The 94,239-nt window shown below is 71.7% G+C and carries 92 protein-coding genes and 1 pseudogene (1 of these 93 running past the window's edge); 59 read left to right on the top strand and 34 right to left on the bottom strand.

Going from position 1 to position 94,239, the window contains the following annotated elements; translation table 11 throughout:
• Positions 1-570 (bottom strand): annotated as a pseudogene (locus IE247_RS34835) (hypothetical protein); the annotation flags it as partial.
• A gap of 15 nt (positions 571-585) precedes the next feature.
• Here IE247_RS34835 and IE247_RS27125 point away from each other — a divergent pair.
• Positions 586-1,389, top strand: a complete 804-nt coding sequence (locus IE247_RS27125) for a tetratricopeptide repeat protein (protein ID WP_194681018.1) — start codon at positions 586-588, stop codon at positions 1,387-1,389.
• Between the two features lie 44 nt (positions 1,390-1,433).
• Here the strand turns inward: IE247_RS27125 and IE247_RS27120 are convergent, their stop codons facing one another.
• Positions 1,434-2,720 (bottom strand): DUF1015 domain-containing protein, encoded by a 1,287-nt coding sequence (locus IE247_RS27120; RefSeq protein ID WP_190125922.1) that lies wholly within the window; start codon positions 2,718-2,720, stop codon positions 1,434-1,436.
• 74 nt (positions 2,721-2,794) lie between these two features.
• Here IE247_RS27120 and IE247_RS27115 point away from each other — a divergent pair, with 74 nt between their 5' ends.
• Entirely contained in the window at positions 2,795-3,829 is a 1,035-nt protein-coding gene (locus IE247_RS27115; RefSeq protein ID WP_190125921.1) for an HAD-IIA family hydrolase, read from the top strand.
• Positions 3,830-3,885: 56 nt separating this feature from the next.
• Here the strand turns inward: IE247_RS27115 and IE247_RS27110 are convergent, their stop codons facing one another.
• Both IE247_RS27110 and IE247_RS27105 read right to left on the bottom strand, forming a co-directional pair.
• Positions 3,886-4,713 carry a siderophore-interacting protein gene (locus IE247_RS27110; protein WP_190125920.1) on the bottom strand — a complete coding sequence of 276 codons (828 nt, stop codon included), beginning with the start codon at positions 4,711-4,713 and terminating at the stop codon, positions 3,886-3,888.
• A complete protein-coding gene (locus IE247_RS27105; protein ID WP_190125919.1) occupies positions 4,710-5,717 on the bottom strand; it encodes an ABC transporter substrate-binding protein in 1,008 nt (335 codons plus the stop codon). The genes IE247_RS27110 and IE247_RS27105 overlap by 4 nt, the downstream gene beginning before the upstream one ends.
• Before the next feature lie 100 nt (positions 5,718-5,817).
• Between IE247_RS27105 and IE247_RS27100 the strand changes: the two genes are divergently transcribed.
• The 3 genes from IE247_RS27100 to IE247_RS27090 all read left to right on the top strand — a co-directional run bounded on the left by IE247_RS27100 (position 5,818) and on the right by IE247_RS27090 (position 8,911).
• Positions 5,818-6,849 (top strand): FecCD family ABC transporter permease, encoded by a 1,032-nt coding sequence (locus IE247_RS27100; RefSeq protein WP_190125918.1) that lies wholly within the window; start codon positions 5,818-5,820, stop codon positions 6,847-6,849.
• Positions 6,850-6,890: 41 nt separating this feature from the next.
• Positions 6,891-7,967, top strand: coding sequence for a FecCD family ABC transporter permease (locus tag IE247_RS27095; RefSeq protein ID WP_373305614.1), 1,077 nt, complete (start codon positions 6,891-6,893; stop codon positions 7,965-7,967).
• A 95-nt stretch (positions 7,968-8,062) separates the two neighbouring features.
• Positions 8,063-8,911, top strand: coding sequence for an ABC transporter ATP-binding protein (locus tag IE247_RS27090; RefSeq protein ID WP_190125917.1), 849 nt, complete (start codon positions 8,063-8,065; stop codon positions 8,909-8,911).
• Positions 8,912-8,981: 70 nt separating this feature from the next.
• Here the strand turns inward: IE247_RS27090 and IE247_RS27085 are convergent, their stop codons facing one another.
• Positions 8,982-9,329: a sterol-binding protein gene (locus IE247_RS27085; protein ID WP_190125916.1), complete on the bottom strand. Its 348-nt coding sequence runs from the start codon at positions 9,327-9,329 to the stop codon at positions 8,982-8,984.
• Between the two features lie 43 nt (positions 9,330-9,372).
• Between IE247_RS27085 and IE247_RS27080 the strand changes: the two genes are divergently transcribed.
• The 5 genes from IE247_RS27080 to IE247_RS27060 all read left to right on the top strand — a co-directional run bounded on the left by IE247_RS27080 (position 9,373) and on the right by IE247_RS27060 (position 14,598).
• The gene (locus IE247_RS27080; protein ID WP_229869373.1) at positions 9,373-9,681 is read left to right on the top strand and encodes a hypothetical protein; all 309 of its coding nucleotides are present in this window, start codon (positions 9,373-9,375) and stop codon (positions 9,679-9,681) included.
• Between the two features lie 23 nt (positions 9,682-9,704).
• Positions 9,705-10,520: a TlyA family RNA methyltransferase gene (locus tag IE247_RS27075; protein WP_190125915.1), complete on the top strand. Its 816-nt coding sequence runs from the start codon at positions 9,705-9,707 to the stop codon at positions 10,518-10,520.
• 53 nt (positions 10,521-10,573) lie between these two features.
• Entirely contained in the window at positions 10,574-11,509 is a 936-nt protein-coding gene (locus IE247_RS27070; protein WP_373305612.1) for an NAD kinase, read from the top strand.
• A 150-nt stretch (positions 11,510-11,659) separates the two neighbouring features.
• Entirely contained in the window at positions 11,660-13,408 is a 1,749-nt protein-coding gene (gene recN, locus IE247_RS27065; RefSeq protein ID WP_190125914.1) for a DNA repair protein RecN, read from the top strand.
• Positions 13,409-13,521: 113 nt separating this feature from the next.
• The gene (locus IE247_RS27060) at positions 13,522-14,598 is read left to right on the top strand and encodes a glycosyltransferase family 4 protein (protein WP_190125913.1); all 1,077 of its coding nucleotides are present in this window, start codon (positions 13,522-13,524) and stop codon (positions 14,596-14,598) included.
• A 58-nt stretch (positions 14,599-14,656) separates the two neighbouring features.
• Here the strand turns inward: IE247_RS27060 and IE247_RS27055 are convergent, their stop codons facing one another.
• Positions 14,657-16,459, bottom strand: a complete 1,803-nt coding sequence (locus IE247_RS27055) for a glycoside hydrolase family 15 protein (RefSeq protein ID WP_190125929.1) — start codon at positions 16,457-16,459, stop codon at positions 14,657-14,659.
• Between the two features lie 471 nt (positions 16,460-16,930).
• Here IE247_RS27055 and pyrG point away from each other — a divergent pair, with 471 nt between their 5' ends.
• From pyrG to der, 17 genes are all read left to right on the top strand, one after another.
• The gene (gene pyrG, locus IE247_RS27050) at positions 16,931-18,580 is read left to right on the top strand and encodes a CTP synthase (protein WP_190125912.1); all 1,650 of its coding nucleotides are present in this window, start codon (positions 16,931-16,933) and stop codon (positions 18,578-18,580) included.
• 108 nt (positions 18,581-18,688) lie between these two features.
• Positions 18,689-19,315 carry an NUDIX domain-containing protein gene (locus IE247_RS27045; protein WP_190125911.1) on the top strand — a complete coding sequence of 209 codons (627 nt, stop codon included), beginning with the start codon at positions 18,689-18,691 and terminating at the stop codon, positions 19,313-19,315.
• Positions 19,316-19,572: 257 nt separating this feature from the next.
• Entirely contained in the window at positions 19,573-21,609 is a 2,037-nt protein-coding gene (locus IE247_RS27040; RefSeq protein WP_373305611.1) for a tetratricopeptide repeat protein, read from the top strand.
• 152 nt (positions 21,610-21,761) lie between these two features.
• Positions 21,762-22,877, top strand: coding sequence for an alanine dehydrogenase (gene ald / locus IE247_RS27035; protein ID WP_190125927.1), 1,116 nt, complete (start codon positions 21,762-21,764; stop codon positions 22,875-22,877).
• Positions 22,878-23,376: 499 nt separating this feature from the next.
• A complete protein-coding gene (locus tag IE247_RS27030) occupies positions 23,377-24,402 on the top strand; it encodes a ParA family protein (RefSeq protein WP_381734661.1) in 1,026 nt (341 codons plus the stop codon).
• Positions 24,399-24,941 carry a hypothetical protein gene (locus IE247_RS27025; RefSeq protein WP_190125926.1) on the top strand — a complete coding sequence of 181 codons (543 nt, stop codon included), beginning with the start codon at positions 24,399-24,401 and terminating at the stop codon, positions 24,939-24,941. Before IE247_RS27030 ends, IE247_RS27025 begins: the two co-directional genes overlap by 4 nt.
• 75 nt (positions 24,942-25,016) lie before the next feature.
• Positions 25,017-26,006: a segregation and condensation protein A gene (locus tag IE247_RS27020; RefSeq protein ID WP_190125909.1), complete on the top strand. Its 990-nt coding sequence runs from the start codon at positions 25,017-25,019 to the stop codon at positions 26,004-26,006.
• Between the two features lie 32 nt (positions 26,007-26,038).
• Positions 26,039-26,620, top strand: a complete 582-nt coding sequence (scpB, locus tag IE247_RS27015; protein WP_229869374.1) for an SMC-Scp complex subunit ScpB — start codon at positions 26,039-26,041, stop codon at positions 26,618-26,620.
• A complete protein-coding gene (locus IE247_RS27010) occupies positions 26,620-27,723 on the top strand; it encodes a pseudouridine synthase (protein ID WP_190125907.1) in 1,104 nt (367 codons plus the stop codon). Before scpB ends, IE247_RS27010 begins: the two co-directional genes overlap by 1 nt.
• A gap of 187 nt (positions 27,724-27,910) precedes the next feature.
• Positions 27,911-28,591 (top strand): nicotinamide riboside transporter PnuC, encoded by a 681-nt coding sequence (gene pnuC, locus IE247_RS27005; protein ID WP_190125906.1) that lies wholly within the window; start codon positions 27,911-27,913, stop codon positions 28,589-28,591.
• Positions 28,588-29,715 carry an AAA family ATPase gene (locus IE247_RS27000; protein WP_190125905.1) on the top strand — a complete coding sequence of 376 codons (1,128 nt, stop codon included), beginning with the start codon at positions 28,588-28,590 and terminating at the stop codon, positions 29,713-29,715. Before pnuC ends, IE247_RS27000 begins: the two co-directional genes overlap by 4 nt.
• A gap of 43 nt (positions 29,716-29,758) precedes the next feature.
• The gene (locus tag IE247_RS26995; RefSeq protein ID WP_190125904.1) at positions 29,759-30,511 is read left to right on the top strand and encodes an NUDIX hydrolase; all 753 of its coding nucleotides are present in this window, start codon (positions 29,759-29,761) and stop codon (positions 30,509-30,511) included.
• Entirely contained in the window at positions 30,508-31,542 is a 1,035-nt protein-coding gene (locus IE247_RS26990; RefSeq protein ID WP_190125903.1) for an ADP-ribosylglycohydrolase family protein, read from the top strand. Before IE247_RS26995 ends, IE247_RS26990 begins: the two co-directional genes overlap by 4 nt.
• Before the next feature lie 113 nt (positions 31,543-31,655).
• The gene (locus IE247_RS26985) at positions 31,656-32,741 is read left to right on the top strand and encodes a prephenate dehydrogenase (RefSeq protein ID WP_190125902.1); all 1,086 of its coding nucleotides are present in this window, start codon (positions 31,656-31,658) and stop codon (positions 32,739-32,741) included.
• Positions 32,742-32,892: 151 nt separating this feature from the next.
• A complete protein-coding gene (gene cmk, locus IE247_RS26980) occupies positions 32,893-33,600 on the top strand; it encodes a (d)CMP kinase (protein WP_190125901.1) in 708 nt (235 codons plus the stop codon).
• 101 nt (positions 33,601-33,701) lie between these two features.
• Complete coding sequence (locus IE247_RS26975; RefSeq protein WP_190125925.1) at positions 33,702-34,295, top strand: lysophospholipid acyltransferase family protein; 594 nt, start codon at positions 33,702-33,704, stop codon at positions 34,293-34,295.
• A 58-nt stretch (positions 34,296-34,353) separates the two neighbouring features.
• Entirely contained in the window at positions 34,354-35,802 is a 1,449-nt protein-coding gene (gene der, locus IE247_RS26970; protein ID WP_190125900.1) for a ribosome biogenesis GTPase Der, read from the top strand.
• A 95-nt stretch (positions 35,803-35,897) separates the two neighbouring features.
• On the opposite strand, the gene IE247_RS26965 is transcribed toward der, so the two are convergent.
• Complete coding sequence (locus IE247_RS26965; protein WP_190125899.1) at positions 35,898-36,233, bottom strand: hypothetical protein; 336 nt, start codon at positions 36,231-36,233, stop codon at positions 35,898-35,900.
• Positions 36,234-36,364: 131 nt separating this feature from the next.
• A complete protein-coding gene (locus IE247_RS26960) occupies positions 36,365-37,183 on the bottom strand; it encodes a DUF8842 C-terminal domain-containing protein (protein WP_190125898.1) in 819 nt (272 codons plus the stop codon).
• A 400-nt stretch (positions 37,184-37,583) separates the two neighbouring features.
• Between IE247_RS26960 and IE247_RS26955 the strand changes: the two genes are divergently transcribed.
• The 3 genes from IE247_RS26955 (at position 37,584) to IE247_RS26945 (ending at position 40,662) form a co-directional block, all read left to right on the top strand.
• On the top strand, positions 37,584-38,861 hold the full coding sequence (locus tag IE247_RS26955; RefSeq protein ID WP_190125897.1) for a glycosyltransferase family 4 protein: 1,278 nt from the start codon (positions 37,584-37,586) through the stop codon (positions 38,859-38,861).
• A 70-nt stretch (positions 38,862-38,931) separates the two neighbouring features.
• Complete coding sequence (locus IE247_RS26950; RefSeq protein ID WP_190125896.1) at positions 38,932-39,933, top strand: helix-turn-helix transcriptional regulator; 1,002 nt, start codon at positions 38,932-38,934, stop codon at positions 39,931-39,933.
• Positions 39,934-40,458: 525 nt separating this feature from the next.
• Positions 40,459-40,662, top strand: a complete 204-nt coding sequence (locus IE247_RS26945; protein WP_190125895.1) for an I78 family peptidase inhibitor — start codon at positions 40,459-40,461, stop codon at positions 40,660-40,662.
• A 445-nt stretch (positions 40,663-41,107) separates the two neighbouring features.
• Here the strand turns inward: IE247_RS26945 and IE247_RS26940 are convergent, their stop codons facing one another.
• The 3 genes from IE247_RS26940 to IE247_RS26930 all read right to left on the bottom strand — a co-directional run bounded on the left by IE247_RS26940 (position 41,108) and on the right by IE247_RS26930 (position 44,582).
• Entirely contained in the window at positions 41,108-42,313 is a 1,206-nt protein-coding gene (locus tag IE247_RS26940) for a DUF5667 domain-containing protein (RefSeq protein WP_190125894.1), read from the bottom strand.
• 219 nt (positions 42,314-42,532) lie between these two features.
• Entirely contained in the window at positions 42,533-43,327 is a 795-nt protein-coding gene (locus IE247_RS26935) for an ECF subfamily RNA polymerase sigma factor, BldN family (RefSeq protein ID WP_190125893.1), read from the bottom strand.
• 310 nt (positions 43,328-43,637) lie between these two features.
• Entirely contained in the window at positions 43,638-44,582 is a 945-nt protein-coding gene (locus IE247_RS26930; protein WP_190125892.1) for an HAD family hydrolase, read from the bottom strand.
• A 205-nt stretch (positions 44,583-44,787) separates the two neighbouring features.
• Between IE247_RS26930 and IE247_RS26925 the strand changes: the two genes are divergently transcribed.
• From IE247_RS26925 to hemB, 7 genes are all read left to right on the top strand, one after another.
• Positions 44,788-45,063 (top strand): glutaredoxin family protein, encoded by a 276-nt coding sequence (locus IE247_RS26925; RefSeq protein ID WP_190125891.1) that lies wholly within the window; start codon positions 44,788-44,790, stop codon positions 45,061-45,063.
• Between the two features lie 380 nt (positions 45,064-45,443).
• Positions 45,444-46,172, top strand: a complete 729-nt coding sequence (locus IE247_RS26920) for a redox-sensing transcriptional repressor Rex (protein ID WP_190125890.1) — start codon at positions 45,444-45,446, stop codon at positions 46,170-46,172.
• Positions 46,169-47,845: a glutamyl-tRNA reductase gene (locus tag IE247_RS26915; RefSeq protein WP_190125889.1), complete on the top strand. Its 1,677-nt coding sequence runs from the start codon at positions 46,169-46,171 to the stop codon at positions 47,843-47,845. Before IE247_RS26920 ends, IE247_RS26915 begins: the two co-directional genes overlap by 4 nt.
• Complete coding sequence (gene hemC / locus IE247_RS26910; protein WP_190125888.1) at positions 47,842-48,801, top strand: hydroxymethylbilane synthase; 960 nt, start codon at positions 47,842-47,844, stop codon at positions 48,799-48,801. The genes IE247_RS26915 and hemC overlap by 4 nt, the downstream gene beginning before the upstream one ends.
• On the top strand, positions 48,798-50,456 hold the full coding sequence (locus IE247_RS26905) for a bifunctional uroporphyrinogen-III C-methyltransferase/uroporphyrinogen-III synthase (RefSeq protein WP_190125887.1): 1,659 nt from the start codon (positions 48,798-48,800) through the stop codon (positions 50,454-50,456). Before hemC ends, IE247_RS26905 begins: the two co-directional genes overlap by 4 nt.
• A gap of 179 nt (positions 50,457-50,635) precedes the next feature.
• Entirely contained in the window at positions 50,636-51,202 is a 567-nt protein-coding gene (locus IE247_RS26900) for a DinB family protein (protein ID WP_190125886.1), read from the top strand.
• The gene (hemB, locus tag IE247_RS26895) at positions 51,199-52,188 is read left to right on the top strand and encodes a porphobilinogen synthase (protein WP_190125885.1); all 990 of its coding nucleotides are present in this window, start codon (positions 51,199-51,201) and stop codon (positions 52,186-52,188) included. Before IE247_RS26900 ends, hemB begins: the two co-directional genes overlap by 4 nt.
• 71 nt (positions 52,189-52,259) lie before the next feature.
• Here the strand turns inward: hemB and IE247_RS26890 are convergent, their stop codons facing one another.
• From IE247_RS26890 to IE247_RS26880, 3 genes are all read right to left on the bottom strand, one after another.
• Complete coding sequence (locus tag IE247_RS26890) at positions 52,260-53,168, bottom strand: glycoside hydrolase family 19 protein (RefSeq protein WP_308433264.1); 909 nt, start codon at positions 53,166-53,168, stop codon at positions 52,260-52,262.
• A gap of 246 nt (positions 53,169-53,414) precedes the next feature.
• A complete protein-coding gene (locus tag IE247_RS26885; RefSeq protein ID WP_373305613.1) occupies positions 53,415-54,311 on the bottom strand; it encodes a glycoside hydrolase family 19 protein in 897 nt (298 codons plus the stop codon).
• 230 nt (positions 54,312-54,541) lie between these two features.
• On the bottom strand, positions 54,542-55,462 hold the full coding sequence (locus IE247_RS26880) for an NAD(P)-dependent oxidoreductase (protein ID WP_190125882.1): 921 nt from the start codon (positions 55,460-55,462) through the stop codon (positions 54,542-54,544).
• A gap of 190 nt (positions 55,463-55,652) precedes the next feature.
• Between IE247_RS26880 and IE247_RS26875 the strand changes: the two genes are divergently transcribed.
• On the top strand, positions 55,653-55,922 hold the full coding sequence (locus IE247_RS26875; RefSeq protein ID WP_190125881.1) for a DUF1876 domain-containing protein: 270 nt from the start codon (positions 55,653-55,655) through the stop codon (positions 55,920-55,922).
• A 53-nt stretch (positions 55,923-55,975) separates the two neighbouring features.
• Here IE247_RS26875 and argS read toward each other — a convergent pair whose 3' ends face one another.
• Entirely contained in the window at positions 55,976-57,745 is a 1,770-nt protein-coding gene (argS, locus tag IE247_RS26870) for an arginine--tRNA ligase (RefSeq protein WP_190125880.1), read from the bottom strand.
• A gap of 144 nt (positions 57,746-57,889) precedes the next feature.
• On the opposite strand from argS, the gene lysS reads away from it, so the two are divergent.
• Positions 57,890-59,638 (top strand): lysine--tRNA ligase, encoded by a 1,749-nt coding sequence (gene lysS / locus IE247_RS26865; protein ID WP_190125879.1) that lies wholly within the window; start codon positions 57,890-57,892, stop codon positions 59,636-59,638.
• Between the two features lie 77 nt (positions 59,639-59,715).
• On the opposite strand, the gene IE247_RS26860 is transcribed toward lysS, so the two are convergent.
• The 6 genes from IE247_RS26860 to IE247_RS26835 form a co-directional block, all read right to left on the bottom strand.
• Positions 59,716-60,891 (bottom strand): alanine racemase, encoded by a 1,176-nt coding sequence (locus IE247_RS26860; protein ID WP_190125878.1) that lies wholly within the window; start codon positions 60,889-60,891, stop codon positions 59,716-59,718.
• Positions 60,892-60,896: 5 nt separating this feature from the next.
• The gene (locus IE247_RS26855) at positions 60,897-62,123 is read right to left on the bottom strand and encodes an aminotransferase class V-fold PLP-dependent enzyme (RefSeq protein WP_190125877.1); all 1,227 of its coding nucleotides are present in this window, start codon (positions 62,121-62,123) and stop codon (positions 60,897-60,899) included.
• Positions 62,123-63,154, bottom strand: a complete 1,032-nt coding sequence (locus IE247_RS26850; protein WP_190125876.1) for a phosphotriesterase family protein — start codon at positions 63,152-63,154, stop codon at positions 62,123-62,125. The genes IE247_RS26855 and IE247_RS26850 overlap by 1 nt, the downstream gene beginning before the upstream one ends.
• Before the next feature lie 14 nt (positions 63,155-63,168).
• Entirely contained in the window at positions 63,169-64,581 is a 1,413-nt protein-coding gene (locus tag IE247_RS26845) for a YhfT family protein (RefSeq protein WP_190125875.1), read from the bottom strand.
• Positions 64,582-64,668: 87 nt separating this feature from the next.
• Positions 64,669-65,022, bottom strand: a complete 354-nt coding sequence (locus IE247_RS26840; RefSeq protein WP_190125874.1) for a DUF2620 domain-containing protein — start codon at positions 65,020-65,022, stop codon at positions 64,669-64,671.
• Between the two features lie 67 nt (positions 65,023-65,089).
• Complete coding sequence (locus IE247_RS26835) at positions 65,090-65,464, bottom strand: transcriptional antiterminator (protein ID WP_190125873.1); 375 nt, start codon at positions 65,462-65,464, stop codon at positions 65,090-65,092.
• Between the two features lie 358 nt (positions 65,465-65,822).
• On the opposite strand from IE247_RS26835, the gene IE247_RS26830 reads away from it, so the two are divergent.
• The 3 genes from IE247_RS26830 to IE247_RS26820 are packed head-to-tail and all read left to right on the top strand — an operon-like array spanning position 65,823 to position 68,712.
• Complete coding sequence (locus IE247_RS26830) at positions 65,823-66,338, top strand: hypothetical protein (RefSeq protein WP_190125872.1); 516 nt, start codon at positions 65,823-65,825, stop codon at positions 66,336-66,338.
• Positions 66,338-67,477, top strand: a complete 1,140-nt coding sequence (locus IE247_RS26825; RefSeq protein ID WP_229869370.1) for an MAB_1171c family putative transporter — start codon at positions 66,338-66,340, stop codon at positions 67,475-67,477. Before IE247_RS26830 ends, IE247_RS26825 begins: the two co-directional genes overlap by 1 nt.
• Positions 67,474-68,712: an amidohydrolase family protein gene (locus IE247_RS26820; protein ID WP_190125871.1), complete on the top strand. Its 1,239-nt coding sequence runs from the start codon at positions 67,474-67,476 to the stop codon at positions 68,710-68,712. Before IE247_RS26825 ends, IE247_RS26820 begins: the two co-directional genes overlap by 4 nt.
• A gap of 88 nt (positions 68,713-68,800) precedes the next feature.
• Here IE247_RS26820 and IE247_RS26815 read toward each other — a convergent pair whose 3' ends face one another.
• Together IE247_RS26815 and IE247_RS26810 are read right to left on the bottom strand one after the other, a co-directional pair.
• The gene (locus IE247_RS26815) at positions 68,801-69,553 is read right to left on the bottom strand and encodes a DUF3558 domain-containing protein (protein ID WP_190125870.1); all 753 of its coding nucleotides are present in this window, start codon (positions 69,551-69,553) and stop codon (positions 68,801-68,803) included.
• A 178-nt stretch (positions 69,554-69,731) separates the two neighbouring features.
• Positions 69,732-70,610 carry a DUF3558 domain-containing protein gene (locus IE247_RS26810; protein ID WP_190125924.1) on the bottom strand — a complete coding sequence of 293 codons (879 nt, stop codon included), beginning with the start codon at positions 70,608-70,610 and terminating at the stop codon, positions 69,732-69,734.
• Positions 70,611-70,851: 241 nt separating this feature from the next.
• Here IE247_RS26810 and IE247_RS26805 point away from each other — a divergent pair, with 241 nt between their 5' ends.
• Positions 70,852-72,045: an RtcB family protein gene (locus IE247_RS26805; protein ID WP_190125869.1), complete on the top strand. Its 1,194-nt coding sequence runs from the start codon at positions 70,852-70,854 to the stop codon at positions 72,043-72,045.
• 45 nt (positions 72,046-72,090) lie between these two features.
• On the opposite strand, the gene IE247_RS26800 is transcribed toward IE247_RS26805, so the two are convergent.
• Together IE247_RS26800 and IE247_RS26795 are read right to left on the bottom strand one after the other, a co-directional pair.
• Positions 72,091-72,852 carry an SDR family NAD(P)-dependent oxidoreductase gene (locus IE247_RS26800; RefSeq protein WP_190125868.1) on the bottom strand — a complete coding sequence of 254 codons (762 nt, stop codon included), beginning with the start codon at positions 72,850-72,852 and terminating at the stop codon, positions 72,091-72,093.
• A 140-nt stretch (positions 72,853-72,992) separates the two neighbouring features.
• Entirely contained in the window at positions 72,993-74,003 is a 1,011-nt protein-coding gene (locus IE247_RS26795; RefSeq protein WP_190125867.1) for a hypothetical protein, read from the bottom strand.
• Positions 74,004-74,119: 116 nt separating this feature from the next.
• Between IE247_RS26795 and IE247_RS26790 the strand changes: the two genes are divergently transcribed.
• Positions 74,120-74,776, top strand: coding sequence for a TetR/AcrR family transcriptional regulator (locus tag IE247_RS26790; RefSeq protein ID WP_229869369.1), 657 nt, complete (start codon positions 74,120-74,122; stop codon positions 74,774-74,776).
• Positions 74,777-74,879: 103 nt separating this feature from the next.
• Here IE247_RS26790 and IE247_RS26785 read toward each other — a convergent pair whose 3' ends face one another.
• The 5 genes from IE247_RS26785 to IE247_RS26765 all read right to left on the bottom strand — a co-directional run bounded on the left by IE247_RS26785 (position 74,880) and on the right by IE247_RS26765 (position 78,477).
• Positions 74,880-75,215: a YnfA family protein gene (locus IE247_RS26785; protein ID WP_190125865.1), complete on the bottom strand. Its 336-nt coding sequence runs from the start codon at positions 75,213-75,215 to the stop codon at positions 74,880-74,882.
• A gap of 38 nt (positions 75,216-75,253) precedes the next feature.
• A complete protein-coding gene (locus IE247_RS26780) occupies positions 75,254-76,723 on the bottom strand; it encodes an FAD-dependent monooxygenase (protein WP_190125864.1) in 1,470 nt (489 codons plus the stop codon).
• A 139-nt stretch (positions 76,724-76,862) separates the two neighbouring features.
• The gene (locus tag IE247_RS26775; RefSeq protein WP_190125863.1) at positions 76,863-77,597 is read right to left on the bottom strand and encodes a Mut7-C RNAse domain-containing protein; all 735 of its coding nucleotides are present in this window, start codon (positions 77,595-77,597) and stop codon (positions 76,863-76,865) included.
• Positions 77,598-77,610: 13 nt separating this feature from the next.
• Positions 77,611-78,009: a hypothetical protein gene (locus IE247_RS26770; RefSeq protein WP_190125862.1), complete on the bottom strand. Its 399-nt coding sequence runs from the start codon at positions 78,007-78,009 to the stop codon at positions 77,611-77,613.
• Between the two features lie 243 nt (positions 78,010-78,252).
• The gene (locus tag IE247_RS26765) at positions 78,253-78,477 is read right to left on the bottom strand and encodes a hypothetical protein (protein WP_190125861.1); all 225 of its coding nucleotides are present in this window, start codon (positions 78,475-78,477) and stop codon (positions 78,253-78,255) included.
• Between the two features lie 137 nt (positions 78,478-78,614).
• Between IE247_RS26765 and IE247_RS26760 the strand changes: the two genes are divergently transcribed.
• The 5 genes from IE247_RS26760 (at position 78,615) to IE247_RS26745 (ending at position 81,101) form a co-directional block, all read left to right on the top strand.
• Positions 78,615-79,445 carry a helix-turn-helix domain-containing protein gene (locus IE247_RS26760; RefSeq protein WP_190125860.1) on the top strand — a complete coding sequence of 277 codons (831 nt, stop codon included), beginning with the start codon at positions 78,615-78,617 and terminating at the stop codon, positions 79,443-79,445.
• The gene (locus IE247_RS26755; RefSeq protein ID WP_190125859.1) at positions 79,445-79,657 is read left to right on the top strand and encodes a DUF397 domain-containing protein; all 213 of its coding nucleotides are present in this window, start codon (positions 79,445-79,447) and stop codon (positions 79,655-79,657) included. The genes IE247_RS26760 and IE247_RS26755 overlap by 1 nt, the downstream gene beginning before the upstream one ends.
• A gap of 148 nt (positions 79,658-79,805) precedes the next feature.
• On the top strand, positions 79,806-80,018 hold the full coding sequence (locus tag IE247_RS26750) for a DUF397 domain-containing protein (RefSeq protein WP_190125858.1): 213 nt from the start codon (positions 79,806-79,808) through the stop codon (positions 80,016-80,018).
• Positions 80,019-80,524: 506 nt separating this feature from the next.
• Positions 80,525-80,749, top strand: a complete 225-nt coding sequence (locus tag IE247_RS34560) for a hypothetical protein (protein WP_229869368.1) — start codon at positions 80,525-80,527, stop codon at positions 80,747-80,749.
• On the top strand, positions 80,742-81,101 hold the full coding sequence (locus IE247_RS26745) for a hypothetical protein (RefSeq protein ID WP_308433263.1): 360 nt from the start codon (positions 80,742-80,744) through the stop codon (positions 81,099-81,101). Before IE247_RS34560 ends, IE247_RS26745 begins: the two co-directional genes overlap by 8 nt.
• Here IE247_RS26745 and IE247_RS26740 read toward each other — a convergent pair.
• From IE247_RS26740 to IE247_RS26730, 3 genes are all read right to left on the bottom strand, one after another.
• The gene (locus tag IE247_RS26740) at positions 81,082-82,146 is read right to left on the bottom strand and encodes a Rieske 2Fe-2S domain-containing protein (RefSeq protein ID WP_190125856.1); all 1,065 of its coding nucleotides are present in this window, start codon (positions 82,144-82,146) and stop codon (positions 81,082-81,084) included. The two genes, IE247_RS26745 and IE247_RS26740, sit on opposite strands and share 20 nt — an antisense overlap.
• A gap of 99 nt (positions 82,147-82,245) precedes the next feature.
• Positions 82,246-82,770 (bottom strand): GNAT family N-acetyltransferase, encoded by a 525-nt coding sequence (locus IE247_RS26735; RefSeq protein ID WP_190125855.1) that lies wholly within the window; start codon positions 82,768-82,770, stop codon positions 82,246-82,248.
• A 60-nt stretch (positions 82,771-82,830) separates the two neighbouring features.
• Positions 82,831-83,388, bottom strand: a complete 558-nt coding sequence (locus IE247_RS26730; protein ID WP_190125854.1) for a hypothetical protein — start codon at positions 83,386-83,388, stop codon at positions 82,831-82,833.
• Between the two features lie 274 nt (positions 83,389-83,662).
• On the opposite strand from IE247_RS26730, the gene hemL reads away from it, so the two are divergent.
• The 6 genes from hemL to ccsB all read left to right on the top strand — a co-directional run bounded on the left by hemL (position 83,663) and on the right by ccsB (position 90,128).
• Complete coding sequence (hemL, locus tag IE247_RS26725; protein WP_190125853.1) at positions 83,663-84,970, top strand: glutamate-1-semialdehyde 2,1-aminomutase; 1,308 nt, start codon at positions 83,663-83,665, stop codon at positions 84,968-84,970.
• Entirely contained in the window at positions 84,967-85,710 is a 744-nt protein-coding gene (locus IE247_RS26720; protein WP_190125852.1) for a histidine phosphatase family protein, read from the top strand. Before hemL ends, IE247_RS26720 begins: the two co-directional genes overlap by 4 nt.
• Positions 85,711-85,874: 164 nt before the next feature.
• A complete protein-coding gene (locus tag IE247_RS26715) occupies positions 85,875-86,483 on the top strand; it encodes a TlpA family protein disulfide reductase (protein ID WP_190125851.1) in 609 nt (202 codons plus the stop codon).
• Positions 86,483-87,220, top strand: coding sequence for a cytochrome c biogenesis CcdA family protein (locus IE247_RS26710; protein ID WP_190125850.1), 738 nt, complete (start codon positions 86,483-86,485; stop codon positions 87,218-87,220). The genes IE247_RS26715 and IE247_RS26710 overlap by 1 nt, the downstream gene beginning before the upstream one ends.
• Before the next feature lie 5 nt (positions 87,221-87,225).
• Positions 87,226-89,064 carry a cytochrome c biogenesis protein ResB gene (gene resB / locus IE247_RS26705; RefSeq protein WP_190125849.1) on the top strand — a complete coding sequence of 613 codons (1,839 nt, stop codon included), beginning with the start codon at positions 87,226-87,228 and terminating at the stop codon, positions 89,062-89,064.
• Positions 89,061-90,128: a c-type cytochrome biogenesis protein CcsB gene (gene ccsB / locus IE247_RS26700; protein WP_190125848.1), complete on the top strand. Its 1,068-nt coding sequence runs from the start codon at positions 89,061-89,063 to the stop codon at positions 90,126-90,128. Before resB ends, ccsB begins: the two co-directional genes overlap by 4 nt.
• Before the next feature lie 56 nt (positions 90,129-90,184).
• Here ccsB and IE247_RS26695 read toward each other — a convergent pair whose 3' ends face one another.
• Complete coding sequence (locus tag IE247_RS26695; protein ID WP_190125847.1) at positions 90,185-90,508, bottom strand: PLD nuclease N-terminal domain-containing protein; 324 nt, start codon at positions 90,506-90,508, stop codon at positions 90,185-90,187.
• Positions 90,509-90,597: 89 nt separating this feature from the next.
• Here IE247_RS26695 and IE247_RS26690 point away from each other — a divergent pair, with 89 nt between their 5' ends.
• From IE247_RS26690 to IE247_RS26675, 4 genes are all read left to right on the top strand, one after another.
• A complete protein-coding gene (locus IE247_RS26690) occupies positions 90,598-92,049 on the top strand; it encodes a menaquinone biosynthesis decarboxylase (RefSeq protein WP_190125846.1) in 1,452 nt (483 codons plus the stop codon).
• Between the two features lie 49 nt (positions 92,050-92,098).
• Complete coding sequence (mqnP, locus tag IE247_RS26685) at positions 92,099-93,001, top strand: menaquinone biosynthesis prenyltransferase MqnP (protein WP_190125845.1); 903 nt, start codon at positions 92,099-92,101, stop codon at positions 92,999-93,001.
• A 64-nt stretch (positions 93,002-93,065) separates the two neighbouring features.
• The gene (locus IE247_RS26680) at positions 93,066-93,740 is read left to right on the top strand and encodes a UbiX family flavin prenyltransferase (protein ID WP_190125844.1); all 675 of its coding nucleotides are present in this window, start codon (positions 93,066-93,068) and stop codon (positions 93,738-93,740) included.
• Between the two features lie 161 nt (positions 93,741-93,901).
• Positions 93,902-94,239: the 5' portion of an Lrp/AsnC family transcriptional regulator gene (locus IE247_RS26675; protein WP_190125843.1), read on the top strand. It continues 118 nt past the right edge of the window; only the first 338 of its 456 coding nucleotides appear in the window; it begins with the start codon at positions 93,902-93,904; its stop codon lies beyond the right edge, outside the window.

Below are 94,239 nucleotides of genomic sequence, written 5' to 3'. Positions count from 1 at the left end.
GATCGTCCGTCCGGTGGTGGGCGTGATGACCGTCGTGATGATCGTCCGTCGTTCCGCCGTGACGACGACCGCGGTGGTCGTCCCAGCGGTGGCGGTGGGTATGGCCGTCGTGACGACCGTCCGTCGTCCGGTGGTGGCGGCGGTTTCCGCCGCGATGACCGTCCGTCCGGTGGGGCTCCGCGTCGTGACGACCGCCCGTCCGGCGGCGGTTTCCGTCGGGACGACCGTCCCTCCGGCGGTGGCGGTTTCCGTCGCGATGACCGCCCCTCGGGTGGTGACTTCCGTCGTGATGACCGGCCGTCCGGTGGTGGCTACGGTCGACGCGATGACCGGCCGTCGTCCGGCGGTGGCGGTTATGGCCGTCGTGATGACGACCGTGACCGCGGTGGTTACCGTGGCTCCCGGGATGACCGTGGTGGTCGTCCCAGCGGTGGTGGCGGCGGTGGCTATGGCCGTCGTGACGACCGGGGCCGGGATGACCGTGGTGGCTATGGCCGTAGGGATGACCGCGACCGTCCGGACCGTGAGCCGATCAAGCGGCTGCCGATTCCGGATGATGTCACCGGTCACGAGATCGACCAGGATGTGCGGCAGGAGCTTCTGAGCCTGCCGAAGGGGCTGGCCGAGGATGTCTCCAGGAACCTTGTCATGGTCGCCAAGCTGATCGACGAGGACCCGGAGCAGGCTTATGGCTACTCCAGGGTCGCGCTTCGGCTGGCCTCCAGGGTGGCCGCGGTTCGTGAGGCGGCCGGTTTTGCCGCGTATGCCACGCAGCGGTACACCGAGGCGCTGGCGGAGTTCCGTGCTTCGCGCCGGATGACCGGCAGTGTGGAGCTGTGGCCCGTCATGGCGGACTGCGAGCGGGGACTCGGGCGCCCCGAGCGGGCGCTGGCCATGGCCGGGGAGCCCGAGGTGCAGAAGCTCGACAAGGCCGGTCAGGTGGAGATGCGCCTGGTCGCGGCCGGTGCGCGCCGGGACATGGACCAGCTCGACGCCGCGATCGTGACGCTTCAGAGCCCGGAGCTGGCTTCCAACTCCGTGCAGCCCTGGACCCCGCGACTGCGGTACGCCTACGCGGACGCGCTGCTCGCGGCCGGCCGTGAGGACGACGCGCGTGAGTGGTTCGCCAAGACGCTGGAGTCCGACAAGGACGGCGTGACCGACGCGTCCGACCGGCTCGCCGAGCTGGACGGGGTCGAGTTCGTCGACGCCGTGAGCGAGGACGAGCCGGACGAGGTCGACGAGGTCGATGAGGACGAGCTGCTCGACCAGGAGCGGCGCGAGATCGACCGGCCCGAGTTCGACGACGAGGCTGATGACGAGGCCGTTGCCGAGGCTGAGGCCGAGGACGACATCGAGGACGGCGACGACCGCCGCGACGACAAGTAGTCGGTGAGACATGAAGGGCGGCACCTCGCGGTGCCGCCCTTCTGTCATTCCAGGGTCAGACTTCTGAGCACCAGACCGGTCGCGGGCTTGGGGCCGAAGGAGGTGGACTTGCGGGGCATGGTCACGCCCTCGCGGGCCAGCTCCCGTACGACCTCCTCCCGTACCGGATGCATCAGCACCGCCGTACCGCCGTGGCGTTCCGCCTGGGTGACGGCGGCCTCCGTGTCGTGGATGTAGGCGATGTGCTCCGGGGCGTCCGGGATCCGCCAGAGGTGGTCGAGGAGGGTGGCGTGGAGGACGGTCGCGTCCAGGGTGCGCCAGGCTTCGGGGCGGTCGGTTCGCACGGTACGGGAGAGAAGTGCCGGGTCCGGGCGGTCCAGCAGATGGAAGGCGCCGTCGCCGGCGAGGAGGAAGGCGTTGCCTCCGGTGGAGGTCTCGGCGAGGGTCTCCATGGCCCGGTCGAGCGGTACGCCGAGACGCCGGACGCGGAAGGAGTCGCCGAGGGCGGCCAGGGCATCGGCGACCGGCAGCCGGTGCAGCAGCCGGTGGATCGCGCGGACGCGCAGCGGGTGGTGGGCCGAGTCGATCAGCAGGACCAGTCCGTATCCCCAGGGGCCGGTGGCGTCCGGGTGTTCGGCGCGCAGCCGGAGATAGGTGGCCCAGCGGTGGTGGCCGTCGGCGATCAGTGCCTGGCGGCCCGCCAGATCGTTCTGGATCTCGGCGAGTTCGCCGGGGTCGGTGACGGCCCACAGCCGGTGGCTGAAGCCGTCCTCCGTGGTGGTGGCGAGCAGCGGTGTCCGCAGCGCGGTGCGTTCGACGACGGCGGTGGTGCCGGTGGTGGAGCCGCCTGTGCTGCGGTAGGTGAGCAGCAGCGGTTCGAGATTGGCTCCGGTGGTGCGCATCAGTTCCGCGCGGTCGGCCACGATGTCCGGCATCACGTCCTCGTGGGGGAGGACGATCCCTTCGGACGGTTCGGTCAGGGCGAGTGCGCCGATGACCCCGCGCTGGAGGAGGTCGCCGTGGCGCTGCTCGTACACATAGAGGGCGGGTCGGGGGTCGGGGGCGAGGACGCCTTCGTCCAGCCAGCGGGTGAGGGTGTCGGCCGCCCGGCGGTGGCGGGCGCCGGGGGTGGGCGCCTGCGGCAGGATCAGCCGGACGATGTTGTGCGGATCAGCCGATTCCAGATGGTGGAGTCCATCGGGCCGTACGACGACGTCGTAGGGCGGGGAGGTCACGGCGGCGAGAGAACCGACCCGCTCGGGGACGTACCGGAGTCCACGGAAGGGGATCAGGCGCAGACCGTCATTGGCCGCGGGACCTTCGCAGTTCATCCGTGCATCGTATGTGGGGCGGGCGATGAGCGATGATCGGGGGGAGTGGACGTTCGATCGAGGAGCAGAGACGGATGAGTCAGCTGAGCAGGACCCGGCCGGGTGCGAGCGCGAAGGCGCTGAGCGAGGCGTACGACACCGCGCTGTTGGACCTGGACGGTGTGGTGTACGCGGGTGGTGAGGCGATCGCGTACGCCGTTGACTCGCTGTTGGCGGCCCGGGCGGACGGGATGCGGCTGGCGTATGTGACGAACAACGCGCTGCGTACGCCGGAGGCGGTGGCCGAGCACATCACCGAGCTGGGGGTGGAGACGGCCGCGGCGGATGTCATCAACTCGGCGCAGGCGGTGGCCCGGTTGATCTCCGAGGAGGTGCCGGCCGGGTCCCGGGTGCTGGTGATCGGCGGGGAGGGGCTGAGGGTCGCGCTGCGTGAGCGCGGGCTGGTGCCGGTGGAGTCGGCGGACGACGATCCGGCGGCCGTGGTGCAGGGGTACGGCGGTCCTGAGCTGCCGTGGGGGCGGTTCGCGGAGGCGTGTTACGCCATCGCGCGGGGGGTTCCGTGGTTCGCCTCCAACACGGATCTGACGATTCCGAGTGCTCGGGGGATCGCGCCGGGCAATGGCGCGGCCGTAGAGGTGGTGCGGATCGCGACCGGTGCGGAGCCGAGGGTGGCGGGGAAGCCGCTGCCGCCGATGCACCGGGAGACGGTGCTGCGGACGGGGGCGCGGCGGCCGCTGGTGGTGGGGGACCGGCTGGACACGGACATCGAGGGCGCGTTCAACGGGGGTGTGGACTCGCTGCTGGTGCTGACCGGGGTCACGGACGGGGCGCTGCTGCTGGCCGCGCCGCCGGAGCACCGGCCGACGTATGTGGACGCGGATCTGCGCGGGATGCTGACCGGTCAGCCGGAGGTCGGGGCCGTACCGGGGGGCGGCGGTTTCCGGTGCGGTGGGTGGACGGCCGTGGCCCGTGCCGGGGCGCTGGTGCTGGAGGGTGAGGGGGACGCGATGGACGGGCTGCGGGCGCTGTGCGCGGCGGCCTGGTCGGACGCGGGGGACGGTGTCTGTGGGCTGGACGCGGGCGAGGCGCTGGCCGGGCTGGGTCTGTAGCCCGGGAGGCGGGCGCCGGTGGTCCCTCCTCGGTGAGGGGGACCACCGGGGTCGGGTCAGGCTTCTTCGTCGGCGGCGGTGGTGGTGGCGGCGGCCATGAGATCGTCCTCGGACGCTCCCGCGCGCCAGTAGCCGGTGAACTTCACCCTGCGCCGGTCGAAGCCGCGTTCGCCGACGAGTTGGCGGCGTACCGCCCGTACGGTGGCGGCCTCGCCCGCGATCCAGGCGTACGGGAGGCCGGTCGGCAGCTCGGACGAGCGGATCGCGTCGGGGGTGGCGCCCCGGCCGGTGAGCCAGACGATGTCGGCGTCGGCCCTGGTGGGCAGTGTCTGGCGGTCGGCGGGGTCGTTGAGTTCGATCCAGACGCGGACGGGGGTGGCCGGGGGCAGTGCTTCGAGGATGTTCGCGACGGCGGGGAGCGCGGACTCGTCGCCGGTGAGCAGGATCCAGTCGGTGTCCTCGGGCGGCCGGAAGTCGTATCCGGCGTTCTCCTCGCCGACCGGGGCGAGGAGGCCGAGGACGGAGCCGGGGACGGCGCCGCGGACCCAGCGGGAGGCGGGGCCCAGATCGCCGTGGGTGGCGAAGTCGATCACGATTTCGTCGGGGTCGCGGCGGAGTGAGCGCACGGTGTAGGTGCGCATGATGCCGCGTATGTCGGGGTCGAGGGCGCGCCATGCCGCGTACCAGTCGTCCTGGTCGGTGTCGGGCATGACCGGTTCGTCCTGGCCGGGGTGGGGCAGGAAGAGCTTGACGCGCTGGTCCAGGCCGGCGGTGGCCGCGCGGGCGAGGTCGTCGCCGCCGAAGGTCACCCTGATCATCGACGGAGTGAGCCGCTCGGTGGAGAGGACGTGGAGGCGGAAGAAGGCGTACGGCGCGTCGCTCACGGCTTGAGCTTCTTCGAACGGGTGACGGCGGCGGCGAGCCGCTCCAGGACGGGGGCGTAGCCGGCGTAGCTGTAGCGCTCCTCCATGGCCCAGGGGACGGTCTGGCCCGCCTTGACGGCGGGGAGCCGGGTCCAGGTGGGCTTCTTGGCGAGGTCCTTGGCGGACAGGGCGCTGGAGCGGTTGTCGATCATGATCAGATCGGCGTGGTACTTGTCCGCGTTCTCCCAGCTGAGGAACTCCCAGAAGCCCCAGTCGTCGCTCTTCTTACCCTCGATGAACTCGATGCCGAGGTCCTTGAAGTAGTTGAGGTCGCAGTAGGAGTCGGGGACGGCGACGTACATCTTCTCGGCGTCGCCGGTCATGGCGAGCACCTTGATGCCGCCATTGCGCTCGGCGGCCTCGCGGAGGGTGGCCTCGGCGCGGTCGAAGCGGGCCTTCGCCTCGGTGACCTTGGCGGCCTTGAGGTCGGCTCCGAGGGATTCGGCGAGTTCGGTGTAGCGCTTCAGCGGTTCGAGGAGGGACTTGTGCGCTCCGTCGATCCCGACGGTGGGGGCCAGCTTCTCGATCTTCTTGACGCTCTCCTCCGGGATGTACCAGAGGGCGGGCGGCGGGAACATGTTGCTGATCAGCAGATCGGGGTCGAGCGCCGCGTACTTCTCGACGCTGAACTCGCCCCAGCCCTGGCCGAGGCTGGTGAGCTTGGTGATGTCCAGGTCGCCGGTCTGCGGGTTCGGCTTTCCGTTGACCGGGTCGGTGGGGCCGAAGACTCCGGTGCAGTCGACGCCGTAGTCGTGGAGGGCGGCCGCGGTGCTGACGAAGGCCACGATGTTCTTGGGTCTGGCGTTCGCCTTGGCGGTCTTGCCCCGGTCGTCGGTGAAGGTCCATGAGCCGGCCCCCGCCGCGCTCTTCTTCTCGTCGGTTCCGCAGGCGGTGAGCAGGGCGCCGATGCCGAGCGCCCCGGTGGCGGTGAGAAGGCGTCGGCGGGAGAGGGCAGGGGTGTTCATGGGAGAACTTCCGTCAGACAGAGTTGATGAGAGGGTAGGCTAACCTAACCTTGTGTTGGTCGACAGTACACAAGTCCGCGCGGCGTCCGGATCGGGGCCCGTGCCCGACGGCGTGCCCGCGCAGCCCCCCGTCCCCCGAAGTCGCCATGTGGTGCGGATCGCCGGACTGCTGGCTTCCGTCGTTCTGTTGGTGCTGGTCTGTGTGGCGAGCATCGCGTTCGGCGCGAAGTCGATGCCGCTCTCCGATGTGTGGCACGGCCTCTTCGACAGCGACGGGGTCGGCAACGATGTGATCGTCCGTGAGGTGCGGGTGCCGCGTACCCTGCTCGGGCTGCTCGCCGGTGCGGCTCTCGGGCTCGCCGGGGCGGTGATGCAGGCGCTGACCCGCAATCCGCTCGCGGAGCCCGGACTGCTCGGGGTGAACGCGGGGGCGTCCGCGGCCGTCGTCTCCGCGATCAGCTTTCTCGGGGTCACCTCGCTCACGGGCTATGTCTGGTTCGCCTTCCTCGGCGCGGCCGTCGTCTCCGCCCTCGTCTATGTGCTCGGCGGGAGCCGCGCCGCGAACCCGGTACGGCTGGCGCTCGCCGGAACCGCCGCCACTGCCGCGCTCTACGGCTATATCAACGCCGTACAGCTGCTGGACTCGGCCGCGCTGGACAAGCTGCGCTTCTGGACGGTGGGTTCGCTGGCCTCGGCGGACATGGAGACGATCGCCAAGGTCGCGCCGTTCATCGGCGTCGGCGTGGTGCTCGCGCTGCTGCTGGGACGGCCGCTCAACGCCCTGGAGATGGGCGACGACACGGCCCGCGCGCTCGGCGCGAACCTGGGCCGGACCCGTGTTCTGTCCATGGTGTGTGTGACCCTGCTCTGCGGGGCCGCGACGGCCGCCTGCGGGCCGATCGTCTTCGTCGGTCTGATGATCCCGCATCTCGTCCGCGCCATCACCGGGCCCGACATGCGGTGGATCATGCCGTACGCCGCCGTGCTCGCGCCGGTGCTGCTGCTCGGCGCGGATGTCATCGGCCGGCTGGTGACCCGCCCGGCGGAGCTTCAGGTCGGCATCGTCACCGCGCTGATCGGCGGGCCCGTCTTCATCCAGCTCGTACGCCGCAAGAGGATGGCCAAGCTGTGAAGACCTCGACCAAGACCTCGACCAAGACCTCCACCAAGACCTTGGCCAAGCCCCTGCCCGAGGCCTCGCCGAAGTCCTCGACCGGGTCCGTTCGGGCCGTGCGCACCGGGGGCGGTCTCTCCGTACGGGTCGACCCGCGCGCGGCTCTCGTCTTTCTGCTGCTGACGGGTGTGGCGTTCGCCGCCTCGGTCGTCCTGATCGGCAGCGGCGACTTCCGGATCGCCCCCGGCGACGTCGTCGCCACCCTCCTCGGCAACGGCACGGCGGCCCACGAGTTCGTCGTCCAGGAGCTGCGGCTGCCCAGGATCCTCGTCGGGCTGCTCGTCGGCGCGTCGCTCGCGCTCAGCGGCTCGATCTTCCAGTCGCTCTCCCGCAACCCCCTGGGCAGCCCCGATGTGATCGGCTTCGGCCAGGGCGCGGCTGTCGGCGCGCTCGGCGCGATCGTGCTCTTCCAGGGCACCGCCCTCGCCGTCGCGGGCGGGGCGCTCGTCGGCGGGCTGGTGACCGGTGTCGCGGTCTATCTGCTCGCCTGGAAGCGCGGGGTCCACGGCTACCGCCTGGTGCTCGTCGGCATCGGCGTCGCCGCCGTCCTCACCGCCGTCAACCACTATCTGCTCACCAAGGCCAGCCTGGTGGACGCCACCCGGGCCGTTCTCTGGATGACCGGCTCGCTCGACGGCCGGGACTGGACCCAGGTCTGGCCGCTGCTGGCGGCCTTCGTCCTGCTGGTGCCGGTCGTCGCCTGGTACGCGCGGCCGCTGCGGGTGCTGGAGATGGGCGACGACGCGGCCTATGCCCTCGGGGTGCCCGTGGAGCGCGCGCGGCTGGTGATGATGGCCGCCGGAGTGCTGCTGATGGCCGCCGCGACCGCCGCCGCCGGGCCGATCGCCTTCGTCGCGCTCAGCGCGCCCCAACTGGCCCGCCGGCTGACCCGCTCGCCTGGGCCGGGCCTCGCCGCGTCGGCCGCGATGGGCGCGGCCCTGCTGCTCGTCGCGGACTGGGTGGCCGCGGTCGCCTTCGGCGACCGTCAGCTGCCGGTCGGCGTGGTGACGGCGGTGCTCGGCGGCTGCTATCTGCTGTGGCTGCTGGTCACCGAACGGAGAGCGGGACGCATATGACACCGTCGGCACTCCCTGTCGAAGTCGAACCCGTCGAACCCGCCGGACTCCCTGCCGGCCGCCTTGTGAACCCTCGATCCAGGAGCACCACCACCATGCAGCGTCTCACCGCGGAATCGGTCACCCTCGGCTATGACCAGCGGGTCATCGCCGAGAACCTGTCGGTGGAGATACCCGACAACTCCTTCACGGTCATCGTCGGCCCCAACGCCTGCGGCAAGTCCACCCTGCTGCGCGCCCTCTCGCGCATGCTGAAGCCCTCCGAGGGCCGGGTGCTGCTGGACGGGCAGACGATCCACTCGATGCCCGCGAAGAAGGTCGCGAAGACGCTCGGGCTGCTGCCCCAGTCGTCCATCGCCCCCGACGGGATCACCGTCGCCGACCTGGTGGCCCGGGGCCGCTACCCGCACCAGGGGCTGCTGCGGCAGTGGTCGCCGGAGGACGAGCGGATCGTCCAGGAGTCGATGGCGGCGACCGGCGTCGGCGCACTCGCGGACCGATATGTCGACGAACTCTCCGGCGGTCAGCGTCAGCGGGTGTGGATCGCCATGGCCCTGGCCCAGCAGACGCCGCTGCTGCTGCTGGACGAGCCGACCACCTTCCTCGACATCCAGCACCAGCTGGAAGTGCTCGACCTCTGCGCGGAGCTGCACGAGACCCAGGGCCGGACCCTGGTCGCCGTGCTCCACGACCTCAATCAGGCCGCCCGGTACGCCACCCATCTCATCGCCCTGCACGAGGGCAAGGTCGTCGCCGAGGGCGCGCCGTCGGAGGTGGTGACCGCGGAGCTGGTGGAGCGGGTCTTCGGAGTGCGGAGCCAGGTCATCGCGGACCCCGAGTCCGGCACTCCGCTGGTGGTGCCGGTGGCGCGCAAGCGGGCGGTCACGGCGGCTTCCGCGGTGTCCTCCGCTTCCGCCGCTCCCTCCGCCGTGAAGACCCTCTGAGAGGGCCCTTGGGGAGTCCGGGCCCAGGCCGCCGCCGGGCCCGGACCGCGGCCCGGACCCACGGGCCGGACTACAGAAGGGACTTGAGGCGCAGCAGATCGCGGAATCCGGCCTCCAGCCGCACCCGGCCCGAGGCCCATGCCCTGGCGAACTCCAGCTCGCCGTCGACCATCGCCACCAGGTCGTCCCCCGTCATCGTGAGGCGGATCTGCGCCTTGTCGCGCGGCGGCCCGGGGAGGGTGTCGACCACCGTGATCAGGCCATCCTGAAGGCGGCCGACAAAGGTGACATCCAGGTCCTTGATGTGGCAGCTGAGGGATCTGTCGAACGAAGTGACACCGCCTGTGCCGCCCTCCGAGCGCGTGAGTCTGTCGCTGAGTCTTTTGAGCGCGCTGCGGCACTCTTCCGTCGTCGCCATCATGATCGACGGTACCTCAGCGCTTCGCGGTAGCGTCTGGGTCATGAGCGACTCGACGCCGGGCCCGCGCGGCCGCACGCCGGACGGCCCGCCCGCACCCGGCCCCGGTTCCCCGCCCCCGGCCGGCGAACCCGCCGCGCCCGTGCCGCTCGGCGTCCCCCGCCCGCCCACCGGCGACGCCGGGGTGGACGCCCTGCTCGCGCGGCTGGCCGATGCGGACCACCTCCCGGCGGACGGACACCTGGAGGTGTACGAGGATGTACACCGGGGGCTGCGTGCCACGCTGGCCTCGCTCGACGCAAGCCCGGCAGCCGCGCCCGCACCTCGGACGCCGTCGCCGTCACCCTCGTAACGACAACAGGAGCTGAACCGAACGTGGCAGGAGTCGCCCGCCGCCGTCTCGACGCCGAACTGGTACGCCGCAGCCTGGCGCGCTCGCGCGAGCACGCCAGCCAGCTGATCGCCGCCGGGCGGGTGACCGTCGGCGGCAATGTCGCCACCAAACCGGCCACCCAGGTCGAGACGAGCGCCGCCGTCGTCGTCGCCTCCGGCGGCGACGAGCCCGAGTACGTCTCGCGCGGCGGGCACAAGCTCGCCGGGGCGCTGGCGGCCTTCGCCCCCCTCGGGCTGACGGTCGAGGGACGCCGGGCGCTCGACGCCGGAGCGTCCACCGGCGGCTTCACCGATGTGCTGCTGCGCGCGGGCGTCGCACACGTCCTCGCCGTCGACGTGGGCTACGGCCAGCTCGCCTGGTCGCTCCAGAGCGACGACCGGGTGACGGTCAAGGACCGCACCAATGTGCGCGAGCTGACGCTGGAGGCGATCGACGGCGAGCCGGTCGGCCTGGTCGTCGGAGACCTCTCCTTCATCCCGCTCGGGCTGGTGCTCCCGGCGCTGGTGCGGTGCGCCGCCCCCGACGCCGATCTGGTGCTGATGGTCAAGCCCCAGTTCGAGGTGGGCAAGGAGCGTCTCGGCAGCGGCGGCGTGGTGCGCAGCACCGAGCTGCGCAAGGAGGCCGTGCGGACGGTGGCCGCGCAGGCCGCCGCGCTCGGCCTGGGCGTGCTGGGCGTCACCGCCAGCCCGCTCCCCGGTCCCTCCGGGAATGTCGAGTACTTTCTGTGGCTCCGGGCCGGGGCGCCCGAGCTGGATCCGGCGGACGTCGACCGGGCAGTGGCGGAGGGACCTCGGTGACCAGACCAGACGCATCAGCGACACCAGCGACATCGGAGACACCGGAGACATCGGTGGCACCGGTGACGGAGTGCGCCTTCGACACGGCGGAGAACTCCGAGCGCAGGGTGTTCCTGCTCGCGCACACCGGCCGCCCGGCCGCGATCCGCAGCGCCGAACTCGTCGTCCAGGGACTGCTCCGCTGCGGTCTTCGCGTACGCGTCCTGGAGGCCGAGGCCGTCGATCTGCCGCTGCCGCCGTCCGTCGAGACCGTCCCCGAGGCCACGCCCGAGGCGCTCGACGGCTGTGAACTCCTGATCGTGCTGGGCGGCGACGGCACCCTGCTGCGCGGCGCCGCGTTCGCCCGCGCCTCCGGGGTGCCGATGCTCGGCGTCAACCTGGGCCGCGTCGGCTTCCTGGCGGAGGCGGAGCGCGACGACCTCGACAAGGTCGTCGACCGGGTCGTCACCCGGGAGTACGAGGTCGAGGAGCGGATGACCATCGATGTGGTGGTCCGCAGCAATGGGGACATCGTCCATCGCGACTGGGCGCTGAACGAGGCCGCCGTCCAAAAGGTCTCGCCCGAGCGGATGCTGGAGGCGGTCCTGGAGATCGACGGCCGCCCCGTCACCGCGTTCGGCTGCGACGGCATCGTCTGCGCCACCCCGACCGGCTCGACCGCCTACGCCTTCTCGGCGGGCGGCCCGGTGGTCTGGCCGGAGGTCGAGGCGCTGCTGATGGTCCCGATCAGCGCCCATGCGCTGTTCGCGAAGCCGCTGGTCACCGCCCCGACCTCGGTCCTCGCGGTGGAAGTGCAGCCGCACACCCCGCACGGCGTCCTGTGGTGCGACGGCCGCCGTACCGTCGAACTGCCGCCCGGCGCCCGGGTGGAGGTGCGCCGGGGCGCGGTGCCGGTCCGGCTGGCCCGGCTGCACCACGCGTCCTTCACCGACCGGCTGGTGGCCAAGTTCGCGCTGCCCGTCTCCGGATGGCGGGGAGTCCCGGGCTGAGCGGGCCCGGTGCACACCCCGCCGTGATCATCAGTTCGGGTGACGGGCCGGGGCGCCGCCCGCCCCCGGGGGGCTCTCGCGCCGGGCGCGAGCCGTGTCCCGAGGGGACCGGAGTGGGGTCGGCGTCGCGCCGTGCCGGCGAAACCTCGTATGGTCGTGTCCGTGTTGGAGGAGATGAGGATACGGTCGCTCGGGGTCATCGACGACGCTGTCGTCGAGCTGTCGCCCGGTTTCACCGCGGTGACCGGCGAGACGGGCGCCGGCAAGACCATGGTCGTCACCAGCCTGGGGCTGCTGCTCGGCGGACGGGCCGATCCGGCGCTGGTGCGGATCGGCGCGAAAGCGGCGGTGGTGGAGGGCCGGATCGGCGTACCCGCCGGTGCTCCGGCCGCGCTGCGCGCGGAGGAGGCGGGGGCCGAACTCGACGACGGCACACTGCTGATCAGCCGGACCGTCTCCGCCGAGGGCCGCTCCAGGGCGCACCTCGGCGGGCGCTCGGTGCCGGTGGGGGTGCTGGCCGAACTCGCCGACGACCTCGTCGCCGTCCACGGCCAGACCGATCAGCAGGGGCTGCTGCGCCCGGCCCGGCAGCGCGAGGCGCTCGACCGGTACGCGGGGGACGCGGTCACCGGTCCGCACACCGCGTACACCGCCGCCTATCGGGGGCTGCGGGCCGTCACCGCCGAACTCGCCGAGCTGACCACCCGGGCCCGGGAGCGGGTCCAGGAGGCGGATCTGCTGAGGTTCGGGCTCGATGAGATCGCCGCCGTCGCCCCCCGGGCCGGGGAGGACGTGGAACTCGCCGCCGAGGCCGAGCGCCTCGGGCACGCCGAGGCCCTCGCCTCCGCCGCCGCCCTCGCCCACACCGCGCTGGTCGGGGACCCGGAGGACCCGGAGGGCGTGGACGCGGCGACCCTGGTCTCGGGCGCGGGCCGGGCGCTGGACGCCGTACGCTCGCACGATCCCGCGCTCGCCGCGCTCGCCGAGCGGACGGGCGAGATCTCCATCCTGCTCGCCGACGTCGCGGGCGAACTCGCCGGATACGCGGACCGGCTGGACGCCGACCCGCGTCGGCTCTCCGCCGTCGAGGAGCGCCGTGCCGCGCTCGCCTCGCTGACCCGGAAGTACGGCGACACCGTCGACTCCGTGCTGGCCTGGTCGGACCGGAGCGCCGCCCGCCTCACCGAGCTGGACGGCGACGACGGCCGCATCGAGGAGCTGACCGCCGAGCGGGACGCCCTGCGCGCCGAACTCTCCGTCCTCGCGCGCACGCTGACCGAGGTCCGCACGGAGGCCGCCGCGCGCTTCGCCGAAGCCGTCACCGAGGAGCTGGCCTCGCTGGCGATGCCGCACGCGCGGGTGTCGTTCGCCCTCCGTCTGACCGAGTGCGACGAGGACGCCGGGGTGGAGATCGACGGCCGGACGGTGGCGTACGGCCCGCACGGCGTGGACGAGGTCGAGCTGCTGCTCGCCCCGCACCCGGGAGCGCCGCCGCGGCCGATCGCCAAGGGCGCGTCCGGCGGCGAGCTGTCGCGGGTGATGCTGGCGGTCGAGGTCGTCTTCGCCGGGACCGACCCCGTACCCACCTATCTCTTCGACGAGGTCGACGCGGGCGTCGGCGGCAGGGCGGCGGTCGAGATCGGCCGCCGGCTGGCGAAGCTCGCGAAGACCGCGCAGGTCGTCGTGGTGACCCATCTGCCGCAGGTGGCCGCGTTCGCGGACCGTCAGCTGCTGGTGGAGAAGACCCACGACGGTTCGGTGACCAGCAGCGGGGTCACCGTCCTGGAGGGCGAGGACCGGGTGCGCGAGCTGTCGCGGATGCTGGCGGGCCAGGAGGACTCCCGGGCGGCGCGCGCCCACGCGGAAGAACTGCTGGCGGCGGCCCGGACCGAGGTCTAGAACCGCCGCCGCCCCCACAGGTTCACCCGAGTGGGTGAACCGGGGGCGGGGTGTGGCCAGCGCGCGCACAGGGACGGTGCCGGAACGCGCGTACGGGCTGGCATTCTTGGCGGGTGACACAGCTGCGTACGGTGCAAGTGCTGGGCGGCGGCGGTGCGGGCAGCGGTGCGCACGTCCGGTCGTTGGCCGCCGGGCTGGTGGCGCGGGGGGTGCGGGTGACCGTGTGCGCCCCGGCCGAGCTGGAGGACCTCTACGACTTCCCGGCCGCCGGGGCCGGTTTCGCGCCGGTGCCCGGACGCGGTGACCCGGCGGCGCTGGGCGCGCTCAGATCGGTCTGCGCGGCCGCCGACGTGGTGCACGCGCACGGGCCGCACGCGGGGGTGCGGGCCGCGCTGGCGCTCAGCGGGCTGCGGATACCGCTCGTCGTCACCTGGCACACCCGGGGTCAGGACGGCGGGGCCCGGGGGCGGGTGCTGCGGCTGCTGGAGCGGCGGGCGGCGCGGGCGGCGGCGGTGGCGCTCGGGAGCTGTTCCGAGCTGGTCGACCGGGCCCGGCTGCGCGGTGCCCGTGACGCGCGGCTGGCCCCGCTCGCGATGCCCGCGCCCTCGGGGCGTCCGGCCGGCCGGGCCGCGCTGACCAGGGCCGGGCTCGGGGTGGGGGATCGTCCTCTGGTGCTGGCGGTGGGCGGTCTGACGCCGGAGCGGGGGTATCGGACGCTGCTGGACGCGGCCGGCTGGTGGCGGCGGCTGGATCCGGCGCCGCTGGTGCTGATCGCGGGGGAGGGCCGGGGGCGGGCGGCGCTGGAGCGCCGGATCGCCTCGGAGGAGCTGCCGGTGCGGCTGCTGGGCCGCCGTGACGACATCGCCGAACTTCTCGTGGCCTCGGACGTCGCGGTGGTGCCGAGCCGCTGGGAGGCCCGCTCCCCGCTCGCGCAGGAGGCCCTGCGGCTGGGGGTGCCGCTGGTCGCCACCGCCGTCGGCGGGGTGCCCGAGCTGGTCGGGGACGCGGCCGAGCTGGTGCCGTACGGGGATGTGGGGGCGCTCGCCGGAGCGGTCGCCGGGCTGCTGGGGGACCGGGTGCGCCGGGCCGAGCTGGTGCGGGCCGGTCCGGCGCAGGCGGCCGGGTGGCCCACGGAGGACGAGACCGTGGCCCAGGTGCTGAGCGTCTACGACGAGCTGGTCGCCCGCTGACCCCCGCTTCCGCTTCCGGGCCCGGTCTGTCGGGCTCGGAAGCGGAAACAGAGGGGTCCTATCCTCCGTACGCCCCCGACGCGGTGAGCCGCAGCGCCGTGTCGATCAGAGGAACATGGCTGAAAGCCTGCGGGAAGTTGCCGACCTGACGCTGGAGCCGGGAGTCCCACTCCTCCGCGAGCAGTCCCAGATCGTTACGGAGGGCGAGCAGCCGTTCGAAGAGCTTGCGGGCCTCGTCGACCCGCCCGATCATCGCCAGGTCGTCCGCCATCCAGAACGAGCAGGCGAGGAACGCGCCCTCGTCGCCCGCCAGGCCGTCGAGGCCCGCTTCCCCGCCCGCGGTGGGGTAGCGCAGGATGAAGCCGTCCTCCGTGGACAGCTCGCGCTGGATCGCCTCGATGGTGCCGATGACGCGCTTGTCGTCCGGCGGGAGGAAGCCCATCTGCGGGATGAGCAGGAGTGAGGCGTCCAGCTCCTGGGAGCCGTAGGACTGGGTGAAGGTGTTGCGCTCGGGGTCGTACCCCTTCTCGCAGACATCGCGGTGGATGTCGTCGCGCAGTTGCCGCCACCGCTCCAGCGGTCCGTCGGCGTCGCCGGACTCGATGAGTTTGATGGTCCGGTCGACGGCGACCCAGGCCATCACCTTGGAGTGGACGAAGTGGCGGCGCGGGCCGCGCACCTCCCAGATCCCCTCGTCCGGTTCGCTCCAGTGCTTCTCCAGATACTGGATCAGCCGGAGCTGGAGCAGCGAGGCGTAGTCGTTGCGCGCCAGGCCCGTCATATGGGCCAGGTGCAGGGCCTCGGTGACCTCGCCGTACACATCGAGCTGGAGCTGATGGGCCGCGCCGTTGCCCACGCGTACCGGGCCCGAGTTCTCGTAGCCGGGCAGCCAGTCCAGTTCGGCTTCGCCCAGTTCCCGTTCGCCGGCGATGCCGTACATGATCTGGAGGTTCTCCGGGTCGCCCGCGACGGCCCGCAGCAGCCATTCGCGCCAGGCGAGCGCCTCTTCCCGGTAGCCGGTGCGCAGCAGTGAGGAGAGGGTGATCGCGGCGTCCCGCAGCCAGGTGTAGCGGTAGTCCCAGTTCCGTACGCCGCCGATCTCCTCCGGGAGGGAGGTGGTGGGCGCGGCGACGATTCCGCCGGTCGGCGCGTAGGTGAGGGCCTTGAGGGTGATCAGTGAGCGGATCACGGCCTCGCGGTAGGGCCCGTGGTACGTACAGTGCTCGACCCACTCCCGCCAGAACTCCCCGGTCGCCTCCAGCGCGGCTTCCGGTTCGGGGAGCGCGGGCGGCCGGTGGTGCGAGGGCTGCCAGCTGATGGTGAAGGCGATCCGTTCACCGGGGGAGACGGTGAAGTCGGAGTAGGTGGTGAGGTCCTTGCCGTAGGTCTCGGTCTCGGTGTCCAGCCAGACCGAGTCGGGTCCGGCGACGGCGACCGTGCGGCCGTCGACCTTGTGGACCCAGGGGGTGATCCGTCCGTAGCTGAAGCGCATCCGCAGCGCGGAGCGCATCGGCACCCGCCCGGAAACGCCCTCCACGATCCTGATCACTTGCGGAGCCCCGTCGCGCGGCGGCATGAAGTCGGTCACTCGGACCGTGCCGCGCGGTGTGTCCCATTCCGACTCCAGAATCAGGGAGTCGCCGCGATAGCGCCGCCGGTCGGCCGCGGGCGGCTCGGCGTGTGCGGGATGGGCGGGGCCCATTCTCCAGAATCCGTGCTCCTCGGTACCGAGCAGCCCGGCAAAGACGGCATGCGAGTCGAAGCGCGGGAGGCACAGCCAGTCGACTGTGCCGTCCCGGCAGACCAGTGCGGCGGTCTGCATGTCTCCGATGAGTGCGTAATCCTCGATGCGCCCGGCCACGTGCATCTCCAGTCGAACGGCCATGTCCGCCCCTTGGGGCGCTTACTTGGCGTCAAGGGTCGCCGACGAGCCAGGGGGCACGGGTTGAAGTCGGGGATGTCGCTTTTGGCCTGTGTCACCCGTCGCCCACCACCACCCCGCTCAATTGAGCGCACCCCTGCGCGTTGCTCCGTAAAGCGAGTGTCCGAGCAGGATACGACGCACCGGGGAGTTCCGCGTGGCGGTCTCGACAACCCGAGTGAGCCGAACGAGTGAGCCAAGAGTGAATGGCTGGTGAAGGAGGTACGGGAGTGACTACGCGTGGCCGGAAGCGGTCCATCGGAGTCGCTGATACCCTGGTATCCCGTGGACCGGTGGCCCGCCTGTACTCAGTCAGGAGCCCCGCAACCGCAGCGACGGCCCCTCCCTGAACAGCCGGGAGGACGCCGGCACGCACCTCACCCTCGCGACCACGGGAGCCCCCTCTTGGCGATGCCGCCCAAATCCATGACGACCAAGCACATCTTCGTCACCGGGGGTGTCGCTTCCTCCCTCGGCAAGGGCCTGACGGCCTCCAGCCTGGGTGCGCTGCTGAAGGCGCGGGGCCTGCGGGTCACGATGCAGAAGCTCGACCCCTATCTGAACGTCGACCCGGGCACGATGAACCCCTTCCAGCACGGCGAGGTGTTCGTCACCAACGACGGCGCCGAGACCGACCTGGACATCGGCCACTACGAGCGCTTCCTCGACGTCGACCTCGACGGCTCCGCGAACGTCACCACCGGGCAGGTCTACTCCCAGGTGATCGCCAAGGAGCGGCGCGGCGAGTACCTGGGCGACACCGTCCAGGTCATCCCGCACATCACCAACGAGATCAAGCACCGCATCCGCCGGATGGCGACCGACGACGTCGACGTCGTCATCACCGAGGTCGGCGGCACGGTCGGCGACATCGAGTCGCTGCCGTTCCTGGAGACCGTCCGCCAGGTCCGCCACGAGGTCGGCCGGGACAATGTCTTCGTCGTCCACATCTCGCTGCTGCCCTACATCGGCCCCTCCGGCGAGCTGAAGACCAAGCCCACCCAGCACTCGGTCGCCGCCCTGCGGAACATCGGCATCCAGCCCGACGCCATCGTGCTGCGCGCCGACCGCGAGGTCCCGGTCGCCATCAAGCGCAAGATCTCGCTGATGTGCGACGTGGACGAGGCCGCCGTGGTCGCCGCCATCGACGCCAAGTCGATCTACGACATCCCCAAGGTGCTCCACACCGAGGGCCTGGACGCCTATGTCGTGCGCAAGCTCGACCTGCCCTTCCGCGATGTCGACTGGACGGTCTGGGAAGACCTGCTGGACCGGGTCCACAACCCCGACCACGAGGTCACCGTCGCACTGGTCGGCAAGTACATCGACCTGCCCGACGCCTATCTCTCGGTCACCGAGGCGCTGCGCGCGGGCGGCTTCGCCAACCGCGCCCGGGTCAAGGTGAAGTGGGTCACCTCCGACGATTGCAAGACCCCCGCCGAGGCGGCCCGCCACCTCGGCGACGTCGACGCGATCTGCATCCCCGGCGGCTTCGGCGACCGGGGCGTCAGCGGCAAGGTCGGCGCGATCCAGTACGCCCGAGAGAACCGGGTGCCGCTGCTCGGCCTCTGCCTGGGCCTCCAGTGCATCGTGATCGAGGCGGCCCGCAACCTCGCCGGCATCCCCGACGCCAACTCCACCGAGTTCGACGCCGCCACCGCCCACCCGGTGATCTCCACCATGGAGGAGCAGCTGGCGTACGTCGAGGGCGCGGGCGACCTGGGCGGCACCATGCGCCTCGGGCTCTACCCGGCCAAGCTGGCCGAGGGCTCGGTCGTCCGCGAGACCTACGGCGACCAGCCGTACGTGGAGGAGCGCCACCGCCACCGCTACGAGGTGAACAACGCCTACCGCGCGGAGCTGGAGAAGAAGGCGGGCATCGTCTTCTCCGGGACCAGCCCGGACAACAAGCTGGTCGAGTACGTCGAGTACCCGCGTGAGACGCACCCCTACCTGGTCGCCACCCAGGCGCACCCGGAGCTGACCTCGCGTCCCACCCGCCCCCACCCGCTCTTCGCCGGACTGGTGAAGGCCGCCGTGGAGCGCAAGACCGGCGAGTGACCGGCAGGCATTACCGTTGACCGGGGTACGCGTCCGTTCGCCGACGCGTACCCCGGTCTATTTTTTGCGGGTCTATTTTTTGTGGTTTTCTGCGGGAGGACGACAGACATGGCGATTGAGGACACCCCCGAACAGTGGCGGGTCACCGCGACCGCGACCCCCTTCCGGGGCAATAAGACGAGCGTCCGCACGGACGACGTGGTCATGCCCGACGGCACGGTCGTCCACCGCGACTACCAGGTCCACCCCGGCTCGGTCGCCATCCTCGCCCTCGACGGCGAGGGCCGCGCGGTTGTGCTGCGCCAGTACCGCCACCCGGTCCGGCAGCGGCTCTGGGAGATCCCGGCCGGACTGCTCGACATCCCCGGCGAGAACCCGCTGCACGCCGCCCAGCGCGAGCTGTACGAGGAGGCCCACGTCAAGGCCGAGGACTGGCGGGTGCTGACCGACGTCTACACCACCCCCGGCGGCTGCGACGAAGCCGTACGGATCTTCCTCGCCCGGGAGCTCTCGGAGGCGGACGGCGAGCGGTACGAGGTCTCCCACGAGGAGGCCGACATGGAGCAGGCCCGGGTGCCGCTGCCCGAGCTGGTGCGCGGCGCGCTCGCCGGCGAGCTGCACAACAACTCGCTGGTGGTGGCGGTCATGGCGGCCACCGCCGCGCTCGCGGGGGAGGGCTTCGACGCGCTGCGGCCGGCCGAGGCGCCCTGGCCCGCGCGCCCCTTCGAGGCCTGACCGCCGCGCCCGGCCCTCCTGCCCCGCCGCGCCTTTCGCGGCCGCCCGCCGGGGGCTGTGGAGGGCCGGGCGGGGCCCGGGCGGGGTGCGGCCAAATGCCCCAACAGTCCGATGATCTTTCGATCTGATTAATCCGATCAGGCGATATATCGGACACGCTCCCCCCGGTTCGTCGCAGAGAGTGAACTACGCTCGGAACGCCCGTGCGGACCCCCTGCGGGCTCGGCAGGTGCGCGGAGACGACGGGAGCGTGGCCCGTGACGGATCAGGCGATGGACTCGGGCGGACGCCCCGGCGCGTCCCGGGGCAGGTTCTTCGGCCGGCAACGGGAACTGAAGTCCCTGCGGAGCGACATCGAACGGGCCGGCCTGGACACCATCGCGGGCCGGAAGGCCCCCCGCGCCCGGGTCCTCCTGATCGCCGGACGGCCCGGCTCCGGACGGAGCGCGCTCGCCCGGCGGCTCGTCGAGGAGATCGCCCCCGACTACCCCGACGGGGTGCTGACCGCCCGGCTCACCGAGCCCGGCGGCCGCCGCGTCCCCACCGAGGAGACCGCCAGACAGCTCCTGGAGGCCCTCGGCATCCAGGGCCCGCCCGGCGCGGACGAGGACGAACTCTCCCAGCTGCTGCGCGAGGCGCTGGCCGGCCGCCGCGCCGTGCTGCTGCTCGACGACGCGGCCGACGCCGAACAGGTCGACCCGCTGCTCCCCGACGACTGCGGCTGCCTGGTCGTCGCGGTATCCGGGGGCCCGCTGACCGGCATCCCCGACGTCCGGCCGTGCACCCTCGGCGGCCTGGACGCCAAGGCGGCCATCGAACTCCTCGCCACCTTCACCGGATCCGTGCGCATCACCGTGGACCCGCAGGCCGCCGAGTCCGTCGCCGAGGAGTGCGGCGGACTCCCCGCCGCCCTGGTCCTGGTCGGCGGCTGGCTCGCCGCCCGCCCCAAACTCTCCGTCGCCGACGCCACCCGGCAGCTGCGCGCCCTGCCCGACGACGGCGAGCAGCCCTCGCAGGCCGCTCGCCCGCTCGCCCGCGCCTTCCGGCTGGTGTACGAGTCCCTGCCGCCCTCGGCCGCCCGGCTGCTGCGGCTGCTGGCGCTGGCCCCCGCCGGTATCGCCGACGGACACATCGCCTCCTCCCTCGCGGGCTCCTCGGTGCCCGACGCACTCGACGCGCTGGAGGGCTTCGCCGCCCTCGGGCTGCTGCACCGCGAGGACGGGGAGTACCGGGTGCCGGGCGCGCTGCGGCCGCTGCTGGGCGCGCTGACCGAATCCCTCGACAAACCCGCCGACCTGCGGACGGCCCGGGCCCGGATGCTGGAGCGGGCGGTGCGCCAGCTGCACTCCTGCCGGGCGGTGACCGAGCCGGACAGCGTCCCCGCCCGCAAGGCGCTCGCCGCCATGCCCCGCGCCCTGCGCTTCGAGCACCCGGCCGCCGCCGAGCGCTGGCTGCGCGACAGACAGCATGTCCTCCTCGCCGCCGCCCGGGTCGCGGTGGCCGACGGGGAGCTGGACACCCTGGCCAGACGGCTGGTCTCGGCCCTGGTGCGGGCGCTGGCCGCGCACCGGGGCACCGACGCGGCCGCCCCCGAGCTGTACGGTCTGCACCGGCTGGTCCTCGGTGTCGCCGAGCGCCGGGAGCTGCACCGGGAGCGGGCCGCCGCCCTGCTCAACCTCGCCGACCTCGACGCCCGCAGCGGCCGCACGAAGGACGCGCTCGCCCGCTACCGGGCCGCCCTGGACGCGGGCCGGGCCGCGAACGACCCGTACGCGACCGGCCGCGCGATGGAATCCGTCGGCGGCGCGTACCAGGAGCTGGGGGACTGGCACCGGGCCGCCGACTGGTACGGCAGGGCGCTCGTCCAGCGCCAGGCCCGGGGGGAGCGCGCGGACGAGGCGCGGCTGTACGGGCGGCTCGGCACCGTGCACACCTACGCGGGCCGCTACGGCGAGGCGCTGCGCGGCTGGCGGGCCGCCGTCGCCGGATACCGCCGGGTGGGCGACCTCCCCTCCCAGGCCCGCGCGCTGAGCGAGGCGGCCCGGGTGCAGGAGTACGCGGGCCGGCCCCAGGAGTCGCTGCACACCTGCCACGAGGCGGTCGAGTGGGCCCGGCGGGCCGGGGACCGCAGGCTCCAGGCCGCGCTCCAGCTCAGACTCGCCGACACCCTGGAGAGGCTCGGCGACCCGGCGGCGGCGGGCCTGCACCGCACCACCGCCGAGAGATTGCTGGAGGCCGAAGGCGAGCGGCCGGGAGCAACCTACGAAATCCGTAGCGTCATGGCGGGAGAATAGTTGTTTGTAAGGCTAGACAGGGAGAATTCCTTCATTAAACTGGCTGCACCGCGCCTTTTCCGTGGTGTCTACCAGTGCACCCTTCGTGTGCCGGTATGTATGGAAGTACCCCTGTATCCGCCACATCCCCAGAGTCAAGGACCGTGATCGACGTGAAGGTCGGCATCCCCCGCGAGGTCAAGAACAACGAGTTCCGGGTGGCGATCACCCCCGCAGGCGTCCACGAGCTGGTGCGCCACGGCCACGAGGTCGTCATCGAGCGGAACGCCGGCGCCGGCTCCTCGATCACGGACGACGAGTACCTCGCCGCCGGTGCGCGGATCCTGCCGACCGCCGACGAGGTCTGGGCCACCGCCGACCTGCTGCTGAAGGTCAAGGAGCCGATCGCCGAGGAGTACCACCGCCTCCGCAAGGACCAGACGCTCTTCACCTACCTCCACCTCGCGGCCTCCCGCGAGTGCACGGACGCCCTGCTGGAGTCCGGCACCACCGCCATCGCGTACGAGACGGTCGAGACCGCGAACCGCGCGCTGCCGCTGCTGGCCCCGATGTCCGAGGTCGCGGGCCGGCTCGCCCCCCAGGTCGGCGCGTACCACCTGATGCGCTCGGCCGGCGGCCGGGGTGTGCTGCCGGGCGGTGTCCCGGGCACCCACGCGGGCCGCGCCGTCGTCATCGGCGGCGGCGTCTCCGGCTGGAACGCGACCCAGATCGCCGTCGGCATGGGCTTCCACGTCACCCTGCTCGACCGGGACATCAACAAGCTCCGCGAGGCCGACAAGATCTTCGGCACCGCCGTGCAGACGATCGTCTCCAACGCCTACGAGCTGGAGAAGGCCGTCGTCGAGGCCGACCTCGTCATCGGCGCCGTGCTCATCCCCGGAGCCAAGGCCCCGAAGCTGGTCACCAACGAGCTGGTCGCCAAAATGAAGCCCGGAAGTGTCCTTGTCGACATCGCGATCGACCAGGGCGGCTGCTTCGAGGACTCCCACCCGACCACGCACGCCGAGCCGACCTTCACGGTCCACGACTCGGTCTTCTACTGCGTCGCCAACATGCCGGGTGCCGTTCCCCACACCTCCACCTACGCGCTGACCAACGCGACGCTGCCCTACATAGTGGAACTGGCCAACCTCGGCTGGGCCGAGGCGCTGCGCCGCGACCCGGCGCTCGCCCTGGGCCTCAACACCCACGACGGCCAGGTCGTCTACGGCCCCGTCGCCGAGGCCCACGGACTGCCCCACACCGAGCTGACCACGCTCATCGGCTGACGGACGGCCCGCGGTCAACGGCCGCCGTCAACATCGTGCCCCCGGCCGGACCTTGCTGCGCGAGGTCCGGCCGGAGCCGTATCCGGCCCCGGGCGGACCCGTTCAACTCGCCTTGTACGTAACCCTTCAACCGATTCGCGCACCCTCGAAACCATCCCGCCGAACCCCGGTCGGGCGGCCGCGCACCCTTGACAGAGGGGTGTTCCCTTGCCGACACATACGGCCGGGTCCGGTGGATTGTGTTGCTGCGGAGCGGTGACACGCCATAGAGTCGCCAACCGTCGGCATGGTGCCACGCTGACCTATCGATAAAGTCCTGGTCACGTCCAAGGAGGTAAGACGACTTGTGAATGAGTCGACATTTACTCCCGGAGGTGGTCACGCGGTAGCGCCTGTACGGGGAGTGAGCCCGTCGTCCGGGCCGGGTGCTGTCGGCTCCGTAGCTGTCCGGACCTTCGCGACGCGCCAGGACACCACGCACATGACGACAGCCCACACGATGAAGATGACGGACGGCCAACACGTGAACGCCACGGCCGGCAACGAGAGTGGCCGAGAGTCCACCCACTTCGCCGCCTACGAGGAAGTCCCCGAAGGGCACTTCTACGACCCCGACGCCGAGTACGAGCCCGATCCCGAGTACGCGGCCACCCTCGCCCCCGACGCCGCGCGTCAGCGCCGCGAGCGGATCGGCCCCACCGGGCGGCCCCTGCCGTACTTCCCGATCCCGGGCCCGCTGACCGACCACGGCCCCGCGACGATCATCGCGATGTGCAACCAGAAGGGCGGCGTGGGCAAGACCACGTCCACCATCAATCTGGGCGCCGCGCTCGCGGAGTACGGACGGCGTGTCCTGCTCGTCGACTTCGACCCGCAGGGAGCCCTGTCGGTCGGCCTCGGCGTGAACCCGATGGAGCTGGACCTCACCGTCTACAACCTGCTCATGGAGCGGGGCCTGTCGGCGGACGAGGTGCTGCTGAAGACCGCGGTCCCCAACATGGACCTGCTGCCGAGCAACATCGACCTGTCGGCGGCGGAAGTCCAGCTGGTGAGCGAGGTCGCGCGCGAGTCCACACTCCAGCGGGCGCTGAAGCCGCTCCTGCCGGACTACGACTACATCGTGATCGACTGTCAGCCCTCGCTGGGCCTCCTCACGGTCAACGCGCTCACTGCGGCGCACAAGGTGATCGTCCCGCTGGAGTGCGAGTTCTTCGCGCTGCGCGGCGTCGCCCTGCTGACCGAGACGATCGAGAAGGTCCGGGAGCGGCTCAACCCCGACCTGGAGCTGGACGGCATCCTCGCCACCATGTACGACTCGCGCACCGTGCACAGCCGCGAGGTGCTGGCGCGCGTGGTGGAGGCGTTCGACGACCACGTCTACCACACGGTCATCGGACGGACCGTCCGCTTCCCGGAGACCACCGTGGCCGGTGAGCCGATCACCACCTACGCGTCGAACTCGGTCGGCGCGGCCGCCTACCGCCAGCTCGCCAGGGAGGTGCTCGCCCGGTGTCACGCCGAGTGAGTCTGCCGGGGGCCGACGAGCTGTTCCGCACCACCGGGGGGATGTCGCTCCAGTCCTCGTCGCCCCGGCGGCAGCCGAACGCGGAGCCCAGGGTGCCCGCCCCCGGTGGCGAGAGCGACCCGCTGGAGGCCGCCGAGCAGCCGTCCGCCCCCCAGGAGCACTCGTCGGCCGGCGCGGACACCGACGCCGAGGGCCGCAGCCGGGGCCAGGAGCCTGCGGCGCAGCCCGGGCCGCCCGGAACCAAGCCCCGCCGCCCGCAGGCCGCCCAGGAGGCCGCTGCGGCCCCCGCGCGCCGGGGCAGGGGCCGGGGGGCGAACCGCCGCCCCAGCGGTCGCGAGCGGCACGACGAGAAGATCACGGTCTATGTCTCCGCCGAGGAGCTGATGGACCTCGAACACGCGCGGCTGGTGCTGCGCGGGGAACACGGGCTCGCGGTGGACCGCGGCCGGATAGTGCGTGAGGCGGTCGCCGTGGTGCTGGCCGATCTGGAACAGCGCGGCGACGCGAGCATTCTCGTACGGCGCCTGCGGGGCCGCTGAGGGTAGCCTGCGCGCTGCCCCCGACCGTCCCGTCAGGACCGGGCCCCCGGTCCGCGCCGCCCCTTTTGGACCGCGATGCCCCCGACCGATCCGCCCCGCCCGCCGCGCCGCGCCCTGGGCCGCGGCCCCGGAGCGGGCGGCGGCCCGGAGCGGCGGCCGGACGAGCCCGTCCCGGAGCCCGCCCCGGCCCCGGAGCCCGCGCACGCGCCGGATCCGCCCGGGGACGGCGAGTACCGGTTCACCGTGCGCCTGGCCAACTTCGAGGGCCCCTTCGACCTGCTGCTCCAGCTCATCGCCAAGCACAAGCTCGATGTGACCGAGGTCGCACTCTCCCGGGTCACCGACGACTTCATGGCCCACATCCGCGCCCTGGGCGACGACTGGGACCTCGACCAGACCACCGAGTTCCTGGTGGTCGCCGCCACCCTCCTCGATCTCAAGACCGCCCGGCTGCTGCCCGCCGCCGAGATCGAGGACGAGGAGGATCTCGCCCTCCTGGAGGCGCGCGACCTGCTCTTCGCCCGGCTGCTCCAGTACCGCGCGTACAAGAGCATCGCCGCCCTGCTGGGCGAGCGGCTCGACGCCGAGGGCCGCCGGTACCCCCGGACGGTGGGGCTCGAACCCCACCACGCCGCGCTCCTGCCCGAGGTCGTCCTCGGCATCGGGCCCGACGGCCTCGCCCGGCTCGCCGCCCGGGCCGCGCGGCCCGGGCCCAGGCCCCGGGTGGAGGTGGACCACATCCACGCGCCGCTGGTCAGCGTCCGGGAACAGGCCGGGATCGTGGCCGCCCTGCTGCGCGAGCGCGGCCGGGCCACCTTCCGGGAGCTGGCGGCCGGGGCGGCGGACACCCTCACCGTCGTCGCCCGGTTCCTCGCCCTGCTGGAGCTGTACCGGGACCGGGCCGTCGCCCTCGACCAGGAGGAGGCCCTCGGCGAACTCCTGGTCGTCTGGACCGGCGGCGACGGCCCCCTCGCGGTCACCGACGAGTTCGACCGGCCACCCGACCGGGCACCCACCGCGGTCGGAGAAGTGAAGGAAGCGAAGGAAGTGGAGGAACCGGTTTGAGCGATCTCAAGCCCGCCCTCGAAGCCGTGCTGATGGTCGTCGACGAGCCGGCCGCCGAGGAGCACCTCGCCAAGATCCTCGAAGTCCCCCGCCGGGCCGTCGCCGACGCCCTGCGCGAGCTGGCCGACGAGTACACCGCCACCGGCCGCGGCTTCGAGCTGCGGCAGGTCGCCGGCGGCTGGCGCTTCTACTCCCGCCCGGAGCACGCCGGGGCCGTGGAGCGCTTCGTGCTCGACGGCCGGCAGGCCCGGCTCACCCAGGCCGCCCTGGAGACCCTCGCGGTCGTCGCGTACCGCCAGCCGGTCGGCCGCTCCCGCGTCTCCGCCGTGCGCGGAGTCAACTGCGACGGCGTGATGCGGACGCTGCTCCAGCGCGGTCTGGTGGAGGAGGCGGGCGCGGAACCCGAAACAGGTGCGATCCTGTACAGGACGACGAACTACTTTCTGGAGCGGATGGGCCTGCGCGGCCTGGACGAGCTGCCGGAGCCGGCGCCCTTCCTCCCCGAGGCGGACGCGATCGAGGCCGAGACGCAGGAAGGCGTACTGTCGTTCGATCCGGACGCTCCGGAAACTGATGCAGACAGCCATCCAGACAATCCAACGACGGAACTTTGATGCGAAGCAGCGGCAGGAACAGCAGCGGGAACAGCGGCGGCGGCAAGAGCGGCGGTCGCGGTAACCCCCGGGGCGCCGGCGGGGGCGCCTCCCGGCCGAAGGCCGGGGGTCAGCGCGACGACCGTCAGCAGCGCGCGGGCAAGCCCCGTCCCGAGGAGCGCCGCTACGACGTGGGCGGTTCCCCCGAGGCCCCCCGGAAGGGCCGTGGCGAGTCGGCGCGCGGCGGTGCCAAGGGCGGCCCCCGGCAGTCCCCCCAGCGGGCCGGCAAGGGCGGCTACGCCCCGGGCCGCTCGCGGGAGTACGACGCCAGGACCGAGGAGCGCAACCGCGAGCGTTACGCGGACAAGCCCCTGGTCAAGACCCCGAAGACCTTCGGTGAGCAGGAGGGCGAGCGGCTTCAGAAGGTGCTCGCCAGGGCCGGTATGGGCTCCCGCCGCACCTGTGAGGACCTGATCGACGCCGGCCGGGTCGAGGTCAACGGCAGCGTGGTGATCGAGCAGGGCGTCCGGGTCGACCCCGACCGTGACGAGATCAAGGTCGACGGTCTGACCGTCGCCACCCAGTCCCACCTGTTCTTCGCGCTGAACAAGCCGGCGGGCGTCGTCTCCACCATGGAGGACCCCGACGGCCGCCAGTGCCTCGGCGACTACGTCACCAACCGCGAGACCCGTCTCTTTCACGTGGGCCGTCTCGACACGGAGACCGAGGGCATCATCCTGCTCACCAACCACGGCGAGCTGGCCCACCGTCTCACCCACCCGAAGTACGGCGTGAAGAAGACCTACCTCGCCGCCATCCAGGGACCGCTGCCGCGCGAGATCGGCAAGCGCCTCAAGGACGGCATCCAGCTGGAGGACGGCCTCGCCCGCGCCGACCACTTCCGCGTGGTGGAGAACACCGGCAAGAACTACCTGGTCGAGGTCACCCTCCACGAGGGTCGCAAGCACATCGTGCGCCGGATGCTCTCCGAGGCCGGATTCCCGGTCGAGAAGCTGGTGCGCACCGCCTTCGGCCCGATCTCCCTGGGCGACCAGAAGTCCGGCTGGCTGCGCCGTATGACCAACACCGAGGTCGGCATGCTGATGAAGGAAGTCGGCCTCTAAGCCGTTTTGTCGACACAGCTTTATCGACACCGCGCCCTCTCGCGCCGGAAGCCCGCGACCGAACCCGGTCGCGGGCTTCCGCGTTCCCGGGCTTCCGCGTTCCCGCGCCCGCACCTTCCTGGCCCGCGCCCCTTGCGCCCGCTCCCGCGGCCCTTTTATAGTCAGGATGACTATTAAGGAGGCGGGGTTGAATCTCGCGGACCTGCTGGACCCCCTGCGACAGCCGCTGTTCACCGTGCTCGACACCCCCGTGAGCTGGACCGAGGTGCTCGGATTCGGCAGCGGCGCGCTCTGCGTCTGGCTCGTCGCCCGCCAGCACCTCGCCAACTGGCCCGTCGGCATCGCCAACAACCTCCTCTTCATCCTGCTCTTCGGCCAGGCCGGGCTGTACGCCGACGCCGGCCTCCAGATCGTCTTCATCACCCTCGCCGCCTACGGCTGGTGGACCTGGACCCACGGGGGTGGCCCGGGCTCCGACGGCGGTCTCCCGGTGCGGCGCACCTCGCGCACCGAGTGGATCGGGCTCCTCGCGGCGGGGGTGATGGGGACCGCGGCCATCACCCTCCTGCTCGACCGGGCCACCGACTCCACCGTCCCCTTCTGGGACGCGCTCACCACCGCCCTCTCGCTCATGGCGACCTACGGGCAGTGCCGCAAGCGGCTGGAGTCCTGGTGGCTGTGGATCGCCGCCGACCTGATCTACATCCCGCTCTACGCGCACAAGCAGCTCTACCTCACCTCACTGCTGTACACCGGCTTCCTCGCGCTCTGCGTGCTCGGACTCCGCAACTGGTCCCGCTCGGCCGCCGAGCACCGGGCCCGTGCCGACGCCGCGACCGAGACCGAGACCGCCGGGGCGACCCCATGACGACCTACCGGCACGGACTGGTCCTCGGGAAGTTCTATCCGCCGCACGCCGGGCACCATCACCTCGTCGACACCGCCGCCGCCCGCTGCGCCCGGCTGACCGTCCTGGTCTGCGCCGCCTCCGTGGAATCCGTCCCGCTCGCCGACCGGGTCGCCTGGATGCGCGAGCTGCACCCGGACGCCCATGTCGTGGGCACGGTCGACGACATCCCCATGGACACCGGCGACCCGGCCGTCTGGGACGCGCACATGGCGGTCTTCCGCGCCGCCGTCCCCGAGCCCGTCGACGCCGTCTTCACCTCCGAGGCGTACGGGGCCGAGCTGGGCCGCCGCTTCGGCGCGCACGCCGTCTCCGTCGACCCCGGACGTACGCTCTTCCCCGTCTCCGGCACCGCCGTCCGCGAGGACCCCGCCCGCTGCTGGGAGTACCTCAGCGCCCCCGTACGCGCCGCCCTGACCCGTCGTGTGGTCGTGCTCGGCGCGGAGTCGACCGGCACCACCACCATGGTCCGCGCGCTCACCGACCACTACCGCAGGCGCGGCGGGGTCTGGGCCGGGACCCTCGGCGTCCCGGAGTACGGACGGCGGTTCAGCGAGGAAGCGCTCGCCCGGCTGCGCGCCGAGCGGCCCGGGGCGCTCTGGAGCGACGTCACCCTCACCGCCGACGACTTCCCGCTCATCGCCCGCCGCCAGAGCGAGCTGGAGGAAGAGGCCGCCCGGGCCGGCTCACCGGTGCTCTTCTGCGACACCGACGCGTTCGCCACCACCGTCTGGCACGAGCGCTATGTGGGCGGCGGCCACGAGGAGGTCGCCCGGATCGCCGCACGCGGACGGCAGCACCTGTGGCTGCTCACCGACCACGAGTCGGTCCCCTTCGAGGACGACGGGCTGCGCGACGGGGCCGAGCTGCGGCCCTGGATGACCGGGCGCTTCGCCGCCGAGCTGGCCCGCACCGGACGCCGGACCGTACGGCTGACCGGACCGCACGAGCGGCGGCTGGCCACCGCGGTCGCCGCCGTGGACGCGCTGCTCGCCGAAGGGCCCCGCCTCGCCGACCCGCTCCCCGACCTCACCGCCCGCCCGGACCTCCCGTACCCCCCGGCCCCCTCGTACCGCCCCCGCTGACGCCCGCCCCCGCCCCGCCCGGGGCCGACCGACCGGAGCGCCGTTGACACACCAGCCGTCCGAGCACACCGGCGCCCCGCCGGGGTACGACCCCAGGGCCTTCCCGCCCTTCGCGGTCACCGTCGACCTCGCCGTGCTCACCGTCCGCGCCGCACGCCTCCACGTGCTGCTCGTCCGCCGGGGGGAGGCCCCCCACCGCGGCGCGTGGGCGCTCCCCGGCGGCTTCGTCCGGCCCGACGAGTCCGCCGGGGCCGCCGCCCGCCGCGAACTCGCCGAGGAGACCGGCCTCTCCGGCTCCACCGTCCGCCATCTCCATCTCGAACAGCTGCGCACCTACAGCGAACCGGACCGCGACCCGAGGATGCGGGTCGTCTCCGTCGCCTACGCGGCCCTCCTGCCCGATCTGCCCGAACCCCGGGGCGGCGGGGACGCGGCCCACGCCCGGTGGACACCGCGCGAGGACGCCGCGCCGCTCGCCTTCGACCACGAGCGGATCCTCGCCGACGCCCATGAACGCGTCAGCGCCAAGCTGGAGTACACCTGCCTCGCCACCGGCTTCTGCCCGGCCGAGTTCACCCTCGGCGAGCTGCGGCAGGTGTACGAGACGGTCTGGGGCGTCCCGCTCGACCCGCCCAACTTCCGCCGCAAGGTCCTCGCCACCCCCGGCTTCGTGGAAGCCGTCGAGGGCCCGCCGCGCCGCACCGGCGGCCGGGGCAAACCCGCCGCGCTCTACCGCGCGGGCCCCGCGTCCGCGCTCCACCCACCCCTCCTGCGACCGGAAGGACGCCGGCCATGACCACGCTCCGTACCCCGAGGACCGCCACCAAGCAGGCCGCCACCGGCTCCCTGATCGGACTCGCGCTCGGCGACGCCCTGGGATTCCCCACCGAGTTCAACGACGTCCCGCGGATCCTCGCCAAGTGCGGCCCCTGGCGCGAGATGCCGCTGCCGACGCCCGCGTACGTCACCGACGACACCCAGATGACCATCGCCGTCGCGAACGGCATCCGCACCGCCATGGACCGCGGACTGCTCGTCGCCTCCCGCCTCACCCGCCCGCTGCGCGAGGAGTTCACCTCCTGGTACCACTCCCCGGAGAACAACCGCGCCCCCGGCCGCACCTGCCTCACCGCCTGCCGCCTCCTCGACGACGAACGGCTGCCCTGGGCGGAGGCGAGCCAGGTCGGATCCAAGGGCTGCGGCGCCAACATGCGCGTCGCCCCCGTCGGACTCGTCCCCGGGCTGAGCGACGAACAGCGCGCCGGAGCGGCCCAGCTCCAGTCCGCGCTCACCCACGGCCACCCCACCGCGCTGGCCGCCAGCGACCTCACCGCCCGCGCCGTCCATCTGCTGGCCCGGGGCGCGGACCCGGCCGGCCTGGTGGTGCGGCTGCGCACCTACGCGTACGAGAGCCGCTCCCGCTACTACGAGCGCTGGCTCGGCGATCTGTGGACCAAGTCCCACGACGCCTCGCCCCAGGCCTTCGTCGCACGCGGCTGGGACGAGTGCCTCACCGCCCTGGACCGGCTGGCGGCCGCCCTGCGCGACCCCGACCCGGAGACCGACCCCTGCCTCGCCACCGGCGACGGCTGGATCGCCGAGGAAGCCCTCGCCACCGCCCTGCACTGCTTCCTGCTCTTCCCCCGGGACCCGGTCACCGCGCTGCGCAGGGCCGCCTGCACCCGGGGCGACTCGGACTCGATAGCCGCCCTGACGGGCGCGTTCGCCGGAGCGCACCTCGGCGCGGACGCCTGGCCCAAGGAGTGGTCCGAGCGGATCGAGTACCGCAGCGATCTGCTCTCCCTGGGCGCGCTCTGGGACTCCTGACCCCGGGCCCGGCCCTCTCCCGGGGGCCGGTCGCCGCGGCGCGCGCCCGGACGGCTGACTAGGCTGATCGGGAACGCTCGCCCGGACGCCGCCCCGCGCAAGGACATCACCCAGTGAGAACCGCCCTCGTCATCGGAACCGGACTGATCGGCACCTCCGCCGCGCTCGCCCTCGCGGGCCGGGGGGTGACCGTCCATCTGGTCGACCACGACCCCGAGCGGGCCCAGACCGCCGCAGCCCTCGGCGCGGGCACCGACGCCCCGCCCCCGGGCCGGGTCGACCTCGCGATCGTCGCCGTGCCCCCGGCGTACACCGCCACCGCGCTCGCCGCCGCCATGCGCGACGGCGTCGCCCGGGGCTATCTCGACGTCGCCAGCGTCAAGGGCGGCCCCCGGCGGGAGCTGGAGGCCCTCTCCCTGGACCTCTCCGCCTACATCGGGTCCCACCCGATGTCCGGCAAGGAGCGCTCCGGGCCCCTCGCGGCCACCGCCGACCTCTTCGAGGGGCGGCCCTGGGTGCTCACCCCCACCGCCGCCACGGACACCGAGGTGCTCAACCTCGCCCTCGAACTGATCGCCCTCTGCCGGGCCGTCCCGGTGGTCATGGACGCAGACGCCCACGACCGCGCGGTCGCCCTCGTCTCGCACACCCCGCAGCTGGTCTCCTCGATGGTCGCCGCCCGGCTGGAGGAGGCCGACGAGACCGCCGTGCGCCTGTGCGGACAGGGCATCCGCGACGTGACCCGGATCGCCGCGTCCGACCCCGCCATGTGGGTCGACATCCTCACCGCGAACCCCGGCCCGGTGGCCGACGTGCTCACCGGGATCGCCGCCGACCTGGACGAGACCGTCCGGGCGCTGCGCTCGCTCCAGTCCCCGGACGAGGAGCGCCGCCTAGGCGGCGCGACGGACATCGGCTCCGTGCTGCGCCGGGGCAACGCCGGACGGGCCAGGGTCCCCGGCAAGCACGGCACGGCCCCCGCCGCGTACGAGATCGTCGGAGTGCTCATCAGCGACCAGCCCGGCGAGCTGGCCCGGATCTTCTCCGACGCCGGACGCGAGGGCGTCAACATCGAGGACGTACGCATCGAGCACGCCACCGGGCAGCAGGCCGGCCTGGTGCAGCTGATGGTCGAACCCTCCGCCGCGGCCTCCCTCGCGGCCTCGCTGCGCGAGCGGGGATGGGCGATCCGACAGTGACGCAAACGGCAGATTCCGGACACTCGGCGTCACGGTGACGGCCGCCGGGGCCGCCCGGCCGTACGCGTGTCCGTGACGGGCCCCGGCACTCGGTAACCTTGGGCCGGGGCCCACCGCATTTCCGCGCGGCCCCGTCCCCGCCTCAGGAAAGGTGTCCGACACCGTGGAATCCGTGATCGTCGCCATCGACGGCCCCGCCGGCACGGGCAAGTCGAGCACGTCCAAGGCCGTGGCCGCCGCCCTGGGGCTCAGCTATCTGGACACCGGCGCCCAGTACCGGGCGATCACCTGGTGGATGGTCAGCAAGGGGATCGACCTCTCCGACCCGGCCCGGATCGCCGCCGTCGCGGACCAGCCGGCCATCGTCTCGGGCACCGACCCCGCCGCCCCGACCATCACCGTCGACGGCGTGGACGCCTCCGGCCCGATCCGCACCCAGGAGGTCAGCTCCAAGGTCAGCGCGGTCAGCGCCGTCCCCGAGGTGCGGACCCGGATCACCGACCTCCAGCGCGAGATCGCCGCGGCGGCCGTCGCCGGCATCGTCGTCGAGGGCCGCGACATCGGCACCACCGTGCTGCCGGACGCCGATCTGAAGATCTTCCTGACCGCCTCCGCCGAGGCCCGCGCCGCGCGCCGCAGCGGAGAGCTGAAGGGCGCCGACCTGGCGGCCACCCGCGAGGCCCTGATCAAGCGCGACGCGGCGGACTCCAGCCGCAAGACCTCCCCGCTCGCCAAGGCCGACGACGCGATCGAGGTGGACACCACCGAGCTGACCCTTCAGCAGGTGATCGACCATGTGATCGCCCTGGTCCGGTCCCGGCGGGCCGAGGGCGCCACCGGCACCCGGGCGGTGCGGTGACCGATTCGGCCGTGAGGAACGCGGCAGGCGCCGCTCCCGCCGGGGGCGCGGCGCCCTCCGCACGCGGCGCGGTGATCGGCCGGCGCATCGGCATCGGCCTGATGTACGGGCTGTGGAAGCCCCGGGTGCTCGGCGACTGGCGGGTTCCGTCCGCCGGCCCCGTGATCTTCGCCGTGAACCACTCGCACATGGTGGACGGACCCATGCTGATGGGCACCGCACCCCGCCCGGTGCACTTTCTGATCAAGAAAGAGGCGTTCGTCGGCCCGCTGGACCCGTTCCTGCTGGCGATCGGACAGCTGAAGGTGGACCGCTCCGGCACCGACCGCGCGGCGGTCACCGGCGCGCTCGGCGTACTGGCGAACGGCGGAGTCCTCGGCATATTTCCCGAGGGCACCCGGGGTGAGGGAGACTTCGCCTCACTGCGCGCCGGGCTCGCCTACTTCGCGGTACGCTCCGGCGCGCCGATCGTCCCGGTGGCCGTTCTCGGCGGCGACGAACGGCCCGGCAGGCTGATCAAGGCGCTCCCCGCGCTGCGCGGCCGGGTGGACATCGTCTTCGGCGACGCCTTCCTGGCGGGGGACGGCAGCGGCCGCCGTACGCGCACGGCGCTGGACGACGCCACCGTACACATCCAGCAGCGGCTGACCGGCCATCTGGAAAACGCCAGGCGCCTGACCGGGCGCTCCGGGTAAGACTTTGAGCAGGGGGCCACCGCGAGGTGGCCCGGTTGACGATCGAGGAACGGACTTCATGAACGACCAGCACGACCACGGAGCACTCGGCGACGCCGAGTACGCGGAGTTCATGGAGCTCGCCGCGGTAGAGGGCTTCGACGTCGAGGAGGTCGAGGACGCGATCGGCGAGGCCGGTCACGGCCCGCTGCCCGTCCTCGCCGTCGTCGGCCGCCCCAATGTCGGAAAGTCGACCCTGGTGAACCGCATCATCGGCCGCCGTGAGGCCGTGGTGGAGGACAAGCCGGGCGTCACCCGGGACCGGGTCACCTATGAGGCCGAGTGGGCCGGCCGCCGTTTCAAGGTGGTGGACACCGGAGGCTGGGAGCAGGACGTCCTCGGCATCGACGCCTCCGTCGCCGCCCAGGCCGAGTATGCGATCGACGCCGCCGACGCGGTCGTCTTCGTCGTGGACGCCACGGTCGGCGCGACCGACACCGACGAGGCCGTCGTCCGGCTGCTGCGCCGGGCCGGCAAGCCCGTGGTGCTCTGCGCCAACAAGGTCGACGGCCCCAGCGGCGAGGCGGACGCCACCGCCCTGTGGTCGCTCGGCCTCGGCGAGCCCCACCCGGTCTCCTCGCTGCACGGCCGCGGCACGGGCGACATGCTCGACGCCGTCCTGGAGGCGCTGCCGGAGGCCCCGGCCCAGACCTTCGGCACGGTCCTCGGCGGCCCCCGCCGCATCGCGCTGATCGGCCGCCCGAACGTCGGCAAGTCCTCGCTGCTCAACAAGGTGGCCAACGAGGAGCGGGTGGTCGTCAACGAGATCGCCGGCACGACCCGTGACCCGGTCGACGAGCTGATCGAGCTGGGCGGCGTCACCTGGAAGTTCGTGGACACGGCCGGTATCCGCCGCAGGGTCCACCTCCAGGAGGGCGCGGACTACTACGCATCGCTGCGTACCGCCGCCGCCGTGGAGAAGGCGGAGGTCGCCGTGGTGCTGATCGACGCCAGTGAGTCGATCAGCGTCCAGGACCAGCGGATCATCACCATGGCGGTCGAGGCCGGCCGTGCGATGGTCGTCGCGTTCAACAAGTGGGACACCCTCGACGAGGAGCGCCGCTACTACCTGGAGCGCGAGATCGACACGGAGCTGGCCCAGATCTCCTGGGCCCCCCGGGTCAATGTCTCGGCCCTCACCGGCCGCCACATGGAGAAGCTGGTCCCGGCGATCACCACCGCCCTGGCGGGCTGGGAGACCCGGGTCCCCACCGGCCGGCTGAACGCCTTCCTCGGTGAGATCGTCGCCGCGCACCCGCACCCGGTCCGGGGCGGCAAGCAGCCCCGTATCCTCTTCGGCACCCAGGCGGGCACCAAGCCGCCGAGGTTCGTCCTCTTCGCCTCCGGCTTCCTGGAGCACGGCTACCGCCGCTTCGTGGAGCGCAGGCTCCGTGAGGAGTTCGGCTTCGAGGGCACCCCGATCCACATCTCGGTGCGGGTCCGGGAGAAGCGCGGCCGCAACAAGTAGGGCTTCGTACGTACGCGTACGGGTGAGGGCGCTGTCCCGGACCGGAGGATCATCCGGCCCGGGACAGCGCCCTCACCCGTACGCCGGGCGGGATCTCAGAAGCCCCGGCGGGGGGCCGGGGGCAGGGCGACCGGATGGTGGCCCACATAGGCCCGGGGGGCCGGATAGGGCTGCCAGCCCGCGCCGGGATACGGCGGATGGCCGATGGTCCCGAATCCCCGGCTGCTGGTCAGCCCCATGCCGAAGTCCTTGAATCCGAGATCTTCCTCACCGCTCCGGTCGCCGGGCAGTGCCCGGAACGCCCTGCGGTACTCGGCGCACAGTGTGTCGTAGATGGGCGTGGGGGAGGGGGCGGGGGGCACCTCGTAGGCGGGGCGCATCGCCGGGATCTGGGGCGGGTACTGATGGCGGGTCGGGTCGTATGAGTGCACGTACCTGCAACGAGGCACGCCCCCGGCCCGTCACTGCCCGGCCCGCCGCAGAAATGTCCCGGGATCAGGTGTTCCGGCGGGCGGGCCGGGCAGGGGGGAGCCGCCGGGGGCGGCGCGGTGGGGCCGGGCCCTCAGGTCCCGGCGAGCGGCATCGCGGCGGCCACCAGCCGGCCGCCCGCCGCCGCCTTCTCCAGGGCGTCCCGCAGCAGATCCTCCCGGGGCTGCTGGCCGATCGAGCCGACCGGGGCCGCGTAGACCAGCACCGTGCGGGACTTGTTGGCGGCGGTCCGCCAGCCGTCGGTGACCTGGAGCGGCTGATGGGCCTGCCACCAGGCGACCTGATTGCCGCCGCCGGTGCCGGGCTGGAGCACGGCGTGCAGCTGGCCCATGGCGAGCAGCACGGACCAGCCGGGGAGCTGGCCGGGCGGCCGGGCGACATCGTGGACGGGTCCGAAGCCCTGCTCGATGAGGAGGGTGAGGAAGTCGTCGCCGCCCTCGCCCGTGGTGCCGGGGCGGGCGATCGGCGCGGTCGGCTCCACCACCAGCGCCGGGCGCAGCTCTCCCTGGATCAGCAGCAGCCCGCTGGTGATGCCGAGGACCGCCTGCCCGGGGGCGGGGGCGGCCTCGGCGGCCAGGGGCGCGGGGGCGGGCGCGGGCGGGAAGCCGCCCGCCTGGTCGCCGGTGATGGAGCGCACCGCGCCCTGGAGTTCGGACTCGGCGACCTGGACCACCTGGGAGGGGATGCAGGTGGCGTGGGCGAAGGCGAGGACGGCGGTCTCCTCGCCGACGAACAGCACCGTGCTGGTCCGCTCCTGCTCGGTGTCGCCCGGGGTGCGGCAGGAGGTGCAGTCGTAGCTGCCCGGGGCGTTCTCGCCGGCGAGCAGCCGGTCGGCTTCCTGGTCACCGATCTCGGCGCGTACGTCCTCGCTGACGTCGAGCATGCGCGGCACGGGTGGCTCCTCGGGCTTGTTCTTGTGAGCCGGGCCGATCCCCGCTCATAAAGGGTTCAACGGGTGTCTGTGTCCGGAGTCACGCCTGGAAGGGAACGGAAACGAACCATCCGGGACGGGAGCGGCGACCTCGGGCGGAATCGGCTGGTCCGGGCCGAGGAGCGCTGGTGCGGGGGGTCTCCGCGCGGTGCGAGGCCAGTGCGGTCCGGCCCTGGAAGAGTTCATAAATCATGAAATCAGCGAACCAAAGGGGTGGCCTGATGTGGCCCTTACCGAAGGTAATCCCCGAGGAGGTGAGGCCGGGTTCGGGACCGCCCCGGGAGGATCCGCCCGCGTGCGACCAGTAGGGTCCGTTCCTGACCGCTTTTTGTTGTTCCCGGGGGAACGGACGCCACCGCGCATGCGCATCTCTTTTCTGCTCCACAACGCCTACGGCATCGGGGGCACGATCCGCACGACCTTCAATCTCGCCCAGACCCTCGCCGAACGGCACGAGGTCGAGATCGTCTCCGTCTTCCGCCACCGCGACACCCCGCTCATGGGCGCGCCCGACGGCGTCGTCCTGAGGCATCTGGTGGATCTGCGGAAGAAGAGCCCCGGATACGACGGGGACCACCCCGACTACACCAGACCGGCGAAGGTCTTCCCGCGCGGCGACGGCCGGCACAAGCAGTACAGCCGTCTCACCGACGCCCGGATCGGGGCCCATCTGGGCTCGGTCGAGGCCGATGTCGTCATCGGCACCCGCCCCGGCCTCATCGTGCACGTGGCCCGCCAGACCCGGCCCGGCCCGCTCAAGGTCGGCCAGGAGCACCTGACCCTGGACGGACACGGCTTCCGGATGCGCCGCGAGATCGGCTACCGCTACCCGCTGCTCGACGCGCTCACCACCGTCACCGAGGCCGACGCCCGCGCCTACCGGGAGCTGGGCCTGACCGGACCGCGCATCGAGGCCGTCCCCAACAGCGTGCCCGCGCCCTCGGTCGAGCCCGCCGACTCCACCGCCAAGTACGTCGTCGCGGCGGGCCGGCTCACCAGGGTCAAGCGGTACGACGTCCTCGTGGAGGCCTTCGCCCTGGTCGCCGCCGAGCGCCCGGACTGGAAGCTGCGCATCTACGGCAGCGGCGACCAGACCGGCAATGAGCGCGACACCCTGAACGCGCTGATCGCGGAGCGCGGGCTGAGCGACAACATCGCGCTGATGGGCAACGCCGACCCGCTGGAGAAGGAGTGGGTCAAGGGATCCGTCGCGGCCGTCACCTCGGTCCGGGAGTCCTTCGGGATGACCATCGTCGAGGCGATGCGCTGCGGACTGCCCGTCGTCTCCACCGACTGCCCGCACGGCCCCCGCGAGATCATCGAGGACGGGGTGGACGGCCGGCTGGTGCCGGTCGGCGACGTGAAGGCGGTCGCCGTCGCCCTCCTTGAGCTGATCAACGACGACGAGCTGCGCCGCCGCACCGGGGCGGCGGCCCTCGCCGCATCAGAACGCTTCGACCCGGCCCGGATCGCCGCCCGCCACGAGGCCCTCTTCACCGGGCTGGCCGACGCCCGGGCGGCCGGCGGCGGCCCGCGCGGCGCTCTGCGGGACCGGGTCTTCCGCGCCCGGGGAGCCGTGCTCGACGCCTTCTACTGGGCCCGCCATCTCGCCGGACGGCTGATCCGCCGGAAGGGCTGACCACCCGGAGCCGCCGCCGCCCGGCGGTCGCGGACACAGGCTGTCCGCGACCGCTGGCAGACTTCCTCCCATGCTGGAGACCTCCGCACGGCTGCTGCGCCTGCTCTCACTGCTTCAGGCCCACCGGGAATGGCCGGGGGCCGAACTGGCCCGCCGGCTCGGCGTCACCCCGCGCACGGTGCGCCGCGACGTCGACCGGCTGCGCGAGCTGGGCTATCCCGTCAACGCCAGCCCCGGCACCGGCGGCGGCTACCGGCTGGGCGCGGGCGCGGAGCTGCCCCCGCTGCTGCTCGACGACGAGGAGGCGGTGGCCGTCGCGGTCGGGCTGCGCACCGCGGCCGGCCAGGGCATCGAGGGCATCGGCGAGACCTCCGTACGCGCCCTCGCCAAGCTGGAGCAGGTGCTTCCGCACCGGCTGCGGCGGCGGGTGAGCGCGCTCACCGACTTCACCGTGCCGATGCTGCGGCCCGCCAGGGCCCAGGTCGACGCCTCCCTCCTCACCGAACTGGCCAACGCCTGCCGCGATAACGAGCGGCTCCGCTTCGACTACCGCGACCACGGGGGCACCGTCACCAGCAGAAGCGCGGAGCCGCACCGGCTGGTGTGCGCGGAGGGCCGCTGGTATCTCGTCGCCTGGGACCTGGACCGCGCCGACTGGCGCACCTACCGGGCCGACCGGATCACGCCCACCCCGCCGCACGGCCCCCGGTTCGTCCCGCGCACCCCGCCCGCCGAGGATCTGGCCCGCTATGTCTCCCGGGGCGTCTCCACCCGGGCCTACCCGACGCGGGCGGTCGTCCGCCTCCACACCTCCGCCGAGGAGGCGGCCCGGTTCGTCGGACCGTCCGACGGAGTGGTCGAACCGATCGACGCGCACAGCTGTCTGCTGACCACGGGCGCGACGAGCGTGGAGGTGATGGTGATTCATGTGATGCTCATGGGAGTGGATTTCGACGTCGTCGAGCCGCCGGAGCTGAAGGACAGCCTCAGGGTGGTCCGGGATCGCTTTTCCCGTGCGCTGGGGGAGCCCGGGACGGTCGATTCCCGTTTCCCGGCCGCTCCGGATCAATAGCCGGGTATGCGGATCCGGATCCGGGGGGCGGTGCGGTGCGCTGCGGTGCGCGGAAGCTGCCGCCCTCCTCCCGTACGCCGTGCGGCCTGCGAGGTGCCGCCGTACGAGCTGTGGGGCGGCACGAGCGCCTGTCCGAAGAACGGCCGCCGGGGGCGATGTCTCCCGTACGCCGTCGCGCGCCCCATCGGTGGCGGAACACCTGCGCCGGCCCCGGCGGAACACACAAGGGGATCCTGTAAGGAAGAGGTGAATTCTTAACGCCCCGTCGAACGATTCGTCGAACGGTCCGTCAATTCACTCCCGGATGTGCCGACTCATTAATTGGCCGGGGAATTTCTCGACTCCGGCGAGCTGCGGGGAATTTCCGTACGCCGGTCCCAGAAGTGCTCGTTCGGGTGACGCGCATTGAGCCGTACGCGTGTTGAGGAGCTGTGACAGAAGCGTGACCACTGGGGTGCCCGAGGTGGGTGAAGGGTGTACGGCCGTCCGCTTCCGTCACCGTCCGCTGCCGCCTACCGTGGGGCCATGGCATCCACACCGAACCCCGAGGACGACCCCGCCGCCTATGTCGGCCTCTCCGCCGAGACCGCCGAGCGGCTGGCCCGGCAGCGCGGCTGGAGCACCGTGCGCTCGCTGCCGCCGGGCACGATCATCACCCTGCAATATCTGGCGGGGCGGTTGAACTTCGAGGTGCGCGGCGGTGAGGTGGTCCGCGCCTGGACGGGGTGAACCGGCCCCGGGACCGCGCGAGGCGAGGGCCCCGACCGCTCTGGTCGGGGCCCTCGCCTCGTGGGTGTCGCGGAGCGCCGCCGGTCGCCCTCAGCCGCCGGACGAGGGCCGGGAGGCCGACGCGTGGTGGCCTGTCTGCGGGGCGGCCGGTGACCGCTCGGCCCGTACGGCGCGGGCGCGCGGCCGGTCCCGCTGGGCGGTCGACCGCCCGCTCTGGCCCGGCCGCTGGGCGCCCGCCGCCCCCCGCTCCTACAGCCCGCCGCCGGGGGCGGGCCCCCCCTCCGGGGGTTTGGCCGCCCCCCGGGGGGGGGGTCCTTTGTTCTCCGGGGCCCGGGGGGGGGGCGGGGGGGAAACGGGGGGGGGGCCGGGACCCCCCCGCCCCCCCCCCCCCCGTCCCGGGCCCGCGCCCGGGGGTGCGCGGGCCTCGGGATCTCGCTGGGTGCTGCTACTCCTCTTCGGATCCGTCCAGCCCCAGGCCCGGCAGGATGCCGGGGAGCAGGGGCGGGATGGTGACATCCGCCTTCGGGGACGAGGAGGACTTGCCCGACGCGGGGGTGGAGGCGTCGTTCGACGGGGAGTCGAAGAGGCCGGTGCCGTCGCCGCCGAGCAGACCGCTGTCCTCGGTCGCCGCCGACTCCGAGGGGCCCGGTTCGGCGGTCTCCGAGCTGTTCTTCCGGGCGGCGGGGGCCTGGGTCGAGGACGGGGTCGTGCGCTCCCCGGAGGAGGGCGTACGGCTGGTGTCCTGGGAGGTGGTGCCGGGGCGCTGGGAGGATCCCCGGCCCTGCTCCGGCGGGGTGGGCAGCAGTGACTGGAGCGGGCTGACCTCGTCCTCTATGGCCCTGAAGACGTCGGTGACCTCGTCGCCGACATCGGTGAGCTGGGCCGGAAGCCGGTTCCGGAGCCCGGCCCAGGCGTCGCGGTGGGCGCGGGAGAACGAGTTGAGCTTCTGGATCGGGCCGAGCGAGCCGTCGCGCTCGTACGCCGCGTGGAGCAGCCGGTGGCCCTCCTTGGCGTCGTGGCGCATGCCGTTCAGCGCGCGGCGGACCTCGCCGAGCGACTCGTGGTCCAGATCGCCGGCCCGGCCGCGCTCCATGAGGCGGCGGGCCTCGCTGAGCCGGGTGGACGCCTGGTCGAGGTAGAGCTCACCCCGGTCGGAGTCGCCGTCGGTCATGCCGAGCCGGATGTCCTCCATGCCGCGCTTCAGTCCGTACAGCGTGTCGCCGGGGAGCGCGTCGGAGCTGGCCGCGGCCACTCCGCTGAATGCTCCGGCGGCGACGCCGACGGTCAGTCCGCCGGCCGCGAGCCCCTTTGACCAGCGGGAACGCGGTCTGAGCTTGCGGAGCGGGGAGGCCCGGTGGGCACCCCGGCCGGCTTTGCGCTGCTCCGGCACCGAGGGGCCGGTGTGCTCGCCGCCCGAGGCCGTGCCCTCTTGGAGCATGGTCTCCATGGCTGCCACGAGCTGTGCTCGCTGCACCACTTTGACCTCGGGATCCATCTCCGGTTTCGGCAGCTCGCCGAGACCGGATGCCAGGGCCAACAGCCGTCCGCGCTCGGTCGGTTCGACCGAGTCATCCGGCTGCCCGGCCGCCTGGTCTTCCAAGGCCTGGGCGAAGGCGTTCGCCCGCCGGTGCGCCGATACGTTCGCGATCACTGGCGGCACCTCCTCTCGTCATGACGGTCGACTCCCCCGGGGTTCTGAAAGGTTGCACGCCTTGAACACGGCCACACGATCGAGTGAGTGGCTGTGGATCGGACGTGACCACAGGGAGCCTGCATCCCGGACAACGAGTGTCGCGGCACTTGGGTTACGCGCGAAGGATGATCGGACCAGTGCGTCATCGAGGCGTCACCGATGGTGAGTTGAGGGCGGTCAGCGGGCGTCGTCGGGGAGCAGCCGGGCGAGGGTGCGTACGGCACGGTACTGGAGGGTCTTGATCGCTCCCTCGTTCTTCCCCATCACCCTGGCGGTCTCGGCGACCGACAGGCCCTGGAGGAAGCGCAGGGTCACGCACTCCTGCTGCTGGGGGTTGAGCTTGCGCACCGCTTCGAGCAGCGCGGCGTTGGAGAGGGACTCCAGCACGGAGTCCTCGGGGCTGCGCTCGACCTCATTGGCGTCGAGCATTTCGCCGGTGGTCACTTCCAGTCGGAAACGACTGGATTTGAAGTGGTCGGCGACCAGATTGCGGGCGATGGTGACCAGCCAGGCCCCGAAGTCGCGGCCCTGCCAGGTGAAGGTGGAGATGCGGCGCAGGGCGCGCAGGAAGGTCTCGCTGGTCAGATCCTCGGCCGTCGCCTTTCCGCCGACGCGGTAGTAGATGTAGCGGTAGACCGTGTCGCTGTACTGGTCGTAGAGGCGGCCGAAGGCCTCGGCCTCGCCCGCCTGGGCGCGTTCGACCAGCTCCATCATGCGGGCGCTGTCGCTGTCGGCGCTGGGTCGGCGGGCGGTGGCCGGGGCGTGCGAGCCGCCCCGGGAGGTGCGTCTGCCGACGGCCGCGCGGCCGTCGGCCAGGGCGTAGCAGGGAGCGGCGGGACCGCTGGTGGCAAGGCGGGGCAGGGCGAGCGCGGGGACGGCGTACGCGGTGGGGACGAAGCCGCGCAAGTGGTCGAGGACCGCCGCGCGCAGCGTAGCCAGGCCCGAGGCGTCAACCCCGACGTGTGGGTACACGGGACTCCCAGAGGCAGAGCTTCCATCACGAGCAGTGCGGAACCGTTCACCCGTCGTGGCGACGGACGGGGTCCCGTATGCGTCTGAGGAGAATAACGCTTCGTACAGGCAGTGCTACACCCAGTTGCTCAAATCACCGTTTCCGTCGCTTCTGTGCCGTCTGAGAGTCGGTTCTCTTAGCGAAGTGTGAGCGTTTGGTGACCGAGTCGGATCGCAATATGACCGTTCCCGGGGTGGCGCACTCTGGGTGACGCACCGCGGGGAGCGGGTTCGGGGGCCTGCGGGCCGTCGGCGGGACGATCGGCGGCCGTCAGCGGCGGCGGCGGTGGATGGCCACGGCGGCGGCCGTGCCGCCCGCGATGGCTCCCACTCCGGCGGCGGCCGGGATGCCGACCTTGGCCGCCTTGCGGCCGGTCCGGTAGTCGCGCAGCCGCCACTCGCGCTCCCGCGCGTACTTGCGGAGCTTGGTGTCCGGGTTGATCGCGTAGGGGTGTCCGACGAGCGAGAGCATCGGGATGTCGTTGTGCGAATCGCTGTAGGCGGCGCAGCGCTCCAGTTCGAGTCCTTCCGCCGCCGCGAGGGCGCGGACGGCCTCGGCCTTCGCCGGGCCGTGCAGCGGTTCGCCGACCAGCCGGCCGGTGTAGACGCCGTCGACGGACTCGGCGACCGTGCCGAGCGCGCCGGTCAGGCCCAGCCGGCGGGCGATGATCGTCGCGGTCTCCACCGGGGCGGCCGTGACCAGCCAGACCTTCTGGCCGGCGTCGAGGTGGGCCTGGGCGAGCGCCCGGGTGCCCGGCCAGATCCGGTCGGCCATGTACTCGTCGTAGATCTCCTCGCCGATGCTCATCAGCTCGGAGACGCGGTGGCCCTTGACGATGGAGAGGGCGGACTCGCGGACGTCCCGCATGTGCTCGGGGTCCTCGACGCCGGCGAGCCGGAACCAGGTCTGCTGCCAGGCGAAGCGCGCCAGCTCATTGCGCTGGAAGAACTTCCGCTTGTAGAGACCCCGGCCGAAGTGGAAGAGCGCGGCGCCCTGCATCACGGTGTTGTCGAGGTCGAAGAAGGCGGCGGCCCGCTCGTCCCCGGCGACGGGGAAGCGGGGCTCGTCGGCCTGTTCGTCGGTCTGCTGCGGAGCGGTGGCTTCCGCCAGCTCTCGCGATGAGGTGCGCGCCGCCTCGGCCGCCGCCTCGCCTGCGAGGACGCTCCGTGCGGTGGCGGAGCGCCTACGGGGGGTGAGCCATCCGAATGCGGCCATGCGGCGAGCATAGCCAGTCTGTTCGGAACTTCCCGACCCGCCGGGGCGCCGGGGTGTGGAGTCAGTGCGTCCGGGGTATCGGACGGGGCTTCGGGCGGGGCTCCGGAAGCGGCGCGGCGACGGTACGGAGGCGGCGCGGCGGATGGCTGGTTCTTCACGGTGCCCGGGCGTCGGGCGGGGTCGGGCGCGGGCGGAGAATGGGGGGATGAGTCCTCTGTTGCGGCGTGCGAAGAAGAAGGCCGGCGAGCGTGTGGTGACGCTGATCGGGAAGCCGGGGTGCCATCTGTGCGACGACGCCCGGGCCGTGGTCGAGGAGGTGTGCGGCCGGACCGGGGCCGTCTGGGAGGAGAAGGACATCACCCAGGACGAGGCGCTGCACCGGGAGTACTGGGAGCAGATCCCGGTGGTGCTGGTCGACGGCGAGCAGCACACGTTCTGGCGGGTGGACCCGGAGCGGCTGCGGCGCGCGCTGGAGGGGTGAGCGAGGGGTGCCGGGGGCGGGCGCGGGGCGCGTGTGAGAGGGGGCGGCGGGCGGCTTCCGTTGCGATCGGAACGGTTGCCCGGCCGTTCTTCCCCCGTCATGGCTCTATCGGGACTCCGGGGTGACAGGGCACAGTGGAGCGGTCTCGGGGGGTGATCAGGTGAGGAGCGTGCGCTGCTTTGCCCCCATCACGTCTACAACGGCCCGAGCTGGTTCGCGGTTCCGCCTTTGCGCTGCCCTATCGCGTGACCCCGATCACTTTGCTCGGACAAAACGGACACCATCTTTGTGCACGCGTTCACAAAGACATAGCCTGCATTCGACGGGGCGGTCTTGGAACACACGGCCGCCTAGAGCCTCGCTCATCCCGCAGGAGCACCGTGGCAACTGGCCGAAATCACCGACCGGCGACCCGTAGCCGAGGAATCCCCGAGGCCACCGTCGCCCGGCTCCCGCTGTACCTGCGGGCGCTGACCGCGCTCTCCGAGCGCTCCGTGCCCACCGTCTCCTCCGAGGAGCTGGCGGCGGCGGCCGGAGTGAACTCCGCGAAGCTGCGCAAGGACTTCTCGTACCTGGGTTCCTACGGGACCCGCGGTGTCGGCTACGACGTCGAGTACCTCGTCTATCAGATCTCCCGCGAACTGGGGCTGACCCAGGACTGGCCCGTGGTGATCGTCGGTATCGGAAACCTCGGCGCGGCCCTCGCCAACTACGGCGGATTCGCCTCCCGGGGGTTCCGGGTCGCGGCGCTCATCGACGCCGATCCGGCGATGGCCGGGAAGCCGGTGGCCGGGATCGCCGTCCAGCACACCGATGAGCTGGAGAGCATCATCAGCGACAACGGGGTGTCGATCGGTGTCATCGCCACGCCCGCCGGGGCCGCGCAGCAGGTGTGCGAGCGTCTTGTCGCGGCCGGTGTGACCTCCATCCTGAACTTCGCCCCCACCGTGCTGTCCGTGCCGGACGGCGTCGATGTGCGCAAGGTCGACCTCTCGATCGAACTCCAGATCCTCGCCTTCCACGAGCAGCGGAAGGCCGGCGAGGAGGCCGAGGCCGCCGCGAGCCGGAAAGGGCCTGACGGGGACATGCCCGCCGTGATGCCGGCATGAGTCTTCTGGTCGTCGGACTGAGTCACCGCAGCGCACCGGTGAGCGTGCTGGAGCGCGCCTCGCTCTCCGCTGACGCGCAGGCCAAGCTGCTGACGGACACGCTGGCCGCCGAGCCCGCCGCCGAGGCGACGGTGCTGGCCACCTGCAACCGCATCGAGCTGTACGCGGACGTGGAGAAGTTCCACGCGGGCGTCGCCGAGCTGTCGACCCTGCTCGCGCAGCACAGCGGGGTGGGTCTTGAGGAGCTGACCCCCTATCTGTACGTCCACTACGAGGACCGGGCCGTCCACCATCTCTTCTCGGTGGCCTGCGGTCTGGACTCGATGGTCGTCGGCGAGGGCCAGATCCTCGGTCAGATAAAGGACGCCCTCGCGACCGGGCAGGGCCTGCACACCGCGGGCCGCCTGATCAACGATCTCTTCCAGCAGTCCCTGCGGGTCGGCAAGCGGGCCCACAGCGAGACCGGGATCGACCGGGCCGGGCAGTCGCTCGTCACCTTCGGTCTGGAGCAGCTCGCCGACGGCCCCGACGTCGCCGGATGGGCGGCCGACAAGCGGGTGCTCGTGATCGGCGCGGGGTCGATGTCCTCCCTCGCCGCGACGACGCTGGCCAGGCTCGGCGTACGCGAGCTGGTGATCGCCAACCGCACGCTGGAGCGCGCCGAGCGGCTGGCCGCCGCGCTCTCCGGGCCGGGCGGGGTCTCGGTCCGGGCCGTGCCGATGGCGGCCGTGGCCGACGAGCTGACACGTGCCGACGCCGTGGTGTCCTGCACCGGGGCCACCGGTCTCGTGCTGACCGCCGACGCGGTCGCCGCGGCTCTCGCCGAGGGCGCGGACGCGGGCGGCGGCGGGTCCGACCCCGACCGGCTGCGCGCCCCCGACGGCAGTCTGGTGGCCCGGCTCGCCGCCGCCGCGGCGCGCGACGGCCGGGTGCCGGACCGTTCCGCCGGGGTCCTGGCGGGCGGCGAGAGCCCCGGCGTCACGACTCAGGACGCCGGGACCGAGCAGTCCGAGCAGGCCGAGTCCAGGGGCGGCTGCCCGGTGGGTCTCGACGAGCAGCACTCCGCCGAGGCGCTCGCCCAGCACGGTCTGTGGACGGAGAACGCCCCGCGCCGGGTCCGCACCGGAGCCGCCGCCGTGGCGGGCGCCGGCGACGGACCCGTGCGGATGGCTCTGCTCGATCTCGCCATGCCGCGTGACATCGACCATGCCGTGCACCGGATCCCCGGCGTCCGGCTGGTCGACATCGAGTCGCTCGCCGAGGCCTCCGCCGACGCGCCGATGGCCGCCGACGTGGACCAGGTGCGCCGGATCGTCTCCGACGAGGTCGCGGCCTTCGGGGCCGCCCAGCGGGCGGCGCACATCACTCCGACCGTGGTCGCCCTGCGCGCCATGGCCGCCGATGTCGTCGCCGGTGAGATCGCCCGGCTGGAGGGGCGGCTTCCCGCCCTCGACGAGAAGCAGCGCGCGGAGATCGGCCAGACCGTTCGCCGGGTGGTCGACAAGCTTCTTCACGCGCCCACCGTGCGGGTGAAGCAGCTCGCGAGCGAGCCCGGCGGCGCGGGGTACGCGGACGCGCTGCGCACACTGTTCGACCTTGCCCCGGAGACGGTCGCCTCCGTCAGCCGGGCCGACCTGAATGACGCAGACGTCAAGAACCGAGGGCGAGTATGACCGAGAGGGCACTGAGGCTCGGGACCAGGCGCAGCAAGCTCGCCCTGGCCCAGTCCGGGCAGGTGGCCCGGGCGGTGAGCCGGCTGACCGGCCGCTCCGTCGAGCTGGTCGAGATCACCACGTACGGGGACACCTCCCGTGAGCAGCTCGCGCAGATCGGCGGCACCGGAGTGTTCGTCGCCGCGCTGCGGGAGGCGCTGCTCCGCGATGAGGTGGACTTCGCCGTTCACTCGCTGAAGGACCTTCCCACCACGCAGCCCGATGAGCTGGTCCTCGCCGCGGTCCCGCCGCGCGAGGACCCCAGGGACGTACTGGTGGCCCGGGACGGCCTCACCTTCGGGCAGCTTCCCGAGGGCGCGCGGGTCGGCACCGGCTCGCCGCGCCGGATGGCGCAGCTGAACGCGTACGCCCGCGCGCACCACACGCGGATAGAAACCGTGCCGATCCGTGGCAATATCGACACTCGGATCGGATACGTCCGAAAGGGAGAGCTGGACGCGGTGGTACTCGCCGCGGCCGGTCTCAACCGGATCGGGCGTGCTGACGAGGTGACCGACTTCCTGTCGGTCGACTCCGTCCTGCCCGCCCCCGGCCAGGGGGCACTGGCGATCGAGTGCGCTGCGGATAACGCAGTCCTCGCCGCTCTGCTCGGTGAGCTCGACGACCCGCGAACCCGGGTCGCCGTGACCGCCGAGCGATCCCTGCTCGCCGCCCTGGAGGCCGGCTGCAGCGCACCTGTGGGTGCGCTCGCCGACCTGTTGGGCGAGGAGGAGGCTGTCACTGAGATGCGCCTGCGCGGCGTCGTCGGCACCACCGACGGCTCGACGCTGGTGCAGCTGTCCACCACCGGTCCCGTACCCACGTCGCACGGCGACGCCATCGCGCTCGGTCGCGAACTCGCGTCCGAGATGCTCGCCAAGGGTGCGGCCGGTCTTATGGGGGAGCGAGCACATTGAGCCCCACCACCAACCCGTCCTCGGCGTTCTCGGCACACGGGCACGTCACTTTCCTCGGCGCCGGTCCCGGCGATCCCGGACTGCTGACACTGCGCGCTGTCGAGGCACTCGCGGGAGCCGACGTACTCATCGCCGAGCCGGATGTGCTCGAAGTGGTACGCGGCCATGCGCGGGCGAGCGTCAGCACGCCTGAGCCGACAGTTGCTGACGATGCGTCAACAGCCGCCGGAATCCCCGTACTCAGGGATGCGGTCAATCTTGTCATGGAGGCCGCGCGGGGCGGCAAGCGGGTCGTCCGTGCGGTGACCGGTGATCCGGGCCTGGACGCGGACGCCGGGCAGGAGATGCTCGCGTGCGCCGCGGAGGGGATTCCCTTCGAGGTCGTGCCGGGTGTCGCCACCGCCGTCGGCGTGCCCGCGTACGCCGGTGTCCCGCTGCGGGACGCGCAGGGGACGGACGTCCGGTTCGTGGACGCCCGGACCGCGAGCGAGCGGTGCTGGACCGAGGTCGGCGCGAGCGACGGCACGGTCGTCGTCTCGACCACGCTGGATGCGGTCGCGGCGGCGGCGAGCGAGCTGGTGGCCGCGGGCCGCAAGCCCGACACCCCGCTGACCGTCACCGTCGGGGGCACCACGACCCGGCAGCGGACCTGGACCGCGACCCTCGGCTCCATCGCCCAGACCCTGAAGCAGGCGAAGGTGCTGCCGTCCCCGGACGGGCATCGGCCGGTGATAGCCGTGGTCGGGGAGCGCAGTTCCGCCGCGCAGCGCGACCAGCTCGCCTGGTTCGAGTCGAAGCCGCTGTTCGGCTGGCGGGTGCTGGTGCCGCGGACCAAGGAGCAGTCCGCTTCGCTCTCCGACCAGCTTCGGTCCTACGGCGCAGTCCCGCACGAGGTCCCGACGATCGCCGTCGAGCCGCCGCGCACTCCGCAGCAGATGGAGCGGGCGGTCAAGGGCCTGGTCACCGGGCGGTACGAGTGGATCGCCTTCACCTCGGTCAACGCGGTGAAGGCGGTGCGGGAGAAGTTCGAGGAGTACGGGCTCGACGCGCGCGCCTTCGCCGGGATCAAGGTCGCGGCGGTCGGCGAGCAGACCGCGCGGGCGCTGATCGACTTCGGTGTGAAGCCCGATCTGGTGCCGAGCGGCGAGCAGTCCGCGGCCGGCCTCCTGGAGGACTGGCCGCCGTACGACCCGGTCTTCGACCCGATCGACCGGGTGTTCCTGCCGCGCGCGGACATCGCCACGGAGACGCTGGTCGCCGGGTTGATCGAGCTGGGCTGGGAGGTGGACGACGTCACCGCGTACCGGACGGTACGGGCGTCGCCGCCGCCGGCCGAGACGCGTGAGGCGATCAAGGGCGGCGGGTTCGACGCGGTGCTCTTCACCTCGTCGTCCACCGTGCGGAATCTGGTGGGCATCGCCGGGAAGCCGCACAATGTGACCGTGATCGCCTGTATCGGTCCGGCCACCGCCAAGACGGCGGAGGAGCACGGGCTGCGGGTGGACGTGCTGTCGCCCGAGCCCTCGGTGCACCGGCTGGCCGAGGCGCTGGCGGAGTTCGGCGCGGCGCGCCGGGCGACCGCCGTGGAGGCGGGCGACCATGTGCTGCGGCCTTCCGAGCGCCGCCCCGGCGGAAGACGCCGGCGCACCACCTGACCGGCACGGCATCTGACCGGCGCACGCCTGGCGCACGCCTGTGAGTACGAGGGCGGGGCGGGGGATTTTCTCCCCGGCCCCGCCCTTCGCCGTGCCCGGGGCCGTGCCCGGGGCCGTGCCCGGGGCCGTGCCCGGGAAAGCGATTGCCGGGCCGCCGGGCCGGGTGGAAGGCTCCTGGGATGACCTCAGTCCCGGCCGCCTCGGCCCGCGCCGATCTCCTTGTGCGCCAGCTCGACACCGTATGGTCGCTCTTCACCCATCACCGCCCCGCCCTGGACGACGCCGCCTGCCTCTGGGAGCCCGCGCCCGGGGCCTGGACGGTCCGCGAGGACGAGCGGGGTCGGTGGGTCCCCGACTGGCAGGTGCCCGAGCCCGACCCGGTGCCCACCACCAGCATCGCCTGGCTCACCTGGCACATCGGTTACTGGTGGACCACCACGCTCGGGCACTGCTTCGACGGCGGGTCGCCGGAGCGGGAGGAGATCTTCTGGCCGGGCGGCGCGGACGGCGCGGTCCGGTGGGTTCAGGAGCTGAAGGACCGCTGGCGGGCGGAGCTGCTGAGGCTCGGCGACAGCGACCTGGACTCCGTCGAGCGGACCCGGGGGCTCCCCTGGGGCGAGGGGCTGCCGCTGGTCGACATCGCCTCCTGGGTCAACTTCGAGCTGGCCAAAAACGTCTCCGAGATCGGTCTCACCCTGCACCTGCGTAAAGCTCTCGCCGGCCGGGGCGTAGCGTTGGGGGCATGAGTGTGTATGGATCCTTTCCGGGCACCCGGCCCCGCCGTCTGCGGACCTCGCCCGCCGTCCGCCGTATGGTCGCCGAGACCCGGTTGCACCCCTCCGACCTGATCCTTCCCGCGTTCGTACGGGAGGGCATCAGCGAGCCCGTGCCGATCTCCGCGATGCCGGGCGTCGTGCAGCACACCCGGGACACGCTGCGGAAGGCGGCCGTCGAGGCCCGGCAGGCCGGGGTCTCCGGGATCATGCTCTTCGGGGTGCCGGAGGACGCGAAGAAGGACGCGCTGGGCAGCGCGGGCACGGATCCGGACGGGATCCTCCAGGTCGCCATCCGCGATGTGCGCGCCGAGGTGGGCGACGATCTGGTGATCATGTCGGATCTCTGTCTCGACGAGTACACCGATCACGGGCACTGCGGGGTCCTGGACGCCGACGGCCGGGTCGACAATGACGCGACGCTGGAGCGGTACGCGGAGATGGCCCAGGTCCAGGCCGACGCGGGCGTCCATATGGTCGGCCCCAGCGGGATGATGGACGGCCAGGTCGGGGTGGTCCGGGACGCGCTGGACACCATCGGCAAGGAGGACGTGGCGATCCTGGCGTACACCGTCAAGTACGCGTCCGCGTTCTACGGGCCCTTCCGGGAGGCGGTCGGCTCGTCCCTGGTGGGAGACCGCAGGACCTATCAGCAGGACTCCGCCAATGTGCGCGAGTCGCTGCGCGAACTGGCCCTGGACCTGGACGAGGGCGCCGACATCGTCATGGTGAAGCCCGCCGGGCCCTATCTGGACATTCTCGCCAAGATCGCCGACTCGGTGGATGTGCCGGTCGCGGCGTACCAGATCAGCGGTGAGTACGCGATGGTCGAGGCCGCCGCCGAGCGGGGCTGGATCGACCGGGACAAGGCGATCCTGGAGAGCCTCATGGGCATCAAGCGGGCGGGTGCGGACATGATCCTCACCTACTGGGCGACCGAGGTCGCGCGCTCCCTCTGAGCCGTGGAAAACCGAGACGGGCCGGGGAGTCGCTCCCCGGCCCGTCGTCATGCGGTCATGCGGTCAGCTTGTCAGCAGGACAGGTTCGCACCGGTGGGCACGCCCAGGATCTGGGTGAACTGCTTGTAGCGGTTGATCCGGCTCTCGACCTGGCGGGGGTTGCCGCCCTCGCACTCAAGAGCGCCGTTGATGGAGCGGATCGACTGGCCGAAACCGGCGCCGCTGACCATCGCGTCGTGGCCGGTGATCGGGCCCGGGCCGTCCTGGGTGTTCCAGTACCAGAGACCGGTCATCATCGCGATCGCCGGGTTCTCCTCGACGAGCTGCGGCTTGTTCAGCAGGTCGATGCCGAGGAAGTCACCGGCGGCCTTGTAGTTGAAGTTCCAGCTGAGCTGGATCGGGCCGCGGCCGTAGTACGCGGACTGGCCCGCCGGGCAGCCGTAGGACTGGTCGCGGTCACAGTAGTGGGAGTAGTTGTCCTTGTTCTGCTCCACGACGTAGTACAGGCCACCGGTCTCGTGGCTGACGTTCGCGAGGAAGGCCGCGGCCTCCTGCTTCTTCATCGTGTCCGTGCCGGTGTGGGCGAACTTCGGGAAGGCCTTGGCGGCGTCCGTCAGACCCTTGTACGTGTAGAAGGGGTTCCGGCGGGGGAACATCTGGTTGAACTGGGCCTCGGTGACCACGAAGCTGTTGTGGTTCGGGTTCCCGTTCCCGCCACAGGTGTACGGGTTCCAGTACCAGGTGCTGACGGTCGGGTCGTAGCCCGGGTTGTCCCGCTCGGCGACATAGATCTTGCCGTCGCTGTGCTTGACGATGTCATTGGCCTGGTAGTTGGCTCCGGCGGTCCACGTGGGCGCGATCGCGCACTCGTCCACGGGGGTGGCGGCGGAGGCCGTGGCGGTCGGCATGAGCGCCGTCGCCGCGAGGGATCCGGCCGCGACTACGCCGACCATGAGTGACTTCATTCGTTCTCTGAGCACGACTATGCCTTTCGTGCGTCAACGGACATGCCTGAACGGTCTGTTGGGAACAGAGATGACCGTGAGCACGCCGTGGCGGGGTGTACGCCACACCCAAGCGCCCCCCGAGGGGTGCAGTCAAGGTATAGACCAATGCGAGATTCCGTAGTAACCCACTTGATATGAACCCCTGTTGACCTGCGAACACACCGCGGGCCGGGGTGGAGACCCCGGCCCGCGGCGTGTGGGAGCGCTCTCCCTTTCCGATCAGCAGTAGAGGTTGGCGCCCGTCGGCACGCCCAGGATCTGAGTGAACTGGGTGTACTTGTTCACCCGGCTCTGAACCTGGGCCGGGTTGCCCCCGTTGCACTCCAGCGAGCCGTTGATGGCCCGGATGGTCTGGCCGAAACCAGACTGGTTGACCATGGCGGAGTGGCCGGTCATGGTGCCGGGGCCGGTCTGGGTGTTCCAGTACCAGAGGCCTGTCTTCCAGGCCACGGCCGCGTCCGTCTGGACCCGCGAGGGCTGGTTCAGCAGGTCGATGCCGAGGTGGTCGCCGGCGGCCTTGTAGTTGAAGTTCCAGCTGAGCTGGATCGGGCCGCGGCCGTAGTAGGCGGCCTGCCCGGCCGGGCAGCCGTAGGGCTGGGTGCGGTCGCAGTAGTGCGGGTAGTTGGCGGTGTTCTGCTCGACGATGTGGACCAGGCCGCCGGTCTCGTGGCTGACGTTGGCCAGGAAGGCCGCGGCCTCCTGCTTCTTCACCGTGTCGCTGCCGGTCTTCGCGAAGGCGGGGAACGCGCTCAGCGCGTCCGTCAGACCCTTGTACGTGTAGAACGCATTCCGGCCAGGGAACATCTGGTTGAACTGTGCTTCGGTCACCACGAAGCCGCTCGGGTTGGGGTTCCCGCCACCACTACAGGTGTGCGGGTTCCAGAACCAGGTGCTGACCGTGGGGTCGTAGCCGGGGTTGGCGTGCTCGGCGATGTAGTAGTTGCCGTCGGTGTACTTGACGACATTGCCCTGGACGTAATTCGTCCCGGCGCGCCAGTTGGGGGCCGAGGTGCACTCGTCGGCCGCGGCGGGCGTCGCCGTGGGAATCAGGCTGGCCGCCGCGAGTCCCGCGGCGGCGAGTACGGCGACGAGCACCGATTTGATGCGCTGCTTCAGCACGGAGTGTCTCCTTCGTGCGTCAACGGCCGTACCGGGTCCGCCCGGTGGGGGGAGTCCGGGGGTGTCCCGGTGCGCCGTGGTGGTGGGGGTTCGCTCTACTGAAGCGCCTTGACGGGGTCCAGTCAAGGTATAGACCAATGTGAATCCACTTTCACAACGCATATGTTTCCGTGGGCTGTTGACCCCTCAAAGCCATCGAAACAGGTGTGAGAGCTTGTTTCGAGCCGCTACTTCTTCAACAGGTCAGCCAGTCGGGAGAGGCCGTCCGCGCCGTGCCCCCGCTCGATCCCGCGCTCCAGCAGCTTCTGCAACTGCTCGAAGAAGGCGGGGTCCAGACCCTGGTCCCGGAAGGTCTCCACGAAGTTGGGTACCGCCGCGTGATTGACCGCGAGACTGGAGACATCGGTGAGGTGCTCACCCGAGTCGATCGCCTCGGCCCAGGGCCGGGCGCCGGTCAGCATCGCGCCGACCCAATCGGTGAGCGGGCCGGCGACCTCGGTCGCCGGGATGTTCTCCGTACGGGCCAGCGCGAACGCCTGGAGGACGCCCACCACCATGCCGTACATACCGGTCAGCAGGGCGATGTCGTAGAGCGCCGCGAAACCGGCGTCGGCCCCGACGAACTGTGCGCCGCCGAACGCGGCGAGGGCGGACTCGTACTCCCCGAACGCCTTCTCGTCGCCGCTGTAGAAGACATAGGCGGCCGGTCCCGCGATCATCTGGGGAACCGCCATGATCCCGCCGTCCAGATAGCGGGCCCCGCGCCCAGCGGCCCGCACCGCGAGATCACGCGCCTGCCGGGGCGTCCCATTGGTCAGATTGACCAGCGTCCGGCCCGCCGCCTCCTCGCCGAGCGAGTCGAGGACCTCCCGCACGTTCCCGTTGTCCAGCAGGCACAGAATCACCAGCTCGCTCGCCGCGACGGCCTCGGCCGCCGTCCGTACGGCGACCGCGCCCCGGTCCGCGAGCGGACCGGTCCTGGCGAAGGTCCGATTCCAGACGGTCACCCGGTGACCGGCGTCGAGCAGCGCCGAGGCGAGGGCCGATCCCATCATGCCGAGGCCCAGAACGGAGACGGAGACGGAGCCGGGGGAGGAAGAGGAAGGGGAGGAGGAAGGGGAGGCGGAGGGAGAGACGGGCGCGGACATGGGGAGGCTCCTCGGTGAATGGCCTGGGGTGTTCCCCGATCCTCATCGCGCGCCGCACGACCCACAAGTACCGACTAATTAGTGCGGTACTCACCAGAAGGTAAGTCGTGGAGGGCGTCGGCCCGCCGGAAAGTGGTGATCTGCCGCCTTCGGGCGCACCCTGGAGACGTACCGCTGGAGGTGATCCACCATGCAGACACTCGTCGGATGGCACATCGAGCTGGAATTCCGCGAGGAGGGCGACAGCACCCGCGCCGCCGCCATGGTCAGACTCGCGGACGGGACGGAAGTGCGCGGTCACGGCCATGCGCAGCGCCACCCGTCCGACTCGGAACAGCTCCGGGTCGGGGAGGAGATCGCGGCGGCCCGCGCGCTCATGGACATCTCGTCCCAGCTCCTCAGAAAAGCCCATACCGAGATCGACGAGGCCTCGGGGCGGACCTCCCACCCCCTGGCTTGAGCAGCCGTGAGGGCCCCGGCCGTCATCGGCCGGGGCCCTCAGGGACAGAGAGGCTAGAGGCGCTCGGGGGTCCGGATGCCCAGGAGGGCCATGCCCTGGTGGAGGGTGCGGGCGGTCAGGTCGATCAGGAACAGCCGGTTCTCCACGACCTCCGGCGGGTTGTCCGCGCTCAGGACGTGGCACTGGTCGTAGAACTTGGTCAGGTGTGAGGCGAGCTGGTAGAGGTACGCGGCCAGCTTGTGCGGCTCGTAGGCGGCGGCCACCTCGGCGACGGTCTCGGCGAACCGGTCGAGGTGGAGGCCGAGGGCGCGCTCGGCGGGGGCGAGGGGCAGCTCGGGGTGGGCGGCCGGGCGGAACTCGCCGGCGTTGCGCTTGATGGACTGGATCCGGGCGTACGCGTACTGGAGATAGACGGAGGTGTCGCCGTTGAGGGACACCATCTGGTCCAGGTCGAAGCGGTAGTCGCGGGTGGCCGAGGTCGACAGGTCCGCGTACTTGATCGCGCCGATGCCGACCTGCTCGCCGCGCTCGGCGATCTCGGCCTCGGTCAGCCGGTTCTGCTTGTCCTTCTCGCGGACGACGGCGGTGGCGTGCTGCACCGCCTCGGCGAGCAGGTCCACCAGCCGCACGGTCTCGCCCTCACGGGTCTTGAACGGCTTGCCGTCCGCGCCGAGGACCGTGCCGAAGGCGAGCTGGACCGCCTTGACCTCGTCATTGAGCCAGCCGGCCCGGCGGGCGGTCTCGAAGACCATCTTGAAGTGCAGGGCCTGCCGGGCGTCCACCACATAGACCAGGGTGTCGGCCTTGAGGGCGGAGACCCGGTCGCGGATGGCGGAGAGATCGGTGGCCGCGTAGCCGTAGCCGCCGTTGGACTTCTTGACGATCAGCGGGGTCGGCTTGCCGTCCGGGCCCTTGACGTCGTCGAAGAAGACACAGAGCGCGCCCTCGGAGCGGACCGCGACGCCCGACTCCTCCAGGATCCGGCAGGTCTCGTCCAGCATGTCGTTGTAACCGGACTCGCCGACCACGTCGGCGTCGTGGATCTCCATGTCGAGCTGGTCGAAGACCGAGTAGAAGTAGATCTTCGACTCGTCGACGAACCGCTGCCACAGGGCGCGGGTCTCGGGGTCGCCCGACTGGAGGGCGACCACGCGGTCCCGGGAGCGGGCCTTGAACTCCTCGTCGGAGTCGAAGGCGGCGCGCGAGGCCTTGTAGAGGCGGTTCAGCGAGGACATCGCCTCCTCGCCGGAGACCTCCCCCTCGCTCTTGTGGTCCAGCTCGTGCGGGTGCTCGATCAGATACTGGATGAGCATGCCGAACTGGGTGCCCCAGTCGCCGATGTGGTGGCGGCGGATCACGCTCTCGCCGGTGAACTCCAGGATCTCGACCATCGCCGCGCCGATCACGGCCGAACGCAGATGGCCGACGTGCATCTCCTTGGCCACATTCGGCTGGGCGTAGTCGATCACCGTGGTGCCCGGGTGCTCGTTGAACGGCACGCCGAGACGGTCGTCGGCGGCGCGGGCGGCCAGTGTGCGGACGATCGCCGCGTCGCTCACGGTGATGTTGAGGAAGCCCGGTCCGGAGACCTCGATCTCCTGGAGGGCGTCATCGGCCCCGATCGCCTCGACGACCTTGGCCGCCAGCTCGCGCGGATTGGCCTTCGTCTTCTTGGCGAGTGCCAGGATGCCGTTGGCCTGGAAGTCGGCCCGGTCGCTTCGTCGCAGCAGCGGGTCGGCGGAGCCGGCCTCCGGCAGGGCTGCCGAGAGGGCGTCCGCGAGGCGCTGCTGCACATGCGAGGCGAGGGAAGGGACCGCGGCCATGATCTTCCGTTCCTGAAGGTCGGGGTATGTGGATGTCAAGTGTCCCACGGGGGACCGGGCTCACTCTCCGCAGCTGTGGAAAACCCCGGAGCGGGTCCGCGCGTCTGGGAGAATGGCCTCAACCGACGATTGAGGAAGAAGGACGTGCCGATCGTGGCTCAGAGCAGCACCGAGACCGACTGGGTCTCCCGTTTCGCGGACGAGGTCATTGCGGAATCGGAACGGCGTGCGCCCGGGGCGAAACCGTCGGCCGCGACCGCCCCCGTCGTCGTCGCGTCCGGACTCTCCCCCTCCGGCCCCATTCACCTGGGCAATCTCCGTGAGGTGATGACCCCGCACCTGGTCGCCGACGAGGTCCGCCGCCGCGGCTACCAGGTCCGCCATCTGATCTCCTGGGACGACTACGACCGGTACCGCAAGGTGCCGGCCGGCGTCGAGGGCGTCGACGAGAGCTGGGCCGAGTACATCGGCCGCCCGCTGACCTCGGTGCCCGCGCCCAAGGGCTCCCCCCACGCGAACTGGGCGGAGCACTTCAAGGCCGCGATGGTCGAGTCCCTGGCCGAGCTGGGCGTCGAGTACGACGGCATCAGCCAGACCGCGCAGTACACCTCCGGGGCCTACCGCGAGCAGGTGCTGCACGCGATGCGCCACCGCGGCGACATCGACGCGATCCTCGCCCAGTACCGCACCAAGAAGGCCCCGCCGAAGAAGTCGCAGAAGCCGGTGGACGAAGCCGAGCTGGAGGCCGCCGAGGGCTCCGGCGCGGCGGGCGAGGACGACGGCGCGACCTCCTCCGGTTACTTCCCGTACAAGCCCTACTGCGGCGGCTGCGAGAAGGACCTCACCACCGTCACGGCCTACGACGACGACACCACCGAGCTGACGTACACCTGCTCGGCCTGCGGTTTCACCGAGACCGTCCGGCTGAGCGAGTTCGACCGCGGCAAGCTGGTGTGGAAGGTCGACTGGCCGATGCGCTGGGCGTACGAGGGCGTGATCTTTGAACCGAGCGGGGTCGACCACTCCTCGCCCGGGTCCTCGTTCCAGGTCGGCGGCGAGATCGTCGGCATCTTCGGCGGCAAGCAGCCGATCGGGCCGATGTACGCCTTCGTCGGCATCAGCGGCATGGCGAAGATGTCGTCATCGAAGGGCGGGGTCCCCACCCCGGCCGACGCGCTGAAGATCATGGAAGCGCCGCTGCTGCGCTGGCTGTACGCGCGCCGCCGCCCCAACCAGGCCTTCAAGATCGCGTTCGACCAGGAGATCCAGCGGCTGTACGACGAGTGGGACAAGCTCGCCGCGAAGGTCGCGGACGGCTCCGCGCTGCCCGCCGACGCGGCGGCGTACTCCCGCGCCGTGCGCACCGCCGTCGGGGAGCTGCCGAGCACCCCGAGGCCGCTGCCGTACCGCACGCTGGCGTCCGTCGCGGACATCACCGCCGGGCACGACGAGCAGACCATCCGCATCCTGAGCGAGCTGGACCCGGAGAATCCGATCGCCTCGCTCGACGAGGCCCGGCCGAGGCTGGACCGCGCGGAGAACTGGATCACCAGCCAGGTCCCGGCCGACGCGCGCACCATCGTGCGCGAGGAGCCGGACGCCGAGCTGCTCGCCTCGCTGGACGACGAGGGCCGTGAGTCGCTGCGCAGGCTGCTGGCTGGCCTGGAGTCGCACTGGTCTCTCGACGGCCTGACCACCCTGGTCTACGGGGTGCCGAAGGTGATGGCGGGGCTGGAGCCGGACGCCAAGCCGACCCCTGAGCTGAAGATCGCCCAGCGGACGTTCTTCGCCCTGCTCTACCGGCTGCTGGTGACCCGGGAGACCGGGCCGCGGCTGCCCACGCTGCTGCTGGCGGTCGGCATGGAGCGCGTCCGCAAGCTGCTGGGCGCGTAGCCGAATCCCGGGCCCGTGCCCCCGGTCGTCCCCTTTCTTCGGGGCGGCCGGGGCGCGGGCCCTCGGCGTACCCGGGCTCAGAGGGGGCGGCCCCGGGAGTCGTACAGGCCGGTCAGCCGGGTGGAGCCCCCCGAGAGGCCCGAGAGGCCCGCGACGACGGCGACCGTCGAGCGGGTGACGAAGATCTGGGTACGGAAGGCGAGCACCGCCGTGTCGCCGGTCCGCACGGCCCCGGCCTCGGCCCCGGGGGCCGCGAGCAGCCGGTAGTAGTCGATGTTCCCGGCGGGCGCGTCCGCCACCCGCAGCCGGGCCCCGCTGCGCGGGAGCAGGGCGCTCGCCACCCGGCCGCGCGGGTAGAAGCCGCCGCCGAAGAGCGCGGGGCGGCCGTCCGCGAGGGTGTGGGCGACCTCGGTGACGTACACGTACGCGGGTTTCTCCGGCCGGTGCGGATCCACCGCGTGCAGGGGCGTGGTGCCGGTGAGGGCGTGACCGGGCTCCGCGTGGGTCGCGCCCGCCGAGGCGAGCAGCGGCAGCGCGGCCACGGAGGTCGCGCCGGGGGCGCTGACGGAGAGATCGCGGTGTCCGAGCCCGCGCAGTGTGTCGCGCGCCGTCAGCAGGAGCGGCAGATTCGGCGTCGGGCGGGGCTCCCCGGTGACCGGGTCGCAGCGCAGACAGGGGAAGGCGGTGACCCCCGCGATCCGCACCCCGGGGAGCCGCCCGGCCGCCGCCGCGAAACCGGCCAGCGCCGGGAGGGGCACCCCGCCCTCCTGGCCGGGATGGCCGGTGCCGGGCGCGGATTCGAGGCGTACGAGGATGTCCTGCGCGTACCCCAGACGTACCGCCGCCTCGGACACCGCGCGGGCGTTGGCCAGGTCGTACACGGTGACCGCGGTGGGCCGGAGGGCGAGCAGCCCGGGCAGGGCGCGGCGCGGGATCTGCACGAGATGGCCGAGATTGCCGGGGCGGGCCCCGGCGGCTTCGAGGGCCCGGGCCTCGGCGGCATCGACGGCCGCGTACCGGGGGATGGCGCGGGCGATCGCCCGGATCAGCTCGGGGTTGCGGCCGAGGTGTTTGGCCATGAACCAGAGGGTCAGACCGAGCCGGTCCGCCTCGGCGGCGAGCAGCGCGGCGTTGGACTCGACGGCGTCGAGATCCATGACATAGGTGTCGGGCGGGATGTCGCCCCGCTGGTGGAGGGCGGCGGCGGCCGTCACCAGGGCGGGGTTGCGGGCGAGGACGGTGTCGAGGAACACGGCGGTCAGGCCCGGGGCGTCGCGACAGCCGTTTCAGTGGGCTCGGTGGGCTCGGTGGGCCCGGCGGGCCCGGTCGGCTCGGCGAGGTCGGCGGCGGGCTCGGGGATTGCCGCGAGGGCGCTGCGGAGCAGGCCGATGACCAGGTTCGCGCCCGCGCGCATCGGGTTCACGCGCACGGTCCAGTCGGCGAGCCCGGGGCAGTCGTCCAGGGTGGAGGAGGACATCCGGTAGATCAGCGGGGCGATCTCGTAGCGGGAGTTCGCGCCCACGGGGTGCGGCGCGGCCCCGAAGCGGGCCGCGACGGCGGGCAGTTCGCGGGCGACGGGACGGTCCAGGCGCACCAGCAGACAGCGGTCCTGGGCGTTGGCGATCGCCACCTCCGCCACGCCCGGCACCTCCCCGGCGCTCAGCCGGTCGGCGATCTCCTGGGTGACCCGGGACTGGATCGACCACATCACCGGTACGTGGGTGAGGGCGCGCAGGGCGTCCAGCGCCTGGTGGCCCTGGACCTGGCCGCCGCCCGAGTAGTTGTCGGCGCGGACCCGGGCGACGAGGTCGGGGGCGCCCGCGACGATGCCGACGCCCTCCGGCCCGTGCAGCTTGAAGAGGGAGAAGCAGGAGGCATCCGCCCCGAGTTCGACCCCGCAGGCCGGGACCCGCAGCACCGCGTAGTTGTCGTCGACGATGGTGCGCACCCCCGCCTCCCGGCAGGCGGCGAGGGTCGCGCCGAGGTCGTAGGAGTCGCCGAGGCGCTGGCGGGTGTGCTGGATATAGGCCCAGCGGGCGCGGCCGAGCGCGGTGCGCAGCGCGTCCGGGTCGTTGAAGTCGGCCTCGGCGGTGCGCACTCCCATGCTCCGCAGGGTGGTGCCGGTGGTGCGGTAGACGGGGGCGCGGTGGATGAGGAGTTCGCGTTCCCGCTCCCGGGGGTCGGCGGAGCGCGCCATGGCGCGGGCCATGGCGTGCAGGGCGGCCCGGATCGCCCCGGTGCCCGCGCCCTGGACCAGGGCCGCGTCCGGCGCGTGGAGGAAGTCGGCGAGTACCGCCTCCACCCGGGCGGTGGCGAGCGGGCGGCCGAGGCCCGGCACGACCCCGGCGTCCGCGGTGAACAGCTCCTGGCCCTCGAAGTGGGCGGCCGTGCACTCCAGGAGGCGGAACTGCCGGGCGATGGCGTCCTGGAGCGGGACGGTGGGGAGGGGAAAGGTACGGGGGAGAGTACGGGGGACGGCGGGCATCAGGGCTCCTGCGGGGTGCGCGGATCGAGTTCTGCTTGAGGGGTGGGGCGCGGGCGGCGCGGGCCGGGGTCGGTGCCGGTGAGGAGGCGCAGCGGGTTGCGCCGGGTGATCAGGTCGAGCAGCTCCTCGTCCGCGCCGGCCGCGCGCAGCCTCGGCAGGAAAACCCGGAGGAGATGCCCGTACCCCTGTCCTTCCTCGGTCCGCAGATAGCCGTGGCGCGAGATGTCGCAGCTCAGCAGCGCCCGGTCCGCGTGGCCCGCGTCCAGCAGCGCCAGCAGCAGCCGCAGCCGGGTCGCGTCGCTGCGGTAGTGCTCCTTGCCGACGGTGTCGAAGGAGACGTACGCGCCCGCCGCCGCCAGCGCGCGATGGGTCGCCGGGCGGTCCAGCAGGTCCTGGTGGCCGATGGCGATCCGCTCGGGGGCGAGCCCCTCCCCGGCGAGCAGATCGAGCTGGGCGGGTCCGCCCCGGCCCAGCCCGGCGTGGGTGGCGACCGGGAGGCCGGTGGCCAGCGCCGCCCGCGCCGCCGCGCGCAGCACCCGGGCCTCGGGTCCGCTCGGCGTCTCGCCGTGGCTGCCGATCTCGCCGATGACGGCGGGCCGGACGGCCTCGGTGCCGGTGCCGGTGCTGGTACTGATGCCGTCGGTGATCTCCCGTACCAGCGTCTCCGCCAGTTCCGCCACCTCGCGGCCGACGGTCTCGGGGGTGTGGAAGCGCTCGTGGTACCAGCCGGTGGCGGCGGTCACGGCGACGCCCGAGGCCCGGGAGATCTCTGCCAGCGCGGGTACGTCGCGGCCCATGCCCCGGCAGGTCATCTCGACGACCAGGGAGAGTCCGAACTCCTCGCGGAGCCCGGCCAGCTCGGCGGCGACCGCCGGGGAGTGCCGGCGGCCGAGGACGGCCGCGCCCTCGCCCGTACGGTCGAGATCGAGGACGAGGTGCTCATGGGCGAGCACCGGGCCCGTCACGCGGTGGAGGGGGAGCGGGCCGGTGACCGTGTGCAGTACGGGCGGCGGCGGGTGCGGTCGGTTCATGGGGGCTCCACGGGTCAGCCGGTGACCGGGGTGAAGAGGTCCAGCCAGTACAGGAGGTTGAGGAGCACCCCGCTGGCGATCACCGCGGCGGGGGCCGCAGCCATCCGCACCACGGGCCGTCCCATCGCCTCGTTGAGCAGCCACAGTCCGCCGACGACCATGATTCCGAGCCCGCCGCCCATGGCCTCGGCGGCCAGCAGCGAACCGAAGAGGATCGCGAGCTGGAGCGCGTCGGTGATGGCGGCGCGCAGTTGCTCCGAGGAGTCGCGTACGGCGGGCAGCCGGCCGAGGAGCCGTCCGATGGCGGAGAGCGCCAGCACCTCGGCCGCGAAGACCGCGGCCCCGGCGAGGGCCGCGAGGGCGGGGTTCGGCATCAGATAGCCGATGGGGTAGACGAAGGTGAAGCCCGCGATGCCGTACGCGCCGGAGGCCAGTGCGGTCGTCGCGATCAGCGGGAGGAAGCCGAAGGCGCGGTAGAAGTCGACCTGCGCGGCCTCGGTGTAGTCGCCCTTGGCGATCAGGAAGCTGGTGGCCTCGCCGCCGCCGAGGACATGGCTCTGCGCGAGGACGGCGACGCCCGCGCCCAGCAGCATGAAGAGCGGCAGATGGCGGCGGAGGCGGGCCGCGCTCGCGCTGAAGAGGGAGGCCATGAGGTCGTCGCCGGGCGGCCCGGCCTGTGGGGTGCTCGCCCCTGCCTCTGCCCTTGCCTCTGCCCTTGCCTCAGCCCTTGCCTCAGCCCTTGCCTCAGCCCCTGCCTCCGCCTCCGCCTCTTTCTGTTCGGCCCGCTCCGCCCGCCGTCGGCGGAGATCCCGTGCCACGGCGAGCCCGATGAGCATCAGCACGCCCGCCGCCATGGCGAGCGAACCGGCGAACATCTGTGGCCAGAGCTTCATGGTCAGCACGGTCAGGGCGAGTTCGAGGACCCCCGCGACGGCGCCGAGCGGCCGGCCGAACTGCCGGGTGACGGCGAGCACCGGGAAGAGCGCGAAGAGGAAGAGGATCGGCGTCGACATCCGCCGCATCGCCGTGAGGAAGTCGACGGGCAGCTCGTGCGCGAGGCCGTTCGCGCCGTCCAGGCCGAGGACGACCACCGCGCCCCAGGCCCCGCCCAGCACCGGGGCGAGCCACTTCCTGGGGGCGAGCAGCCCGAGGACATCGGTGGGGAGGAAGAGCAGCCAGGGGTTGAGCACCCCGGTGGAGAGCGCCATCGGCGCGCCGAGTCCGAAGACGAAACCGGCGGAGAGGCCGAAGGAGACCGCGGTGGTGGCCCCGCGCGTGGTGCGGCCCTGGACGAAGTCCAGGAGGAAGGGGCGCACTCCGTCGTTGAAGACGGCGAGGGCCCGGTGGGCGATGAACGCCGACAGCGCGCAGAGGCCCGTCACGGTCAACTGCTGGGTGAGGGAGAAGTCGAGAGCCGCGCTGCTCACGGAATCACTCCTTCGGGTGCCGGGCCGTGGTCCTCGACGCCTCGGGCCCGGTGCCCCGGGCCTCCGGTGCCCCGGGCCTCCGGCGGCTCAGGTCCGGTCGGCGATGGCACGGGCGAGAGCGGGGGCGACCGTGTCGATCCTGTCCAGCGAGAAGCCGAAGACCCGCTTGCCGCCCCGGAGCAGCTCCGCGACCTCCTCCGGGGTGGGTACGGAGCGCCCGAAGGTGTGGCACACGCCCTGCCCCAGCAGGGCGACGAGCACACCGAGGGAGGCCCCCGCCCCGGTGTGGCAGGTGCCGAGGTAGTAGTCGGCCCCGCCCGAGCGGAGCCGTACCGCCGCGTCCATGTCGCTGGAGACGATGACCTCGACGCCGCCGAGGCCCAGCTCCCTGACCGCGTCCGCGGTCTCGGCCTTGCCGACTCCACCGGTGAGGATCTTCATGGCTGGCTGCTCCTTCTCTGCTGGCGGGGCGTCAGGGGCGTCAGGGGCGTCGGCGGGCGCATGAGCATCAGGGGGCGGTCGGCCGTCCGAGTACCGCCAGATGCATGCCGAGGAAGGCGACCTCGGTCTCCGGCAGCGCGCCGCCCAGCTCCCGGCCCGCACGCGCGGCGACGGCGCGGGCGCGCGCCACCGCCGCCGGGTGGGCGGTCAGCTCCGACGCCATCCGCTCGTCGGCGGGGGAGGGTTCGACCGCTGATCCGTCGAGAAGCCGGGTGAGGGCCATGACCAGATGGCTCGTCAGCATGCCCGCCGTCGCCTCGGTGACGGTGTGGCCCTCGTCGGCGAGCGCGGCCAGCTCGGCGGCGACGAAGTCGGCCACGGCGGGCCGGACGTGGCCGCTCTCGCGGAAGAGACGGAGGCGCTCGGCGAGTCCGTCGTCCATGGGAACCTCCTGGACCGGACAGTAAACAGGATTCCGCTTTCCCGGCGGCGCAGCTTCGGCCCCGGCGCGGCGGGCGCCGTGCCGGATCCCCTCGTACGCCGTCGGCACCGGCTCGGCACCGGCTCGGCACCGCCATCGTCCCGCGAATCGCGGCGGCCGGGGAGGGCCGCGGCGAGGATGTTTCGGCGGGTTTGTGGGGCTGCCGCAATCAGTGAGGTCTTTTTGAGTCAACATCGTCATGGAAGCCGTTGAACTCTTGCAATCTGGCCACCCGGTGGCAACGATCGGGTGGGCGGAGCGCGCTCTGAGGATAGTTTTCTGAGGTGCGCCCGGCGGACTTGCAAGCGGGGGTACGGCCTTGAACGAGCGCAGATTACGAAAGCGCTGCAAGCGTTTTCTCAGAAGCCTCGGTATAAAACACCCGATTCAGATGAATGAGCTGTGCAGGCTTCTGGGTGAATACCGTGGGCACCCCATTCATCTCGTTCCCTATGCCCTGCCCGTATCGGGGCCCTTCGGCGTGTGGATCGCCGCGGGCGACGCGGATTATATTTTCTATCAGCGGGAGACCAGCCCGGCGCACCAGGATCACATCATCCTCCATGAGATCGGCCATATACTCGCCGATCACAACGAGGGCGAGCCGGATCACGAGGTCTGGCAGGACCTGCTGCCGAACATCTCGTACGACGTCATCACCAGCGTGTTGCGGCGCACCGCGTACAGCGAGGAACACGAGCGTGAGGCCGAGATGGTCGCGACCATCATTCTGGAATGGTCGTCGGTGATGTCCCGGGTCACCCTCCCCGCATCCGAGGACTCCGCCCTCGGGCCCCTTCGCTCCGCGCTCCATCCCCGTTGGGGGTGGATGTGATGTTCCAGGTTCCGCTGATCGTCCTGCTGGCCGTCGGGGTGCTCTGGAAGAGCATCGATCTGGCCCGCGCCACGTATGACCGGGTGCTGCGCATCCTTGTCGCCAGTCTGTCGCTGTTGCTGGTCGGTGAGGTTCTGAGCATTCCCGGGATCATCGGCTCGATCGACAGCGCCACGGCTGTGGGAGTCGGCAAGGTGGCGTTCAACGGGATTTATATATCGGGGCTTTTCGCGCTCCATCTGTTCTTCGTCTTCTCCGTGCGCGGCACGCGCGCCGCCCACGACCGCCGGCTTCGGGCGGAGATCGCCCTTCTCGTCGGCGTCCTGATCGCCCTGGTCGTCTCCATGGCCGTCACACCCGCGGCGATGCGCGGTCACTCCCTGAGCACCCCGCACATGGCGGAGCCGGCCATCGCCTCGTTCTACGTCATCGGGAACGCGTACTTCATCCATGCCTATCTGGCCTCCGGGCGGTGGGCCCTGCGGTACGCCCGGAAAGCGGCCCAGCATTTCGGCTATGGCCTGCTGATCGTGGCTCTGGGGCTCTTCGGGCTGGCCCTGACCTCGGTGAACCGGATGATTCTGGTGGTGCTGCGCATCGGTGAACCCGGGTCGCACCAGGAGCTGAACACCGTCAACTGGTCGATTTCCAACTGGGCGATGGGGATCACGCTCGCGGGAATCTGCTACTCGGCCTCCGTTCAGCTGTTCACCAGGCTGCGGTCGGTGGCGCACCACCGCCGTATGTACCGTGAACTCACTCCTCTGTGGACGGCGCTGACCGCCGCCTACCCGGAACTGGTCCTGGACCAGCCGCGGGCAGGCTTCCGGTGGCCCCGTCCGTATCGGTACCGCACCCAGGAGCAGCGGTTCTACCGGAGGTTCATCGAGTGCCGCGACGGGCTGGTGCGGCTGAGCCCGTATCTGAGCCGGGTCGCGCCCGGGGCCGACCTCGCCCGTGCTCCCGCCGACCGGCTCGCCCGGTACATCACGGAAGCGCTGGCCCTGAATTCGACGGCGGAGCCCCCGTACGCCGGGGTGTCCGCGGTTCGCGTGGCGATACCCGTCGGCGGGGACCTGGACGCCGACGCCCGTGAACTGATCGCCATATCCAGGTTTCTGCACGAAAGGGAATCGTGAGCAAGATATTGATCACCGCTGATCGTGTCATCGCCGGACCCGCGGATCGGCCGATCGCCGATGGCGCCGTACTCGTCGACGTCGACTCCGGGGTCATCGCCGCCGTCGGCTCCGCCGCCGAGCTGGAAGCGTCGGTCGACGCGCGGGTGCCCCGGTTGCGCTCTCCGGGGGCGACGCTGCTGCCGGGGATGATGGACTGTCATGTCCACCTTGCCTTCGACGCGGGTCCGGACCTCGTCAGCGCGGTGGTCGACGCCACCCCCGACGAACTGGCCGCGGCCATGGCGGACCGGGCCCGGCAACTGCTCGCCGCCGGGGTGACCACCGTAAGAGATCTCGGCGACCGCGGCGGGCTCGCCGTGGCGCTGCGCGACTCCATCGCCTCGGAGACCGCCGCCTCGGAGGCCGCTGCCTCGGGGGCCGTCGCCGGGCCCCGGATCGTCACCGCGACCGCGCCGATCACCTCGCGCGGCGGGCACTGCGGCTTCCTGGGCGGCGAGGTCACCACGGACGAGGAGATCCGCGAGCGGATCGCCCGCAACGCGGCGGCCGGAGCCGACCTGATCAAGGTCATGGCCTCGGGCGGCGCGCTCACCCCCGGCGGCCCGCGCATGTGGGAGCCGCAGTTCACCCCCGACCAGCTCCGTCTGATCGTTCGGGAGGCCGCGCACCACGGTCTGGGGGTGGCCGCCCACGCACACGGTACGGAGACCATCGGCCAGTGCGTGGACGCCGGCGTCCGGACCATCGAGCACTGTTCCTGGCGTACCGCCGAGGGCATCGTCTACGACCCGGAGGTCACCCGCCGGATCGTGGACAACGATGTTTCCGTCTGCCGCTGCGTCTCCGGGGACTGGCAGCTGTTCCTCAAGCAGATGGGACCCGAACGCGCCCAGCAGATGATCGAGTCCATCGGGGAGATGCGCGAGGCCGGTGTCCGGTTCATCGCCGGAACCGACGCGGGCGTCCCGGGAGCACGGTTCGGCGACTACGTCGGCATGCTCGAATTCTTCGCGTCCATCGGGTTCGGGAACACCGAGATCCTCGACATGGCGACGGTGAACGCCGCGCACGCCCTCGGGCTCGGCGACGCGGGTGTGCTGGCCCCGGGCAGGCGCGCGGACCTCATCGTCGTCGACGGGGACCCGGTGGCCGAGTTGGACGCTCTCCGCCGGATCCGGCATGTCTTCGCGGCGGGTCGCCTCGCCGACCGGACCGGGCCCGACAACGGCTGAGCGGCCGGAGAGAGGGACCCGTACCGCTGCTCGGTGCGGGTCCCTCCTCGACCGGTGTCCCGGAGGCGGGGGCCGTTCGCCGCCGGGGTCACTTGTTGGCGGACGTCACCGCGCCGACGGCGTCCTTGGTGGCGGACACGGCGCTCTTCGACAGGTCCGCGACCGCCGGGGGCTCCGCGCCCGCGTAGCCGGTGCCGTTGTAGGTCAGGCTGACCACGGCGTTCTCCGTGCGGGCCACGACTGTGACGTACGAGAAGTCCTCGCCGGTCTTGCGGAGCCGGTAGGTGACGGCGGAGGCCTGCTCGCCGACGCCCTTCACGGTCTCGGTCTTGACCTGCTTGGCGCCCGAGGTGCCCTGGGCCTTGGAGAGTTCCTTGGCGAAGCTCTCCTCGGCGCGCTGCGCGCCGCTGACGGCGAGGGCCTCGTCGGACTCGTAGCGGAGGAAGGAGACATCGAGCCAGCGGTACTGGGAGCCCTTGACGCCGTTGTCGTCCAGGCTGTTCCAGGAGCAGCCGGCGCGGCTCATGGTGTCCGTGGACCGGCCGGCGGTGCCGCTCTTCGACTTGGTCTCGGGGACCAGCTTCTCGACCGTGGCGCGGGGGATCGACTTGCAGGCGTCGGGGAGCTTGGCGAGCTTCTCGCGCTCGACGGCCGGGGACTTCTTCACCGGGGGCTTCGCCGACTCGGCGGCCGAGCCCTCGCCGCCGCCGTTCGCCTCGCCGGTCGCGGCGGGCTTCTCGGGCTTGGGGTCGGAGTCCGATGAGCAGCCGGAGGCGACGAGCATCACCGGGACGGCTGCGCAGGCGAGTATGCGGGCGAGGCGCGGGGCTGTTCGGTGCATGGTTCCTTCGGTTTCGTCGGTCGGAGATCGTGAGAGGTCGTGAGGTCGTGAGGTCGCGAGGAGGCCGGTGGGCGGTGGGCGGTGGCCGGTGGCCGGTGGCCGGGCCACGGCCACGGTACGCGGCCCCGGCGGGCGGCCGGATCCGCCGCCGGGCGCGGGCGGCGCGCCCGCCGGGCCGTCAGCCGCCGAGCTTGCCGGCCAGCTTCCCGGCCAGGCTCCGGGCCTTGTCCTGGAGTTCCTTACTGTCGGGAACCGAGGTGATACGCCCGGACTGCTCGGTGTAGACGACCGTGACGATCACATTAGATGTGCGGAACGCCACGCTCACGGTGCGCCGCTGCGCGGTGGATCCGGCTCCGGCGGGGGTGAGCGTGTCATTGATGAAGGCGGCGTCCCCGAGGTCGTCGAGGATGCGCGGTTCGAGGTCGGCGGGGTCGCTCTCCAGGCCCTCGTCCGTGCCCTCCGTGCTTTCCGGGGGACCGGAAGAGGAGGAGTCCGACGGGCTCTGCGACGACGTCGACGACGGCGAGGTTTCCTCGGTACGGATGGTCTGGGCCGTCTCGTTCGCGCCCGCCGGGCCGGCCGTCGCGGACCCCGTACCCGCCGTGCCGGAAGGGGTGCTCGCCGGGCGCAGGGCGGTGGGGTACTTCTTGAGGAACACCTCCTGCGCGCGGTCGCTGTCGCTCACGGCGGGGTCGTACGACACCACGCGCTCGAAGTCGAGGCTCAGGGTGTGCGAGGCGTCGGGGGAGTCGGCCCGCCAGCCGCAGCCCACCCGGCGGTCGGTGTCGAAGGTGCTGGCCGCGCTGCCGCGCAGGGCCTTCCGCTGCTGTGTCTCCGGGAGTCCGGTCACCCCCGGCAGCAGATCCCGGAGCGTGGAGCGGCCCACCGAACCGCAGGGCTCCAGCAGGGTGCGGTACTTCCCGGGCTGGGCGGCGGCCTGGGTTCCGCTGCCGGGCTTGGCGTCCCCGGCGGGGCCCTTGGCACCGGAGTCGTCGGTGCAGCCGGTGGCCAGCGCCGCGAGGAGACCCGCCACGAGAACGGGCACGTACACCATTGACGCGCGGGGTCTGATCCCCCGGGCCGGGGCTGCCTCACGGCGGGGCGCGTACGCCTTTCGCTGCACGGTACCGGGCTCCCTTCGAGCGGAAAAGCGGTTGCCGCGCGAGGGCGGCCGATGGACACAATGTCTATCGCACGCGCTGCCGTGGCTGCCGGTCCGCTGGGTCTTACGCGGACATTGGCACCGGTTTTGCGGTTCATTGTTTTTCATGGCTTATCGGGGGAATCGGGGAAGTATGTCGTACGTAGAGGTGCCGGGGGTCCAGGTCCCGATCCGGATGTGGACCGATCCCGCGTCGGTCGAGGACATCGCGATGCGGCAGCTTCACAACGTTTCCACGCTGCCCTGGATCAAGGGTCTGGCCGTCATGCCGGACGTCCATTACGGCAAGGGCGCCACCGTCGGCTCGGTGATCGCCATGGAGGGCGCGGTCTGCCCGGCGGCGGTCGGCGTCGACATCGGCTGCGGCATGTCGGCGGTGAAGTCCTCCCTCACGGCCAACGATCTGCCGGGCGATCTCTCCCGGCTGCGCGGCAGGATCGAGGACGTCATCCCGGTCGGCCGGGCCATGCACTCCGAGCCGGTCGACCCGAGCCGGGTGTTCGGCTTCCGGGCCGAGGGGTTCGACGATTTCTGGAGCCGTTTCGACGGCGTCGCGGACACGGTCAAATTCCGCCGCGAGCGGGCCACCCAGCAGCTCGGCACCCTGGGCGGCGGAAACCACTTCGTGGAACTGTGCCTGGACGAGACCGGCGCGGTCTGGCTCATGCTCCACTCCGGCTCCCGGAACATCGGCGCCGAGCTGGCCGCCCACCACATCGCCGAGGCCCAGAAGCTGCCGCACAACCAGGACCTCCCCGACCGGGATCTCGCGGTCTTCGTCGCGGACACCCCGCAGATGGCGGCGTACCGCAATGATCTGTTCTGGGCCCAGGAGTACGCGAAGCACAACCGCGCGATCATGATGGGCCTCTTCCAGGAAGTGATCCGCAAGGAGTTCCGCAAGGCCAAGGTCTCCTTCGAACCGGTCATCTCCTGCCACCACAACTATGTGTCGGAGGAGCGGTACGACGGTATGGACCTGCTGGTCACCCGCAAGGGGGCGATCCGCGCCGGCAGCGGCGACTACGGCATCATCCCCGGCTCGATGGGCACCGGCTCCTACATTGTCAAGGGCCTCGGCAACGAGAAGTCCTTCAACTCCGCCTCCCACGGCGCGGGCCGCACCATGAGCCGCAACCAGGCGAAGAAGCGCTTCACCACAGCCGACCTGGAGGAGCAGACCCGGGGCGTCGAGTGCCGCAAGGACCCCGGCGTCGTCGACGAGATCCCGAGCGCGTACAAGCCGATCGAGCGCGTCATCGACCAGCAGCGCGATCTGGTGGCCGTCGTGGCGAAGCTCAAGCAGGTCATCTGCGTGAAGGGCTGAGCCTTAAGAGCCTAAGAGGCTAAGAGCCTTGGTGCCTCGGCCGCTTCACAGCTCCCGGTGCACCTTGGTGTTGGAGGCCTGCACCCGGGGGCGGACCATCAGCAGGTCGATGTTGACGTGCGGCGGGCGGGTCACCGCCCAGGTGATGGTGTCGGCGATGTCGTCGGCCGTGAGCGGCTCGGGCACGCCCGCGTAGACCTTGGCGGCCTTCTCGGCGTCGCCGTGGAAGCGGGTCGTGGCGAACTCCTCGGTCCTGACCATCCCGGGCGCGATCTCGATCACGCGCACCGGGGTGCCGACGATCTCCAGCCGGAGGGTCTCGGCGAGGACGTGCGCGCCGTGCTTGGCGGCGACATAGCCCGCGCCGCCCTCGTAGGTGCCGTGGCCCGCCGTGGAGGTGAGGACGACCACCGTGCCGTCGCCGCTCTCGGTCAGCGCGGGCAGCAGGGCCTGGGTGGTGTGCAGGGTGCCGATCACATTGACCTCGAACATGCGCCGCCAGTCGGCGGGGTCGCCGGTGGCGACCGGGTCCGCGCCGAGCGCGCCCCCGGCGTTGTTGATCAGTACGTCACAGCGGTCGAGACCGGCGGCGAAGGCGTCGACGGCCGCCCGGTCGGTGACGTCGAGGGTGTGGGCGGTGGCCCGGTGGCCCGCCGAGACGAGTTCCCCGGCGAGCGCCTCGATCCGCTCCGCCCGGCGCGCGGCGAGCACCACGTGATATCCGGCGGCGGCCAGCCGGCGCGCGGTGGCGGCCCCGATGCCGCTGCTGGCTCCGGTGACGACGGCGACGGGGGTACCGGTGGTCATGTCCTGCTCCTCGCGCGGGTGATCGATCGAACGACGCCGCCAGGATAGGCGGGGGCCGGCCCGAGGATCGCGGCGGCGGTGGACCGGCGCGAGGTCTGCGGCAAGTTCGGTGAATACCGCTTCCGTCCGCCAGGGGTCTGTCACCTCCGATACCGCCGGGCCACTGCCGCGAAGGCGGCCTTGGGTTCCCATTCCATGTCGGGATAGGTCTCTCCCCGGCGCCCTTCGAGGAGTTTGACGATGCCCAGGCCGGCCCGGTCCAAGTCGTCCCGGGGGTCGCCGTCCGGGCGGTGCGGATAGCCGGGCAGGGCGAACAGGAACACGAACGCGCTGTCCACGCCCTCAGTCTCGAAGATTTCCAGGAGTTCGCTCAGGTATGCGGCCTGGCCTGCCTCGTCCCGCTCGTATGCGCCGTTCAGCCGGACAGGTGCCTTGGTTCGCGGGTCGTGCTCGACCACTTCCAGCACGCGCCCACCGCGGTCTCCCGCGCCCTGGTAGGCCGCGGTGCCGAAGCCGGTGACGGCGAGCGGCTTCGGGCCCTGGGCCAGGCTGCGCACGGCGTCCCGGAACCGGTCGGCGACCTCGGCGGAGCGGATCAGCTCGAACGTCACGATGTCGAAGGGCGTCCAGTCGACCTGCTCGAACTGGATGGAGGCGTAGGTGAGCGCGCCCTGGAAGCGTTCGCGGACCGTGGCCGCGGCATCGCCGAGGAATGCGTTGACGCGCACGCCGAGCTCACGCATCGCCTCGGCCCGTCGCTCGGGTCGGCTCATGAGCTGCTCGACCCGCTCCTCCGGGCTCTTTCCGGGCAGGAACCCGCGGTTCATCACGCTCAGCTCGACCCCTGCGACAAACACGACCGCGGCCCCCTGCCGTCGGAGTCGCTCCGCCCGCTCGGCACAGTCACGGAAGAGCGCGAGGATCCGGTCCGGATCCAGCTCCAGCGGATAGGGCGAGAACCAGACCTCCAGACCGAGTTCGGCGGCGAAGCCGGCGGCCGACTCCAGCCGGTCCGGGTCGCCGCCGATGATCTGGACCGCGTTGCAGTGCAGGTGGTCGCGGATGATGGCGAGCTCGCGCCGGACCACCGCGGGATCGAAGGGCTCGTGGGAAATCTGGCCGTGCACAACGAATCCGGTGCTGTAGGTCATTCCCCTTGCGCGCATGGCGACGTCCCTTCTGTCGGTCTCGGCCGAATCGAGGCTGACAGGAAATGTGCGTGCACGCAAGTTTGCGTCCACGCATTCCTGTGTGGAACGCTGACATCGTGACGACACCACCACCAGGGCTGCGGGAGCGTAAGAAGAAGGCCACACGCGAGGCGCTGCGTGAGGCGGCCCTGCGCCTGGCCATGGAGCGCGGACCGGACCAGGTGCGGGTCGAAGACATCGCCGAGGCGGCCGGGGTCTCGCCGCGCACCTACAACAACTACTTCGCCAGCCGCGAACAGGCGATCGTCTCCGCTGTCACCGCGGACCGGGAGGCGCGAATCGCGGCGGCGGTCGCCGCCCGGCCCGCAGGAGCGCGCCTGGCCGATGTCGTCACCGAAGCGGTGGTCGAGCAGTACACGAACACCGGTGAGCGTGAACACGCGGCACTTCTGCTGATCATCACCCGGACCGCGCTGCGCGACGCGTTCCTCGATGCCACCGCCGGCATCGAGCACCCTCTTGCGGCGGTGATCGCCGAATGCCTGGACGACGCCGGAACGTACACGGCTCGTGTTCTCGCGGCAGGTGTCGCCGCGGCGGTGCGCATCGCGCTGGAAGGCTGGCTCCAGCCGGCCGGGAACGAAGGGGCCGCCGGGAGCTTCGGCGGCGGAGGGCTGGTCGTGCCTTCCGGCTCCCTGCCGGACCAGCTCCGCGCGGCGCTGGCCCCGCTCTCGCCCGCGTTCGACGCGGCCGAGCGACGCACTCGGCCGTGAAGCCGAACCGGGTGCTTTCGCGCGGGTGATGAGCCGCCGGGGCTCGGCCCGGGGCCCCGCCCCCCCCGCAGGCTCAGCGCCCCGGGGCTCCGGGCCGAGCGGCTCAGCGCCCCCGGGGCCCGTACATGATCAGGGCCATCCCCGCCAGGCAGACCAGCGCGCCGATCACGTCCCAGCGGTCGGGCCGGTAGCCGTCGGCGACCATGCCCCAGGCGATGGAGCCCGCGACGAAGACCCCGCCGTACGCGGCGAGGATCCGGCCGAACTCGCCGTCCGGCTGGAGTGTGGCCACGAAGCCGTACGCGCCGAGTGCGATGACGCCCGCGCCGATCCAGATCCAGCCGCGGTGCTCCCGGAACCCCTGCCACACCAGCCATGCCCCGCCGATCTCGAAGAGGGCGGCGACGACGAAGAGGGCGGCGGAGCGCAGAACGAGCATGGGAACACCCTGTCATGCGCCCCGGCGCCCTCCGGGCGTCAGGCCCGGCCCGCCCAGGCGATGTAGCCGTCGGGGCGGATCAGCAGCGCGTCGCGCCGGTCCGATGCCCAGTGCGCGGTGACGGTCCGCGCCGGGGAGGGGGCCTCGGAGGGCTTCGCTCCGGGCGGTGCCACCAGGATGTGCGTGCCGCCGCGCAGCAGCTCGTGGAGACGGCCCTCCGCCAGCCGCAGATCGGGGGCGCGCCGCCCGGTCAGCGGGTGGGATCCCCGGGGCCGGGAGTAGGAGATGCCGATGCCGGAGATCTGCCCGGCGGCCAGGTCCCCGGCGGCGGGGACGGCGGCGAGCAGGCGGATGGCGGCCGAGCGCAGCGCCAGCACGGGCCGGGTGTGGGCGACGACCATACGGAGCATCGTGCCGCTGGAGCGGACGACCATCGCCCCGACCGGGTGCCGTTCCGCGTGGTAGCTGTCGAGGAGGGTCTCGGGCTCGGGGGCCTCGCCCCGGACGACCGAGGCCAGCTTCCAGGAGAGGTTGGCCGCGTCCTGGAGGCCGGTGTTCATGCCCTGGCCGCCCGCCGGGGAGTGGACGTGCGCCGCGTCGCCCGCGAGGAAGACCCGGCCGTTCCGGTAGGAGGGGACCTGGCGTTCGTCGGAGTGGAAGCGGGAGACCCAGCGGGCGTCGTGCATGCCGAGGTCGGTGCCGTAGACGGCACGGGTGATCTCGCGCAGCTCCGCCAGCTCGACGGGGGCCGTGTCGGGGACCTGGCGGTCGCGGCGCCACGCGATGATCCGGTACCAGCCGTCCCCGAAGGGGGCGACGAAGGCGACCGCGTCGCCCGTGGCGAAGGCCGCGATCCGCTCCGAGGGCGGCTCCGTCAGCCGTACGTCCGCGAGGATCATCGAGCGGATCACCGCCTTGCCCGGGAAGGGCGTCCCCAGCAGGCGGCGTACGGAGCTGTGCGCGCCGTCCGTGCCGACGGCGTAGCGGGCGCGGATCGTGGAGTGGGTGCCGTCGGCCGAGGTCACCCCGGCGATGACCTCGCCGGCGGTCTGGGTCAGGCTCGTCAGCTCGGTCTCGTGGCGGAAGGTGACACCGGCGGCGCGGGCGCGCCGCTCCAGCAGGCGTTCCACCTCGTACTGAGGGGTGACCAGCACGAAGGGGAAGCGGGTCGACAGCCGGTTGAGGTCGAGGACGGTGCTGCCGAGGAAGACGATGCCGTTGGTGGGCGTCCCCCGGGTGATCAGCTCGTCGGCGAGGTCGCGGGCGTCCAACTGCTCCAGGGTCCGGGCGTGCACGGCGAAGGCGCGGGTCAGGGAGCTGGTGCCGGACGGGCGGCGCTCGATCAGGGCGACGCGGACGCCCGCGGCGGCGAGGTCCCCGGCGAGCAGCAGCCCGGTGGGTCCCGCGCCGACGACCAGGACTTCCGGGTCGGGACCGGGACCGGGACCGCCCGGATCGGATGGTCCGTCGGTTCCGTCGGTTCCGTCGGTTCCGTCGGTTCGGCTCATGGCTGCCTCCTTCAGGCCGACGCGCGGACGGCCGGGGGATGGTGGTCGATCAGCTCGTCCGCCACGCTACTCCGGGCCCCGGTGATCACGCCGTCATGGCCGCCGTGATCGTGATCAATTCCCTTGTCCGCCAGGTGAGTTACGCGACCGCCCCGCCGAACTCCCGCATCGCTTCGTCGACGATCGCCTCCAGCCGGGCGTGGTGCGCGCCCCGCCAGTACACCCGTTCGCACGCGAAGCACTGGGCGAACACGTCGTACGACCGCTGGGTGCCCTGCTCCAACTGGTCCCGCACCGTGTCCTTGTCGGCCTCGCGCAGCGGCCCGTTGCACGCGGTGCAGCGGCTCCAGGGCGCGAGCGCGGGGGCGAACCGCTCCAGTACGTCCCTCAACTGCTCCTCCGGGCGGTCGCTGTAGACATAGGCCCCGGCCCAGATCTCGCGGCGGCGCAGCAGCCCCCGGTCCCGGGAGAGCAGCACCCGCCGCTCCTTCGCGGAGAGCGCGGCGAGCGCCGGGTCCCCGATGTCCTCGCTCTCGTACGCGGCGTCCACGCCGAGCAGCCGCAGCCGCCGGGCGAGCGTGCCGAGGTGGACGTCGAGCAGGAACCGCAGCGGGGCGCCGGGCACCGGCTGCGGGCGTTCGACCGCGAAGACCTCGACGCTCTCGCCCTCGCGCGGGATGTGAGCGACCGTCACCGGCTCGCCGTCGACCAGCAGCCGGCCCGCCTCGGTGAGCGGGACGCCCAGTGACTCGATGACATGGCCGAGCGTCGAGGAGCCGTCGGTGATCAGGGGCGTCCGGCCCTCGCGGTACTCCGACGGGACGAACAGCCGCAGCCCGGGGGCGACGGCGAGATGGATTTCCGGTCTGTTCATGCTGATCAGGATGTCATCGGGCGGGCCCGGCGGCGGTGTGCGCCCTGTCCTGCACCTGGGCCTCGGAGAGCGCGCAGCGGGTGCCGCTCGCCGGGACGGTGTGTTCGCCGAGGCGGTCGCGCTCCACGCGGGTGACGCGTCCGCAGCGGGGGTCGGGACAGCGGAGGGCGGTGACGGCTCCGGTGTCGCCGTCCCTGTGTACGTGGGTGTGGGAGGTCGGATGTCCGCCGTGGGCGCGGACCTCGACGCCCCAGCGGGTGAGGCGGGCCGCGAGCCACGGCGCGTGGACGTCGTACGTCCGGGCGATGGCCCTGAGCGAGTCGCCCTGGCCGTAGCGGTTGATGACGGTGTTCCGGTCGGCGATGACGCGGTTCCGGGCGGCTGCTTTCTCCGCTGGGGTACGGCGTGGCACTGCCTGGTCTCCTGTCCGTTCGGTGTGGGTACGGGGATGGCCCCGGCCGCCGCGTGGGTACCGGGTGACGGCCGGGGCCGGGGAACGGGCCACGGGGCCCGCTCCCCCTTCCCCCGGCCGGGCACGCATCGCCCGGCCGGGGGGTCCGCCGCTCCGCGCGATCTTCCGCAGCGCCGGGGGACGCTGCCGCGCAGGAGCGGGGGTCTTATGGGACCGCCGGGGCCGCCGTCGGGTGTCGGCGGGTCACTGCCAGGTCCGCTTGCGGCTGTTGGCGTTCCGCTCGGCCACGGCCGCCGAGAGCCGGTCGGCGTCCGTGGGCGGCCGTACGTCCTCCCGCACCGCCTCCCACTCCAGGCCGCCATCGACCGGCCGGAGGGCGTAGTGCGTCGCGCATTCCGCCATCACGACCCCCAGCGCCCTGGTGTCGGCGTCGTACGCGATGTCCCCCACCGCGAGCCCGCCGCTCATGCCGCCTCCAGAAAAACGCTCATGACAGACACCGAATATTCCTCTCTGTAGTACGACGACTACTCGGTGATGGCAGAGTGGCGTACGTCCGGAGCGGGTTCAACTGATGCAGATTGCTTGATGAATCGGGAGTGGGGATGGCGAACCGCAGGGAGTTGGACCCCGAGAGCGGGCCCGGGGCGGCTTTCGGCGCGCGTCTGCGCACTATGCGGGATGCGCGCGGCTGGACCCAGGAGGAAATGGCCGAAAGGCTCGGGTGCACCGGGTCGCACGTATCCGCCGTGGAAATTGGTCGACGCCCGCCAACTCAGCGTTTCGCGTCCAGCGTTGATAGGGTTTTCGACACCGGAGATCAGTTCGAACGTCAGAGTCTGGCGGTGCGGAGAACGGCACTGTTGCAGGGGTTCCCGGACTATGTCGGGCATGAGCGCCGGGCGTCGGAGATCAGGCTGTTCGAGTCGGGAGTGATTCCCGGTCTCCTTCAGACGCGCGAGTACGCGAGCGCCATGGCTGCCGGGGCGGTGCGGCGTGGGGACATCACCCCCGAACAGGCCGTTGAGCGGGTCGACTATTTGATAGAGCGGCAAGCGGGGCTCGTCCGAACTCCTGCCCCGCAGATCTTCGCGGTGCTGGACGAGAGCTGTCTCCGCCGACCGATCGGCGGAGCCGACGTCATGGACGCCCAGTTGGCACGGCTGATCGAGTTCGCCGCACTTCCCCACACCGGGCTTCAGATCGCGCCGTACTCCATGGCGGAGGACAAGCCTTTCACTCGGATGGTCTTTCTTCTGACGATGCCCGAACGGTCCCTGATGTCCTACGTGGAGTCGCAGACGCATACGTATCTGGACCGTGAGCTGTCATCCGTACTGCCGTTGATGAGGAACTACCATCAACTACAGCTCGGGGCAATGTCTCAGGCGGACTCAGTTGCCATGATCGAACAGCTACGAAAGGGCAATCTGTAATGAGCACGACCAGCTCTTCCCCGCTTCGGTGGGTCAAGTCCTCGTACAGCACCTCGAACGGTGGTGATTGCGTCGAGTGGGCCCCGGACTACGCGTCCGCCACCGGCACCGTCCCGGTCCGTGACAGCAAGAACCCGGCCGGGCCGACCCTGATGGTCTCCCCCTCCGCGTTCGCCGGTCTGGTCACCCTCGCCCGGTCCAGCGCCGTCTAGTCACCCGTACAACACCACCCCGAGCCCCGCCGTTTCCCATCTTCCGGAACGGTGGGGCTCGGTCGCACATGGAGTCGCGGACGCACGGGTATCCAGACCGCGAACTGTCCACTGCCATGCTCGAAAAGCCGCGAAGGGGCAATGCGCGATGGCCAAGACCGACTCCTCCCCGCTTCGGTGGGTCAAGTCCTCCTACAGCACCGTGAACGGCGGTGCGTGCGTCGAGTGGGCCCCCGACCACACCTCCACCACCGGCACCATCCCCATCCGCGACAGCAAGAACCCAACCGGCCCCACCCTGATGCTCTCCCCCTCCGCCTTCACCGGCCTGCTCACCCTCGCCCGCTCCAGCGAGCTGTAGAAACACCCCAAGCCCCGCCACCTCCCCTTCCCCGGGCCACCGGGCTCCGTAGCGGCCGAGCCCCCGCCCTCCGGCGGGGTGCTCGACGCCCACACGACGGCGGGCCACCCCGGCCCGGAAACCTTCCGCCTCACCATCGACGCGGCCGGGCAACACCTCCAGCACCCCGGGATGCCCGCCATCTCACTGGAGTGAACACGACCCCGGCTGTCGTGCACGATGGGAGACGATCCGGCCGCAGTCGGCGGTCTGGTCCACCCACGCCTTCGGGAGCAGGGGCGGCGCGCACCAGGCCCCGATGCGGTCGTACGGGCAGGACGGCGGCGAGACTCGACTCCACGCAGGAAAGCCGTAGCAGCACCACGGCAGCGAAGAGGCCGAGGCGGGCCGCGCACCGCTGGGCTCCAGTACGCCCTGGCAAGCCAAAGCGCCGGGGACCGCTCGTTGGAGTGATCTGCCTCCTGCTCGGCAGTCTGTCCAGCCGTCTGCCCGTAGAACGTGGTGGCATGGGACTCGGGGACCGGCACCAGAAGAAGGACGTTGAAGCGGCTCTCAAGAGGGCGGAAGCGGCGGGCCTCAAGGTGACGCACGACAAGAATCGCCACCGGTGGGGATGGGTGATCTGCTGTCCGTGCAGTAAGAACGTCACGGTGTACTCCACGCCCAGCAGCCAGGGAGAAGAGGCGAACAAGATTGACCAGTTCACAGGAAAGCACCGGAACTGTGCGTAGCTGGTACTTCAACCTCGTGCTGGACGCCCCGCTCACCGACGGGCAGAAGGACTTCCTGGATGGCCTCGACCGCTTCGCGGAAGGCGGCATCGGGCTGGAAGAGGGGCCGGGGTACTCAGGGTTCCTCTGCGTCGTCCGGGCCAAAACCCTCACCGCCGCCATCGCGGACACCCTGGGCCGTTTCGAGGACTTCCCCGGTGTGCTGGTGCGGAGTGTGGTGCTGGACCACTTCGACCTTGCCGCGAACGGCATGGCGACCGCCGCCGTGGTGCCCGCGCCGCCCTCCCCGACGTCCTGCACGGAACGGCCAGCCGGGCTTCCCGGGTCGGGGCTCAGGGCTGGGGGTCGCTGAGGTCGGCGACTTCGGGCGGGGGATAGAAGCGGCGCGCCCAGTGTCGGAAAGGGCCGATCGGTCCGTCGCCGTGGGTGAGGCGGGGTGGCTGCCGGTACTGCTTGTGGTGCCAGATGGGGAAGTCGGCGGCGGTGAACTCGCGGCTGGAACGGAAGATCGCACGGTTCAGCAGCCGGGTGGCGGTCCGGCTCACCGCACGGGCGAGCGGGCCCGGGAGCCGTCCCGGTTGGCTGAACGTGAGCCGGTTCAACTGCCGGAACTGCATCCGGTTGGGGCCGATCGCGGTCGGCATCACCATCGTGCACATCCGCAGCCCGACCCGCGAGGTGTACACATCGGCGTGCAGACACCCCAGTCCATATCCGTCCACCTCGACCTCGACCGTGAAGTCCCCCAGCAGCGGCGCCGACTCATGCGCCCGCAGCGACACATGGAAGCCGGCTCCGTCGTAGGCGACGGGACCGCCGACGTCCGCCTTCTTCCAGCCGTGGAGCGTGGCGAAGTGCCCGACGTCCACCGAGTTCTCGATGACCTCCTGCACATGCCCCGACAGTTCCCACACGGCGCTGCGGGCGGGCAGATGGCCGATCACATGCCAGTCGGGGATCGACCAGTCCGGGGCGCGTCCGTCGTGGTGCCGCCACACGAAGACGGCCCCGTTGGCCTCGCGCACCGGCAGCGATTCCAGCTCCGACCTGGGCGGTGGCGGGGTGCCGTAGCCCGTCCGTACACACGCGCCGTCGGGGCCGAACGCGAAGAGATGGAACGGACACACCAGGTCGTCCCCCTCCATCCGCCCCAGACCGAGATGCGCGCCCAGGTGCGGACAGTAGGGGCGCACGGCCCGGACCGCCCCCGTCCGCAACCGGTACAGCACCACGTCCTCACCCGCGAGCGGTCGCGTCAGGACCGCGCCCGCCCGCACCTCCCCGGAGAACGCCAGCGCGGACCAGCCGCTCGGATACGGCAGAACGGGCGCCCCGGCCCTGTCCGCCGGAGTCGGCCCCTCGGTGATCCTGCGCCCGTAATCACGTGAAAATCCCACCATTTCCCCCTCACGGATGCGGCTCCGTGAAGCCTGCCCACCCAGATCCGGCATCGGCGAGGAATGCCGCGAATCACCTGAACGGGTAGCGGTGGACGCTCAGGGGTCGGTCAGATCGAACCGCCAGTGGTTCGCCCGTATCGGATTGCCCTCCGGATACTCGGTGTCGAACGCGCCCACCAGAGCGAACCCGGCCTTGGCGCACACCCGGTTCGACGCCTCGTTCGACACTTTCGGGCAGGCATGCAGATAGCGCCGCCCGCTCTGCCGGGCGCGGGCCTCCGCTATCACCGCGAGCGCGGCGGCGGTGGCGATCCCCCGGCCCTGGAAGGCGGGGAGCACGCCCCAGCCGATCTCGTAGGCGGGCTCGCCCCACTCCTCGGTCTCCCAGTAGGTCACCGTGCCCGCGTCCTCGCCGGTGTCCGCCACCACCCGATAGACCCGGCCCGGGCCGGTGCGGTCCGCGCTCAGGGCGACATAGCGCCGGTGGCGGGCGAGGAGGCGCTCCTCGGTCTCGGGGCCGCCCAGATGCTCCATCAGCTCGGGCGCGTTGCTCGCGCGCAGCAGCGCGAGATCACCTTCGGTCCATCCTTCGAGGCGTACCGCCGCCGCGTTGGTCACCATGCCTCGAACTGTAGGACCCGGCACTGACAGTGCCCCGGGGCGACGGCCGACGGCGAGGGCTCAGGGCCAGACCAGGCAGTACGGCTGGTGTCCCGCCTCATGCAGCCGGAGGCTGAAATCCTGCCACTCGTGGAGCAGCCGGTAGACGTGGAAGGCGTCGCGAGGGCCGCCCCGGTCGGGGACGGTGGACCAGATGAAGGCGGCGGCGCCGACGGATTCCTCGCCTATGTCGCGGAGCGGGTCCACGACCGTCATCGGGAGCTTCACCACGGCGTAGTCCGGATGCAGCACGACCAGCTCCAGCGGCGGCACCTTGCTGAGGGGCATGCCCTGGATTCCCATCAGCACCATGGCGGCTATGGTCTCTGGCTTGATCTTGGTGAAGAGGCCGCCCATGCCGAGCTCGTCCCCGCCGAGTTCTTCCGGACGCATCGAGATGGGGACCCGCGCTGCCGTCGCCCCATTGGGCGCGCCGAAGTATTTGTAGGTCACCCCCATGCGGCCGTTCCTGCCTCCCATGGCATCCGCGTCCGCGTCGCCTCGCCGGTGCTTGCCCCGCCGGGCAGGCTCGGGACCCAGGTCGTCGGTGCCCTCGCCCAGTCCGCCGCCGCGATACATATCTCCACCCGACCACTCGCGGCCCCCGCCGCGCAACCCGATCATCGTGACAGTGACCTCCCCCGCGCACGCCTGGTGAAACACCTGTCCGCGAGGAACACCGTGGCCTCTGACACCATGGATTCCGTGAGCCTTCTCTGTGTCGCACCAGTTTCGCAGATGTGAGGGGGCTGACGTCGTTCCGTCGTACGAGGAGATCCCGCTCCCCGCTCACCCGTGGCCGAGATCATCCGCCCCCGGCCGCCCGAACCCCGAATCGCAGATCAGGACCAAAGTGGCGTATTCATACGAAGCCCCAGTTTCGCAGGCGCTCTTCGACCGCGCGTCCGTCGTGACGCCCGGCGGCGTCAACTCTCCCGTGCGGGCCTTCAGGGCCGTGGGCGGTACGCCCCGGTTCATGGTGTCCGGCACCGGCCCGTACCTCACCGACGCGGACGGACGGGAGTACGTCGACCTCGTCTGCTCGTGGGGACCGATGATCCTCGGCCACTCCCACCCGGCCGTCCTGGACGCCGTGCGGGAGGCCGTCTCGCGCGGCACCTCCTTCGGCACGCCCGGCGAGGGCGAGGTCGCCCTCGCCGAGGAGATCGTCGCCCGGGTCGCCCCCGTCGAGCAGGTGCGGCTGGTCTCCAGCGGCACCGAGGCGACGATGTCCGCGATCCGGCTCGCCCGGGGATTCACCGGCCGCGCCAAGGTCGTGAAGTTCGCCGGCTGCTACCACGGCCATGTGGACGCGCTGCTCGCGGCGGCCGGCTCCGGCGTGGCGACCTTCGGGCTGCCCGACACCCCTGGGGTCACCGGCGCGCAGGCGGGCGAGACGGTCGTCCTGCCGTACAACGACCTCGAAGCGGTCCGGCGGGCCTTCGCCGCGCACCCCGGGGAGATCGCCTGTGTGATCACCGAGGCCTCGCCCGGCAACATGGGCGTGGTCCCCCCGCTGCCCGGTTTCAACCAGGGCCTGAAGGACCTCTGCCGCGAGCACGGCGCGCTCTACATCTCCGACGAGGTGATGACGGGCTTCCGCACCAGCCGGGCCGGCTGGTACGGCGTCGACGGCGTCGAACCCGATCTGATGACCTTCGGCAAGGTCATGGGCGGCGGCTTCCCGGCGGCGGCCTTCGGCGGACGCGCGGACGTGATGGGCCACCTGGCCCCGGCCGGCCCCGTCTACCAGGCGGGCACCCTCTCCGGGAACCCGATCGCCACCGCCGCCGGACTGGCGCAGCTCCGGCTGCTGGACGACACGGCGTACAAGAAGGTCGACGCGGTCTCCGCCACGATCCAGGGCCTGGTCACCGAGGCGCTCACCGAGGCGGGCGTGGTCCACCGGGTGCAGCGGGCGAGCAATATGTTCTCCGTCTTCTTCACCGCCGACGCCGTCACCGACTACGAGGGGGCGAAGCGGCAGGAGGCGTACCGCTTCAACGCCTTCTTCCACTCGATGCTCGCCGACGGCGTCTATCTCCCGCCGTCCGCCTTCGAGTCCTGGTTCGTCTCCACGGCCCACGACGACGCGGCGGTCGAGCGGATCGCCGCCGCGCTGCCCGCCGCCGCCCGGGCCGCCGCCGAGGCCACGGCATGAGCACGGGGACGGAGACGGGGACGGAGACGGGGACGGAGACGGGGACGGGGACGGGGAACGGCCTCGACACCACCCGGACGGTGGTCCATGTGGTGCGGCACGGAGAGGTCCACAACCCCGACGGCGTGCTCTACGGCCGCCGCCCCGGATACCACCTCTCCGACCTCGGCCGGGAGATGGCCGACCGGGTGGCCGAGCATCTCGCGGACCGGGACATCACCCATGTCGTCGCCTCCCCGCTGGAGCGCGCCCAGGAGACCGCCGCCCCCGTCGCCAAGAGCCACGGGCTGCCGCTCGGCACCGACGAGCGGCTGATCGAGGCGGGCAATGTCTTCGAGGGCAAGACCTTCGGCGTCGGCGACGGCGCGCTGCGCAGGCCGGGGAACTGGCGGCATCTGACCAACCCGTTCCGCCCGTCCTGGGGCGAGCCGTACATCGAGCAGGTCGTGCGGATGTCGGGCGCGCTGGACTCCGCGCGGGACGCCGCCCGGGGCCACGAGGCCGTTCTCGTCAGCCATCAGCTGCCGATCTGGATCGTCAGGAGCTTCGTCGAGCGCCGCAAGCTCTGGCACGACCCGCGCCGCCGCCAGTGCACGCTGGCCTCGCTCACCACCTTCACCTACGCGGGCGACCGGCTCGTCTCGGTCGGGTACTCCGAGCCCGCGCGCGATCTGGTGCCCCCGCATCTGCTCGCCGGGGCCAAGCCGGTGAAGGGCCAGTCGAAGGCATTCGGGGCCTGAGGAACTCCCCGCCGGGTCCGCCGGAGAAGGGCTTTGATCCCTTCTCCGGCGCGCCAGGCCGGAACGCTTTCTTTAAGGCCCCTTGACAACAGGCCCAAGGGGGGTCATACGGGCAGCGAGGGGGGCGCTCAAGATCGCCGCAACCGCCATGCGAAACTTTTCACATGAGCCTGAGCCGTGCCCCTCGTGCTGCCCTGCTGACCGCCGTGACCGTGGCCGGCGGGCTCGTTCTGCTCACCGCCTGCGGCGGCGGTGAGACCGGCAAGTCCGGCGGTGGCGACGACAGCAATTTTGTCACCAACACCGGCGGCATCTCCACCGTCGCCCAGGGCGAGCGCAGAAGCACCGGCGAACTCTCCGGTGAAACCCTGGAGGGCGAGAACCTTGATGTCGCCGACCTCAAGGGCAAGATCGTCGTACTGAATGTCTGGGGCTCCTGGTGCCCGCCCTGCCGGGTCGAGGCCCCCCATTTCGTCAAGGTGTCGAACGAGCTGAAGCCCAAGGGCGTGGAGTTCGTCGGCATCAACACCCGGGACCGCCAGAAGGGTCCGGCGCTCGCCTTCGAGAAGGATTACGACGTCGACTACCCGAGCCTCTTCGACCCGGCCGGCAAACTCCTCGTCAACGGTTTCCCCAAGGGAACCCTGGCCCCCCAGGCCATTCCCTCCACCGTCGTTCTCGACCGCGAGGGAAAGATCGCCGCGCGTTCGCTGATGGCTCTCAATGAGAAGCAGCTCCGCAAGATGATCGACCCGCTGATCGCGGAGAAGTGATGAACGAGACGGTTTTCAGCGGGGCGCTCGCGCTGGCCCTGCCGATCTCACTGCTGGCCGGGCTCGTCTCCTTCTTCTCGCCCTGCATACTGCCGCTCGTGCCGGGCTATCTCTCCTATGTCACCGGTATCACCGGAACCGATCTGGCCGAGGCCAAGCGCGGCCGGATGCTCCTCGGCGCTTCCCTCTTCGTCCTCGGCTTCACCGCCGTCTTCGTCTCCGGCGGGGCGCTCTTCGGGCACTTCGGCAGCGAACTCCAGGCCAATCAGGAGACCATCTCCAAGATCCTGGGCGTGCTGATGGTGCTGCTCGGGGCCTTCTTCATGGGCGGCATGCCCTGGCTCAACCGGCGCGAGTTCCGCTTCCACAAGAAGCCGGTCGCCGGGCTGGCGGGCGCTCCCCTGCTGGGCGCGCTCTTCGGCGTCGGCTGGACCCCCTGCATGGGCCCGACCCTCTCCGCCGTGCAGCTCCTCGCCCTGGAGCAGGGCAGCGCGGGCCGGGGAGCCATACTGACCGTGGCGTACTGCCTGGGCCTCGGTCTGCCCTTCCTCTTCGCCGCCATCGCCTTCCGCAAGGCCCTCGGCGCGTTCGGCTGGATCAAGCGCCACTACGTATGGGTGATGAGGGTCGGCGGCATCATGATGATCGCGACCGGGGTGCTGCTGCTGACCGGGATCTGGGACGTCATGATGCAGCACGCACAGAGCTGGACCACTAGCTTCACGGTGGGGATCTGAAACCAATGAGCAAGACAGAGACAGACGCAGACGCAGGGACCGGAGCCGGGGCCGGGGCCGGAGCCGCGAACACGGCGGCCGAGGACGGGGAGCGCCGCGACAGCGAGGCCTCCGCCCGGCTCTCCACCGCCCCGGCCGAGGACCGCCCCGGCGAGGACCGCCTCATCGGCGGCCCCACCCTCGGCATCGTCGGCTGGATCCGCTGGTTCTGGCGGCAGCTCACCTCGATGCGGGTCGCGCTGATCCTCCTCCTGCTGCTCTCGCTGGGCTCGATCCCGGGCTCCCTCATCCCGCAGAACAGCGTGGACGACCTCAAGGTGCGCGCCTGGAAGGAGGAGAACGAGGCCTGGACGCCGCTCTTCGAGAAGCTCCAGCTCTTCGACGTGTACAGCTCGGTCTGGTTCTCCGCGATCTACATACTGCTGTTCGTCTCCCTCATCGGCTGCATCGTCCCGCGCTCCTGGCAGTTCGTGGAGCAGCTCCGCAGCCGCCCCCCGGGCGCGCCCGGCCGGCTGAACCGGATGCCCGCGTACACCACCTGGCGCACCGACGCCGAGCCCGAGGAGGTGCGGGAGGCGGCGCTGTCGATGCTCAAGCGCCGCCGGTTCCGCGCCCACACCGTCGGCACCGCCGTCGCCGCCGAGAAGGGCTATCTCCGCGAGGCCGGGAACCTGGTCTTCCATGTCTCGCTGATCGTGATGCTGGTGGCGTTCGCCGCCGGGCAGCTCTTCAAGTCCGAGGGCGGCAAGCTGATCGTCGAGGGCGACGGCTTCTCCAATGTGCTCCCGCACTACGACGACTTCCGGTCCGGCGCGCTCTACGACACCGACGACCTGGTCCCGTTCACCTTCATGCTGGACAGCTTCACCGGCACCTACGAGCGCACCGGGCCGCAGCGCGGCACCCCGCGCACCTTCGAGGCGGCCGTCACCTGGTCCGAGCCGGGCGGCAAGGAGAAGAAGTCCAAGATCGAGGTCAATAAGCCGCTGGTCGTCGACGGCACCAAGGTCTATCTGCTGGCGCACGGATACGCGCCCGTCGTGACCGTCCGCGACGGCCGGGGCAAGGTCGTCTACCAGGACGCGGTGCCGCTGCTGCCGAGGGACGCCAATGTCACCTCCACCGGCGCGATCAAGGTCATGGACGGCTACCGCGACAAGAACGGCAAGAAGCGGCAGCTCGGCTTCAGCGCCTTCTTCGTGCCGACCTTCGCGGGCCACGGTGAGGGCAACATGTTCTCCACCTTCCCCGGTCTGGACGCCCCGATCCTGGCGCTCACCGGCTTCACCGGCGACCTGGGCGTCAACGCGGGACTCCCGCAGAACGTCTACCAGCTCGAAACCCGCAATCTGAAGCAGTTCAAGGACAAGGACGGCAACAAGCTCGCCAAGCGCCTGCTGCCCGGCGAGACGATGAAGCTCCCCGACGGCGCGGGCTCCATCACCTTCGAGCCGGAGGTCAAGGAGTGGGCCAGCTTCCAGATCTCCCAGTCGCCCGGCAACGGCTGGGCCCTGGGCGGCGCGATCGCCGCCATCGGCGGCCTGGTCGGCTCGCTGTTCGTGCGTCGCCGCCGGATCTGGGTGCGCGCCGTGCGCGGTGACGACGGCGTGACGGTGGTGGAGATGGCCGGTCTGGGCCGGGGCGAGTCGCCGAGGCTGCCGGAGGAGCTGACTGAGCTGGCGCTGACGCTCCACGAGCGGACGCCCGCCCCGGCCGAGGGCACCTCGTCCGACTCACCGCCCGACGCGCCCGACGCGCCCGACGCGCCCGACGACCGACCGAACGATTCCGACGACGATCGAAGCGATTCCGTGGAAGTTTCCGCCGAAGGGGCTGGGAAGTGAATCTCGCCGCCGCAACCAACGAGAACCTCGCCCAGATCAGCAACACGCTGATCTACTCGGCGATGGCCGTCTACACGCTGGCCTTCCTCGCGCACATCGCCGAGTGGGTCTTCGGCAGCCGCAGCAAGGTCGGCCGTACCGCCGCCGCGCTCACCGCCCCTGCCCCCGCCGTGACCGTCCAGGTCCGCGGCAAGGAGGGCGGCACCGCCGTCCTGGACAAGCCGAAGGTCGTGACCCGCGCCGCGCCCGGCGCCCGGGACGTCCCGGACGGCCCCGGAGCCGCGGGCGGCACGGTCAAGGGCGATCTGTACGGCCGGATCGCGATCGCGCTCACCGTGGTCGCCTTCGCCGTCCAGGCGGGCGGCGTCGCGGCCCGCGCGTTCTCCGTGCAGCGCGCCCCCTGGGGCAATATGTACGAGTTCTCCATCACCTTCTCCACGGTGCTGGTCGGCGCGTACCTGGTGTTCCTGACGGCGGGGAAGAACGTCCGCTGGATGGGCCTGCCGCTCGTCGGCACGGTCCTCATCGATCTGGGCATCGCCACCACCTGGCTCTACACCGCCAGTGACCAGCTCGTCCCCGCGCTGGACTCCTACTGGCTGTGGATCCACGTCTCCACCGCGATCTTCTGCGGCGCGGTCTTCTACCTCGGCGCGGTCGGCACCCTGCTCTATCTGTTCCGCGACTCCTACGAGAGCAAGCTCGCGCGCGGTGCGAAGCCCGGCGCCTTCCTCACCTCGGTGATGGAGCGGCTGCCCTCGGCCGCGTCCCTGGACAAGTTCGCGTACCGCGTCAACGCGGCGATCTTCCCGCTGTGGACGTTCACGATCATCGCGGGCGCGATCTGGGCGGGCGACGCCTGGGGCCGCTACTGGGGCTGGGACCCCAAGGAGGTCTGGTCCTTCATCACCTGGGTCGCCTACGCCTGCTACCTCCACGCCCGCGCGACCGCCGGGTGGAAGGGCCGCAAGGCGGCCGTGCTGGCGCTCATCGCGTTCGCCTGCTGGCTCTTCAACTACTACGGCGTCAACATCTTCGTGGACGGGCTGCACTCGTACGCGTAAAGGCCAGAGCGTGAGAAGAGCCCCGCACCTTCCGGTGCGGGGCTCTTCTCACGCTCTCAGGCCTCGTCGTCGTCCTTCTTCTTCTCCCGCTCGTCCTTCAGGGAGTCGAGGAACTCCGGATTGTCGTCCGGCGCGACCCAGCCCCCGCCGCGCCCGCCGCGACCGCCCGCGCCGCCGCCGCCGTATCCGGCGGTCCTGCGGGGACGGCCCGCGATGAACCAGGCGACCGGGCCCAGCAGCACCTGTCCGAAGAGAAGGACGATAAGGACCCACGCCACCTTCGGCAGATTCCTGACCTCCTTCTCGGGAGTGTTCAGGCAGTCGATGAAGGCGTAGATCCACAGCGCCAGGACCAGCAGAAAGGGCAGATACCTGAGCATGGTCTTACGGTCCCCCAGGGAGAGGCGGTGGGGCACGGAACCGGCCCCGGTGACGCGGCCAGGGTAACCGGTACCGGATACTGGGGCGCATGGCTTACGACGATCTTCGCTCCCTGCTCAGGGCCCTGGAACGCGAGGGAGACCTCAAGCGCATCAAGGCCGAGGTCGACCCCCATCTGGAGATCGGGGAGATCGTCGACCGGGTGAACAAGTCGGGCGGACCGGCGCTGCTCTTCGAGAATGTGCGCGGCTCCGCCATGCCGCTGGCGATGAATGTCTTCGGCACCGACCGCCGGCTGCTCAAGGCGCTCGGCCTGAAGTCGTACACGGACATCAGCGACAAGATCGGCGGGCTCCTCAAGCCCGAGCTGCCGCACGGCTTCGTCGGGGTCCGCGAGGCCTTCGGCAAGCTCGGCTCGATGGTCCACGTACCGCCGAAGAAGGTGAAGGACGCCCCCGTGCAGGAGGTCGTCCTGAAGGGCGAGGAGGTCGACCTCGACCAGCTCCCCGCGCTCTTCACCTGGCCCGAGGACGGCGGCTCCTTCTTCAATCTGGGGCTCACCCACACCAAGGACCCCGAGTCGGGCGTCCGCAATCTCGGCCTCTACCGGCTCCAGCGGCACGACCGCCGCACCATCGGCATGCACTGGCAGATCCACAAGGACAGCCGCAACCACTACCAGGTCGCCGCCCGCCGGGGCGAGCGGCTGCCGGTCGCGATCGCCTTCGGCGCGCCGCCCGCCGTGACGTACGCCTCCACCGCGCCGCTCCCCGGCGACATCGACGAGTACCTCTTCGCCGGCTTCATCCAGGGCAAGCGGATCGAGATGGTCGACTGCAAGACCGTCCCGCTCCAGGTCCCCGCGCACGCGGAGGTCGTCCTGGAGGGCTGGCTGGAGCCGGGCGAGATGCTGCCGGAGGGCCCCTTCGGCGACCACACCGGCTTCTACACCCCGCAGGAGCCCTTCCCCGCGCTCACCATCGACTGTGTGACCATGCGGCGCAAGCCGCTGCTCCAGTCGATCGTGGTGGGCCGCCCGCCGACCGAGGACGGTCCGCTGGGCCGGGCGACGGAACGCTTCTTCCTGCCGCTGCTCAAGATCGTCGTACCGGACATCGTGGACTACCACCTGCCCGAGGCGGGCGGCTTCCACAACTGCGCCATCGTCTCGATCGACAAGAAGTACCCCAAGCACGCGCAGAAGGTGATGTCCGCGATCTGGGGCGCGCACATGATGTCGCTGACCAAGCTGATCATCGTGGTCGACAAGGACTGCGACGTCCACGACCTCCACGAGGTGGCCTGGCGGGCGCTGGGCAACACCGACTACGCGCGCGACCTCACCGTCGCCGAGGGCCCGGTCGACCATCTCGACCACGCCTCGTACCAGCAGTTCTGGGGCGGCAAGGCAGGCATCGACGCGACCGCGAAGTGGCCCGAGGAGGGCTACACCCGCGACGGCGGCTGGCCGCGGATGGTCGAGTCGGACCCGGACACGGCGGCGCTGGTCGACCGCCGCTGGAAGGAGTACGGCCTGTGAGCCGCCACCTCGCTCCGCACCTCTCCCCGGCCGCTCGCGGGTACCGGCGGTGACCGCGTCCGCCGCGGCCGTCCCCGGGCCGGGCCGGACGAGGAGCTTTCTGCGGCTGGTGATGATCGAGCACTCGGTCTTCGCGCTGCCCTTCGCCTATATCGCCGCCCTCACCGCGATGTTCCTCGACGGCGGGAGCATCCAGTGGGGCACGCTGCTGCTCGTCACCGTCGCCATGGTCGGGATGCGCACCTTCGCGATGGCCTGCAACCGGATCATCGACCGTGAGATCGACGCCCGGAACCCCCGCACGGCGGGCCGGGAGCTGGTCACCGGCGCGGTGAGCGTAAGGTCCGCCTGGACCGGCGCGCTGATCGCCCTGGCGGTCTTCCTGGGCGCCGCCGCGCTGCTCAACCCGCTCTGTCTGATGCTCGCGCCGGTCGCCGCCGTCCCGATGGTGGTCTATCCGTACGGCAAGAGGTTCACCCACTATCCGCACGCCATCCTCGGTGTGGCACAGGCCATAGGGCCGATCGGGGCCTGGCTCGCGGTCACCGGCGAGTGGTCCTGGGACGCGGTGCTCCTCGGCCTCGCCGTCGGCGTCTGGATCGGCGGCTTCGACCTGATCTTCGCCACCCAGGACGTCCAGGCCGACCGCGCCGAGGGCGTGCTCTCGGTCCCGGCGCGCTTCGGGGTGCCCGCGGCGCTGTACGGGGCGCGGGGCGCGCATGTGGTGACCACCGCGCTGCTGGTGTGGTTCGCCCTGGCCACCGATGCCGGGGCGTTCTTCTGGGCCGGTCTGGCGGTCGTGGCGGCGGCCTTCTGCTACGAGCACACCGTGGTGAAGCCGCACGATCTGTCCCGGCTGAACCGGGCCTTCTTCACCGTCAACGGCTTCATCGGAATCAGCCTGTTCGGGTTCGCCCTGCTGGATCTGCTGGTGCGCGGGCTGACGGTGTAGAGCCTCCGGGTACGCCTCGGTGCCTGGCACACGGGTCGCACGGCCCTGCGGATAGGCTCCCTGTGTGGAGCCAGCACAGAACACCCCCCGCCGTCCGTGGATCGTCGGAGTGTCCGGGGCCTCCGGGACACCGTATGCCGCCGCCGTGCTGCGCGGGCTGATCGACGCGGGGGAGAGCGTCGATCTGGTGGTCTCGCGGGCCTCCCGGCTGACTCTGCTCGACGAGACCGGGATCTCCTTCCGGGACGCCCACTGGCGCGACGATCTGCGCGAGTGGCTGAGCCGGGGGGCGGACGGGAAGCCGGACGCCTTCACGGTCGATCTCGACGGCGTACGCCACTGGGCGGCGGGCGACCTCGCCGCCGGGCCGTCCTCGGGCTCGTACCCCGCCAAGGGGATGCTGATCGTCCCCGCCTCGACGGCGTCCGTCGCCGGAGTCGCCCTCGGTCTCTCCAAGGATCTGCTCCAGCGCACCGCGAGCGTGACCCTCAAGGAGCGGCGCCCGCTGGTCGTCGCCGTGCGGGAGACCCCGCTCAACGGACAGACGCTCCGCCATCTGCTCGCCCTCGACGACGCGGGCGCGGTGGTGCTGCCCGCGTCACCCGCGTTCTACGCGGGCGCGAACGACCTCCAGAGCCTGGTGGACTTCGTCGCCGGGCGGGCGCTGGACGCGGTGGGCGTGCCGCACACGCTGTACCGGCGGTGGAAGGGACAGCTCGGGGGCGCTCGCCAGGGCTGATCCGGCCGCCCGCGCGGGGATTTCCGGTCCTTCCGGCTCCGGCGCGGAACCGGAGCGATCACTGCCGGCTCTTCATCAGGAACTGCGGGGCCGGGCCCCGCACGCCTTTGGATTTCGAACACTTTCGGACACTTTCGGATACTAAGGAAGGCTCCAGGCACATGGACGCGGTGGACAGACAGCTCATCCAGGCTCTCCGAGAGAACGGCAGGGCCTCTTACGCCGAGCTGGGACGGCTCGTCGGCCTCTCCGGACCGAGCGTCACCGACCGGATCAACCGCCTGGAGGCGGCGGGAGTCATCACCGGCTACCGCGCCACGGTCGACGCGGCCTCGCTCGGCCTCGGGGTCACCGCGCTCATCGGCATCTCGCTCTCCGACGCCGCCGACCACGAGGACGTGGCGCGCCGGCTGAGGGACCTCGCCGAGATCGAGGACTGCTGGTTCATCGCGGGCGACGACTCCTACATGCTCAAGGTCCGCGTCGGCGACGTCGACGG

The organism is Streptomyces inusitatus (assembly GCF_014651115.1).
Lineage (GTDB): Bacteria > Actinomycetota > Actinomycetes > Streptomycetales > Streptomycetaceae > Streptomyces > Streptomyces amakusaensis.
This window is presented reverse-complemented; position numbering and strand designations above follow the sequence as displayed.

Bases quoted from the DNA above. Each gene is read 5' to 3' on its own strand.
- IE247_RS27120 (WP_190125922.1), bottom strand. From the start codon at position 2,720: ATGAACTGCGAAGGTCCCGCGGCCAATGACGGTCTGCGCCTGATCCCC.
- IE247_RS27115 (WP_190125921.1), top strand. From the start codon at position 2,795: ATGAGTCAGCTGAGCAGGACCCGGCCGGGTGCGAGCGCGAAGGCGCTG.
- IE247_RS27105 (WP_190125919.1), bottom strand. From the start codon at position 5,717: ATGAACACCCCTGCCCTCTCCCGCCGACGCCTTCTCACCGCCACCGGG.
- IE247_RS27090 (WP_190125917.1), top strand. From the start codon at position 8,063: ATGCAGCGTCTCACCGCGGAATCGGTCACCCTCGGCTATGACCAGCGG.
- IE247_RS27085 (WP_190125916.1), bottom strand. From the start codon at position 9,329: ATGGCGACGACGGAAGAGTGCCGCAGCGCGCTCAAAAGACTCAGCGAC.
- IE247_RS27080 (WP_229869373.1), top strand. From the start codon at position 9,373: ATGAGCGACTCGACGCCGGGCCCGCGCGGCCGCACGCCGGACGGCCCG.
- recN (WP_190125914.1), top strand. From the start codon at position 11,660: ATGGTCGTGTCCGTGTTGGAGGAGATGAGGATACGGTCGCTCGGGGTC.
- pyrG (WP_190125912.1), top strand. From the start codon at position 16,931: ATGCCGCCCAAATCCATGACGACCAAGCACATCTTCGTCACCGGGGGT.
- IE247_RS27045 (WP_190125911.1), top strand. From the start codon at position 18,689: ATGGCGATTGAGGACACCCCCGAACAGTGGCGGGTCACCGCGACCGCG.
- IE247_RS27030 (WP_381734661.1), top strand. From the start codon at position 23,377: ATGAAGATGACGGACGGCCAACACGTGAACGCCACGGCCGGCAACGAG.
- IE247_RS27020 (WP_190125909.1), top strand. From the start codon at position 25,017: ATGCCCCCGACCGATCCGCCCCGCCCGCCGCGCCGCGCCCTGGGCCGC.
- scpB (WP_229869374.1), top strand. From the start codon at position 26,039: ATGGTCGTCGACGAGCCGGCCGCCGAGGAGCACCTCGCCAAGATCCTC.
- IE247_RS27010 (WP_190125907.1), top strand. From the start codon at position 26,620: ATGCGAAGCAGCGGCAGGAACAGCAGCGGGAACAGCGGCGGCGGCAAG.
- IE247_RS27000 (WP_190125905.1), top strand. From the start codon at position 28,588: ATGACGACCTACCGGCACGGACTGGTCCTCGGGAAGTTCTATCCGCCG.
- IE247_RS26990 (WP_190125903.1), top strand. From the start codon at position 30,508: ATGACCACGCTCCGTACCCCGAGGACCGCCACCAAGCAGGCCGCCACC.
- IE247_RS26975 (WP_190125925.1), top strand. From the start codon at position 33,702: ATGTACGGGCTGTGGAAGCCCCGGGTGCTCGGCGACTGGCGGGTTCCG.
- der (WP_190125900.1), top strand. From the start codon at position 34,354: ATGAACGACCAGCACGACCACGGAGCACTCGGCGACGCCGAGTACGCG.
- IE247_RS26955 (WP_190125897.1), top strand. From the start codon at position 37,584: ATGCGCATCTCTTTTCTGCTCCACAACGCCTACGGCATCGGGGGCACG.
- IE247_RS26950 (WP_190125896.1), top strand. From the start codon at position 38,932: ATGCTGGAGACCTCCGCACGGCTGCTGCGCCTGCTCTCACTGCTTCAG.
- IE247_RS26945 (WP_190125895.1), top strand. From the start codon at position 40,459: ATGGCATCCACACCGAACCCCGAGGACGACCCCGCCGCCTATGTCGGC.
- IE247_RS26930 (WP_190125892.1), bottom strand. From the start codon at position 44,582: ATGGCCGCATTCGGATGGCTCACCCCCCGTAGGCGCTCCGCCACCGCA.
- IE247_RS26925 (WP_190125891.1), top strand. From the start codon at position 44,788: ATGAGTCCTCTGTTGCGGCGTGCGAAGAAGAAGGCCGGCGAGCGTGTG.
- IE247_RS26915 (WP_190125889.1), top strand. From the start codon at position 46,169: ATGAGTCTTCTGGTCGTCGGACTGAGTCACCGCAGCGCACCGGTGAGC.
- hemC (WP_190125888.1), top strand. From the start codon at position 47,842: ATGACCGAGAGGGCACTGAGGCTCGGGACCAGGCGCAGCAAGCTCGCC.
- IE247_RS26900 (WP_190125886.1), top strand. From the start codon at position 50,636: ATGACCTCAGTCCCGGCCGCCTCGGCCCGCGCCGATCTCCTTGTGCGC.
- hemB (WP_190125885.1), top strand. From the start codon at position 51,199: ATGAGTGTGTATGGATCCTTTCCGGGCACCCGGCCCCGCCGTCTGCGG.
- IE247_RS26880 (WP_190125882.1), bottom strand. From the start codon at position 55,462: ATGTCCGCGCCCGTCTCTCCCTCCGCCTCCCCTTCCTCCTCCCCTTCC.
- IE247_RS26875 (WP_190125881.1), top strand. From the start codon at position 55,653: ATGCAGACACTCGTCGGATGGCACATCGAGCTGGAATTCCGCGAGGAG.
- argS (WP_190125880.1), bottom strand. From the start codon at position 57,745: ATGGCCGCGGTCCCTTCCCTCGCCTCGCATGTGCAGCAGCGCCTCGCG.
- IE247_RS26855 (WP_190125877.1), bottom strand. From the start codon at position 62,123: ATGCCCGCCGTCCCCCGTACTCTCCCCCGTACCTTTCCCCTCCCCACC.
- IE247_RS26850 (WP_190125876.1), bottom strand. From the start codon at position 63,154: ATGAACCGACCGCACCCGCCGCCGCCCGTACTGCACACGGTCACCGGC.
- IE247_RS26840 (WP_190125874.1), bottom strand. From the start codon at position 65,022: ATGAAGATCCTCACCGGTGGAGTCGGCAAGGCCGAGACCGCGGACGCG.
- IE247_RS26835 (WP_190125873.1), bottom strand. From the start codon at position 65,464: ATGGACGACGGACTCGCCGAGCGCCTCCGTCTCTTCCGCGAGAGCGGC.
- IE247_RS26825 (WP_229869370.1), top strand. From the start codon at position 66,338: ATGTTCCAGGTTCCGCTGATCGTCCTGCTGGCCGTCGGGGTGCTCTGG.
- IE247_RS26815 (WP_190125870.1), bottom strand. From the start codon at position 69,553: ATGCACCGAACAGCCCCGCGCCTCGCCCGCATACTCGCCTGCGCAGCC.
- IE247_RS26810 (WP_190125924.1), bottom strand. From the start codon at position 70,610: ATGGTGTACGTGCCCGTTCTCGTGGCGGGTCTCCTCGCGGCGCTGGCC.
- IE247_RS26805 (WP_190125869.1), top strand. From the start codon at position 70,852: ATGTCGTACGTAGAGGTGCCGGGGGTCCAGGTCCCGATCCGGATGTGG.
- IE247_RS26800 (WP_190125868.1), bottom strand. From the start codon at position 72,852: ATGACCACCGGTACCCCCGTCGCCGTCGTCACCGGAGCCAGCAGCGGC.
- IE247_RS26795 (WP_190125867.1), bottom strand. From the start codon at position 74,003: ATGACCTACAGCACCGGATTCGTTGTGCACGGCCAGATTTCCCACGAG.
- IE247_RS26785 (WP_190125865.1), bottom strand. From the start codon at position 75,215: ATGCTCGTTCTGCGCTCCGCCGCCCTCTTCGTCGTCGCCGCCCTCTTC.
- IE247_RS26780 (WP_190125864.1), bottom strand. From the start codon at position 76,723: ATGAGCCGAACCGACGGAACCGACGGAACCGACGGAACCGACGGACCA.
- IE247_RS26775 (WP_190125863.1), bottom strand. From the start codon at position 77,597: ATGAACAGACCGGAAATCCATCTCGCCGTCGCCCCCGGGCTGCGGCTG.
- IE247_RS26765 (WP_190125861.1), bottom strand. From the start codon at position 78,477: ATGAGCGGCGGGCTCGCGGTGGGGGACATCGCGTACGACGCCGACACC.
- IE247_RS26760 (WP_190125860.1), top strand. From the start codon at position 78,615: ATGGCGAACCGCAGGGAGTTGGACCCCGAGAGCGGGCCCGGGGCGGCT.
- IE247_RS26755 (WP_190125859.1), top strand. From the start codon at position 79,445: ATGAGCACGACCAGCTCTTCCCCGCTTCGGTGGGTCAAGTCCTCGTAC.
- IE247_RS26750 (WP_190125858.1), top strand. From the start codon at position 79,806: ATGGCCAAGACCGACTCCTCCCCGCTTCGGTGGGTCAAGTCCTCCTAC.
- IE247_RS34560 (WP_229869368.1), top strand. From the start codon at position 80,525: ATGGGACTCGGGGACCGGCACCAGAAGAAGGACGTTGAAGCGGCTCTC.
- IE247_RS26735 (WP_190125855.1), bottom strand. From the start codon at position 82,770: ATGGTGACCAACGCGGCGGCGGTACGCCTCGAAGGATGGACCGAAGGT.
- IE247_RS26730 (WP_190125854.1), bottom strand. From the start codon at position 83,388: ATGTATCGCGGCGGCGGACTGGGCGAGGGCACCGACGACCTGGGTCCC.
- IE247_RS26720 (WP_190125852.1), top strand. From the start codon at position 84,967: ATGAGCACGGGGACGGAGACGGGGACGGAGACGGGGACGGAGACGGGG.
- IE247_RS26715 (WP_190125851.1), top strand. From the start codon at position 85,875: ATGAGCCTGAGCCGTGCCCCTCGTGCTGCCCTGCTGACCGCCGTGACC.
- IE247_RS26710 (WP_190125850.1), top strand. From the start codon at position 86,483: ATGAACGAGACGGTTTTCAGCGGGGCGCTCGCGCTGGCCCTGCCGATC.
- resB (WP_190125849.1), top strand. From the start codon at position 87,226: ATGAGCAAGACAGAGACAGACGCAGACGCAGGGACCGGAGCCGGGGCC.
- IE247_RS26695 (WP_190125847.1), bottom strand. From the start codon at position 90,508: ATGCTCAGGTATCTGCCCTTTCTGCTGGTCCTGGCGCTGTGGATCTAC.
- IE247_RS26690 (WP_190125846.1), top strand. From the start codon at position 90,598: ATGGCTTACGACGATCTTCGCTCCCTGCTCAGGGCCCTGGAACGCGAG.